Annotated in this window: 67 protein-coding genes, 1 other RNA gene, 3 pseudogenes and 1 riboswitch; of the genes and pseudogenes, 35 read left to right on the top strand and 36 right to left on the bottom strand. The window is 72.2% G+C overall.

Going from position 1 to position 94043, the window contains the following annotated elements:
- The 7 genes and pseudogenes from IE212_RS30265 to ccrA form a co-directional block, all read left to right on the top strand.
- The coding region (locus IE212_RS30265) for an SDR family NAD(P)-dependent oxidoreductase (protein ID WP_373301452.1) at nucleotides 1–10687 on the top strand (10687 nt) is incomplete at its 5' end.
- Nucleotides 10688–10810: 123 nt separating this feature from the next.
- Nucleotides 10811–15454 (top strand): annotated as a pseudogene (locus IE212_RS30260) (type I polyketide synthase); the annotation flags it as partial.
- A 41-nt stretch (nucleotides 15455–15495) separates the two neighbouring features.
- Nucleotides 15496–21090: pseudogene (locus IE212_RS30255) on the top strand (type I polyketide synthase); the annotation flags it as partial.
- Nucleotides 21077–21793, top strand: coding sequence for a class I SAM-dependent DNA methyltransferase (locus IE212_RS30250; protein WP_190201152.1), 717 nt, complete (start codon nucleotides 21077–21079; stop codon nucleotides 21791–21793). The pseudogene IE212_RS30255 and the gene IE212_RS30250, both read left to right, overlap by 14 nt.
- Before the next feature lie 35 nt (nucleotides 21794–21828).
- Nucleotides 21829–23061: a cytochrome P450 family protein gene (locus tag IE212_RS30245; protein WP_190201151.1), complete on the top strand. Its 1233-nt coding sequence runs from the start codon at nucleotides 21829–21831 to the stop codon at nucleotides 23059–23061.
- A 41-nt stretch (nucleotides 23062–23102) separates the two neighbouring features.
- On the top strand, nucleotides 23103–24401 hold the full coding sequence (locus tag IE212_RS30240; RefSeq protein WP_190201150.1) for an activator-dependent family glycosyltransferase: 1299 nt from the start codon (nucleotides 23103–23105) through the stop codon (nucleotides 24399–24401).
- Nucleotides 24402–24478: 77 nt separating this feature from the next.
- A complete protein-coding gene (ccrA, locus tag IE212_RS30235) occupies nucleotides 24479–25810 on the top strand; it encodes a crotonyl-CoA carboxylase/reductase (protein WP_190201160.1) in 1332 nt (443 codons plus the stop codon).
- Between the two features lie 90 nt (nucleotides 25811–25900).
- Here ccrA and IE212_RS30230 read toward each other — a convergent pair whose 3' ends face one another.
- The 6 genes from IE212_RS30230 to rnpB all read right to left on the bottom strand — a co-directional run bounded on the left by IE212_RS30230 (nucleotide 25901) and on the right by rnpB (nucleotide 33632).
- A complete protein-coding gene (locus IE212_RS30230; protein ID WP_190201149.1) occupies nucleotides 25901–26566 on the bottom strand; it encodes an O-methyltransferase in 666 nt (221 codons plus the stop codon).
- 3 nt (nucleotides 26567–26569) lie between these two features.
- Complete coding sequence (locus IE212_RS30225) at nucleotides 26570–27736, bottom strand: acyltransferase family protein (protein WP_190201148.1); 1167 nt, start codon at nucleotides 27734–27736, stop codon at nucleotides 26570–26572.
- A 542-nt stretch (nucleotides 27737–28278) separates the two neighbouring features.
- Nucleotides 28279–29934 carry an ABC-F type ribosomal protection protein Car(A) gene (gene car(A) / locus IE212_RS30220; protein ID WP_190201147.1) on the bottom strand — a complete coding sequence of 552 codons (1656 nt, stop codon included), beginning with the start codon at nucleotides 29932–29934 and terminating at the stop codon, nucleotides 28279–28281.
- Nucleotides 29935–30152: 218 nt separating this feature from the next.
- On the bottom strand, nucleotides 30153–31598 hold the full coding sequence (gene hflX, locus IE212_RS30215; RefSeq protein WP_190201146.1) for a GTPase HflX: 1446 nt from the start codon (nucleotides 31596–31598) through the stop codon (nucleotides 30153–30155).
- A 490-nt stretch (nucleotides 31599–32088) separates the two neighbouring features.
- The gene (gene rfbB / locus IE212_RS30210) at nucleotides 32089–33072 is read right to left on the bottom strand and encodes a dTDP-glucose 4,6-dehydratase (protein ID WP_190201145.1); all 984 of its coding nucleotides are present in this window, start codon (nucleotides 33070–33072) and stop codon (nucleotides 32089–32091) included.
- Nucleotides 33073–33216: 144 nt separating this feature from the next.
- Nucleotides 33217–33632, bottom strand: an RNA gene (gene rnpB, locus IE212_RS30205) — RNase P RNA component class A.
- A gap of 287 nt (nucleotides 33633–33919) precedes the next feature.
- Between rnpB and IE212_RS30200 the strand changes: the two genes are divergently transcribed.
- From IE212_RS30200 to eda, 3 genes are all read left to right on the top strand, one after another.
- Nucleotides 33920–34498, top strand: a complete 579-nt coding sequence (locus tag IE212_RS30200) for a hypothetical protein (RefSeq protein WP_190201144.1) — start codon at nucleotides 33920–33922, stop codon at nucleotides 34496–34498.
- Nucleotides 34499–34542: 44 nt separating this feature from the next.
- On the top strand, nucleotides 34543–35325 hold the full coding sequence (gene yaaA, locus IE212_RS30195; protein ID WP_190201143.1) for a peroxide stress protein YaaA: 783 nt from the start codon (nucleotides 34543–34545) through the stop codon (nucleotides 35323–35325).
- 84 nt (nucleotides 35326–35409) lie between these two features.
- Entirely contained in the window at nucleotides 35410–36057 is a 648-nt protein-coding gene (eda, locus tag IE212_RS30190; RefSeq protein WP_190201142.1) for a bifunctional 4-hydroxy-2-oxoglutarate aldolase/2-dehydro-3-deoxy-phosphogluconate aldolase, read from the top strand.
- Here the strand turns inward: eda and IE212_RS30185 are convergent.
- The 3 genes from IE212_RS30185 to IE212_RS30175 are packed head-to-tail and all read right to left on the bottom strand — an operon-like array spanning nucleotide 36032 to nucleotide 39195.
- On the bottom strand, nucleotides 36032–37573 hold the full coding sequence (locus tag IE212_RS30185; RefSeq protein ID WP_190201141.1) for a bifunctional RNase H/acid phosphatase: 1542 nt from the start codon (nucleotides 37571–37573) through the stop codon (nucleotides 36032–36034). The genes eda and IE212_RS30185 overlap by 26 nt on opposite strands.
- Before the next feature lie 18 nt (nucleotides 37574–37591).
- Nucleotides 37592–38335 (bottom strand): zinc ribbon domain-containing protein, encoded by a 744-nt coding sequence (locus IE212_RS30180; RefSeq protein ID WP_190201159.1) that lies wholly within the window; start codon nucleotides 38333–38335, stop codon nucleotides 37592–37594.
- The gene (locus IE212_RS30175) at nucleotides 38332–39195 is read right to left on the bottom strand and encodes a Nif3-like dinuclear metal center hexameric protein (protein ID WP_190201140.1); all 864 of its coding nucleotides are present in this window, start codon (nucleotides 39193–39195) and stop codon (nucleotides 38332–38334) included. The genes IE212_RS30180 and IE212_RS30175 overlap by 4 nt, the downstream gene beginning before the upstream one ends.
- Before the next feature lie 197 nt (nucleotides 39196–39392).
- Here IE212_RS30175 and IE212_RS30170 point away from each other — a divergent pair, with 197 nt between their 5' ends.
- Both IE212_RS30170 and IE212_RS30165 read left to right on the top strand, forming a co-directional pair.
- Nucleotides 39393–40835, top strand: a complete 1443-nt coding sequence (locus IE212_RS30170) for a hypothetical protein (RefSeq protein ID WP_190201139.1) — start codon at nucleotides 39393–39395, stop codon at nucleotides 40833–40835.
- A gap of 97 nt (nucleotides 40836–40932) precedes the next feature.
- Nucleotides 40933–41100 (top strand): hypothetical protein, encoded by a 168-nt coding sequence (locus IE212_RS30165; RefSeq protein ID WP_190201138.1) that lies wholly within the window; start codon nucleotides 40933–40935, stop codon nucleotides 41098–41100.
- Nucleotides 41101–41165: 65 nt separating this feature from the next.
- On the opposite strand, the gene IE212_RS30160 is transcribed toward IE212_RS30165, so the two are convergent.
- The 3 genes from IE212_RS30160 to IE212_RS30150 are packed head-to-tail and all read right to left on the bottom strand — an operon-like array spanning nucleotide 41166 to nucleotide 44178.
- Nucleotides 41166–42191: a 3-oxoacyl-ACP reductase gene (locus IE212_RS30160; protein ID WP_190201158.1), complete on the bottom strand. Its 1026-nt coding sequence runs from the start codon at nucleotides 42189–42191 to the stop codon at nucleotides 41166–41168.
- Between the two features lie 11 nt (nucleotides 42192–42202).
- Nucleotides 42203–43279, bottom strand: coding sequence for a Zn-dependent alcohol dehydrogenase (locus IE212_RS30155; RefSeq protein WP_190201137.1), 1077 nt, complete (start codon nucleotides 43277–43279; stop codon nucleotides 42203–42205).
- A gap of 32 nt (nucleotides 43280–43311) precedes the next feature.
- Complete coding sequence (locus IE212_RS30150) at nucleotides 43312–44178, bottom strand: MaoC/PaaZ C-terminal domain-containing protein (RefSeq protein WP_190201136.1); 867 nt, start codon at nucleotides 44176–44178, stop codon at nucleotides 43312–43314.
- A gap of 325 nt (nucleotides 44179–44503) precedes the next feature.
- Between IE212_RS30150 and IE212_RS30145 the strand changes: the two genes are divergently transcribed.
- Nucleotides 44504–45730: a polysaccharide pyruvyl transferase family protein gene (locus tag IE212_RS30145; protein ID WP_190201135.1), complete on the top strand. Its 1227-nt coding sequence runs from the start codon at nucleotides 44504–44506 to the stop codon at nucleotides 45728–45730.
- 46 nt (nucleotides 45731–45776) lie between these two features.
- On the opposite strand, the gene IE212_RS30140 is transcribed toward IE212_RS30145, so the two are convergent.
- The gene (locus tag IE212_RS30140) at nucleotides 45777–46556 is read right to left on the bottom strand and encodes a class I SAM-dependent methyltransferase (protein WP_190201134.1); all 780 of its coding nucleotides are present in this window, start codon (nucleotides 46554–46556) and stop codon (nucleotides 45777–45779) included.
- A 375-nt stretch (nucleotides 46557–46931) separates the two neighbouring features.
- On the opposite strand from IE212_RS30140, the gene IE212_RS30135 reads away from it, so the two are divergent.
- From IE212_RS30135 to IE212_RS30110, 6 genes are all read left to right on the top strand, one after another.
- Nucleotides 46932–48668: an MFS transporter gene (locus IE212_RS30135; protein WP_190201133.1), complete on the top strand. Its 1737-nt coding sequence runs from the start codon at nucleotides 46932–46934 to the stop codon at nucleotides 48666–48668.
- A 98-nt stretch (nucleotides 48669–48766) separates the two neighbouring features.
- Nucleotides 48767–49417, top strand: a complete 651-nt coding sequence (locus IE212_RS30130; protein ID WP_190201132.1) for a class I SAM-dependent methyltransferase — start codon at nucleotides 48767–48769, stop codon at nucleotides 49415–49417.
- Between the two features lie 107 nt (nucleotides 49418–49524).
- Entirely contained in the window at nucleotides 49525–49812 is a 288-nt protein-coding gene (locus tag IE212_RS30125; protein ID WP_190201131.1) for a hypothetical protein, read from the top strand.
- Between the two features lie 92 nt (nucleotides 49813–49904).
- Nucleotides 49905–50843, top strand: coding sequence for an N-acetylmuramoyl-L-alanine amidase (locus tag IE212_RS30120; RefSeq protein WP_190201130.1), 939 nt, complete (start codon nucleotides 49905–49907; stop codon nucleotides 50841–50843).
- Between the two features lie 159 nt (nucleotides 50844–51002).
- Entirely contained in the window at nucleotides 51003–51830 is an 828-nt protein-coding gene (locus IE212_RS30115; RefSeq protein WP_190201129.1) for a DUF5336 domain-containing protein, read from the top strand.
- Between the two features lie 102 nt (nucleotides 51831–51932).
- Nucleotides 51933–52946: an LLM class F420-dependent oxidoreductase gene (locus IE212_RS30110; protein ID WP_190201128.1), complete on the top strand. Its 1014-nt coding sequence runs from the start codon at nucleotides 51933–51935 to the stop codon at nucleotides 52944–52946.
- Nucleotides 52947–52982: 36 nt separating this feature from the next.
- Here IE212_RS30110 and IE212_RS30105 read toward each other — a convergent pair whose 3' ends face one another.
- Genes IE212_RS30105 through IE212_RS30095 form a run of 3 tightly spaced genes read right to left on the bottom strand, consistent with a single transcriptional unit; the run spans nucleotide 52983 to nucleotide 56534 of the window.
- Nucleotides 52983–53732, bottom strand: a complete 750-nt coding sequence (locus IE212_RS30105) for a hypothetical protein (RefSeq protein WP_190201127.1) — start codon at nucleotides 53730–53732, stop codon at nucleotides 52983–52985.
- Entirely contained in the window at nucleotides 53719–55296 is a 1578-nt protein-coding gene (locus IE212_RS30100) for a vWA domain-containing protein (RefSeq protein WP_190201126.1), read from the bottom strand. The genes IE212_RS30105 and IE212_RS30100 overlap by 14 nt, the downstream gene beginning before the upstream one ends.
- Nucleotides 55293–56534, bottom strand: a complete 1242-nt coding sequence (locus IE212_RS30095; protein ID WP_229864640.1) for a hypothetical protein — start codon at nucleotides 56532–56534, stop codon at nucleotides 55293–55295. The genes IE212_RS30100 and IE212_RS30095 overlap by 4 nt, the downstream gene beginning before the upstream one ends.
- A gap of 153 nt (nucleotides 56535–56687) precedes the next feature.
- Here IE212_RS30095 and IE212_RS30090 point away from each other — a divergent pair, with 153 nt between their 5' ends.
- Nucleotides 56688–56981 carry a hypothetical protein gene (locus tag IE212_RS30090; RefSeq protein ID WP_190201125.1) on the top strand — a complete coding sequence of 98 codons (294 nt, stop codon included), beginning with the start codon at nucleotides 56688–56690 and terminating at the stop codon, nucleotides 56979–56981.
- A gap of 79 nt (nucleotides 56982–57060) precedes the next feature.
- Here IE212_RS30090 and IE212_RS30085 read toward each other — a convergent pair whose 3' ends face one another.
- From IE212_RS30085 to IE212_RS30075, 3 genes are read right to left on the bottom strand one after another with little or no spacing between them, the layout of a single operon-like run.
- Nucleotides 57061–58131 carry a prenyltransferase/squalene oxidase repeat-containing protein gene (locus IE212_RS30085; RefSeq protein WP_190201124.1) on the bottom strand — a complete coding sequence of 357 codons (1071 nt, stop codon included), beginning with the start codon at nucleotides 58129–58131 and terminating at the stop codon, nucleotides 57061–57063.
- Nucleotides 58128–58877, bottom strand: coding sequence for a class I SAM-dependent methyltransferase (locus tag IE212_RS30080; protein WP_190201123.1), 750 nt, complete (start codon nucleotides 58875–58877; stop codon nucleotides 58128–58130). The genes IE212_RS30085 and IE212_RS30080 overlap by 4 nt, the downstream gene beginning before the upstream one ends.
- Nucleotides 58871–60337, bottom strand: a complete 1467-nt coding sequence (locus tag IE212_RS30075) for a glycosyltransferase family 4 protein (protein WP_190201122.1) — start codon at nucleotides 60335–60337, stop codon at nucleotides 58871–58873. The genes IE212_RS30080 and IE212_RS30075 overlap by 7 nt, the downstream gene beginning before the upstream one ends.
- A 227-nt stretch (nucleotides 60338–60564) precedes the next feature.
- Between IE212_RS30075 and IE212_RS30070 the strand changes: the two genes are divergently transcribed.
- Nucleotides 60565–61212 (top strand): TetR family transcriptional regulator, encoded by a 648-nt coding sequence (locus tag IE212_RS30070; RefSeq protein WP_229864639.1) that lies wholly within the window; start codon nucleotides 60565–60567, stop codon nucleotides 61210–61212.
- Nucleotides 61213–61616: 404 nt separating this feature from the next.
- A complete protein-coding gene (locus IE212_RS30065) occupies nucleotides 61617–61937 on the top strand; it encodes a GYD domain-containing protein (RefSeq protein ID WP_190201121.1) in 321 nt (106 codons plus the stop codon).
- 60 nt (nucleotides 61938–61997) lie between these two features.
- Here the strand turns inward: IE212_RS30065 and IE212_RS30060 are convergent, their stop codons facing one another.
- Nucleotides 61998–62231, bottom strand: a complete 234-nt coding sequence (locus tag IE212_RS30060; RefSeq protein WP_190201120.1) for a ferredoxin — start codon at nucleotides 62229–62231, stop codon at nucleotides 61998–62000.
- A gap of 2 nt (nucleotides 62232–62233) precedes the next feature.
- The gene (locus IE212_RS30055) at nucleotides 62234–63685 is read right to left on the bottom strand and encodes an aldehyde dehydrogenase (RefSeq protein ID WP_190201119.1); all 1452 of its coding nucleotides are present in this window, start codon (nucleotides 63683–63685) and stop codon (nucleotides 62234–62236) included.
- Between the two features lie 158 nt (nucleotides 63686–63843).
- Here IE212_RS30055 and IE212_RS30050 point away from each other — a divergent pair, with 158 nt between their 5' ends.
- Nucleotides 63844–64908, top strand: a complete 1065-nt coding sequence (locus IE212_RS30050) for a Strvi_7410 family MBL fold metallo-hydrolase (RefSeq protein WP_190201118.1) — start codon at nucleotides 63844–63846, stop codon at nucleotides 64906–64908.
- Nucleotides 64909–65098: 190 nt separating this feature from the next.
- Nucleotides 65099–66004, top strand: coding sequence for a Sco1979 family transcriptional regulator (locus tag IE212_RS30045; protein ID WP_190201117.1), 906 nt, complete (start codon nucleotides 65099–65101; stop codon nucleotides 66002–66004).
- 1411 nt (nucleotides 66005–67415) lie between these two features.
- Here the strand turns inward: IE212_RS30045 and IE212_RS30040 are convergent.
- A complete protein-coding gene (locus IE212_RS30040; RefSeq protein WP_373301453.1) occupies nucleotides 67416–70814 on the bottom strand; it encodes an RHS repeat-associated core domain-containing protein in 3399 nt (1132 codons plus the stop codon).
- Nucleotides 70815–71356: 542 nt separating this feature from the next.
- Here IE212_RS30040 and IE212_RS30035 point away from each other — a divergent pair.
- Entirely contained in the window at nucleotides 71357–71617 is a 261-nt protein-coding gene (locus IE212_RS30035) for a hypothetical protein (RefSeq protein WP_190201116.1), read from the top strand.
- On the opposite strand, the gene IE212_RS30030 is transcribed toward IE212_RS30035, so the two are convergent.
- Entirely contained in the window at nucleotides 71551–72027 is a 477-nt protein-coding gene (locus IE212_RS30030) for an ATP-binding protein (RefSeq protein WP_308430258.1), read from the bottom strand. The genes IE212_RS30035 and IE212_RS30030 overlap by 67 nt on opposite strands.
- Nucleotides 72028–72118: 91 nt before the next feature.
- Between IE212_RS30030 and IE212_RS30025 the strand changes: the two genes are divergently transcribed.
- Nucleotides 72119–72967 (top strand): helix-turn-helix domain-containing protein, encoded by an 849-nt coding sequence (locus tag IE212_RS30025; protein ID WP_190201114.1) that lies wholly within the window; start codon nucleotides 72119–72121, stop codon nucleotides 72965–72967.
- Nucleotides 72927–73205: a DUF397 domain-containing protein gene (locus tag IE212_RS30020; protein ID WP_190201113.1), complete on the top strand. Its 279-nt coding sequence runs from the start codon at nucleotides 72927–72929 to the stop codon at nucleotides 73203–73205. The genes IE212_RS30025 and IE212_RS30020 overlap by 41 nt, the downstream gene beginning before the upstream one ends.
- Here IE212_RS30020 and IE212_RS30015 read toward each other — a convergent pair.
- Nucleotides 73189–74358 carry a steroid 3-ketoacyl-CoA thiolase gene (locus IE212_RS30015; protein ID WP_190201112.1) on the bottom strand — a complete coding sequence of 390 codons (1170 nt, stop codon included), beginning with the start codon at nucleotides 74356–74358 and terminating at the stop codon, nucleotides 73189–73191. The genes IE212_RS30020 and IE212_RS30015 overlap by 17 nt on opposite strands.
- A gap of 217 nt (nucleotides 74359–74575) precedes the next feature.
- Here IE212_RS30015 and IE212_RS30010 point away from each other — a divergent pair, with 217 nt between their 5' ends.
- Nucleotides 74576–75811 (top strand): cytochrome P450, encoded by a 1236-nt coding sequence (locus tag IE212_RS30010; RefSeq protein ID WP_190201111.1) that lies wholly within the window; start codon nucleotides 74576–74578, stop codon nucleotides 75809–75811.
- A 208-nt stretch (nucleotides 75812–76019) separates the two neighbouring features.
- Here the strand turns inward: IE212_RS30010 and IE212_RS30005 are convergent, their stop codons facing one another.
- From IE212_RS30005 to IE212_RS29985, 5 genes are all read right to left on the bottom strand, one after another.
- Nucleotides 76020–76850: an ECF transporter S component gene (locus IE212_RS30005; protein WP_190201110.1), complete on the bottom strand. Its 831-nt coding sequence runs from the start codon at nucleotides 76848–76850 to the stop codon at nucleotides 76020–76022.
- Nucleotides 76847–78613: an ABC transporter ATP-binding protein gene (locus tag IE212_RS30000; RefSeq protein WP_190201109.1), complete on the bottom strand. Its 1767-nt coding sequence runs from the start codon at nucleotides 78611–78613 to the stop codon at nucleotides 76847–76849. Before IE212_RS30000 ends, IE212_RS30005 begins: the two co-directional genes overlap by 4 nt.
- Entirely contained in the window at nucleotides 78610–79737 is a 1128-nt protein-coding gene (locus tag IE212_RS29995) for a CbiQ family ECF transporter T component (RefSeq protein WP_229864637.1), read from the bottom strand. Before IE212_RS29995 ends, IE212_RS30000 begins: the two co-directional genes overlap by 4 nt.
- A 124-nt stretch (nucleotides 79738–79861) precedes the next feature.
- Nucleotides 79862–80485: an SCO2322 family protein gene (locus IE212_RS29990; RefSeq protein ID WP_190201107.1), complete on the bottom strand. Its 624-nt coding sequence runs from the start codon at nucleotides 80483–80485 to the stop codon at nucleotides 79862–79864.
- Nucleotides 80482–81714 (bottom strand): SCO2321 family membrane protein, encoded by a 1233-nt coding sequence (locus IE212_RS29985; protein ID WP_190201106.1) that lies wholly within the window; start codon nucleotides 81712–81714, stop codon nucleotides 80482–80484. Before IE212_RS29985 ends, IE212_RS29990 begins: the two co-directional genes overlap by 4 nt.
- Nucleotides 81715–81824: 110 nt before the next feature.
- Nucleotides 81825–81971, bottom strand: a riboswitch (cobalamin riboswitch).
- Nucleotides 81972–82263: 292 nt separating this feature from the next.
- Between IE212_RS29985 and IE212_RS29980 the strand changes: the two genes are divergently transcribed.
- Both IE212_RS29980 and IE212_RS29975 read left to right on the top strand, forming a co-directional pair.
- Nucleotides 82264–83079 (top strand): SAM-dependent methyltransferase, encoded by an 816-nt coding sequence (locus IE212_RS29980; protein ID WP_190201105.1) that lies wholly within the window; start codon nucleotides 82264–82266, stop codon nucleotides 83077–83079.
- A gap of 134 nt (nucleotides 83080–83213) precedes the next feature.
- Entirely contained in the window at nucleotides 83214–83357 is a 144-nt protein-coding gene (locus IE212_RS29975) for an LPXTG cell wall anchor domain-containing protein (RefSeq protein ID WP_190201104.1), read from the top strand.
- Here the strand turns inward: IE212_RS29975 and IE212_RS29970 are convergent.
- Nucleotides 83320–83736 (bottom strand): helix-turn-helix transcriptional regulator, encoded by a 417-nt coding sequence (locus IE212_RS29970; protein ID WP_373301450.1) that lies wholly within the window; start codon nucleotides 83734–83736, stop codon nucleotides 83320–83322. The two genes, IE212_RS29975 and IE212_RS29970, sit on opposite strands and share 38 nt — an antisense overlap.
- Before the next feature lie 76 nt (nucleotides 83737–83812).
- A complete protein-coding gene (locus IE212_RS29965) occupies nucleotides 83813–84454 on the bottom strand; it encodes a maleylpyruvate isomerase N-terminal domain-containing protein (RefSeq protein WP_190201102.1) in 642 nt (213 codons plus the stop codon).
- 147 nt (nucleotides 84455–84601) lie between these two features.
- Here IE212_RS29965 and IE212_RS29960 point away from each other — a divergent pair, with 147 nt between their 5' ends.
- On the top strand, nucleotides 84602–85240 hold the full coding sequence (locus tag IE212_RS29960) for an HAD family hydrolase (protein ID WP_190201101.1): 639 nt from the start codon (nucleotides 84602–84604) through the stop codon (nucleotides 85238–85240).
- A gap of 62 nt (nucleotides 85241–85302) precedes the next feature.
- Here the strand turns inward: IE212_RS29960 and IE212_RS29955 are convergent, their stop codons facing one another.
- On the bottom strand, nucleotides 85303–87375 hold the full coding sequence (locus tag IE212_RS29955; protein ID WP_190201100.1) for a bifunctional glycosyltransferase 87/phosphatase PAP2 family protein: 2073 nt from the start codon (nucleotides 87373–87375) through the stop codon (nucleotides 85303–85305).
- A gap of 422 nt (nucleotides 87376–87797) precedes the next feature.
- On the opposite strand from IE212_RS29955, the gene IE212_RS29950 reads away from it, so the two are divergent.
- Nucleotides 87798–88469, top strand: coding sequence for an O-methyltransferase (locus IE212_RS29950; RefSeq protein WP_190201099.1), 672 nt, complete (start codon nucleotides 87798–87800; stop codon nucleotides 88467–88469).
- Between the two features lie 54 nt (nucleotides 88470–88523).
- On the opposite strand, the gene IE212_RS29945 is transcribed toward IE212_RS29950, so the two are convergent.
- Nucleotides 88524–88916 carry an FHA domain-containing protein gene (locus IE212_RS29945; protein WP_190201098.1) on the bottom strand — a complete coding sequence of 131 codons (393 nt, stop codon included), beginning with the start codon at nucleotides 88914–88916 and terminating at the stop codon, nucleotides 88524–88526.
- 113 nt (nucleotides 88917–89029) lie between these two features.
- Between IE212_RS29945 and IE212_RS29940 the strand changes: the two genes are divergently transcribed.
- Nucleotides 89030–89437, top strand: a complete 408-nt coding sequence (locus IE212_RS29940) for a DnaJ family domain-containing protein (RefSeq protein WP_190201097.1) — start codon at nucleotides 89030–89032, stop codon at nucleotides 89435–89437.
- A 12-nt stretch (nucleotides 89438–89449) separates the two neighbouring features.
- Here the strand turns inward: IE212_RS29940 and IE212_RS29935 are convergent, their stop codons facing one another.
- Complete coding sequence (locus IE212_RS29935) at nucleotides 89450–90079, bottom strand: hypothetical protein (RefSeq protein ID WP_229864636.1); 630 nt, start codon at nucleotides 90077–90079, stop codon at nucleotides 89450–89452.
- Between the two features lie 3 nt (nucleotides 90080–90082).
- Nucleotides 90083–90814 (bottom strand): hypothetical protein, encoded by a 732-nt coding sequence (locus IE212_RS29930; protein ID WP_190201096.1) that lies wholly within the window; start codon nucleotides 90812–90814, stop codon nucleotides 90083–90085.
- A 158-nt stretch (nucleotides 90815–90972) separates the two neighbouring features.
- Between IE212_RS29930 and IE212_RS29925 the strand changes: the two genes are divergently transcribed.
- Nucleotides 90973–91464: a GNAT family N-acetyltransferase gene (locus IE212_RS29925; RefSeq protein ID WP_190201095.1), complete on the top strand. Its 492-nt coding sequence runs from the start codon at nucleotides 90973–90975 to the stop codon at nucleotides 91462–91464.
- A gap of 19 nt (nucleotides 91465–91483) precedes the next feature.
- Here IE212_RS29925 and IE212_RS29920 read toward each other — a convergent pair whose 3' ends face one another.
- A complete protein-coding gene (locus tag IE212_RS29920; RefSeq protein ID WP_190201094.1) occupies nucleotides 91484–93556 on the bottom strand; it encodes an MDR family MFS transporter in 2073 nt (690 codons plus the stop codon).
- Nucleotides 93557–93716: 160 nt separating this feature from the next.
- On the opposite strand from IE212_RS29920, the pseudogene IE212_RS35200 reads away from it, so the two are divergent.
- Nucleotides 93717–94043 (top strand): annotated as a pseudogene (locus tag IE212_RS35200) (peptidoglycan-binding domain-containing protein); the annotation flags it as partial.

Raw genomic sequence — 94043 nt, 5'->3', positions numbered from 1 at the left:
CCTGCAGGGGCCCGCGCTCACCATCGACACCGCGTGCTCCTCCTCACTGGTGGCCCTCCACCTGGCCGTGCAGTCGCTGCGGCGCGGGGAATGCGACCTCGCCCTCGCCGGCGGAACCACCGTCATGGCCACCCCCACCGTCTTCGTCGAGTTCTCCCGCCAGCGCGGACTGGCACCCGACGGACGCTGCAAACCCTTCGCCGACACCGCCGACGGCACCGCGTGGGCCGAAGGCGTCGGCATGCTCCTGGTGGAGCGACTCTCCGACGCCGAACGGCTCGGCCACCGCGTCCTGGCCGTCGTACGGGGCACCGCCGTCAACCAGGACGGCGCCAGCAACGGCCTCACCGCCCCCAGCGGACCCGCCCAACAGAACGTCATCCGTGAGGCCCTCACCGACGCCCGCCTCACCCCCGACGACATCGACGCCGTAGAGGCCCACGGCACCGGCACCCCCCTCGGCGACCCCATCGAAGCCGGCGCCCTGCTCGCCACCTACGGACACCCCAAACGCCAAACCCCCGTCTGGCTCGGGTCGTTGAAGTCCAACATCGGCCACACCCAGGCCGCCGCCGGCATCGCCGGAATCATCAAAATGATCCAGGCACTACGGCACAACACCCTGCCCCGCACCCTCCACGCCGACCACCCCAGCACCAAGATCGACTGGGAGACCGGTTCCCTGCGACTCCTCGCAGACGCCCGGCCCTGGCCCGCCGATCCCGACCGGCCCCGCCGCGCCGCCGTCTCCGCCTTCGGCGTCAGCGGCACCAACGCCCACGCCGTCATCGAAGAACCACCCACGCCTGCCGAAGCACCGGAACACACCCACACCCCACCCGTCATCGCCTGGCCGCTCTCCGCCCACACCCCCACCGCCCTGCGCGCCCAGGCCGCCCGCCTGCGCGCCCGGCTCCACCGCACCGACGACGCCCTCTCCCTCGCCGACTCCGCCGGCATCGGTCACGGTCTGGCCGTCGGGCGGGCCGCGCTTCCGCATCGGGCGGTGCTGCTCGGTGACGGCGCCGCCCCGCTGGACGCCCTTGCCGCGCTGGCCTCGGGCGAGGTCTCGCCGGACGTCGTCACGGGCAGCGCGGCCGAAGTCCGCCGGGTCGCCTTCGTCTTTCCCGGCCAGGGCGCGCAGTGGGCCGGCATGGGCGCCGAACTCCTCGATTCGTCACCGGTGTTCGCGGCGGAGCTGGCGCGGTGCGAGGCCGCGCTCGAGCCGTTCGTGGACTGGTCGCTCACCGATGTGCTCCGCGGGACGCCGGGGGCGCCGGGCCTCGACCGGGTGGACGTCGTACAGCCGGTGACCTTCGCCGTCGTGGTCGGTCTCGCGGCGATGTGGCGGTGGCTCGGTGTCGAGCCGGCTGCCGTGGTCGGTCACTCCCAGGGCGAGATCGCCGCCGCGCACGTCGCAGGGGTGCTCTCCCTGGAGGACGCCGCCAAGGTGGTGGCGCTGCGCTCTCAGCTCATCGCCCGTGAACTCGCGGGGCGGGGCAGTATGGCATCGGTTGCCCTGGCCGCGGTCGATGTCGAGTCGCGGCTGGCCGGCGCGGAGGCCGGCGGGGGTGGTGTCCGGGACGTCGAGATCGCGGCCGTCAACGGACCGGGGACGACCGTCGTCTGCGGCGCGCCCGGCGCGGTGGACTCGCTGCTGGGCGTGCTGGAGGGCGAGGGCGTCCGGGTCCGTCGCATCGACGTGGACTACGCGTCGCACTCCCGCCATGTCGAGGGGATCCGGGAGGACTTGGCGGCCGTACTCGCGGGAATCCGGCCGCGCGCGGGCCGCGTGCCCTTCTACTCGACCGTCGAGGCGGAGCCGCTGGACGGGACCGCGCTCGACGCCGGGTACTGGTACCGCAACCTGCGCCACCGGGTGCGGTTCGAGGCCGCGCTGCGGGCGATGCTGGCCGACGGGGTGGACGCCTTCGTGGAGTGCTCCCCGCACCCGGTTCTCACCGTCCCCGTACGGCAGACACTGGAGGACGCGGGGGCGGGCGCGGTGGCCGTCGGCTCGCTGCGGCGCGACGACGGCGGCCTGCGGCGGTTCCTCACATCCGCCGCGCAGGCCCAGGTCGCAGGGGTTCCGGTGGACTGGGCCGCGCTCTGTCCGCGTGCGGGGTGGGTGGACCTGCCCACCTACGCCTTCCAGCGCGAGCGGTACTGGGTGGCCCCGGCGGAACCGGGACCGGCGGCCGGGGCGGGTTCCGCGGCTGCGACCGGTCCGGCGGCGGGCGCCAGGAGCGGCTCCGGGCAGGAGGATGCCGCGTCGGCGTACGGTGACCGGCTCGCGTACCACGTCGCCTGGCAGGGGCTGCTGCCGGGTGCCGACGCCTGGCGGCCGGGGACACGGCTGCTGATCGTGCCGGCCGGGAAGCTGGAGGCCGGGGTCGCCGATTCCGTGGAGCAGGCGATCGCCTCCTTCGGAGGGACGGTCCGCCGGGTCACGGCCGACCCGCTGTCGACCGGCCGCGACGGGCTCCGCGCGCTGCTCGCGCCCGTGGTCGCCGGGGAGGAGCCGCTGACCGGTGCCGTGTCGCTGCTGGGCCTGTGCACGGACGGCCACCCGGAGCATCCCGGTGTGCCGGCGGGGGTCACCGGGACCCTCGCCCTCGTCCAGGCGCTGGCCGATCTCGGCATCGCCGTTCCGCTGTGGACGCTCACCCGGGGTGCCGTCGCCGCCGGGCCGGACGAGGTGCCGTCCGCCGAGGGGGCCCAGTTGTGGGGCCTGGGGCGGGCCGCGGCGCTGGAGCTGCCCGAACTGTGGGGCGGTCTGGTCGATCTGCCCGAGCGGCCCGACGCGCGGACCTTCGACCGGCTCGCCGCGGTGCTCGCCGGGACCGTGGCCGAGGACCAGGTCGCCATCAGGGCGTCGGGGGTCTTCGGCCGCCGTGTCGTGCGGACCCCGGCGGAAGCGACGCCGCCCGCGTGGCGGACCCGGGGCACGGTCCTCGTCGTCGGGGACAGCACGACGGTGCCCGCCCCGCTGCTGCGGTCCCTGCTGGCCGACGGAGCGGAACGCGTGGTGCTCGCCGGGACGGCGACCGACGCCGGGGCAGACGAGCCGGCCCCCGACTCGGCTGTGGTCCGGATCCCATGTGATGTCACCGACCGGTCCGTTCTGGCCGGTCTGCTCGCGGAGTACCGTCCCGCCATCGTCGTCCACGCGCCGCCGCTGGTGCCGTTGGCGCCGCTCGTCGAGACGTCGCCCGGTGACATCGCCGAGGCGGTGGTCGCGAAGACGTCCGTCGCCGGTCATCTGGTCGGTCTGGCGGCCGAGGCCGACCTGCAGGCGCTGGTGCTGTTCTCCTCCGTCTCGGGTGTGTGGGGCGGCGCGTCCCAGGGCGGTTACGCGGCGGCCACCGCGCACCTGGACGCCCTGGCCGAACGTGCGCGGGCCGCCGGTCTGCCCGCGGTGTCGGTCGCGTGGAGCCCCTGGGCGGGCGGCGCCCATGCGGAAGGCGCCGACGAGGAGTTCCTGAGCCGGCGCGGGCTGGTCCCGCTCGATCCCGATGCGGCGGTGCGCTCGCTGCGGCGGCTGCTGGCGGGAGGCAGCGCGTGCGGCGTCGTCGCCGACGTCGTGTGGGACCGCTTCGTCGCCTCGTACACGTCCGTACGGCCGGCAGCCCTGTTCGACGACGTGCCCGAGGTGCGGGAGCTGCACGCCGCACGGCGCGCGGCGGACGCCGAGGACCCGGCCACCGCCGAGCTGGTGCGGGAGCTGTCCGCCCGGACCGGCGACCAGCGGCGAGCCGCGCTGCTGCGACTGGTCCGCACCCATGCCGCCGCCGTGCTGGGGAAGGCGTCCGGCGACGCGGTGGACAGCAAGCGGGCGTTCCGTGAGCTGGGCTTCGAGTCGCTGACGGCGGTCGAGCTGCGCGGCCGGCTCGCGGAGGCGACCGGGCTGACGCTGCCCGCCTCCCTGGTCTTCGACCATCCCACCCCCGCCGCACTCGCCCGCCACCTCGAAGAGCGGCTCTTCGGCGACGAGGCCGGCACGGCCGCCGCCGCGAAGGCCCCGGTGGTGCGGAAGGCGGACCCGGGCGAGCCGATCGCGATCATCGGCATGGCGTGCCGGCTACCGGGCGGGGTGGTGTCCCCGGAGGACCTGTGGGACCTGCTCTCCGACGGAGCCGACGCCATCACCGCCTTCCCCACCGACCGGGGCTGGGACAACGACGCTCTCTACGACCCCGACCCCGCCGCGTCGCGCCGCACCTACGCCCGCGCGGGCGGGTTCCTGCACGACGCGGCCGAGTTCGACCCCGGCTTCTTCGGGATCAGTCCGCGCGAGGCGCTGGCGATGGACCCGCAGCAGCGGCTGAGCCTGGAGACAGCCTGGGAGTCCTTCGAACGGGCCGGGCTCGACCCCACGCGACTGCGCGGCAGCCGCACGGGGGTCTTCGTGGGCACGAACGGCCAGCACTATGTGCCGTTGCTGCAGAACGGCGGCGCGGACGGCGAGAGTTTCGACGGCTACATCTCCACGGGCAACTCCGCCAGCGTGATGTCCGGCCGGCTGTCGTACGTCTTCGGGCTGGAGGGGCCCGCGGTCACCGTCGACACGGCCTGCTCCGCATCCCTCACCGCGCTGCACCTGTCGGTGCAGTCGCTGCGCCGGGGGGAGTGCGATCTGGCGCTGGTCAGCGGCGCCACGGTGATGTCCACTCCGGAGATGCTGGTGGACTTCGCGCGGCAGCGTGCGATCTCGCCGGACGGCCGCTGCAAGGCGTTCGCCGAGGCCGCCGACGGCGTCGGTCTGGCCGAGGGTGCCGTGGCGCTGCTGGTGGAGCGGTTGTCGGACGCCCAGCGGCTCGGCCACCGCGTTCTGGCCGTCGTACGCGGCACCGCCGTCAACCAGGACGGCGCCAGCAACGGCCTCACCGCCCCCAGCGGACCCGCCCAGCAGAACGTCATCCGCGACGCCCTCGCCGACGCCGGCCTCACCGCGGCCGACATCGACGCCGTCGAAGCCCACGGCACCGGCACCCACCTCGGCGACCCCATAGAAGCCGGCGCCCTGCTGGCCACCTACGGACAGGCCGAGGACCGCGGTCCGCTGTGGCTCGGGTCGCTGAAGTCCAACATCGGCCACACCCAGGCCGCCGCCGGTGTCGCCGGAGTCATCAAGATGGTGCAGGCGCTGCGGCACGGCACCCTGCCGCGCACGCTCCACGTCGACCGCCCCACCAGCAAGGTCGACTGGGAGACCGGCCGGGTGCGGCTCCTGACCGACGCCCGGCCCTGGCCCGCCGGCCCCGACCGGACCCGCCGCGCCGGCGTCTCCGCCTTCGGCATCAGCGGCACCAACGCCCACGTCGTCATCGAGGAACCGCCCCGGACGGCCGTACCCGAGTCGCCCGAGCCGCCCCCGGCGGACGCGCCGCTGTCGCGGGACCAGGACCGGGACCGGTGGGAGGGGGTGACCGTGCCGCTGATGCTGTCCGCGCACAGCGAGGCCGCACTGCGCGAGCAGGCGCGACGGCTGTGCGCTCAGCTCCTCGCGCGTCCCGACGGGCGTCCCGCCGATGTCGGGCACGCCCTGCTCAGCACCCGCGCCCGCTTCCCACGGCGGGCGGCGGTGGTCGGCGAGAGCATGACGGAGCTGGCCGAGGCCCTGGACGCCGTCGCCGAAGGCGGCCCGCATCCGCTGGCGGCGACCGGCACCGCGGGAACGGCCGAGCGTGTCGTGTTCGTGTTCCCCGGTCAGGGGTCGCAGTGGGCCGGGATGGCCGAGGGGCTGCTGGAGCGTTCCGGCGCGTTCCGGAGTGCGGCCGGCTCCTGCGACGCCGCGCTGCGGCCGTACCTCGGCTGGTCGGTGCTGAGCGTGCTGCGCGGGGAACCGGACGCGCCCTCGCTCGACCGGGTCGACGTCGTGCAGCCGGTGCTGTTCACGATGATGGTCTCGCTCGCGGCGGTCTGGCGTGCGCTGGGGGTGGAACCGGCGGCGGTCGTCGGGCACTCGCAGGGTGAGATCGCCGCCGCCCATGTCGCCGGGGCGCTGTCGCTGGACGACTCGGCCCGGATCGTCGCCCTGCGCAGCCGGGCGTGGCTCGGACTGGCGGGCAAGGGCGGCATGGTGGCGGTGCCGATGCCGGCGGAGGAGCTGCGGCCACGGCTGGTGACGTGGGGGGACCGTCTCGCCGTCGCCGCCGTCAACAGCCCCGGTTCCTGTGCCGTCGCCGGCGACCCGGAGGCGCTGGCCGAGCTGGTCGCGCGGCTGACCGGTGAGGGCGTGCACGCCCGGCCGATCCCCGGCGTCGACACGGCGGGTCACTCGCCGCAGGTGGACGCGTTACGGTCTCACCTTCTGGAGGTGCTGGCCCCGGTCGCCCCCCGGCCGGCCGGCATCCCGTTCTACTCGACGGTGACCGGCGGGCTGCTGGACGGCACTGAGCTGGACGCCACGTACTGGTACCGCAACATGCGTGAGCCCGTCGAGTTCGAGCGGGCCACCCGGGCGCTGATCGCCGACGGGCACGACGTCTTCCTGGAGACGAGCCCGCATCCCATGCTGGCCGTGGCGCTGGAGCAGACGGTCACCGACGCCGGCACCGAGGCGGCGGTGCTCGGGACCCTGCGCCGCCGCCAGGGCGGTCCTCGCGCGCTGGCCCTGGCCGTCTGCCGCGCCTTCGCGCACGGCGTGGAGGTCGACCCGGACGCGGTCTTCGGTCCGGGCGCACGGCCCGTGGAGCTGCCCACCTATCCGTTCCAGCGGGAGCGCTACTGGTATCACCCCGGTGTCCGGGGCGGCGACCCGGCCTCCCTGGGCCTGGACGGTGCCGATCATCCGCTGCTCGGCGGCGGCGTGGATCTGCCCGACTCCGGCGGCCATGTGTACACCGCGCGGATCGGCGTCGCCGGGTTCCCCTGGATGGCCGACCACACCCTGCTGGGAGCGGTGCTGTTGCCGGGTGCGGCCTTCGCCGACCTCGCGCTGTGGGCGGGGCGCCGGAGCGGCGCCGGGCGGATCGAGGAGCTCACGCTGTCGTCGCCGCTGACGGTGCCCGCCGACGGCGGGGTCCGGCTGCGGCTGAGCGTGGCGGGCCGGGGGCCGGGCGGGGACCGCCGCTTCACCGTCCACGCCCGCCCGGAGGACGCCGCCGACTGGAGCCTGCACGCCGAGGGCCTCCTCTCACCGGACGAGGGCGCGGGTGAGGACGCGGGTGCCGGCGCTGCTGGTGTTCCGCCGGGTGCCGAGCCGCTGGACGTCAGCGACTTCTACGACCGGTTCGCCGAGCGCGGCTACGGGTACGGGCCCGTGTTCCGCGGGCTGGTGGCGGCGTACCGGCACGGTGCCGACATCCACGCGGAGGTGGCGCTGCCCAGGTCGGCCCAGGGTGACGCGACGCGGTTCGGACTGCATCCCGCGCTGCTGGACGCGGCCCTGCAGACGATGAGTCTCGGGACGTTCTTCCCCGAGGACGGGCGGGTGCGGATGCCGTTCGCGCTGCGTGGCATACGGCTGCACCGCCTGGGTGCCGACCGGCTGTGGGTCCGCATCTCGCCGGTGGCCGAGGACGCGGTCCGGGTCCAGTGCGCCGACGCCGAGGGTCGACCGGTCGCCGAGATCGACTCGATCGTCATGCGCCCGGTCGACCCGGGTCACCTGGCGCACGCCGGCCTCAGCCAGGTTCCCGACTCCCTGTTCGCACTCACCTGGGACGCCGTTCCCACGCCCGGCGCCGCGGCGACCGGCGCCGCCGCGCCGCCGCGCTGGGTGGTCGCGGGGCCCGACGCCCTGTCGCTGGCGGAGGCAGCCGACGCCCACCTGCCCGACCTGGACCTGCCCCTCCCGGGTGCCGAGGGCGCACCGCGACCGTGGGGCGGGCAGGTGGCACCGGACGCGGTCGTGTTCGGTGTGGCGGGCGGGGACGGGGGCCTCGACCTGGAGGCCCGGGGCGTCGTCCGCCGGGTGCTCGAGCTGGTGCAGCGGTGGCTCGCGGCGACGGCCGGAGCCGAGGGGCCGCGGCTCGTCGTGGCGACCCGGGGCGCGGTCGCGGTGCGGGACGACGGCGAGGTGACCGACCCGGCGGCGGCCGCCGCGTGGGGCCTGCTGCGTTCCGCGCAGGCCGAGGAACCGGGCCGGTTCCTGCTCGTCGACGTGGACGACGACCCGGTGTCGGTACGAGCCCTGCCCGCCGTCCTCGCCTCGGCCCTCGCCTCGGGCGAACCGCAGACGGCGGTGCGGGCCGGCACGGCGTACCTGCCCAGGCTGGACCGCGCCGGCGGCACGTCCGTCGGCGGCACGCCCACCCGCCCGAACGGTCACACACCGTCCCCCGCCGGCAGCGCGCTCATCCCGCCTGCCGGGGGCGGTGCGTGGCGGCTCAGCCGGAGTGCGGACGGCACCCTGGACGGGCTGGCCCTGCTGCCCGCTCCCGATGCGGACGCCCCGCTGGAGCCGGGGCAGGTGCGGGTCGCCGTGCGTGCCGCCGGTGTCAACTTCAGGGACGCCCTCCTCGCCCTGGGCATGTATCCGGGCGAGGCGGAGCTGGGCACCGAGGGAGCGGGCGTCGTCACCGAGGCCGGTCCCGGTGTCACCCGGTTCCGCCCCGGCGACCGGGTGCTGGGCCTGTGGAACGGCGGCTTCGGTCCCGTGTGCATCGCCGACGAGCGGCTGCTCGCGCCGGTCCCGGACGGCTGGTCCTTCGTCCGCGCCGCGTCGGTCCCGGCGGTGTTCCTGAGCGCCTACTACGGACTGGTCGCCCTGGCCGGCCTGCGGCGCGGGGAGACGGTGCTGGTGCACGCCGCCGCCGGAGGCGTCGGTATGGCCGCCGTGCAGATCGCCCGCCACCTGGGCGCGGAGGTGCTGGCGACCGCGAGCCCCGCCAAGTGGGACGCATTGCGCGGCCTGGGCGTCGCGGACGAGCACATGGCCTCCTCCCGCACCCTCGACTTCGCGACGGCGTTCTCCCGCGAGAGCCGGCCGGTCGGCGTCGACGTCGTCCTCAACTCACTGGCGTACGAGTACACCGACGCGTCCCTGACCCTGCTCGGCCCCGGCGGACGGTTCCTGGACCTGGGCCGGACCGACGTACGCGATCCGCTCCGGGTCGCCGCGGACCATCCCGGCGTCGAGTACCGGGCGTTCGGCCTGGACGAGGTGGACCCCGGCGAACTCGGCCGGATGCTCAACGAGTTGATGGAGCTGTTCGAGCGGGGCGCACTGCGGCCGCTGCCGGTCGCCACGTACGACGTGCGCCGCGCGGCCGACGCCCTGCGCACGATCAGCCAGGCCCGGCACGTCGGCAAGCTGGTGCTGACGACGCCGCCCGCGTTCGGCCCGTTCGGCACGGTGCTCATCACGGGCGGCACGGGGACGATCGGCAGCCGGATCGCCCGGCATCTGGTCACCCGGCACGGCGTGCGCCACCTGCTGCTGGCCTCGCGCGGCGGCCCGGACGGCGACGGCGCCGCCGGACTCGTCGCGGAACTGGCCGAAGCGGGCGCGTCGGCCACGGTCGTCGCCTGCGACGTCGCCGACCCCGACGCGGTGCGGCGGCTGCTCGCCGAGGTGCCCGAGCAGCAGCCCCTGACAGCGGTGGTGCACAGCGCGGGCGTCCTCGACGACGGCATGCTGCCCTCCCTCACCCCCGAACGGCTGGAACGGGTGCTGCGGCCCAAGGTGGACGCCGCCGTGCACCTGGACCGGCTCACCCGGGACCTGGACCTGTCGGCGTTCGTCCTGTTCTCGTCCAGCGCCGCGCTGCTGGGCAGTCCCGCCCAGGGCAACTACGCGGCGGCCAACGCCGTGCTCGACGCCCTCGCGGCCCGGCGGCGCTCACTCGGTCTGCCGGCGGTCTCGGTGGCCTGGGGGCTGTGGAGCGACAGCAGCCGGATGCACACGCTGGACCAGGAGAGCCTGGGCCGGCGGTTCGCGCGGAGCGGCTTCCCGCCCATGCCGGCGTCCCTGGCCACCGCGTTGTTCGACGCGATGCTCGGGGTGGACGAGGCGGTCCAGTACCCCATGCGGCTGGATCTGGCCGCGCTGCGTGCCACCGGAACGGTCCCGCCCCTGCTGTCACGGCTCGTCACACGTGCTTCGGACGGCACGGCGGCCGGGCAGGGCCGGACGGACGCCGCCGGCGGCGACGGTGAAATGAGCGGTGAAGGCTTCGCGGAGCGTCTGTCCGCCCTGTCGGACGAGGAACGCCTCGACACACTGCTGGAGCTGGTGCGTGAGCTCGTCGCCGCGGTGCTGGGCCACGGTTCCGCCGCCTCGGTCGCCTCGGACCGGGCCTTCCGCGAGGCGGGCTTCGACTCCCTGACCGCGGTGGAACTGCGCAACCGGCTGGCCGCGGCGACGGGGCTGCGGCTGCCCGCGACCCTGGTCTTCGACCATCCGACGCCGACCGCGCTGGCCGGCCGTCTGGACGAGCTGCTCACGCCGCGGCGGCCCGCCGGTACCGGCCCCGTCCTGGCCGGACTCGACCGGATCGAGGAGGCGCTGGCCGCCCTCGCCCCCGACGGCACGGCCGCCGCGGTTCCCGCTCCCCGGACGCCGGGCGAGATCGCCTCGCACCTGGACGCCCTGGCCGGCCGCTGGCGCGCTCTCCACAGCACCACCCTGAACACCGGCGACACCGCCCAAGGCACCGGCGACCGCATCGACGACGTCCTGGACGCCGCGGCCGACGACGAGATCTTCGCGTACATCGACGAACGGTTCGGCACGTCCTGACCCCACCCGGCCGGCAGCCCGGCCGGACCTGGACCGCACAGCCCCGAAGGGAAGACCGCTGTGGAGAACGAAGCTTCGAAGGAGCCGAACGAGCCGGACGCGGCGAAGCTGCGCTCCTACCTCAGGCGCGTGACGGCCGAGCTGCACCGGGCCACCGAGCAACTGCGGGCCGTCGACGAGCGGGCGAGGGAACCGATCGCGATCGTCGGCATGGCGTGCCGGCTGCCCGGCGGGGTGCGCGGGCCCGAGGACCTGTGGGAGCTGCTGCGCTCGGAGACCGACGCCGTCTCCCCGGCACCGTCCGACCGCGGTTGGGACGTGACGGCGATGTACTCGCCCGACCCGGACCGGCCGGGGACGACGTACTGCCGCGAGGGGGGATTCGTCCGGGGAGTCGACCGGTTCGACCCCGGCCTGTTCGGGATCTCCCCGAACGAGGCACTGGCCATGGACCCCCAGCAGCGGCTCCTGCTGGAGACGGTGTGGGAATCGCTGGAACGGGCCGGCATCGACCCGAAGTCGCTACGGGGCAGCCGCACCGGGGTGTTCGCCGGTGCCTGGGAGAGCGGCTACCAGAAGGGGCTGGACGCGGCCGACGCCGGGCTGGAGGCCCAGCTCCTGGCCGGGATCGTCAGTTTCACGGCGGGCCGGGTCTCGTACACCCTGGGTCTCGAGGGTCCCGCCCTGACGGTGGACACGGCGTGTTCGTCGTCGCTGGTGGCGCTGCATCTGGCGGTGCAGTCGCTGCGCCGCCGCGAGTGCGACCTCGCCCTCGCCGGCGGTGCGACGGTCATCGCCGACCCCGCCCTCCTCGTGCAGTTCTCGCGGCAGCGGGCGCTGGCGCCGGACGGCCGCTGCAAGGCCTTCGCCGAGGCCGCCGACGGTTTCGGGCCCGCCGAGGGTGCCGGGATGCTGCTGGTGGAGCGGTTGTCGGACGCCGAGCGGCTCGGCCACCCCGTTCTGGCCGTCGTGCGGGGCACCGCCGTCAACCAGGACGGCGCCAGCAACGGCCTGACCGCCCCGAGCGGTCCCGCCCAGCAGAAGGTCATCCGTGAGGCCCTGGCCGACGCCGGCCTCACCGCCGACGACATCGACGCCGTAGAGGCCCACGGCACCGGCACGCCCCTCGGCGACCCCATCGAAGCCGGCGCCCTGCTCGCCACGTACGGACACCCCGAACGCCGGACACCGCTCTGGCTCGGGTCGTTGAAGTCCAACATCGGCCACACCCAGGCCGCCGCCGGTGTCGCCGGAATCATCAAGATGGTGCAGGCACTTCGGCACGGCACCCTGCCGCGCACCCTCCACGTCGACCATCCCAGCACCAAGATCGACTGGGCGGCCGGCCCGCTTCAGCTCCTGACCGGCGCCCGGCCCTGGCCCGCCGACCCCGACCGGCCGCGCCGCGCCGGCGTCTCCTCGTTCGGCGTCAGCGGTACCAACGCCCACGTCGTGCTCGAAGAACCGCCCGCCCCCGCCGAAGCGCCCCCGCCGCCCCCGGCCGCTTCCCCGGCGACCGTCCTGCCCTTGTCGGCCGCCGGGGCGGCACCCCTGCGCGAGCAGGCCCGGCGGCTCGCCGGTCATCTCGCCGCCCATCCGGAGATCACAGCGGCCGACGCCGCGTACTCCGCCGCCACCACCCGCGCGGCGCTCTCCCACCGGGCCTCGGTCCCGGCCGGCGACCGTGAGTCGCTGATCTCGCGGCTGCGCTCGGTGGCGGAGGAGCGGCCGGAGCCGGACGTCGTGCTCGGCGAGGCCGGCAGCGACCGCGCGCCTGCCTTCGTCTTTCCCGGACAGGGCGCCCAGTGGGCCGGACTGGGAGCGCGGCTCCTCGCGGACTCCCCCGTCTTCCGCGCCAGGGCCGAGGCATGCGCGCGGGCGCTGGCGCCCCACCTCGACTGGTCGGTCCTCGACGTGCTGGCGGGCGCCCCGGGCACCCCTCCCATCGACCGGGCCGACGTGGTGCAACCGGTGCTGTTCACCACGATGGTCTCGCTGGCCGCCCTCTGGGAGGCCCACGGGGTGCGGCCGGCCGCGGTCGTGGGCCACTCCCAGGGCGAGGTGGCCGCGGCCTGCGTGGCCGGTGCCCTGTCGCTGGACGACGCCGCCCTGGTGATCGCCGGACGCAGCAGGCTGTGGGGGCGGCTGGCCGGGAACGGCGGGATGCTCGCGGTGATGGCTCCGGCCCAGCGGATCCGTGAGCTGCTCGAACCATGGCGGCAGCGGATCTCCGTGGCGGCGGTCAATGGCCCCGCCTCGGTCACCGTCTCCGGTGACGCGCTCGCGCTGGAGGAGTTCGGCGCGCGGCTCTCCGCCGAGGGGGTGCTGCGCTGGCCGCTGCCGGGCGTCGACTTCGCCGGCCACTCGCCGCAGGTGGAGGAGTTCCGCGCTGAGCTCCTGGACCTGCTCTCCGGCGTACGGCCGGCTCCCGCGCGGATACCGTTCTTCTCCACCGTGACCGCCGGCCCTCGCAGCGGCGACCAGCTGGACGGGGCGTACTGGTACCGCAACACGCGCGAACCCGTGGAGTTCGACGCCACGGTCCGGGCCCTGCTGCGCGCGGGCCATCACACGTTCATCGAGGTCGGTCCGCATCCGCTGCTCAACGCCGCGATCGACGAGATCGCAGCGGACGAGGGGGTACCGGCCACCGCCCTGCACACGCTCCAGCGGGGCGCGGGCGGCCTCGACCGCATGCGCAACGCGGTGGGTGCCGCTTTCGCGCACGGAGTCCGGGTCGACTGGAATGCCCTGTACGAGGGCACCGGTGCGCGCAGGGTGCCGCTTCCGTCGTACGCCTTCCATCGTGACCGGTTCTGGCTGCCCACCGCTGTCGCCCGGCGGACCGCGGCGTCGTCGTCCCGGCCCACGGACGCCTGGCGTTACCGGGTGACCTGGACGGCCCTGGAAACTCCCGCGGGCGACGGGAGGCTGACGGGTCGTTGGCTGGTGATCGGTCAGGACGGCGACTCGCTGATCCCCGACATCACCGCCGCCCTGCGCACCGCAGGCGCCGACACCCACACCCTCACCCTCGACCCCGCCACCACCGACAAACACACCCTCGCCACCCACCTCACCCACATCGCCAACGCCCACCCCGACGGCCTCACCGGCATCCTCCTCACCCCCACCCCCGTCACACCCGACCCCCACCAACCCCCACTCGACCCCGCCACCACCCTCACCCTCACCACCATCCAAGCCCTCACCACCACCCCCCTCACCACCCGCCTGTGGATCACCACCCGCCAAGCCACCACCATCCACCCCACCGACACCCCCAACCCCTACACCGCACGCCTATGGGGACTCGGCCAAACCGCCGCCCTCGAACACCCCCAACACTGGGGCGGCCTCATCGACCTCCCCCAACACCCCACACCCCACCACCTCCACCACCTCACCACCCACCTCGCAACCCACCACACCACCACCCCCCAACAACCGGGCGAAGACCAAATCGCCATCCGCACCCACACCACCTACGCCCGCCGACTCACCCCCACCACCCCCACCACCACACCCACCCCCTGGACCCCACCCCCCGGCACCATCCTCATCACCGGCGGCACCGGCGCCCTCGGCACCCACCTCGCCACCTGGCTCGCCCACAAAGGCGCCAAACACCTCATCCTCACCAGCCGCCAAGGACCCAACGCCCCCGGCGCCACCCAACTCCAACACCACCTCACCCAACTCGGCACCCACACCACCATCACCCCCTGCGACCTCACCGACCCCCACCAAATCGAAAACCTCATCAACCACATCAACACCCACCACCCACCCCTCCAAGCCATCTTCCACACCGCCGGAACCCCCCAGACCACCCCACTCACCGACCTCACCCCCACCCAAGCCACCCACATCCTCAACGCCAAAACCACCGGCGCCCAACTCCTCCACCACCACACCACCCACACCCCCCTCCACACCGTCGTCCACTTCTCCTCCGCCGCCGCCACCTGGGGCAGCAGCGGACAATCCCTCTACGCCGCCGCCAACGCCCACCTCGACGCCCTCGCCCAACACACCCACACCCAAGGCCAACCCACCACCTCCATCGCCTGGGGACTGTGGGGAGGCGGCGGGATGGGCGAGTCCCCCGAGGTCGTGGACTACTACGCCAAGCGCGGACTGTCGCCGATGCGGCCCGAGTCGGCCATCGAGGCCCTGGAACGCGCACTGTCGCTGGGGGACACCTGTGTCACGGTGGCCGACGTCGACTGGAAGCGCTTCGCCGCGGGATACACCGCCTACCGGGCCAGCCGGCTGATCTCCGACATCCCCGAGATCCGCGAGCTGCAGGCGTCCGCCCCGGTCGCCGACAAGTCCGGCGAATTGACCGAGCGGCTGAACGCCGCCCTGACTCCGCGTGAGCGGAACAAGATCCTTGTGGAACTGGTCCGTTCCGTCGCCGCCGAGGTCCTGGGACATGACGGCACCGACCGCATCGGCCACGACGTGGCCTTCAAGGACCTCGGCTTCGACTCGCTGGCCGCGGTCAAGATGCGTACGAGGCTGCGCGAGACGACCGGGCTCGACCTGCCCGCGACCGTCATCTTCGACCACCCCACCGTGGACCGTCTCGCCGCGATGCTGCTCGCCGAGCGGACGGACCCGTCCGGGCCGACGGGACCGGCCGGCCCCTCTGGCGCCGCGGCACCCGTCCCAGAGCCTCGCCCCACCGCCGGCGCCGATGAGATCGACGCGCTCAGCCCCTCGGAACTCATCCGGCTCGCGAAGACCGGAGCCGGACAATGACAAGGAACCCGGAGATGTCACCGTCCATCGACGAGGTGCTCGACGCGCTGCGTACCTCGGTCAAGGAGACCGAGCGGCTACGACGGCGCAACCAGGAGCTCGTCACCGCCGCCCGTGAGCCGATCGCGATCGTGGGGATGGCGTGCCGCTATCCGGGCGGGGTGAGCGACCCGGAGGGGCTGTGGCGGCTGGCCGCCGAGGGCGTCGACGCGATCACTCGCTTCCCCACCGACCGAGGCTGGGACGAGGCCGCCGTGTACTCGCCCGAGCACCGCCCCGGCACCACCTACTGCCGCGAGGGCGGCTTCCTCGCCGGCGCGGGTGACTTCGACGCGGCGTTCTTCGGGATCTCGCCGAACGAGGCTCTGGTGATGGATCCCCAGCAGCGGCTGCTCCTCGAAACCTCGTGGGAGGCCCTGGAGCGCGCCGGGGTCGTGCCGGAGTCGCTGCGTGGCGGGCGGACCGGCGTGTTCGTCGGCGCGGCGCACACGGGTTACGCCTCCGACCCGGCGCGAGCGCCCGAGGGGACGGAGGGCTACCTGCTGACCGGCGACGCCGACGCGGTGCTGTCCGGCAGGATCGCCTACGTCCTCGGGTTGGAGGGTCCGGCCATCACCGTGGAGACGGCGTGCTCGTCGTCCCTCGTGGCCCTCCACCTGGCGGTGCAGTCGCTGCGGCGCGGGGAGTGCGACCTGGCTCTGGCCGGGGGTGTCGCGGTCATGCCCGACCCCACGGTGTTCGTGGAGTTCTCCCGCCAGCGCGGCCTGGCGCCGGACGGGCGCTGCAAGGCCTTCGCCGACACCGCCGACGGCACGGCGTGGGCCGAGGGCGTCGGGATGCTCCTGGTGGAGCGGCTCTCCGACGCCGAGCGGCTCGGCCACCGCGTCCTGGCCGTCGTACGCGGCACCGCCGTCAACCAGGACGGCGCCAGCAACGGCCTCACCGCCCCCAGCGGACCCGCCCAGCAGAAGGTCATCCGCGAGGCCCTGGCCGACGCCCGCCTCACCCCCGACGACATCGACGCCGTAGAGGCCCACGGCACCGGCACCCCCCTCGGCGACCCCATCGAAGCCGGCGCCCTGCTCGCCACCTACGGACACCCCGAACGCCGGACACCGCTCTGGCTCGGGTCGTTGAAGTCCAACATCGGCCACACCCAGGCCGCCGCCGGCATCGCCGGAATCATCAAGATGGTGCAGGCCATGCACCACGGCACCCTGCCTCGCACCCTGCACGCCGACCGTCCCACCACCAAGGTCGACTGGGCGGCCGGTTCCCTCCAACTCCTCGCGGACGCCCGGCCCTGGCCGGCCGATCCCGACCGGCCGCGCCGCGCGGGCGTCTCCGCCTTCGGCGTCAGCGGTACCAACGCCCACACCATCATCGAGGAACCACCCACCCCCGCCGAAGCACCCGAACGCACCCGCGCCCTGCCCGTCCTCCCCTGGGTACTGTCGGCCCGTTCCGAGGACGCGTTGCGTGACCAGGCGCGACTGCTGGCCGACCGGAGCGGGGACGTCCTCGACACCGGTTACTCCCTCGCCACGACCAGGGCGGTCCTGGAGCACCGGGCGGTCGCTCTGGTGGATGACCCGGCAGCCGCGCACGACACGCTCCTCGCCCTGGCGGGCGGGCGGCCGTCGGACGCCGTCGTGACCGGCATCGCGCGCCGGGGACGTGACGTGGCGTTCCTCTTCTCCGGCCAGGGCTCGCAACGAGCCGGTGCCGGACGGGAGTTGTATGCGTCGTTCCCCGTCTTCGCCCAAGCCCTCGACGAAGTGGCGGGCGGTTTTGACGCCTATCTCGAACACCCGCTGCCGCGGGTGATGTTCGCGGAGCCCGGCACGGCGGACGCCGCCCTGCTGGACCGGACCGCTTACGCGCAGCCCGCGCTGTTCGCCGTGGAGACCGCCCTGTTCCGGCTCTTCGAGAGCTGGGGGCTGATGCCGGACGTCCTGCTGGGCCATTCGATCGGCGGGCTGGCCGCGGCGTACGCCGCCGGGGTGTTCTCGACGGCGGACGCCGTCCGGCTGGTCGCGGCGCGGGGGCGGCTGATGCAGCGGCTGCCCGAGGGCGGTGCGATGGTCGCGGTGCGCGCCACCGAGCAGGAGGTGGCCGAGCTGGAGTGGATCGCGGACGGAAAGGCGGTCGTCGCCGCGTTCAACGGGCCCGAATCACTCGTGATCTCGGGGGACGAACAGGCCGTCCTTTCGGCGGCCGGGGAACTGGCCGCCCGGGGGCGTCGTACGAAGCGGCTCTCGGTGAGCCACGCCTTCCACTCGCCGCACATGGACGCGATGCTCGCCGACTTCCGCGCCGTCGCCGAAAGCGTCACCTACCGCACCCCGAGGCTTCCGATCGTCTCCGAGGTGACGGGCCGGCCCGCCGCCCCGTCCGAGCTCATGGACCCCGGGTACTGGACCCGCCAGGTACGCGAACCGGTCCGGTTCGCCGCCGCCGTGCGCGCCGCGCGGGAGGCCGGGGCGGCGACCTTCGTCGAACTCGGTCCCGACGCCGTGCTGTCCGGCATGGCACGGGAGTGCGCGGCGGGCGACACCGGCACGGCGTTCGCCGCCGCGCTGCGCCGCGGCCGCCCGGAGTGCGCGACCGTGCTGCGTGCCGCGGCCACTGCCTTCGTCCAGGGGGCCCACGTCGACTGGGCCGCGCCGTACGAGGGGGCCGGGGCGCGGCGGGTGGACATGCCGACGTACCCGTTCCAGCACACCCGCTACTGGCTTCGCCCGGCCCCGGCGGCGGCACGGACCACGGACCGTACCGAGGCCGAGGAGCCGGTCCAGTCCCAGGCCCTGTGGGCAGCGGTCCACGACGGCGACGTCAAGGCCGCCTCCGTGCAGTTGGGCGCCGAGGAGGCCGGCATCGAGGAGCCGCTCGGCGCGGTCCTTCCGCACCTGGCGGCCTGGCACGACCGGTGCCGCACCGCCGCCGAGACGAACGCGCTGCGCTACCGGGTCGTCTGGCAGCCGCTGCCGGCGAGGGCGGCCCGGCGTCGTCTCGGTGGCCGTTGGCTGGTGATCGGTCAGGACGGCGACTCGCTGATCCCCGATATCACCGCCGCCCTGCGCACCGCAGGCGCCGACACCCACACCCTCACCCTCGACCCCGCCACCACCGACAAACACACCCTCGCCACCCACCTCACCCACATCGCCAACGCCCACCCCGACGGCCTCACCGGCATCCTTCTCACCCCCACCCCCGTCACACCCGACCCCCACCAACCCCCACTCGACCCCGCCACCACCCTCACCCTCACCACCATCCAAGCCCTCACCACCACCCCCCTCACCACCCGCCTGTGGATCACCACCCGCCAAGCCACCACCATCCACCCCACCGACACCCCCAACCCCTACACCGCACGCCTATGGGGACTCGGCCAAACCGCCGCCCTCGAACACCCCCAACACTGGGGCGGCCTCATCGACCTCCCCCAACACCCCACACCCCACCACCTCCACCACCTCACCACCCACCTCGCAACCCACCACACCACCACCCCCCAACAACCGGGCGAAGACCAAATCGCCATCCGCACCCACACCACCTACGCCCGCCGACTCACCCCCACCACCCCCACCACCACACCCACCCCCTGGACCCCACCCCCCGGCACCATCCTCATCACCGGCGGCACCGGCGCCCTCGGCACCCACCTCGCCACCTGGCTCGCCCACAAAGGCGCCAAACACCTCATCCTCACCAGCCGCCAAGGACCCAACGCCCCCGGCGCCACCCAACTCCAACACCACCTCACCCAACTCGGCACCCACACCACCATCACCCCCTGCGACCTCACCGACCCCCACCAAATCGAAAACCTCATCAACCACATCAACACCCACCACCCACCCCTCCAAGCCATCTTCCACACCGCCGGAACCCCCCAGACCACCCCACTCACCGACCTCACCCCCACCCAAGCCACCCACATCCTCAACGCCAAAACCACCGGCGCCCAACTCCTCCACCACCACACCACCCACACCCCCCTCCACACCGTCGTCCACTTCTCCTCCGCCGCCGCCACCTGGGGCAGCAGCGGACAATCCCTCTACGCCGCCGCCAACGCCCACCTCGACGCCCTCGCCCAACACACCCACACCCAAGGCCAACCCACCACCTCCATCGCCTGGGGGGTCTGGGGCGGGAAGGGCATGGTCGAACTCGCCCCGGAGGGCTATCTGGAGCGCCAGGGGGTGCGGCCGCTGCGGCCGGAGACGGCACTGGCCGCGCTGCAGCAGGCCCTCGACCACCGCGACGTCAACGTGACCATCGCCGACCTCGACTGGGACCGGTTCGCGCCCACCCTGACGGCGAGGCGTCCCAGCCCGCTGATCAGCGACATCCCGCAGGTCCGCACGGCCCGCCCGGCCACCCGGCGTGGCTCCGCGAAGTCCGGTCCGGCGGACGGCGACCGGGCCGTGCCGCGCCTCGGCCGGGCGCGGCCCGAGGAGCGGCGTGGGCTCGCGCTTCACCTGGTGCGGGCACTGGCCGCCGGTGTGCTCGGGCACTCCGACGCCGAGCAGGTGGACGCGCGGGCCTCCTTCCGCGATCTCGGCTTCGACTCACTGGCCGCGGTCAGTCTGCGGGACGGGCTGGCCGAGGCGACCGGCCTGGAGCTGCCCGCCGGTCTCGTGTTCGACCACGAGGACCCGACCGCGCTGGCGGACCATCTGGCCGAGCTGGCCGGGCGCGCGGCGGACGGCGCGTCCGGGTCGCCCGCGCAACCGGAGGGCACGCTGCTCGCCGCCCTGCGTACGGCCGTCGCCCGGGGCCGGACCGACGAGGCGGTGTCCCTGATGGCCGGGCTGGCCCGGTTCCGGCCCGCCTTCACCGGCGACGGACGCCCGAGCGGGCTTCCGGCGCCGGTGGGTCTCGCGACCGGGGCCACGCGGCCGCGGCTGTACTGCTGTGCCGGCACGGCCGCCACGTCGCACCCCCGGGAGTACGCGCGTTTCGCGGACGCCCTGCGCGGCCGCCGGGACGTGACCGTCCTGCCGCTGCCCGGCTTCGGCGACCCGGCCGAGCCGCTGCCGGCGTCGCTGGACGCGCTGCTCGCCGACCGGGCCGAGGCGCTGCTGGAGCACTGCGGGGGCGAGCCGTTCGCCCTCGTGGGCCACTCCGCCGGCGCGAACGTCGCGCACGCCCTCGCCGCGTATCTGGAGTCGCGCGGCAGCGGTCCGGCGGCGGTCGTCCTGATGGACATGTACTTCCCGGACGACCCCGGGGCGATGGGCGTATGGCGGGACGACCTGCTGCGCTGGTCGCTGGAGCGCAGCCCGGTGCCGCTCGCGGAGCACCGGCTGACGGCCATGGCCGGGTACCACCGGCTGCTGCTCGGCAGCCAGATCACCGCGCTGCGCGCGCCCGTGCTGCTGGCGCGGGCCTCGGAGCCGCTGCGCGAGTGGACCGGCGACGGCGGCCCGGACGGCTGGCGGTCCCGGGTGCCGGGGGTCACGAGCGTCACCGACGTGCCCGGCAACCACTTCACCATGCTCACCGAGCACGCGGCGGACACGGCCTCGGCGGTCCACGACTGGCTGGTGTCCATCGCCGGTGACATTCACGACAAACCCATCGAGCGCGCCCCGGAGGACGCTGATGTACACCGATGAGATCGCGGCCGTCTACGACCTGGTGCACGAGGGGAAGGGCAAGGACTACCGGCGTGAGGCGGAGGAGATCGCCGACCTGGTGCGGGCCGAGCGCGCGGACGCCGGGTCGCTGCTCGACGTGGCCTGCGGGACCGGTCAGCATCTGCGTCACCTCGCCGGTCTCTTCGACCACGTGGAGGGCGTCGAGCTCTCCCCCGACATGCTCGCCCTGGCGGCGCGCCGCAACCCCGGCGTGCCGCTGCACCAGGGCGACATGCGCACGTTCGGCCTCGGCCGGCGGTTCGACGCCGTGGTCTGCATGTTCAGTTCCATCGGTCACCTCCGTGACACCGGCGAACTCGACGCCACGCTGGAGCGTTTCGCTCAGCACCTCGCCCCGGGCGGCGTGATCCTCGTCGAACCCTGGTGGTTCCCCGAGTCGTTCACGCCCGGTCACGTCGGGGCGAGTCTCACCGAGGCCGGTGACCGCACGATATGCCGGATGTCGCACTCCGTGCGGGAGGGCGACGCCACCCGGATCGAGGTGCGCTACCTGGTCGCGCACCCGGTGGACGGCGTCCGCGTCCTGTCCGAGAGTCACCGGATCACCCTGTTCCAGCAGTCCGCGTACGAGCGTGCCTTCAAGAACGCCGGTTGCGAGGTGCGGTACCTGGACCGCAGCGACATCGGCCGACCCGGCCTGTTCATCGGAACGTGCCGCTGAACGGCGTCCGGCACCGAACCAGAGAGGGAGGAGCCATGTCCGCCACCACCGCCGAGGCCTCGGCCGCCCGGCCGGACGACGAGATCCGCGAAGTCGGCCGCCGACTGCAACTGACCCGCGCGGGAATCTGGTTCGCGGGCAACCAGGGCGACCCGTACGCGATGATCCTGCGCGCCACCGACGACGACAGCACCCCCTGGGAGGAGCGGATCCGCGCGCACGGCACGTGGTTCCGCAGCGACCTGCTCGGCGCCTGGGTCACGGCGGACCCCGCCGTGACGGACCGGGTACTGGGCGATCCCCGCTTCGGCACACTCGACCGCGCGGGACACCGCCCGGACGCCGACCTGCTGCCGATCGCCGCCGAGTTCCCCGAGTACGAACGCCCCGAACTCGCCCGCCTGCACGCCCTGGCCGCTCCGGCACTGAGCGGCACCGCCCTGTTCGGCGCCGAGCGGGCCGAGGCGGAGGCGCCGGTCCGTGCCCTCCTGCCCGTCGACGGCGCCGTATTCGATCTCGTCGGCGATGTCGTCCGGCCGTACGTCGGGGCGCTGGTGCTCCGGCTCCTGGGCGTCGCGGAGGGCGAGCGGGCAGAGGCGGTCCGTCCGCTCACCCGGTGCGGGCCCCAACTGGACGCCCGGTTCACACCGCAGACGCTGGCCGTGGCACGGGACTCCGCCGCGGCGGTCCGGGAGGTGGCCGCGCTGGTGCGCGAACTGGTCGCCCGCGAGGCCGCCACGGGCGCGGGCGGGACGGCCGGTCTGGTCGGGGCGCTGCTGGGCCGGGGCGTCGCGCCCCGGGACGTCGAACGCATCGGCCTGATCCTCGCGGTCGGCGCGCCGGAACCCGCCGCGACGGTCGTCGCGAACACCGTGCGGGCGCTGCTGAGCGGCTCCGGGGAGTGGGCGGACGCCCGCCGCACCGCAGCGGCGTCGGCCGCTGTCGACCGCACGCTCCTCGTGCGGCCGCCCACCCGCCTGGAGCGCCGGGTCGCCCACGAGGACGTCCGCCTGGGGGGCCGTCGCATCCGCGCCGACGACCAGGTGGTGGTGGTGGTGACCCCGGGCGCGCCGGACGCTCCTCGAGACGTGTCCCGCACCGGGCCGCACCTCGGCCTCGCGCTGCCCGTCGTACGGCTGGCCGCGACGACCGCCGTGTCGGCCCTGGCACGCGCGCTGCCCGGTCTGAAGGCCGCGGGCCCGGCCCTGACGCGCCCCCGCTCACCGGTCGTACGCGCCTACGCCCGCTTCCCCGTCTGCGCGCACTGAGCCCCACGCCACCGTCCGCCCTCGCACGAACCGGAGCCCCGATGCGAGTCCTGCTGACCTCGCTCGCGCACAACACACACTTCTACAGTCTCGTGCCGCTGGCCTGGGCGTTGCGTGCGGCCGGGCACGAGGTGCGGGTGGCCAGCCCGCCCTCGCTCACCGATGTCATCACCTCCGCCGGTCTGGCCGCCGTCCCCGTCGGCGACGACCGGCCGGCCGTCGAGCTGCTGGCCGAGATGGGCAGCGATCTGGTGCCCTACAACAAGGGCCTGGAGTTCACCGAGGACGGCCCGGCCCAGGAGGCCGGCTGGGAGTATCTGCTGGGCCAGCAGACGCTGATGTCGGCCTTCTGCTTCGCTCCGTTCAACGGTGCGGCGACCATGGACGAAGTCGTCGACTTCGCCCGCGGCTGGCGCCCCGACCTGGTCGTGTGGGAGCCCTGGACGTACGCAGGCCCGGTCGCCGCCCGTGCCTGCGGCGCCGCACACGCCCGCATCCTGTGGGGCCCCGACGCGATCGGGCGTTCCCGCAGACGCTTCCTCGAGGCGCTCCGCGAGGTCCCGGCTGAGCTGCGCGAGGACCCCATCGCGGAGTGGCTCGGCTGGACCCTGGAGCGGTACGGGTGCGCGTACGACGAACGGGACATGCTCGGCCACTGGGTGATCGACCCGGGCCCGCGGAGCACCCGGCTGGACGTGGGGCAGACCACCGTGCCCATGCGTTACGTCCCCTACAACGGGCGCTCGGTGGTCGAACCCTGGCTCCTGCGCACGCCCGACCGTCCCCGGATCTGCCTCACCCTCGGCACCTCGGCCCGCGAGACCTACGGCCGTGACGCGGTCTCCTTCCCGACGCTGCTGGAGTCGCTGGCCCGGCTCGACATGGAGGTGGTGGCCACCCTCGACCACTCCCAGCGCGAGCGGCTGGGCCGTCTCCCCGACAACATCGTGCCGGTGGACTTCGTCCCGCTGGACGCGCTGCTGCCCAGCTGTGCCGCGATCATCCACCATGGCGGGGCGGGCACCTGGTCCACTGCCCTGCTGCACGGTGTGCCGCAGTTGCTGGTGCCGTCCCTGTGGGACGCGCCGCTCAAGGCGCAGCAGTTGCAGCGTCTGTCGGCCGGTTTCCACCTGCCCCCGGCGGACCTCACCGCGGACGCGCTGACCGAGGCGGTGCGTGCGGCGGTGGAGGACCCCTCGATCCGGGCGGGCGCTCGCCGGCTGCGCGCGGAGATGCTCGCCGACCCCACACCCGCCGGAATCGTCCCGATCCTGGAACGCCTCACCGCCGAACACGCCGGACCCGCCGGACAGCAGGAGCACCCGGCGGCGGTGGTCTGACCTCTGACCACGGACCCGGCCGCCTTCTTCGCACACCGACCGATCGGAGCGCACCCGTGAAGCCCGTGAACCCCGCCATGACCGAGCTGCTCGCCACGATCACCGCGCCCGGCCGCACCGCCGCCGACATCGCCGCGCTGCGGCTGCCCGAGTCCTACCGGGCCGTGACCGTGCGCAAGGAGGACGTCGGCATGTTCGACGGCATGAGCAGCTCGGCCAAGGATCCGCGCAAGTCCCTGCACGTGGACGAGGTGCCGCTGCCCCGGCTGGGGCCGGGTGAGGCACTGGTCGCGGTGATGGCCAGTTCGGTCAACTACAACACCGTCTGGTCGTCGATCTTCGAGCCGCTGCCCACCTTCGGTTTCCTCGAACGGTACGGCCGTACCTCACCTCTGGCCGCGCGCCACGACCTGCCCTACCACGTGCTCGGCTCGGACCTGGCCGGCGTGGTGCTGCGCACCGGGCCGGGGGTGCACGCCTGGCGGCCCGGTGACGAGGTCGTCGCGCACTGCCTGTCCGTCGAGCTGGAGAGCCCCGACGGCCATGGCGACACCATGCTCGACCCGGAGCAGCGGATCTGGGGGTTCGAGACGAACTTCGGCGGGCTGGCGGAGATCGCGCTGGTGAAGTCCAACCAGCTGATGCCCAAGCCCGGCCATCTGTCCTGGGAGGAGGCCGCGGCTCCCGGTCTCGTGAACTCCACCGCCTACCGGCAGCTGGTCTCCCGCAACGGCGCCGCCATGAAACAGGGCGACAACGTGCTGATCTGGGGCGCGAGCGGCGGACTGGGCAGTTACGCCACCCAGTTGGCGCTCGCCGGCGGGGCGACGCCCGTCTGCGTCGTCTCCTCCCCCCTGAAGGCCGAGATCTGCCGGCGGATGGGCGCCGAGCTGATCATCGACCGCAGCGCCGAGGACTACCGCTTCTGGAAGGACGAACACACGCAGGACCCCAGGGAGTGGAAGCGGTTCGGCAAGCGCATCCGTGAGCTGACCGGGGGCGAGGACGTCGACATCGTCTTCGAGCACCCGGGCCGCGAGACCTTCGGCGCCTCCGTGTACGTCACGCGCAAGGGCGGCACCGTCGTGACCTGCGCGTCCACCTCGGGCTTCGAGCACCAGTACGACAACCGCTATCTGTGGATGTCGCTGAAGCGGATCGTCGGCACCCACTTCGCCAACTACCGCGAGGCGTGGGAGGCCAACCGGCTCATCGCCAAGGGCCTCATCCATCCGACGCTGTCGCGCGTCCATCCCCTCGAGGACACCGCGCTCGCGGTCTGCGAGGTGCACCGCAACGTCCACCAGGGCAAGGTCGGCATCCTGTGCCTGGCCCCCGGGGAAGGGCTCGGCGTGCGCGACCACGAGCTGCGCGAGCGCCATCTCACGGCCATCAACCGATTCCGCTGAGGGAACGGCCCGACGGAAAGAGTGGTGCCCACCGCCCTGCGGCGGTGGGCACCACTCGTGTCACGGCTCCGCGTTCCCGCGGCGCGTCGGTCACTCCCGGCGGCGCGCCAGGGTGATGCCGTCGGCCATGGTCAGCAGGGCGAGGTCCACCCGCTCGTCGTGGAGCAGCCGCTCGTTGAGCTCGCGCACGGCGAGGGTGTCGGGATCGTCTGCCCGCGGGTCCGCCACCCGGCCGAGGAAGAGGGTGTTGTCGACGGCCAGCAGCCCGCCGGTGCGGACCAGTGCGAGCGCCTCTTCGCAGTAGTGCGGGTAGCCGGCCTTGTCCGCGTCGACGAACACCAGGTCGAAGATGCCGTCGCCTTCGTGCGCACGCAGCTCGGACAGGGTCCGGGCGGCGTCGCCGATGCGAAGGTCGATGCGGTCGGCGACGCCCGCCTGCCGCCAGAACGGGGCGCCGACGCCGGGCCACCGCTCGGTGATGTCGCAGGTGACGATCCGGCCGCCGGGCGGCAGTGCCCGGGCCATGCACAGCGTGCTGTACCCGGTGAACGTGCCGATCTCCAGGACCTGGGTGGCGCCCGTGAGCCGGATCAGCAGGGCGAGGAGCTGGGCCTCCTCCGGCATGATCTGCATGGCGCGTCCGCCGGGCAGGGCCGCCGTCAACTCCCGCAGCTCGCGCAGCACGGCGTCGTCGCGCAGCGAGACGCTCCTGGCGTATTCCAGCAGCGCCGGACTGAGAGCGGTCTGGTCGGCCATGCGTCATACCCTTTCCAGCGGAGCCCGGTGCGGGCGGCTTTCAAAGTCGGGAGCCGGCCCCTGGGGAGGGCGGCGGCCGCGCGACAGGGTCATGCAGGGCCGCTCGGCGAAGATGTGCGGGACCGCGCTCGCGGCGATCGTGACCCCCAGTGCCGCCGCGGTGATGCCGAGCGCCGCGAGGGTGTCCCACTGACGCGCGTATCCCTGGTCGCCGCCCAGCAGCCGGTGCCCGTAGCGGATGATCAGGAAGTGGATCAGGTAGAAGGCGTACGACCACGCGCCCAGCCTGACCAGCACGGCCACGCGCAGTCCCGTACGGCGCCCGCGCAGATCGCCGTCCGCGACGGCGGCGATCAGCAGGGCGATGGGGACGACGGTGGTGGCGGTGAGGGTGAACATCGGCGGCACCACCTGGTTGAGCGCGAACGCGCCGCCGAGCAGCAGCGCGGCCGTGCCCGTTCCGGGCCCCCGCCATGCCCCCTGGCGCCGGATCAGCGCCAGCACGATGCCGAGGAGGAACTCCAGCATCCGCACGGGCGGGTACCAGTACGTGAACCACATGTCCCGCAGCGGCATCCCGGGAACGACCTCTGCGCTGTCCGGCAGCAGCCGGGCCACGAACGGCATGCACGCCACGGCAAGCGCCAGCCCGGCCGCGTACCACCACAACTGGCTCGCCCGTGTCCCACGCAGCAGCCGGTACCACAACGGAAACGTGAGATAGAAGGCCATTTCGCAGGAAAGCGACCAGCTCGGGGTGCTGAATCCCGACACGATGTACGCGTCCGGCAGCCATGAATGCAGCAGCAGGTTGGGCACCATGCCGTCCCACGCCGAACCGCCCGGCAGGACCGGCTCAGAGAGACCGAAGATGATGACGGCCGCAATGCAGAAGGTGACGAAATGCAGCGGGTAGATCTTGGCGAACCTACGCCGCCAGAAGCTTTTGACGGAGTCGCCGTCCCGGGCCGACCACGTCAGCACATAGCCGCTCAGCACGAAGAAGAGGGAGACCGCGAGCGAGCCGAGCGAAGTGAGGTGCCCCAGGCCAAAGGCCACGTCCGGACCGGCGGAAATGCCCTGCTGGGCGATATGGCAGACGAATACGGAAAGCGCCGCGAACCAGCGCAGCCCGGTCAGTGAGGGTAGGCGCTCGACGCGCGACTCCATCGATCGTTGTCCCTTTCGCCAAAAATGGGGCCGAATCGCCGGCCGATATCGGGCGCGCCCATCTTGGTTTCCGGGTATTTCTCCGGCAACCCGGAGGTGACACAGTCAGGCCCGCTTTCCTTTCCCGGCACCGGCGTCCCGGCCGAAACTGTGGTGACGGCAGTTCAGAGAAGGGCAGTGACGATGACAGCTCTGAACCTGATGGGATCCCGAGGTGCTGCGCGATCCGTTCGGCGCCTATGCCGAAATCAGGGCCCAGGCGCCGCTGGTACGGGCCGCGTACCCGTGGGGCGCCGTCCAGTGGCTCGCGACCCGGTACTCCGACGTCAAGGCGGTGCTGACCGACCCGCGGCTGGTGAACGACCCGGCGAACGTCCCGGGGATGAACCTGCCCCATCCTGGCCTCGCTCCCCGACCGGGCGCAGGACGGCGTGATCGACCTCCTCGAGGACTTCTCCTATCCGCTGTCCATCGACGTCAATCTGACCGTCCGGAGGGACGGGCCCCCTGGCACCCGTCCCTCCCGCGCACCGCTTCGGCGATCAGGCGGCGGTGAACTCGGCGACGCGCCCGTCCCGCAGCGTCAGATGGGCGCCGTTGAAGCGGGACCGCATGCGCCGGTCGTGGGTGACGACGACGACCGTGCCCTGATAACCGGTCAGCGCCTCCTCCAGTTCCTCGACGAGGGCGGGCGAGAGGTGGTTGGTGGGTTCGTCCAGCAGCAGCAGGTCGACCGGCTCGGTCACCAGCCGGGCGAGTTCGATGCGGCGCCGCTGCCCGTACGACAGGTCCTGCACACGCTGCCGGAGGTCTTCCGGGCTGAACAACCCGAGGGAGAGCAGCGCCTCGGTGTGCTCGTCGATGTCACCGGCCCGTCCGCTGCTGAACGCCTGAAGCACCGTCATACCCGCCCGCCACGGTGTCTGTTCCTGCCTCAGGTGTCCCACCCGGCCCGACACCAGCACCGACCCGCTGTCGGGTTCCAGCTCCCCGGAGAGCACCCGCAGCAGCGTCGTCTTGCCCGCCCCGTTGGGGCCGGTGACCAGCAGCCGTTCGCCGGGCCCGAGGCGCAGGGAGTCGACGCTGAGCCGGTCGCCGACCCGGACGCCGGTGAGTTCGGCCACCGTCTCCTGAGGCTGTGCGGCCTCGGTGGTGATCTCCGCGGTGAAGGTGAGCGGCTCGGGCGGCGGCGCTACCGGGTTCTCGGTCAGCCGCGCGACCCGTTCCTTGGCGTTGCGGATCCGCACCATCGCACCGTGGCCCCGCCCGCGCATCCGGAACTGGCCGGCGCCGAAGACGGCGAAGGGCAGCTTGCGCGGGATGGCGTCCAGACGCGCCACGTTGGACGCGATCAGGTCGCGGCTGCGGTCCAGTTCGGCGCGCCACTGCTCGTACTCCAGCAGCCTGCGCTGCCGTTCCGCCGCCTTGGCGGCCAGGTAACCCTCGTAGCCGTTGCCGTACCGCATCACCTTGCCGGAGTCGATCTCCAGGATCGTGGTGGTGAGCCGGTCGAGGAAGAGCCGGTCGTGGGTGACCGCCACAACCGTGCCGCGGTGCTTGCGCAGATGTTCCTCCAGCCAGCCCACGGCCCGGTCGTCCAGGTCGTTGGTCGGCTCGTCCAGCAGCAGCAGTTCGGGTTCCGAGGCCAGCGTCGCCGCCAGGGCGAGGCGCGAGCGCTCGCCGCCGGACAGGGTGCCCAGCCGCCGGCCGCGTTCCAGCCCGGGCAGCCCGAGCCCGTGCAGCGCGATCTCCACCCGGGAGTCGGCCTCGTAGCCGCCGCGGGCCTGGTACCGGTCCACCAGCGCGGCGTAACTCTCCAGGAGGCCGGCGAGTTCGGGGTCCTGGCCCGTCTGGTAGGGCCGTTCGGCCAGCTCGGCCTCGGTCCGGCGCATGCCCTCCTCCAGCTCCCGCAGGTCGGCCAGGGCCAGGTCGACGGCGTCCTGGACCGTGGCGTCCAGCGGCAGCTCCAGTGTCTGGGCCAGATAGCCGACGCCGCCGGGCGCGACCACCGTCAGCGCGCCGTTGTCCGGCTGCTCCCGCCCGGCGATGAGCTTGATCAGCGTGGACTTGCCGGATCCGTTGTCCCCGATGACACCGACCTTCTCGCCCGGTTTGATGGTGAAGCCGATCCGGTCGAGTACGACGTGGTCCTGGTAACGCTTGGTGATGTCATGCAGAGCGAGTTGCGCTGTCGACACGCAGGAGTCCTCCTGATCTGGGTTGAGTGATGTCGCCGCGCACACGGCAGACCGTCGAAAGAAGGCGGTCGGCCCGGAACCCGCTGCGCGTCCGTCTCCTCAGGTGTGCGCGGCCGGGCGCGGTGACGGAGCCTGGCTCGGCGTCCCGCACCCCCGGCGGCCGGTCCGGCCGGACCCGGGCGGGAGGGCCGCTCCGCCCTGCGGCCCTCCCGCCCGGGTCACGGCTGGGGGCAGGCCCGCAGAGCGGCCGCCAGCTCCGGCCCCACCCGCGCCTTCAGCAGGGTGCCCTGCTCGGTGTGCTCGGCGGACAGCACCTCGCCCTCCGTGTGGGCGCGGGAGACCAGGCCGCCCTGGCTGTAGGGCACCATGGCCTCGATCTCCACCTCGGGACGCGGCAGCAGGACGTCGATGAAGTCCCGCAGTGCCTCGATCCCTTCTCCGGTGCGCGCGGAGACCGCGATCGAGCCCTGTTCGGCGGCCAGCAGCCGGGACAGCACGTCCGGGTCGGCGACATCCGCCTTGTTGACGACCACGACCTCCCTGATCTCGCCGGCGCCGACCTCCGCCAGGACCTCCCGGACGGAGGCCAGTTGCGCTTCCGGTTCCGGGTGCGAGCCGTCCACCACGTGCAGCACCAGGTGCGCGTCCGCCACCTCGTCGATGGTCGAGCGGAACGCCTCGACGAGGTGGTGCGGAAGGTGCCGTACGAAGCCGACGGTGTCGGCGATGGTGTAGGGACGGCCGCTCGGGGTCTCCGCGCGGCGCACGGTCGTGTCCAGGGTGGCGAACAGCGCGTTCTCCACCAGTACTCCGGCGCCGGTGAGCCGGTTGAGCAGGGAGGACTTGCCGGCGTTGGTGTACCCCGCGAGCGCGACGGACAGCACCCTGTTGCGTCGGCGCTCCTCGCGCTTGATGTCCCGTCCGGTCTTCAACTGGGCGATCTCACGGCGGAGTTTGGCCATCCGCTCGTGGATCTGCCGCCGGTCGGTCTCGATCTTCGTCTCGCCGGGTCCGCGGGTCGCCATGCCGCCCCCGCCACCGCCGCCCATCTGCCGGGACATCGACTGGCCCCAGCCGCGCAGCCTGGGCAGCATGTACTGCATCTGGGCCAGCGCCACCTGGGCCTTGCCCTCGCGGGACTTCGCGTGCTGCGCGAAGATGTCCAGGATCAGCGCCGTGCGGTCCACGACCTTGACGCGTACGACCTCCTCCAGGTGGACCAGCTGACTCGGGCTGAGTTCGCCGTCGCAGACCACCGTGTCGGCGCCGGCCTCCTCGACGATCTCCCGCAGCTCCGCGGCCTTGCCCGATCCGATGTAGGTCGCCGGGTCGGGCTTCTGCCGCCTCTGGATGACCCCGTCGCACACCAGAGCGCCCGCCGTCTCCGCCAGCGCGGCCAGTTCGGCGAGTGAGGCCTCGGCGTCGTCGGCGCTGCCGGACGTCCAGACTCCGACGAGTACGACACGCTCCAGGCGGAGTTTGCGGTACTCGACCTCGGTGACGTCGGCGAGTTCGGTGGACAGTCCGGTGACCCGGCGCAGCGCGGCCCGCTCCTCGCGGTCGTACTGCTCACCGTCAAAGCTGTCGGGGCCGGGCACGAGGTGTTCGTCCATCAGGGCGTCCGCCCGCTGCTGACGTGCTGCGGGGCCTTCGGGATGCGTCATGTGAGTCCTTTCTCGGGCGGAAACCGCCGGCGGAGCCCGGCGCGGATGCGCTGCGGGCTTTCCTGGCAGTGGCGGTTCCCACCGGTCGCGTGAATCGTGCGCCCGGCCTTCACGCGGGACCCGTCGGAGACGTGGGGGGTGCGCGTGGAGCCCGTCCGATCCGCCGAAGGGACGGACAGAGCAGGACGGGACAGAGCCAGGCCGGAGCCGGAAGGGGGGAGAGGTGAACACCGTCGGCAACAACGGACGGGCATACGAGCAGCACAACCCGGAAGCCGTCCCCGGAGATATGTCTCGCCGGAAGGCTCAGCCAAGGGCCGCTTGGGGCTTCGCGCCCAGCGCCGCGTCACAGAGGGTCAATGCCGAATCTCACACGCCTCCCACCGTAGTCGATTCTCCAGCCGACCGCATCCACCTTTCCCGGACGGCGAAAACCGGTCACGACGACTCGTCCGGGGGCGGGTTGGTTCGCTCCGGCACGGTGTCACCGCTACCGGCCTTCCTTGAGCGGTGTCCACCAGGAGCGGTTGTCCCGGTACCAGGCGACCGTGTTCGCGAGCCCCTCGGCGAACTCCACGCGCGGTGTGTAGCCGAGTTCCGCGACGGCCTTGCCGAAGTCCAGGGAGTACCTCGCGTCGTGCCCCTTGCGGTCCGTCACCCGCTCGACCATGTCCCAGCCTTGGCCTGTCGCCTCGAGCAGGAGGCCGGTGAGTTCCTTGTTCGCCAGCTCGGTACCGCCGCCGAAATGGTAGACCTCACCGGCCCGGCCGTGCCGGAGTGCGAGCCGAATTCCCCGGCAGTGGTCTGACACGTGCACCCATTCGCGCACGTTGTGCCCGTCTCCGTACAGCGGCACTTTCTCGCCGTCCAGCAACCGGGTGACGAAGAGCGGTATCACTTTTTCGGGAAACTGGTATGGACCGTAATTGTTGGAACAGCGTGTCACCACGACGTCCAGCCCGTGCGTACGATGAAAAGCGAGGGCCAGCAGATCGGAGCCGGCCTTGGACGCCGCGTACGGCGAGTTCGGCGCCAATGGGCTCTCCTCCGACCATGATCCGGCCGCAATCGATCCGTACACCTCGTCGGTGGAGACGTGGACGAAGCGCCGCACCCCCTGCCGCAGGGCCGCGTCCAGCAGAACCTGCGTCCCCAGGACGTTCGTGGTCACGAAGGGACCGGAACTCTCGATGGACCGGTCGACATGCGACTCCGCGGCGAAGTGCACCACCGCGTCGTGCCCCGCCATCACCTTTTCGACCAGGTCGGCATCACAAATGTCGCCGCAGACGAAGGAATAACCGGGATGGCCGGACACCGGGTCCAGTCCGGCGATCGTGCCCGCGTAAGTGAGTTTGTCCAGAACGGTTATTCCGAGGCCCTGATGGGCACTGTCCGCATCGGAAGCCAGAAGTAAACTCCGGACGAACTCCGACCCGATGAAACCGGCCCCGCCGGTCACAAGAATCCGCATGCGCCGAGAATATCCAGTTCACGGAGACCCGGGACAGTGCGACTTGGCGAAGTATTCCGGCTCGACACGCCGGGCCGTGCACATGGGAAGCCTCTGGTGGAGACGGTCCTCTCGGCCGAGGACCCGGCTCGGGACGGAGAGCGGCAGACGAGTCGGGCTGTACGCCGGGTTCTGTTCCGAGGGGTCCTCGCGGTCCCCTCGGCGACGGCCATCCATCTAGGGCCGGCGTTGCCGTCGGCCTCGTGCGGTCTACCCGCGGACTCGGGCGGGCAGCCCTCGATCGTCCGCGCAGAGACGCCCTTCTCTCGAAGAGGGTCTCCTCTTGACCTTGCTCCGGGTGGGGTTTACCTAGCTGCCCAGGTCACCCTGGGCACTGGTGGTCTCTTACACCACCGTTTCACCCTTACCCAGCACCGAGGTGCTGGGCGGTTTGCTTTCTGTGGCACTGTCCCGCGGGTCACCCCGGGTGGCCGTTAGCCACCACCCTGCCCTGTGGAGCCCGGACGTTCCTCGGGGAGCTCCCCGTCAGGGGCACTCCACGCGGCCGTCCGCCCGGCTCGTCTGCCGTGCCGACCATGGTACCCGGCGTGGCGTGGGCTTCGGCGTCGCCGCCGTGGGCAGGACGGAGCCCGCCAGGAAGACCACGAAGGCGATGGCCGACGGTAGGCGGCGGGAGTCACGCCGAGGCCGCCCGGGTCCTTGCCGGCTGCGTTCCCCCGGGGCTGTTCCCGGGCGCCGGGGAGCTCGACCCGGGCCACAGCGTCCTGCGGGCGTTCTACGACGATCTCGCTCCGGCGCAGGCGGAGGCCCTCCGCCGTGCGCTGCGGATCCTCGCCGGGGAGCGGCGATGAGGGTCGCGCGGCGGCTGGTCGCGCACGAGGTGCGGCTGCTCGTGAGTCTCGCGCTGTGGATGGTGCGGCGTACGCAGGGGGTGGACGGCGGGCGGGCCTTCGGGTACGCGCGGGGGCAGGGCGCCATGATGGCCGGGGTCGGGTTCGTGTGCGCCGTGGAGACGGTGGCCATGTCGGTGCTGCTGCGGGAGTGGCCCGCGGCGCACGCGGTCTTCCTTGTCCTGGACGCGTACGGCGTGGTCGTGGTCATGGCGCGGCACGCCTCGTCCGTGGTGCGTCCGCATCTGCTGGATGCGCAGGGCGGATCGTTGCGGATCCGGCGCTACGCGCATGTCGATCTGCGGGTGCCGCTGGAGCGGATCGCGTCGGCGCGGCGAGAGCTGCGGATGACGCGTGAGCGTGCCGACGGTGAGCTGGACGTCGAGGTGGGGTCGCAGACGACCGTCACGCTCGAGCTGACGGAGCCGGTCACGCACGTCACCCTCCTCGGGCGTCGCCGTGATGTGCGGGTCGTCCGATTCCACGCCGATGACGCCGACGGGCTCGTGCGCGCCCTCGGGCAGGCGCGTGTCTGAGCTCCCCGTACGCTGTCGGCTGCGGTTCGATCGAAGGAGTACGCGTGCTTGTCCTGCTGCCGCCGTCCGAAGGCAAGGCGTCGTCCGGCCGTGGTGCGCCGTTGAAGCCGGAGTCGCTGTCCCTGCCGGGGCTCGCCGGGGCCCGGGAGGCGGTCCTCGCCGAGCTGGTCGAGTTGTGCGCGGGCGACGAGGACAAGGCGCGTGAGGTGCTCGGGCTGAGCGAGGGGCTGCGGGGGGAGGTCGCGAAGAACGCGGAGCTGCGGACTGCGGGCGCGCGGCCGGCCGGGGAGATCTACACGGGGGTGCTGTACGACGCCCTGGGGCTGGCGTCCCTCGACGCGGCGGCCAAGAGGCGGGCCGCGCGGTCGCTGCTGGTGTTCTCCGGGTTGTGGGGTGCCGTGCGGGTGACGGACCGGATTCCGTCCTACCGGTGTTCGATGGGCGTGAAGCTGCCGGGTCTGGGGGCGCTGGGAGCGCACTGGCGTACGCCGATGGCGTCGGTACTGCCGGAGGCCGCCGGGGACGGCCTGGTACTGGATCTGCGGTCCGCCGCGTATGCCGCCGCGTGGAAGCCGAAGGGTGAGGTGGCCGGGCGGACGGCGTCGGTGCGGGTGCTGTACGCGCCGACCCGGAAGGTCGTCAGTCACTTCAACAAGGCGACGAAGGGGCGGATCGTGCGGAGTCTGCTGACCGCCGGAGCCGACCCGAAGGGCCCGGCCGAACTGGTCGAGGTACTGCGGGAGCTCGGGCACGAGGTGGAGGCGGAGGCGCCCGCCAAGGCGGGGCAGGCGTGGTCGCTGGATGTGCTGGTGGCCGAGGTTCACTAGCGATCGAGCTGCACGACCCGACCCGCGTTGCAACATGCGCAATGGGCTTTGCGCATGTTGAGGAGACGGCGGCAGGATACGCCCATGCCCTCTGCCCTGCCCGCGTCCCTGCTGGACCTCGCGCCCGTCGTCCCCGTCGTCGTCATCGAGGACGCGGAGCGCGCCGTAGCGCTGGCGCGGGCGCTGGTCGCCGGGGGGCTGCCCGCGATCGAGGTGACGTTGCGGACGCCCGCCGCACTGGACGCGATCCGGGAGATCGCCCGGGAGGTGCCGGACGCGGTGGTCGGCGCCGGGACGGTGATCAGCCCGGCGCAGGTCGGGGACGCCGTGGCCGCGGGGGCCCGATTCCTGGTCAGCCCGGGCTGGACCGACGTACTGCTGGGGGAGATGCGGGGCTCCGGGGTGCCGTTCCTGCCGGGGGTGTCGACCACCTCCGAGGTGGTGGCGCTGCTGGAGCGCGGGGTGCGGGAGATGAAGTTCTTCCCGGCTGAGGCCGCGGGCGGTACGGCGTATCTGAAGTCGCTGTCCGGGCCGCTCCCGCAGGCCCGGTTCTGCCCCACGGGCGGGATCGGTCCGGCCGCCGCGCCGGACTATCTGGCCCTGCCCAACGTCGCCTGTGTGGGCGGGAGCTGGATGCTGCCGCCCGACGCGGTCGCGCAGCACGACTGGGGCCGTGTCGAGGCGCTGGCGCGCGCTGCGGCGGGGCTCAGCGCAGGTGGGACGTGTCGTTGAGGAGCCGGACGCTGGCGTTGCCGTCCGCGTAGTACGCGACGACCGACAGGGACGCGGCCGACAGTTCCATGCGGAACAGGGATTCCGGCGGGGCGCCGAGGGCGAGACGTACGAACGTCTTGATCGGGGTCACGTGCGTGACGAGCAGGACGGTGCGGCCCGCGTACGCCGCGGTCAGCTTGTCGCGGGTGGCGGCGATCCGGGTGGCGGTCGCCGCGAAGCTCTCGCCGCCTCCGGTGGGTTCGGCGTCCGGGGAGGCCAGCCAGGCGTTCAGGTCGTCCGGGTACCGTTCGCGGACCTCGGCGAAGGTGAGTCCCTCCCAGGCGCCGAAGTCCGTCTCGCGCAGTCCGTCGTCGATGCCCACATCGAGGCCGAGCCGTGCCGCGACGATGCCGGCGGTCTCCCGGGTGCGGGCGAGGGGTGACGACACGATCGCCTGGATCGTGCCGCGCCGGGCCAGCAGAGCCGCTGCCCGTTCGGCCTGCTCCCGGCCGGCGTCGGAGAGGGAGGGGTCGGTGCCGCCGCTGCCGGAGAAGCGCTTCTGCGGGGTCAGCGGGGTCTCGCCGTGGCGCAGCAGGACGAAGGTGGCGGGGGTGCCCATGTCGGCGGGAGCCCAGCCGGGAGCGGCCACGCCGCGAGCGGCCGAGCCAGGAGCCGCCGAACCGGAAGCCGCCGAACCAGGAGCAGCCGAACCAGCAGCCGCCGAACCACGGGCGGCCGAACCGGGAGCCACCGAATCGGGAGCAGCCGAGCCGGGAGCGACCGAGCCAGGAGCGACCGAGCCAGGAGCAGCCGAACCAGCAGCCGCCGAACCACGGGCGGCCGAACCGGGAGCCACCGAATCGGGAGCAACCGAATCGGGAGCAGCCGAACCAGGCGCGACCGAGCCGGGAGCAGCCGAACCGGGAGCCGCCGCGGACCTGGCGGCCCGGGTGTCGGCGTCGGCCTTCGCGGCTTCGGCGAGGGCGTCGGCCTTCGCGGCTCCGGTCCGGGCGTCGGCGTCCGTCGCCGGCGCGGTGGCCGCCGTCGGGGCCGACGCGGAGGCCGTCGGCACACCGGCCGCCGCGTCCAGCTCAGCCGTCGAATCCGCCTCCGACCACTGCTCGCCCCTGGCCCCCGCGTCCATCGCCTCGTTGGCCAGCCGGTCGGCGTGCTTGTTCTGTTCGCGGGGGATCCACTCGTACGTCACCCGCCCGGGCGGGAAGACCCGGGCCGCCTCCGCCGCCAGCGGCTTCATGTCGGGGTGCTTGATCTTCCAGCGGCCCGACATCTGCTCGATGACGAGCTTGGAGTCCATCCGGACGTGGACGGCCGCGGCCGGATCCAGGGCGTGGGCGGCGCGCAGTCCGGCGAGGAGACCCCGGTACTCGGCGACGTTGTTGGTGGCGACGCCGATGTACTCGGCGGTCTCCCGCAGCGTCTCGCCCGTCGCCGCGTCACTGACCACGGCCCCGTAGCCCGCGGGCCCCGGGTTGCCCCGCGACCCGCCGTCGGCCTCGACGATGAACTCCCGCACCGGACAGGCTCCCCGGGACTAGAGACCGGACTCGGACGTGCGCACCAGGATGCGGCGGCAGTTCTCGCAGCGCACGACCGTGTCGGGTGCCGCGTTGCGGATCTCGTTCAGCTCGGTGATGGCGAGCTCCTGGCGGCAGCCCTGGCAGCTGCGCGCGTACAGCTTGGCCGCGCCGATGCCGCCCTGCTGCTCGCGCAGCTTGTCGTAGAGCTTGAGCAGGTCGGCGGGCACCGACCCGGCGATGACCTCGCGTTCCTTGGAGACGGTGGCGATCTCGCCGTCGATCTCCTCGAGGGCGGCGGCGCGGCGGGCGGTCGCGTCGTCGATCTTCGCCTGGACGGAGGCCACCCGGTCGGTCAGCTCGGCCACCCGCTCCTGCGCGGACTCCCGGCGCTCCATGACCTCGAGCACCACGTCCTCCAGGTCGCCCTGCCGCTTGGCGAGCGAGGCGATCTCGCGCTGGAGGTTCTCCAGGTCCTTGGGGGAGGTGACGGCGCCGGAGTCGAGGCGCTGCTGGTCGCGGGCGGCGCGCTGGCGCACCTGGTCCACGTCCTGCTCGGCCTTGGTCTGCTCGCGGGCGGTGTCGCTCTCCTCGGTCTGCGCGGCCACGAGCAGGTCGCGCAGCTGGGTGTGGTCCTTGGTCAGCGACTCGATCTCGGCGTGCTCGGGCAGCGACTTCCGCTTGTGCGCGAGCTGCTGCAGGCGGACGTCGAGGTCCTGGACGTCGAGGAGTCGGATCTGGTCGGCGGGCGCGGCGTTCAGTTCGGGGCTCCCAGGGGTTCAGAAGTGGTTGAGGCCGCGTGCGCGGTCCAGGGGTCGGTGACCGTCTTCGAGACGTGCACGCGCAGGTCCCATCCGTGCCGGTCGGAGATCTCGTCGAGCTGGCTCGCGGCCAGCTCGCACCAGGGCCACTCGGTGGCCCAGTGCGCCGCGTCGAGCAGCGCGAGGGGGCGGGGGGCGACAGCCGCCGTGAACTCCGCTGCCGGGTGGTGGCGCAGGTCGGCCGTGAGGAAGGCGTCGACGCCGGCCGCGCGTACGTGGTCGAAGAGGCTGTCGCCGGAGCCGCCGCTGACGGCGACCGTGCGCACCGGCGCCTCGGGGTCGCCGGCGACCCTGATGCCCTGCGCGGTGGCGGGCAGTCGCTCGGCCGCGCGGGCGGCGAACTCGCGGACGGTAAGCGGGGGATCCAGCGCGCAGACGCGGCCCAGACCCCGGCGGCCCTCGGGGTCGGTGGGGTCCGGGACGAGCGGCCCGGTGATCCTGAGGTCCAGGGCGCCCGCGAGGGCATCGGAAACGCCCGGGTCGGCGGTGTCGGCGTTGGTGTGGGCGACGTGCAGCGCGATGTCGTTCTTGATGAGGGTGTGGACGACACGGCCCTTGAAGTGCGTCGCCGCGACCGTGGTCGTACCGCGCAGGTAGAGAGGGTGGTGGGTGACGAGCAGGTCGGCGCCCAGCCTCACCGCCTCGTCGACGATCTCCTGGACCGGGTCGACGGCGAACACGACCCGCGTGACCTCCTGGTCCGGGTCGCCCACGACCGTGCCGACCGCGTCCCAGGACTCGGCCCGCTCGGCGGGCCACAGGGTCTCCAGCGCGGCGATGACTTCAGACAGACGGGGCACGAGTGCAAGGCTACCCGTCTGATCTGTGGCGTTGAACCGCCACCGCCCCCGTCGGCCGGCTCTCGCCCCGCGCAGCACAGAAGCCCCCTTCCCCTCAGAGGAATCGTTCCTGGAACACCCTTATGTGTGAAGCCGGGAGGCGTCGCATTCGCCGGCCGCGCACGAAAACTACGTTCGTCACCGGAGGTGACCGAACGATGACAGCGTGTGCGATCGAGCCTTCGGCGGGTCACGAGGAAAGAACCGTGCCGGATCGAGCCGCGCCGGCGGGATGCACGCTCAGCGCGGACGGCGCCTACGCCGCGCGCCTCGCGTCGGCCGGCGAGTCCTGGTTCCCGGAGCGCTGGACCCTGGACGGCCCGGAGCCGTACGCGGTGCCACTGCCCCGCAACCAGCCGGAGGAGCCGGGCACCGAGGTGCAGCCGATGGGTGACGGGCGGGTGCTCATCCACCGTCTGGTGGCCGGGCGGCACGCCTTCTCGCTGCTGTATCCGACCGGCCCCGGGACGGGCGAGCTCCCCCTGGGGGCGGTCGAGTGCCCGGCGGGCACGGTCCGACTGGGCCTGCTGCCGCCCGCCCCGTGCGGTGAGAAGGCGTACGCGCTGGCCGTCGGGCCGCGTTCCACGACGGTGTGGCTGGTGGCGGGCGGCGACTTCGGCCCGGAGCGGCTGGCGGAGTTGCCCGGTCGCTGCTCGGGCGGGGTCTGGCTGGACCGTACCGGTCGGCTGCTCGCCCTGGACCGGGAGACCGGTGGGCGCACCAAGACCGTCGTGGTGGACCTGGCGCGCGGCGGCGAGGTGTCGCCGCTGCTGCAGATCGCCGCCGGCAGCGACGACCGGCTGCTGCTCGCCGACCATGACAGCGGGCTGCTGATCGTCCGCTCGGACGCGCCCTCGCCGGGTCAGGACCGGCTGGGCTGGGGGGTCCTGGGGAGCACGCTGCCGGTGCGCTTCCCGGAGTGCCTGCGGCTGCGGGGCTGCGCCGTCACACCGTTCGCGATCCAGCCGGGGCAGACGCTGACGCCGGAGAGCTGCGCGGTGGCGCTGCGCGTCGACGGGCCGGCGGGCAGCTGGATCGGCGTGTGGCGGCCCGCCGAGCGCCGGATGCACCATCTCCCGGCGCCCGAAGGGTGGCTGGCGGGCACCGGCCTGTGGACGCCGGACGGGATGCTGCGCCTGCCGTACGCGACACCGGCGGTGCCGTGCGGGGTGGCACAGGTGAACCCGCCGGCGGCTTCGGCCGTACGGCAGGAGCCGGGTGCGGCGCCGCCGCCCGGCCCGGGGACGGGGCCGGGGCTTGGAAAGGAGCCGGTGCGGGGGCGGACGCGGGAGCCGGACGGACGGGCCGTCGGGACGGCCGCCGCGCCGGGACACCCCCCGGAACCGGCGTCCACCTCCCCGGAACCGGCCTGCGCGTCCCCGGAACCGGCGTCCCCCGAACCGGCGTATCCCGCACCGGCGTCCCCGGAACCGGCGTCCGGGTGCCCGGAAGCGGCACCCCCGGATCCGCCGCACTCCGCAGGACCCTCCGATCCGGAACACCCGGCCTCCTCAGCCGGTTCCGCTCATCTCCCGGCCCCCGCCACCCCACGTCCCGTCCCGCTGCAACAGGCGCCATTGGGACGTCTTGTAACGAAGTAGTGCCGGTTGGCGCGGCCGCCTGGATCGGGGGCGTGGGGTGCCGGTTAGACTCACCCGGCTCCAAAAAAGATCATGTTGACGGGGTGAATTCCATCCGATGAGCGACGCCAGCACGAACCAGCCGCAGAATGCCGACGTCCAGGAGATCTCCACCGGCCACGGCCGGCACCGTGGCGAGGTCTCCACGCAGGACGGCGGGACGGCTCCGCGCGGCCGTCACCGCAAGCCGGTGGCGGAGAGCGAGCAGACCGGGACGGCGGCCTGAGGGCACGTCAGTCAACGGCGAGGAAGCGGCCCTGCCCCTCCCGGGCAGGGCCGCTTCCGGCCTCCTCAGCCGCGTTTCAGCCCCAGCACCTCCGCCGCCGCGAACGTCTCCCCCGCCGGCCGGTCCGCGTAGTACGCCCCGAGCACGGCCTCCAGCTCGTCGTACGTGAAGGTGTCCTGCTTGCTGTCGAACCGGGCGGCGACCCTGGGCCGTTCGACGACGGCCACCATCCCGCCGTGCACCACGAGGAGCTGCCCGGTGACGTGGGCGGCGGCGGGTGAGGCGAGGTAGCCGACGAGAGGGGCCACGTGCTCGGGGGCGAGCGGGTCGAGGCCGCCCGTGGAGGGCTGCCGGACGCCCGCGAAGACGTCCTCGGTCATCCGGGTGCGGGCGCGGGGGCAGATGGCGTTGGCCGTCACACCGTACTTGCCGAGGGCGAGGGCCGTGGAGGTGGTGAGGCCGACGATCCCGCCCTTGGCCGCCGCGTAGTTGGGCTGTCCGGCCGAGCCGGCGAGGAACGCTTCCGAGGAGGTGTTCACGATCCGCCCGAACACCGGCTCCCCGGCCCGCTTGGACCGCTCCCGCCAGTGAGCGGCGGCGAACCGGGTGGTGTTGAAGTGCCCTTTGAGGTGGACCCGGAGAACGGCGTCCCACTCCTCCTCGGCCATCGAGAACACCATGCGGTCGCGCAGGATGCCGGCGTTGTTGACGAGGATGTCGAGCTTGCCGAACTCGGTGACGGCCAGCTCGACGAGCCCGCGCGCCTGCGCGAAGTCGGAGACGTCGCCGGTGTGCGCGACGGCGGAACCGCCCGCCGCGCGGATCTCGGCGGCGACCTCCTCGGCGGGCCCGGCCGAGGCCTCGCGCCCGGCCGAGGCCTCGCGCCCGGCCGAGGCCTCGCCGGTACCTCCCCCATGCTCTCGGCTTCGCTCGAGCGGGGAGGACCCCCCTCGGCCGGGCTCTCCGTAGTCGTTGACGACGACGGCTGCTCCGAGCCGGGCGAGTTCCAGCGCCTCGGCCCGGCCGATCCCGCGGCCCGCGCCGGTGACGATCGCGGACAGTCCCCGGAGCGGCAGCGGCGGCAGCGGCATGGCGTCGGCCCTCACAGCTCGATGCAGGTGCGCAGGGCGGTCCCGGTGCGCATCTGGTCCAGGGCCTCGTTGATGTCGGCGAGCGGGACCCGGTGGGTGATCAGGCCCGCCAGGTCGAGCCGGCCGGCGCGCCACAGGGCGATGGCACGTTCGTAGGAGCGCAGGACGTCACCGCCGCCGTACAGGGACGGCAGGATCCGCTTCTCGTCGAAGAACAGCTCGAACATGTTGAGCTGGAGGACGTCGTCCATGGCGCCGGCGCCGACCACGACGAGGGTGCCGCCGCGCCGGGTGGTGTCGTACGCGGTGCGGGCCGTGGCCGACCTGCCGACGACCTCGAAGACGTAGTCGAAGCCCTCACCGGCGGTGATCCGCTGTTTGGCGTCGGGCAGTCCGTCGGGCGACACGGCCTTGGTGGCCCCGAACCGCAGGGCCGCCTCGCGCCGGGAGACCACCGGGTCGACCGCGACGATCTCCGCGGCCCCGCGCAGCCGGGCGCCCTGGATCACGGAGATGCCGACGCCCCCGCACCCGATGACGGCCACGGACGAACCGGCCCGGACGTCGGCCGTGTTGAGGGCGGCGCCCAGCCCGGTCGTCACCCCGCAGCCGATGAGGGCGGCGATGTCGAAGGGCACGTCGTCGGGTACCGGCACCGCGCATCCGGCGTCGACGACGACCTCCTCGGCGAAGGTGCCGGTGCCGGCGAAACCGAAGAGGTCCCCGCCGGGCCGCTTGAAGTTGGGGGTGCCGGCGTTCATGAACCCGGCCAGGCATAGCTGTGTCTGTCCGCGCCGGCAGGAGGGGCAGGCGCCGCAGGCGGGCAGCCAGCACACGACGACCCGGTCGCCGGCCTTCACGTGGCCGACGCCCTCTCCGGCCTCGAGGATCTCCCCCGCGCCTTCGTGCCCGGGTACGAACGGCGCGGGCTGCGGCAGCACCCCGCTCATCGCCGACAGGTCCGAGTGGCACAGCCCGGTGGCGCGCACCCGGATGCGCACCTTGCCGGGGCCGAACCCCGCCGCCTCGACGTCGTCGAGGACCTCCAGCTTGTCCTGGCCGGTCTCGTGCAGTACGGCTGCGCGCATGGTGCGGGCTCCCCTCGTACGGCGTCTGGGACTCAGGTGTGCTCGACGGTGGTGTCGGTGAGGACGGGTGCGTCGCCCCGCTCCGCGGCGCTGACCTCGACCCTGGTGGAGCCGGGTGAGCCGGGTGCGGGCCACATACGGATCCGCAGCGTCTCTCCCGGGTACACGACCCCGGCGAACCGCGTGGCGTAGGACCGCACCCTGGTCACGTCGCCGCCGAGCAGAGTGTCGACGACCGCCTTGAGCGTGATGCCGTAGGTGCACAGGCCGTGCAGAATGGGCCGTTCGAACCCGGCGACCTTGGCGAACTCGGGGTCGGCGTGCAGCGGGTTCCAGTCGCCGGAGAGGCGGTAGAGCAGGGCCTGGTCCTCGCGGACCGGCCGTTCGACGGTCCGTGCGGGTTCGCCGGCGGGGGGTTCGAGCCGGGCCGAGGGGCCGCGGTCGCCGCCCCAGCCTCCTTCCCCGCGGACGAAGATCTGGGCGTCGTTGGTCCACAACGGGCCTTCGGCATCCGCCACTTCGGTGCGCAGCACGAGGACGGCCGCCTTGCCCTTGTCGTGGACGGCGGCGATCCGGTTGGTGGCCGTCGCGGTGCCCGCCGCCGGGAGGGGGCGGTGGAGCACGAGGCTCTGGCCGCCGTGCAGGACACGGGCGAGGTCGACGTCGACGCCGGGCATGGACAGTCCGCTGGTCACCCCGGGTTTTCCGCCGCCCGCGACGGTGGCGAAGCTCGGCAGGACGTGCAGCCGGGATTCCAGGGTGTAGCGGAGCTCGTCGGGGTCGGTGGCGGGGACTCCCGCGCCGATGCCGAGGTGGTAGAGCTGCACGTCCTTGTGGTCCCAGGAGAGTTCGCCGGTGCGGGGTTCGGCGGCGAGCGCCTTGGCTGCGTCGATGGGCATGGGGCTCCTGATCGCCGTGGGAAGGACCTCGGCGGCATCGTGAGAAGGGACCTCGGCACGGCCGTCCGCACCGTCGGCCGCACCGAGGCCGTCTCGGGCCGAACTGGAACGCGTTCCAGTCCTGGGCCTCTGTATAGCCCAGGCCCCCGCACTTGTGAAGCCTCCTGACGCCATGTCAGATCGCACTTCCGGCCCGCCCCGCCTCCTCGGCGTCGACGGGCCGGCGGGCCGGGGCCGCTGCCGGGCAACCGGGGCGTGTACGTTGGCCGTTGGTGCGCGCCGCAGTCGCCGGCGGCGCCGGGAACGGGCTAGGGAAAAGGAACACATGGCACGCGTCGCCGTCATCACCGCGCCGAACATCGGGTACCGCAACACCGGCATGCTGACCGTCGACCTGGCTTTCGAGTCCCTGCGGCGGCGCATGGCCGGCGAGGTCGACGCCACCTGGTACACCCTGCACACGCCGGAGACCGTGCCCCTGCGCGACTGCGCGCGCGGCACCGGCTTCCCGTTCCGCTTCCATCCCCTGGCCGAGCACCTCGACGGGCTCCGCGAGCACGACGCGGTCGTCTTCTGGGGCGACTTCCTCCACACCCGGCACTACCTGGAGCAGGACGCCACCAACCGCCTGCTCGACTTCGGCTTCGCCGAGGACCGTGACGCCGCCCGGAGCCTGCTGAACCGGACCCTGCTGTTCGCGGACCAGCCGGACGAGCTCCTCGCCCGCACCCTCAGCTACGGCGGGACGATCCTGCACAACGCGCAGTCCGACTACGAGGACAAGGAGTACGGCCCGCTGTTCTCCCGGCTGGTGAGGCGGAGCCACCGCGTCTGGGTGCGGGACCCGCTCTCGGCGGCGAAGATCGCGCACCTGCGTGAGGACCGTACGACCGACTACTTCGGTTCGGACGCGGCGCTGCTGTCCCGCCCGGGCGACCTCGACCACCTCCCGACCACTCAGTGGTCCCGGTCCGTGCCGGACGGTGGGGCGATCGGCGTGTTCCTGGGCGCCCGTACGCCGATCCCCGAGTGGCTGCCCGCCTTCTGCCAGGGCCTGTCCGTCCGTCTGGACGCCCCGCTGGAATGGCTGCCCTGGTTCGACCGGGACGTCCCAGGCCCGGTCCGGCACATCGCGCCCCGGCCGGGCCGGCACACCATAGGCGACCTGCTGGGCGTCCTCCCCCGGTACCGGCTGGTCATCACGGACACCTACCACCTGGCGGTCAACGCCTGGGGCGCCGGCACCCCGGCGGTGTGTGTCGGCGCGCCCGAGCCGGCCCCCAGGACCCACGACGACTACCTGACGCTGAGCGACGTGAAGAAACACGTCTTCCACATGGCCTACGACGCGACGGACTTCTACCTGTCCACCCTCCCCGACACCGAGGAGGGCCACGGGCGCCGCCTCGACCGGCTCGCCCACCTCGTGGAGGGCGGCGGCGCGCGGACCGTGGCCCGGCGCATCCGCGCGCACGCGGACCATTCGGCCGCGGCGTTCACCGGAACGCTCGCCTCACTGCTCGGCACGCCCGGCCCCGCCCTCGGCCCGTGACCGGCAGGCCGAGGGCAGGACGGGCGCCCGCGACCGCATGGAAGCCCTACGGGAGGCCCGCGGCCAGGGCCGGCTGTGAATCCGGCTCCCGCCGGAACAGCGCCGCCCACAGGAAGGACTCACCGAAGCACGCCGAGTCCTCCGGCTCGTCGCGCATCCGCCGCAGTTCGACCTCGGTGAGATCCGAGAAGATCTCCCGCAACGACTCGGGGGTGTAAGCGAGTCCGCCCCCCAGCCCGGGGGCGGCCCCACGGTAGAGGTCGGCGTCGGACAGCTCCGACCCCATCCCGTCGGCCCCGGCCGCGAAGCACGTGAGGCCGAACACGCCCCCCGGGGCCAGTACCTCGTCCAGCAGCCTCAGGTAGCTGATCCTGCGGTGCGGGGGGAGGTGGTGGAAGCAGCCGGAGTCGAAGACGAGGTCGTACGGGCCCGTGAGTTCCGCGCCGGTGAGTTCGAACGCGTCCCCGCAGTGGAACCGCACGTTCTCCACGCCGGCCGCACGGGCCCGCTCCCCGGCCCACGCGACGGCGGCCGGGGCCAGGTCGACCGCGTCCACCCGGAAGCCCCGCTCCGCCAGATACAGCGCGTTGCGGCCCGGGCCGCACCCCAGGTCGAGCGCCCGCCCACCGACGGCCAGCCCCCGGTCCAGGCAACTCACCAGGCTCTCGTCCGGCTTGGCGACGAAGAACGGCACCGGCCGGGAGCGGTCGGCGTAGAAGCCGTCCCACCAGTCGGCGCCCCGCTCCGTCCACCGGTCGGCCTCGGGCGCGAACAGTGCGTCGAGCAGGGCGAGTACGTCGTCGACGGTGCGTATGTTCCGGTCCATCCGGTCCCCCTTCCGCGTCCGGCAACCGTACGTTCGGATCGAACGAAAGACCAGGTCAGAGCTGTTTCCGTGCGCGGATGAGACGCCCTGTGCGGCCCGCCGCGACACCAGCGGTCGCCCCGTCGGAGCATCACCGCGCCCCCGGGTCGAAACAGCGGCGGCGCGCCGCCCACAGGCCACTGGGCCCCCTTCCCGGGCAGCGCGACGCGCGTTGTTTTCCGTCCCCCGGCGGCCCCGGCGGCCCCGGCAACCCCCAAGGAAAGGTCAAGTTTTCGTTAGGGTGCCAAAGCAACGGAATAGTTGCCTGGACATACAAGGTTCAGAGAGCACGTAACCGCGCGACTCCCGAACTCCACGGCCTGGAGGCCACCCTCAATGACGCAGACGACAGACCGTCCCGCCGGCGGAGCGAGCGGGGCCGTGGTCCCGGTGCTCGCCTTCGCGGGCATCGTTGTCGCGGTGATGCAGACCCTGCTCGTCCCGGTCATCAAGGACCTGCCGCAGCTGCTGGACACCGCCCCCAGCGACGCCACCTGGGTCCTGACCTCGACCCTCCTCTCGGGCGCGGTGGCAACGCCCATCATGGGCCGCCTCGGCGACCTCTACGGCAAGCGGCGCATGCTGATCACCAGCCTGGCCGTCATGGTCGTCGGCGCCCTGGTCAGCGCGCTCACCAGCGACCTGCTGATGATGATCACCGGCCGGACGCTCCAGGGCTTCGCGATGGGCGCGATCCCGCTCGGCATCGGCCTGATGCGGGACACGCTGCCGAGGGAACGGCTCGGCTCGGCGATGGCCCTGATGAGCTCCTCCATAGGCGTCGGCGGTGGCCTCGCCCTGCCCGCCGCCGCCCTGGTCGCCCAGCACAGCGACTGGCACGTGCTGTTCTACGGCGCCGCCGGCCTCGGTGTCCTCGCCATCGCCCTCACCCTGCTCGTGGTGCCGGAGTCGCCGATGCGCGCCGAGGGCTCCTTCGACCTGCCGGGCGCCGTCGGCCTGTCCGCGGGGCTCGTGCTCTTCCTGCTGCCGATCACCAAGGGCAGCGACTGGGGCTGGGCCTCCGGCACCACGCTGGGCCTGTTCGGGGCCGCCGCGATCGTCCTGGTCCTGTGGGGCGTGATGGAGCTGCGCCTCAAGGCCCCGCTGGTCGACCTGCGCACCACCGCCCGCCCGGCCGTCCTGTTCACCAACCTCGCCTCGATCATGGTCGGCGTCTCCTTCTACGTCGTCTCCCTGGTCCTGCCGCAGCTGCTCCAGCTGCCGACGTCCACCGGCTACGGCCTCGGCCAGTCGATGGTCGTCGCGGGTCTGCTCGTCGCGCCGCTCGGCCTGACGATGATGTTCACGGCGCCCGTCTACGCCCGGCTCTCCGCGAAGTACGGCCCCAAGGTCACCCTGATCCTCGGTCTGCTGATCATCGCGGTCGGCTACGGCGCCGGCCTCGGGCTGATGAGCGCCCCCTGGCAGAGCCTGGTCATCTCGGTGCTGCTGGGCGCGGGCATCGGCCTGGCCTACTCCTCGCTGCCCGCGCTGATCGTGGGTGCGGTCCCGGCCTCGGAGACGGGCGCGGCGAACGGCCTCAACACCCTGATGCGTTCCATCGGCACGTCGGTGTCGAGCGCGGTGATCGGCATGGTGCTGGCCGACACCGCGAACACCGTCGGCGGCGTCGAGATCCCGACGATGCACGGCTTCCGGCTCTCGTTCCTGATCGCGACCGCGGCGGTCGCCGTGGGCCTGGTCCTGGCGCTGTTCCTGCCGGGCGGGCGCCCGTCGCGGCAGCCGCAGCTGCGCGCCGGCAGTGCGGAGGACGCGGCACTGGAGCGCGCCGAGGAGGTCCTTCGCGGCTTCCAGGGCCGGGTGCTGGCCGCCGACGGCAGCCCGGTCGCCCGCGCCAAGGTCACGCTCATCGACCGGCACGGCCGTCAGGCGGGCGCGACCCTGTCCGCCGAGGACGGCGCCTACACCCTCACCGTCCCGGGCGGCGGATCGTACGTCCTGGCCGCCCGCGCCACCGGCCACGGCCCGCTGGCCTCGTCCGCGACCCACACGGGCGACGAACGTCCGGTCGACCTGGACCTGTCCCTGCCGGGCGAGACGGTCCCCGCCTGACCCGGTCACTCCTCCACTGATCCGTACCCCCTGCCGGACTCCGGCAGGGGGTACGGCACGATGGCCCCCGGACAGCCGTACGACCGAGAGGACCCCCCATGCCCGCGGCCCCGAAGCCCGAGATCCTGGCCGCGTTCGAGGCGGCGAAGGGGTTCATGCCCGTCGAGGAGGGCCTGGCCCTGTACGCGGCGGCCGTGGAAGCCGGCCGGCTGGGGCTGCCGCTGATGGAGATCGGCACGTACTGCGGCCGGTCCACGATCCTGCTCGCCGACGCGGCCCGCGGGGCCGGGGTCAGCGCGCTCACCGTCGACCACCACCGGGGCAGCGAGGAGCAGCAGCCCGGCTGGGAGTACCACGACCCGGAGACGGTGGACCCCGAACTCGGCCTGATGGACACGCTGCCCACCTTCCGCCGCACCCTGCACCGGGCCGGCCTGGAGGACCACGTGGTGGCCCTGGTCGGCCGCTCCCCGCGGATCGCGGCGCTCTGGAACACGCCCCTGGGGTTCGTCTTCGTCGACGGCGGGCACACCGACGAGCACGCAGGCGCCGACTACGAGGGCTGGGCCCCGCATGTCGCCGAGGGCGGCCTGCTCCTCATCCACGACGTCTTCCCGGACCCGCAGGACGAGTTCACCGGCCAGGCCCCGTACCGCGTTTACCTCAGGGCCCTGGCCTCCGGCGCCTTCTCGGAGGTCTCGGCGACGGGCTCCCTGCGGGTGCTGCGCCGCACGGGCCCGGGCGTCTGAGAGAACGACCGGGCGGGTGAACTGCGCCCGCTCCGCCCCCGCCCGGTCGGCCCACGGGCGGCGTGGCGAGTCGGTGGGGGGCCATCGCTGCCCAAGGATCCGGGCGCGTGGCACACACCTTCGCAGAGCTCGTGGAGAAGCAGCGCACGGCGGACGAGGCGTACGCCCGCGTGCGGCAACTGCAGGACGCGTACGGCCCGCCCACCCAGACCAAGTGGAGCGACCAGCAGACCACCACCTGGGAGACCGCCTGGCGTGCCTGGCGCGACCTCGCCCGTGACGTCCAGGCGGCGGTGACCGCGTACGCGAAGCGGGAGGACACCCCGCGCCAGGAGATCGAGGCGCGGGTGAAGGAGGCGGTACGGCACGGGACCGGCGGAGAGGACAGGCCGTAGCCCGCCGCCCGGGCGGCGGTCCTCGGCCCGTTGCCCCGTGCGTGCTCTCGGCGTGCCGGCTGAGTGGGGGTACACCCCCTAGGGTGGCAGACGTGTCGTACGCAGGCCCGGAATTCGAACCTCCCCAGCCCCGCCGCCCCCGCCGCGGGCCCCTGACCGTCGCGCTCGCCGCGCTGGTGCCGGGGGCGCTGCTCGGCTGGCTGGTGTACGAGACGGCGGGTGGCTCGGGCGACGGAGGCGGCGCGGACCGGGCGAACGTACGCTCCTCCCCTCCCGCGGCGTCGAGTACGCCCGCCGACGACGGTAAGAAGCCTGGCGCGTCCGCCTCATCCAGGTCCTCCGCGCCCGCGGCCTCCGGCCCGCTCAAGGGGAAGACCGTCGTCATCGACCCGGGCCACAACCCGGGTAACTTCCAGCACACCTCCGAGATCAACCGCAAGGTGGACATCGGGACGAACCAGAAGGAGTGCGACACCACCGGCACGTCCACCAACGACGGTTATCCGGAGGCGAAGTTCACCCTGGACGTGGCGCACCGGATGCGCACGCTGCTCCAGGAGCAGGGCGCCACGGTGAAGCTGACGCAGGACGGGGACCGGCCGTACGGCCCGTGCGTGGACGAGCGGGCCCGGATCGGCAACGAGGCGAAGGCCGACGCGGTGGTCTCGATCCACGCGGACGGCTCCGGCGCCGGCAACCGCGGTTTCCACGTCATCATGCCCGGCGCGGTCCACGCGGGCGCCGCGGACACCCGCGCGATCGTCGCCCCCTCCCGCGATCTCGGCGAGCGCGTCGCGGGCCGCTTCGGGGCCGTGACCGGCAGCGCGCCGTCCGACTACGTCGGCGGCGGGACCGGTCTCGTCACACGCAAGGACCTGGGCGGTCTCAATCTGTCAACGGTCCCGAAGGTGTTCATCGAGTGCGGCAACATGCGCGACAGCGAGGACGCGGCGTTGCTGACCAGTGGCGCGTGGCGGCAGAAGGCGGCGCAAGGAATCTCTGAGGGAATCGTGAGCTTCTTGCGCGGGTAGTTCTCACGGACTGATCCCTGCGGACACCCCGGCCGGGCGAACGATAGTGTCTCCCTACTATGAGGGGCCACCCCCGCGCTTCGCACCGCCCCGAGGGCGACATGGTGACAGCGACGCCTCAACCGATGACGAGACAACTGAGCTGAAGGACCGACTGAAGTGAATATCCGCTCCCTCACTCGAGGCGACGGCGTGGTGATCGGAGCAGCGGTGTTGCTGTTCATCGCGTCGTTCCTCGACCTGTATTCGATCGACAATGTCCCCGACAGCGTCGAGCTCCCCAGCCTGTGGGGAAGCGGTCCGGTCGTGTTCAGCGTCGTACTGGCGGGGATCATCGGTGCCGCGCTCGTCGTCGCGGCCCGGGGCCTGCCGCAGGTGCCGAAGCCTGCCGGTCTCGACCTCGGCCAGTTCGGCGCCGCCTTCACGGTGTTCGCCGCGTGGAGCGCGCTCGGCAACGTCCTCGACGCGCCCGGCGGCTTCGACAACGTCGGCGAGAGGGCGAGCGACGGCGCCCCGACCCCCGGCATCGGCATGATCCTCGCCTTCGTCGCCACGCTGCTCATGGCTGCCGCCGCGATCGCCACGCCCTTGGTCCCGGCCCTCAAGGGCGCCCTCGTCCCGGCCCCCCGCCCCGCAGCACCGCAGCCCTACGGTGGTCAGCCGCAGGGCGGTTACGGCTACCCGGGCGCGCAGCAGCCCGGCGGCTACGGCCAGCCGCAGCCGGGACAGCCGGGGCAGCCGTACGGCGGTCAGCCGCAGCAGGCGCAGGCCCCGCAGCCCCCGGCCGCGGACTTCGCGCCGTTCTGGTTCGCGGTGCCGGTGCCGCGGCCGCTGTTCGCGGAGGACGGCTCGCCGACCCCGATCGCCGAACTCGCCCCGGGTACCTGGTACCTGGCGGTGGAGCAGCGCGGAGCGGCCCTGGTCGCCCAGACGCAGGACGGCCGCCGCGGTGTCCTGCAGGACACGTCGGGCATCCAGCGCGGCTGAGCCCGCACCCCTCTCGCACGGCCCCTCGCCCTTCCGGGTTGGGGGGCCGTTGCCGTACAGTCGTCGCTCCCCCGTCGGCTGACGCAGCGTCAGGAGGCAGGTATGCGGCTCGGTCTGGCGCTCGGCTACTGGGGCCGCGGTCCCTCCCCCGACCACGTGCCGCTCGCCCGGGAGGCGGAGCGGCTCGGCTACGACTCCGTCTGGACGGCGGAGTCCTGGGGCTCGGACGCCTTCACCCCGCTGACCTGGATCGCGGCCCACACCTCCCGCATCCGGCTCGGCACGGCGGTCGCGCAGATGGCGGCCCGGTCACCGGCCACGACCGCGATGCACGCCCTCACCCTGGATCACCTGTCCGGCGGCCGCGTGATGCTGGGCCTCGGGCTCTCCGGCCCGCAGGTCGTCGAGGGCTGGTACGGCCGCCCGTTCCCCGCCTCGCCACTCACCGCCACCCGCGAGTACGTGGACGTCCTGCGGCAGGTGCTGCGCCGCGAGGCCCCCGTCGAACTGGCGGGCCGCTTCCACTCCCACCCCTACCGGGGCCCGGACGCCACGGGCCTCGGCAAACCCCTCAAGCCGATCACGCACCCCCTGCGCGCCGATCTGCCGATCCTGCTCGGCGCGGAAGGGCCGAAGAACGTCGCCCAGACGACCCGGATCGCCGACGGCTGGCTGCCGCTGTACTGGTCGCCGACCCGGCCGGAGGTGTACGGCCCGGCCCTGGGCGATTTGCCCGAGGGTTTCCTGGTCGCCCCCATGGCCCAGGTCCGGGTCTGCGACGACGTCGCCGAGGGGCTGCTGCCCGTGAAGGCGATGCTCGGCTTCTACATCGGCGGCATGGGCCACACGGCCCGCAACTTCCACGCCGACCTGATGGCCCGCATGGGCTACGAACAGCAGGCCCGCCGCATCCAGGAGCTGTTCCTGTCCGGCCGCCGCCAGGAGGCGGTGCTCGCCGTGCCGGACGCCTTCGCCGACGAGATCTCCCTGGTAGGTCCGCGCGAACGCATCGCCGAGCGACTGGAGTTGTGGCGGAAGGGACCGGTGACCGACCTGCTGGCCCTCGCGCCCGATCCGCGCACCCTGCGGGTGCTCGCCGAGCTGAACTCCCGGTGAGCGGGGGCGATCGGAGCGGCGGTCAGCAAGCGGCGGTCACCAGAAGATCGCGATCGCCTCCAGCGTCACCTCGCGGGTGTCCTCACGCCAGCCGGTCATCTTGCCGAGGCAGCGGGCCGTGAACGTGCCGGCCGGGATCGAGCGGCGCGCGTCGCCGGGGGCCACGACGCGCATGTACACCGGCGGCCGCTCGGCGCCGTACTCGGCCCGCAGGACGAATCCCTCCGCCACCTCCGGCGCGCGGGTGAACACGCCTTTGACCGAGACGAATTCGCCGATGCGGCTCAGGGTCACCGCACGGCCGTCCGCCAGGTTGTCGGCGAGGTTCCGGTTCGGGACGACCGTCAGGGTGGTCAGGTCGGCGTGGACGATGGCGTCGGCCCGGTCGAAGGCCTCCATGACCACGCCGATCACGTTGATCGGTTTGTCCTTGCGCACGAACTTGCGGAACGTCTCCTGACTGACGTCCCGCTTCAGCCGGAACCGGAACAGAAACGTCAGCACCCGGCTCCAGAAGCCGACACTCGTGTCGACCTTCGTCCGCAGCTCGACGGCCTCCTCCAGCGCGGACCGGTAGTTGCCCAGCTCCCACAGGTCCATCACCGCCTGCTCGTCCAGGTACAGGCAGATGCTGTACGCCGACTGCCAGCGCCGCAGGTGCCTGCGCCGCTCCCGGGCATGGCGCACCAGGACCACCACGAGCGCCACCGCGCCGGCGGCCGTCACCAGCCAGACCGTCATCCACGGCCACCAAAGACTCCACCAGGTCGCGTCAGTGACAGCCACGGATCTCCTTGAAGGCCTCGGAAAGGGACGAGCCGCCGGCGTCCACCATCCGTCCGCCCGTCCTCGCCGCCGCGCGCCGCAGCGCACCGGCGTCGGCCTCGCCGAAGTGCACGGGGTAGGTGTGGACGCCGTCCCGTACGGCGGCGGGCAGCGCCTGGTGGCGGCGTACGAACTCCACGTAGGACAGGCCCGCGTTGTTCTCACCGTCCGTCATCAGGACCAGCGAGAGGGAGCGGTCGGGGTCGGCGGCCAGTTCGCGGGCGGCGGCGCGGTAGCCGTGGTCGAGGGCGGACCACACGGCGGTGGCGTCGCCGTAGCCGCCCCGGGCGACGGCGCCGGCGAGGGTGGTGAGGTCGTCCGGCCCGGCGACGGTGACGGTCCTCTCCCCCAGCACTCGGCCGGCGAACCGGACCACGGTCAGCCGCTCGCCCCGGTAAAAGCGGGTGAACTTGCCGGAGGGGGAGGGGTCAGCGCCGCTGAGACCGGCGAACGCCTCGCGCAGGGCGGCCATCCGGGCGCCGCGCATCGAGCCGGAGAAGTCGAGCAGGAAGACCACCTGGCTCGTGGTGCGGCGGTCGGGGTCACCGTAGTCGGCGAGCAGGGTTTCCACGACGGCGGGCCGGTCGGGGTAGAAGAGGGCGTTGCCGACCGGTTCGCGCAGCCGCGGGTCCCGGGTGACCGTCGTGTTCACCGGACGGCGCAGGGTGTGCCGCATGAGCTGCCGCTGCACCGAGTCGCGCCGCAGCCACTGGGTGACCTTGTCGTACGCGGTGCGGTGGGCCGGGTTCAGCAGGAGCAGCGGGAAGTCCGCCAGGACCATGCCGTCGTCGGGGCGGACGACCTCCAGGGGGTCGTCGAGGCGGCCGGTGGCGTTGAGGGCGAGCAGGTCGGACTCGTACGTGATGAGGGCGTTGGCCTCGTCCTGGTGGTGGGCGTAGGAGTCGAGAAGGGCGGGGCCGGTGTCGGCGGTGAGGGTCTGGCCGGAGCGGAAGCCGCGCAGCCGGTCGCAGGAGACGTCCTCGGGGCGCAGCGCCGCCCCGGTGCCCGCCGCGGCGGTGGCGACGCCCACGAGGGCGGCGAGCCCGCTGCCGGCGTGGCGGGGGTCGGCCATGCCGAAGCGGACGGTGCCGGTGGCGGCGGCGTCCGCGATGTCGGCCCAGGTGAGCCGGGAGCCGGGGACGTGGGCGCGGAGCTGCCGGGCCGTGTCCGGCTTCAGGCCGATGACGACGGGGGACGTCATGGTGGGCGTGCGCTGCAGGCCCCGGGTGGCGTCCTTGTCGGTGAGACGCAGATAGCGGTCGGAGGACAGCCACGCCAGGTCGTACCGATCGCGGTCCGGGGCCTTCGTCTCGGCGTCCGGCCGGTGGTCCAGGCGCAGGTCGACGCCCGTCTCGTCCTTCAACTCGCCCAGCAGCGGGGCCAGTGCGGCGAGGTCGGGACCGGCGAGCACGCGCAGCCGGACCGTGTCGTCACCGTCGTCGCCCGAGCAGGCGGTGAGGAAGCCGGTGACGAGCGCCAGGCAGAGCGCCACACAGAGCGCCGGCAGGCCCGTGCCGCGCCTCACCGGCCGCCCGTCCGGTCCGGGCAGTCGCCGACGATCTCGATCATCTTCTCCAGCAGGGGCAGGCTGGGTAAGACCGCCCGGGTGTCGCCGGAGGAGGTGGTGGGCGCCGGGATCCGCCGTTCGGTGAGGAACCGGGTCAGTTCGTCGCCGGTGGCGCCGCCGCCGGCGTTGCGGGCCCGGAAGCCCAGCTCCACGGCACGGTGCTGGAGTTCGGGGTCCTCGCTGACCAGTTCCCCGAGCCGGGCGCCGTCTCCGGTCAGGGCGACGAGCTGGGGTTCGGTGACGAAGCGGGTGGATGGATAGAGCAGGACGCGCTCGTCGTCGGTCGCGCCCTTCTCGGCCCGGTACGCGATCTGGTGGGCGAGGAACTGGTGCTCGTAGATCACCGAGACGGGGGCGATGCCCGGCCCGTCGGGAGACAGATACGTCTCGGCCCGTTCGGAGGACGGCAGGCCCTGTTCGACGAGGAGCGGCTTGATCTTCCGGGCGAGCCGCACCGCCTCGGCCTCGTTGTCCGGCGCGTCGTTCCCGTGCTCGACGAAGGCCACGAGCCCGAGGTAGGTGCCGGCCGAGTTGGCTTCGCAGATGTCCGAGGTCTGGGCGAGGATCTTGTTGCCGTTGCGGACGCGGTCGTCGCGGTCGATCTCGTCCCAGCGGTAGCCGTTCTCCGGGTCACGCTGGACGCCCTTCCTCTTGCCGCGGGCCAGATCGAGGAACTTCCGCATGTCGAGGGTGTAGTACATGGGCCGGCCGCCCGGGCCCGGCAGGCGCTCGGCGACGCCTTCCGCCGTGAGCACCTCGGCGTAGTTCCGGTAGGTGGCCAGCACGATGGGGCTGACGAACGGGCGGTACAGCAGCACCGGGCGGTTCGCCCGGGCGCGCTCCCGGCTGATCAGGTCGGCGGCCGGCTGGCCGGAGGGGAAGACGACGTCGTATCCCTCGTAGTCCTGCTTCGCGATCTCACGCGAGCCCATGTTGGTGATGTGCACGCGGAAGCCGTGCTTCATGAGCAGCCGCTCGACCACCGGGTCCTGGAAGAAGTCCCTCTTCGAGGCCATCTTGGCCTCTATGGTGACCACCTGGCGCAGTGGTAACAGCAGGTTCCCGGAAGCCACCAGCAGGGCGAGCCCGATGACCGGGACGGGAAGCGCCGACGCGAGCGCTCTGCGCAGACGTCGGCGCGGGGGTCTGGTGACGGTCAGCCGCGGCTCTTCGGCGGCGGGTCTGTTCGCGGGCACCTGCGTTCTCCCCCCGTGACACCTGTGTTCTCCCCGTGTGGCCCGGACTGGATCGTCGGTGATGCCGGTTTACCCCGAACGCCCCTCGCGGGAACGTCGATTGAATGCAAACCGACCGGGTTTCATCCAGACTTCAAGGGCAATCCGGAAGGTATGTCCCCTCGATATCGCAACGGTGCGAATCAAGCCGGCACGATCGTCGCGGTCGTGGCCGACATCATGGCGTTCATCCTGGGTCTGTGGATCCTGATGTACCTGCTGGACGCGAACCCCGGCAACTCGTTCGTCCAGTTCATCCACGACGCGGCCCGCTGGCTCGCCGGCTGGTCCCACGACCTGTTCACGTTCGACGAGGCGTGGGCCCGGGTGGTCTGCGGCTACGGCCTGGCGGCGGTGGTGTACCTGCTCGTCGGACACGCCATCGCCAACCGGGTCCAGCGTCACTGACCCTCTAGGGGGCGCGGGGAACTGCGCGACAAGCCACGCACGACCCGCGCCCGCTCACTCAGCGAGACCACCCGAGCCCTCAGGCGCAGCACTCCGCGTCCAGCCCCGTCGGCAGACTCTCCCCGCCGAAGACCTGGCACGTGGCCTCGTGCCCGCCCAGCGCCGCCACGGCCAGCAACAACGACCCCGCGGTCCACGTGGTCAACTCCTGCGGCCAGACGGCGCCGTCGTCGAAGACGTAGCCCGTCCAGTACAGCCCGCTCTCCGGATCCCGCAGGTGCTGGATCGACTGCAGGATCTCGAGCGCCCGGTCGGACTCACCCATCGCCCAGAGGGCCAGCGCCAGTTCCGCGGACTCGCCCCCCGTCACCCAGGGGTTGGGAACCACACAGCGCACCCCCAGCCCGGGGACGACGAACCGGTCCCAGCCCTCCTCGATCCGCGCCTTGGCCTGCGCACCCGTCAACGCCCCGCCGAGCACCGGGTAGTACCAGTCCATCGAGTAGCGGTTCTTGTCGAGGAACCGCTCCGGGTGGTGCCGTATCGCGTGCCGCAGCGCGCCCGCCGCCAGCTCCCAGTCCGGCTGCGGCTCCTCCCGCTGCTCGGCGATCGCCAGCGCGCACCGCAGCGCGTGGTGGATAGAGGACGACCCCGTCAGCAGGGCGTCCGCCGTGTCCGTGCCGTCGTCGTCGCGCCGCCAGCCGATCTGCCCGCCCGGCTGCTGCAGACGCAGCACGAACTCCACCGCCGCGTGCACGGCCGGCCACATCCGCTCCAGGAACGTGTCGTCCCCGGTGGAGAGGTAGTGGTGCCAGACGCCGACGGCTATGTAGGCGACGAAGTTGGTCTCCCGGCCGCGGTCCGTGACGTCGTCGAACCGCCCGTCCGTGTACGCCGCGTACCAGGAGCCGTCCTCGTTCTGGTGCCGGGCGAGCCACAGGTAGGCCCGTTCGGCGGCCTCGTGCTCGCCGGCCGTGTCGAGGGCCATCGCCGCCTCGACGTGGTCCCACGGGTCGAGGTGGTGGCCCCGGAACCACGGGATCGCGCCGTCCTCGCGCTGCACGGCGAGGATGCCTGCGACGGTCGCGGCGGCCTGCCCGGCGGTCAGGACTCCGGGCAGGACCAGATGTTCCGTCCGGGGAGTCGTCACTTGGCGTCCGCCCCGTTGTCGGCCAGACGGGGCAGGTGCGGCTTGGTCGCGTACGCCACGAAGCTCTTGCCGATCAGCGGGTTCAGCGCCTGCTCGGCGACCCGGGTGGCCAGGGGCTTCTTCATTATGTCCCAGACGAGCAGCTTGTGGTACGCCCGCACCGGCAGCGCCTTGTCGTTGTCGACGCCGAACGCGCACTTCAGCCACCAGTACGGGGAGTGCAGGGCGTGGGCGTGGTGGGTGCCGTACGGTTCGAGGCCGGCCTCGCGGATCTTCGTGAGCAGCTCGTCCGCCCTGTAGATGCGGATGTGGCCGCCCTCGACCTCGTGGTAGGCGTCGGACAGGGCCCAGCAGACCTTCTCGGGGCCGTAGCGCGGGACGGTGACGGCGATGCGACCGCCGGGCTTCAGCACGCGCACCATCTCCGCGAGGACGCCCTTGTCGTCGGGGATGTGCTCCATCACCTCGGAGATGATGACGACGTCGAAGGACTCGTCGGGGAAGGGCAGGGCGAGGGCGTCGCCCTCCATGGCCGTTGCGGTGGCGCCCTCGGGTGCCTCGCCGGCCTCCCGCATCGCCGCGAACCACTTGTCGACCTCGCGGATCTCCTCGGCGTTCTGGTCCAGCGCCACGACCTGCGCGCCGCGCCGGTAGCACTCGAAGGCGTGCCGTCCGGCACCGCAGCCGAGGTCCAGGACACGGTCGCCCGGGGCGAGCGGGAACCGGGAGAAGTCGACGGTCAGCACGTGGCCCTGCTTTCGGAGTTGACGCCTTGTACATCTGTGGGGGCCGCGGCGGCTGCGCCTGCCGCGGGGGCCGTGGGAGTCGTGGGGGCCATGGGCACAGCGCCTGCCGACGGGGCCGGGCGGCCCGCGGGCCGGGGCACGGAGCGGCCCCCTGCCCTGCCGGCCTTGTCGATCGCCTCCCGGTACCGGGCCACCGTCCCCTCCGCGGCCCTGGCCCACGTGAAGTGACGCAGTACCCGCTCCCGGCCGGCCGCTCCGAGTCGCGCGCGCAGCTCCGCGTCGCCCAGCAGCGTGACCAGCCCGGACGCCAGTGCCCCCGGGTCCCCCGGCGGCACCGCCAGGCAGGTCTCGCCGTCCTGCCCGGCGACCTCGGGGATCGCTCCCCCGGTCGTGGCCAGCAGCGGTGTCCCGGTCGCCATGGCCTCCGCGGCCGGGAGCGAGAATCCCTCGTACAGCGACGGCACGCAGGCGACCTGGGCCGAGCGCACCAGGTCGACGAGTTCCGCGTCGGATATGCCCTTGACGAACTCGACGGCGCCGTCGAGGCCGTACCGTTCCATCGCCTGGGCGACCGGTCCCTCGGCCGGGCGCTTGCCGACCACGACGAGGTGGGCCCCCGGGTGTTCGGTGCGCACCTTCGCGAGGGCCTCGACGAGATGGACCAGGCCCTTCAGCGGGACGTCGGCGCTGGACGTCGTCACGATCCGGCCCGGCACGACCGGCACCGAGGGGTCCGGGGAGAACAGATCCGTGTCGGCGCCGATGTGGACGACGTGGATGCGGTCCTGCCGCACTCCCAGGTGGTCGACGATCTCCTGCCGGGACGTGCCGGAGACCGTCAGCACGGACGGCAGCCGGCGCGCGACGCGCTTCTGCATGCGGGTGAAGGCGTACCAGCGGCGCACCGACAGCCGCCGCTTGCGCCCCTGCGCCGCGTCCAGCTCCAACTGCCGGTCGACGGTGATGGGGTGGTGGATCGTGGTCACGAGCGGCGCGCCGACGTCGCCCAGCAGGCCGTAGCCCAGCGTCTGGTTGTCGTGCACGACGTCGAACTCGCCCCGCCGGGCGCGCAGGTGGCGGCGGGCGCGCAGCGAGAACGTCAGGGGTTCGGGGAAACCGCCGGTCCACATCGTCGCGACCTCGAGCGCGTCGATCCAGTCGCGGTACTCGTCGCGCTTCGGGGTGCGGAAAGGGTCCGGCTGGCGGTAGAGGTCGAGGCTGGGCAGCTCGGTGAGGCTCACCCGGCCGTCCCCCTCGTCGAGCACGGGATAGGGCTGTGCGCCGATGACCTCGACCCGGTGCCCGAGACGGGCCAGTTCGCGCGAAAGATGCCGGACGTAGACGCCCTGGCCGCCGCAGAACGGGTTCCCTTTGTAGGTGAGGAGCGCGATGTTGAGCGGTCGCAAGCCGTCGGCAGCGGGGTCCTCCGGAGCCCCGGCCTCCCTGGCCTCAGCGGTCACTCCAGGCCCCCTTCTCCCTGCTCTGTCCCGCGAGATTACGCCGGGACGCTAATCTAGAACAAGTTTCAGACTTGATCGTTCGGAGGCTCCGAATCTACCGGCAGGTAGGGGCGCTGTGAGCAGTGGATCAGGTGATTCACGCCACGGCCGGTACCGTGCCATGCTGTGTGATCACCCGCCCTCACGGACGGTCACGGAACGGGACCGCACATGCCCGCAGAAGCCAGGTGAGCACCAAGGTGAACAAGGTGGCCAAGGTGGAAGCCAGAGCCGCAGCCCCCGCCTCCCCGCCCCTCACGGAGCGGCAGGAGGCCCGTCGCCGCCGCATCCTGCACGCGAGCGCGCAGCTGGCCAGCCGCGGCGGTTTCGACGCCGTACAGATGCGCGAGGTCGCGGAGTCGTCGCAGGTGGCGCTCGGCACCCTGTACCGCTACTTCCCCTCCAAGATCCATCTGCTGGTCGCCACCATGCAGGACCAGCTGGAGCACATGCACGGCACGCTGCGGAAGAAGCCCCCGCGGGGCGAGGCGGCGGCCGAGCGGGTCGCCGAGACGCTGATGCGGGCTTTCCGCGCCCTGCAGCGCGAACCACATCTGGCCGACGCGATGGTCCGCGCCCTCACCTTCGCCGACCGCAGCGTGAGCCCGGAGGTGGACCAGGTGTCGCGGCAGACGACGGCGATCATCCTGGACGCGATGGGGCTGGAACACCCCACCCCGGAGCAGCTGTCGGCGGTCCGGGTCATCGAGCACACCTGGCACTCGGCGCTGATCACCTGGCTCTCGGGCCGCGCCTCCATCGCCCAGGTCAAGATCGACATCGAGACGGTCTGCCGCCTGATCGACCTGACGGCAGAGCCCCCCGCGGACTCCTGAAGCCCCCCCGAGACGCCGGCGACCTACGAGACGGGTTCCCTTCGCCGGCATGGTCCGGATCAGGTGATGGGGGTCGCCTTCCGGTCGCCTGGCCTTTCGGCCCTGCGTCCTTCCGGCCTCTCAGCCCTACCGTCGCAGTCGGCACCGGCGGAAACCGAGGCTTCCTGCCAACGTCGGCTACTCCGGTCGGACTCCCTCACTCGCCTCGTAGGCCTGTATCCAGGTTAGGACTTCCCTCCGCTGAGAGAAGACCTGAGCCGAATTTTTTACCTTTTTGTCCGCATTCATCCATATAGCCCTGTCTGCCCCCTCGGTCGCCGCGACGGCAGCCCGGAACGGAAGGAACATGAGGGAGTCAGAGCGACTGTTCGGGCGGATGCGAGCGGATGTGAAAGGTGGCCCCGATGCCGACATACCTCTTCAAGGTGAAGCTGACCCCTGACGGACTCAAGGGCCTGCTCCGTGAGGGCGCGAGCGCGCGGCGTGAAGTCGTCGCCCGCATGGTCGAGGGTCTCGGCGGCCGGGTCGAGTCGATGTACTGGGCGTTCGGTGACGACGACGTCTACGTCACGGCGGAGCTGCCGGGCAACACCTCCGCCGCGGCCATGGGCATGGTCGTCTCGGCGGCCGGCGGGGTCCGCACGAGCACGGTCGTCCTGCTGTCGGCCGACGAGGTCGACGAGGCCGTGCGGCAGCAGGTGGACTACCGGGCCCCCGGCGCCTGACAGACCCCGGTCCCGAGACGGCCGCTCCCGGCGACGCCGCGGAGAGCCATCAGAAGCCCCCTAGTCCTCCGGAGGGAACACCGCCTCCCCGCTGTCCCCCAGCGTGATCACGATCGCCTCCACCGGGCAGCTCTCCGCCGCCTCCAGGATCCGCTCGTTCGCGTCCGTGTCCGGCTCGACCGGCCGGGACTGGCGGGCGGCGTCCAGGCGGAAGCCGTGCGGCGCGTGGTGGAGGCACTGGGCGGAGCCGATGCACAGGGAGCGGTCCACCTCGACGTGCCAGCGGTCGCCCATCGCTAGGCGTCCGCCGGGAGGTGGATCATCTTGTGCTCCAGGTACTCGCCGTACCCCTCGGGCCCGAACTCCCGCCCGAGGCCGGAGTTCTTGTAGCCGCCGAAGGGGCCCAGCATGTCCAGGCTGAAGGTGTTGACGGAGTACGTGCCGGTGCGGACCCGCCGGGCGATCTCGACGCCGTGCCCGGTGTCCGCCGTCCACACGCTGCCGCTCAGCCCGTAGTCGGAGTCGTTGGCGATCTTCACGGCGTCGGACTCGTCGTCGTAGGGCAGCAGGCAGATGACGGGGCCGAAGATCTCCTCGCGGGCGATCCGCATGGAGTTGTCGACGTCGCCGAACAGGGTCGGTTCGACGTACCAGCCGCGGTCCAGGCCGGCCGGGCGTCCGCCGCCGGTGAGGATCTTCGCGCCCTCCTCCTGCCCGATGCGGATGTAGTCGAGGTTGCGCTGCTGCTGCCGCCTCGCCACCAGCGGGCCCACCTGGGTGGCGGGGTCGAGCGGGTCGCCGACGGTCAGGGCGCCGGCCGCCGCGGTGAGCGCGTCGGCGAACTCGTCGTAGCGGGAGCGCGGCAGCAGGATGCGGGTCTGGGCGACGCAGGCCTGCCCGTTGTTCATCCAGGCCGCCGGGGCGATGCCCGCCACGGCGGTCTCGACGTCCGCGTCGGGCAGCACGACGGCCGCCGACTTGCCGCCCAGTTCCAGCGTCACCCGGGTGAGGTTGCGGGCCGCGACCTCCATCACGCGCCTGCCGGCCGCGACCGACCCGGTGAAGGACACCTTGTCGACGCCCGGGTGCCCGACCAGGTACTCGCTGACCTCCCGGTCGGCGGGCAGGATGGACAGCACACCTTCCGGCAGTCCGGCCTCGCGGGCGATCTCGCCGAGCAGGTACGCGTCGAGCGGCGCCTCGGGAGACGGCTTGAGCACGGCCGTGCAGCCGGTGAGCAGCGCGGGAGCGAGCTTGGCGGCGGCGGTGAACTGCGGGACGTTCCAGGGGATCACGGCGGCCACGACTCCGACCGGTTCCCGCCGCACCAGGATCCTGCCCAGCGCGCCGTCGCGCCGCTCCTCGTGGGTGAAGTTCCGCGCGACGGTGATCGCCGAGTCCCACACCATGACCGCGCCGAGGGCCTGGGCGAGGACGCTCCAGGAGTAGGGCGAGCCGTTCTGGCCGGAGATCACGCGGGCGATCTCGTCGTGCCGGGCGGCGATGGCGTCCTTGATCCGGCTCACGACCTCGATCCGCTCGCCGAGGCTCATCCGCGGCCAGGGCCCCTCGTCGAAGGCCCGCCGCGCCACCGCCACGGCCCGGTCCACGTCCGCCCTCGAGGCGTGCGGGACGCGTCCGACGACCTCTTCCGTGTGCGGCGAGATCACCTCGATGACGTCCTCGCCCAGGGGGTCGGTCAACTCCCCGCCGATGAACAGCTGTCCGTGTTCCACGAGCTCGGTCATGGCCGACTGCCTCCCCGGGAGCGCGCCTCTGACGATCCATCAGATACGCCCACTGATACCAGCCCCGCCCCGAGGAGTCCACGGACGGCACAGCACGGGCGGGCCCCCAATGAAACCGGTTCTAGTTATAGTGGCGGGAGTCGGCGACAGGGGACCTCATGGCACAGGTGACCGACCACCGCGGAGGTGTCCGCTCTCTCAGCGTCCCCATCCCGGACAACCCCCTCGGCCACACCCTGGTGTACGTCGTCGACACCGACCGCGGCCCGGTACTGATCGACACCGGCTGGGACGACCCGGAGTCCTGGGACACGCTCACGGATGGCCTCACGGCCTGCGGCACCTCGGTCACCGAGATCCACGGCGTGGTCATCACCCACCACCACCCCGACCATCACGGCCTGTCGGGCCGGGTCCGGGAGGCGTCGGGCGCGTGGATCGCGATGCACGCGGCGGACACCGCGGTCGTACGACGGACCCGGGAGGCCCCCGCTGAGCGCTGGTTCGCGTACATGGCGGCCAAGCTCGCCGCCGCCGGAGCTCCCGAGGAGCACATCGCGCCCCTGCGCGCGGCCCCGCCCCGCGCCCTGCCCGGCCTCTCCCCCGCCCTGCCCGACCGCGACATCGTCCCCGGCGAGCTCCTCGCCCTCCCCGGCCGCCGCCTGCGCGCGATCTGGACCCCCGGGCACACGCCGGGCCACGTCTGCCTCCACCTGGAGGAGACCCACCCCGCGCGACTCCCCGGTCACGGCAGGCTGTTCTCCGGCGACCACCTGCTGCCCGGGATCACCCCGCACATCGGCCTGTACGAGGACCCGGACGACAATAGGGGTGCCCTCTGCTCGAGCGAAACCGAGAGCTCGGGGGAGGTGACCGACCCACTGGGCGACTACCTCGACTCCCTCGAACGCGTGGGCCGTCTCGCCCCCGCCGAGGTGCTCCCGGCCCACCAGCACCCGTTCCCCGACGCGGCCGCCCGGGTACGCGAGTTGCTCACCCACCACGAGTCCCGCCTCACCGGCCTTCTGGCCCTCCTCGCCGAGCCGCTGACGCCCTGGCAGCTCGCCGAACGCATGGAGTGGAACCGCCCCTGGGACCGGATCCCCTACGGGTCCAGGAACATCGCCGTCTCGGAGGCCGAGTCCCATCTGCGCCGCCTGGTGAAGCTGGGGCGGGCGGAGGCGGTGACGGGGAGCGATCCGGTGACGTACGTGGCGGTTTGACCAGGGCGCACGGTACCCGCCCCCTCGGCCCCGTCCCCCGAACCGCGGCCCGACGCGGCTTCGGCGGCCCACCCACATGCGAACCCGCCTTCCGCATAAGCGGGATGGCGTCAGGGCAGGGCCCCTAGGATGAATATGCCGCGACGCCCGCAGGCGTCCGGAGCTGCGTACCACCGCAAGGAGACAGCCCATGGGCACCGAAGAGGCCGCTCGCACGAGACTCGGCGGCGGAGTCCTGGACGGGAGGTCGGCCGGGCCGATGGTGCCGCGGCTGGCGCTGGGGGCGCGGTTGCGCAGGCTGCGGGAGGAGCGGGGCATCGGGCGTGCGGAGGCCGGGCACGTCATCCGTTCCTCCGCGTCGAAGATCAGCCGGATGGAGGGCGGGCGGCACGGGTTCAAACTGCGGGACGTCGCCGATCTGCTGACCCTGTACGGCGTCACGGACGAGGCCGAACGCGCCACCCTGATGGCGCTGGCCGAGCAGGCCAACACCCACGCCTGGTGGCAGTACTACAGCGACGTGGTGCCCGTCTGGATGCAGGCCTACCTCGGTGCGGAACAGGCGGCGAGCGTCATCCGCTGCTTCCGGGTGCAGCGCGTTCCCGGACTGCTGCAGACCGCCGACTACGCGCGAGCCGCCATCCGGCTCGCCCATCCGGACGCCGGGGCGGATGAGATCGACCGCCGGGTCGCGCTGCGGATGACCCGGCAGCGGGTCCTGCGCCGGAGACCGGCGACGCGGCTGTGGGCCGTGATCGACGAGGCGGCGCTGCGTCGCCCGGTGGGCGGCCCCGAGGTGATGCGCGCCCAGCTCAGACATCTCATCGACATCTGCCGGCTCCCCCAGGTCACCGTCCAGATCCTGCCGTTCCACTCCGGCGGCCACGCGGCGGAGGGCGGCCCGGTCACCATCCTGCGCCTGCCCGGCGGCGAACTGCCCGACGTGGTCTACCTCGAACAGCTCACCACCGCCCTCTACCCCGACCGGCCCGCCGACATCGAGCGTTACTGGGACGCCATGAACCGGCTGGTGGTCGAGGCCGAGTCACCGGACGAGACCCCGACCTTCCTGCACCGCGTCCTCCAGGAGACCTGAGCGGGCCGCCGTGCCGGGTTCTGTCTGAGGTTCGCATCACGAATATGGTGCGATGCTGCTCCGACCTGGCAAGGGCCAGCCCTGGAGCCTGCCTACGCGCCGCCCGGCTGGTATCGACCAGCCGGGCGGCGCATCACACTCGCTCTGCCCGTCGACGGGGCTACCTCTTGCGGGCCTTGCTCACCAGGAACGCCACCCCGACGATGACGAGCAGAGCCTCACCCGCGGCGGCCGACGCGCTTGCGAATATCGGCGACCTGGCCCTGGAGAAACGCACTGGCCACGGCCTTCCATCGCCTGGCCGCGTTGCCCCGTCCCGCCGACTGACCGGCAAACCCCTGACCGCCCACGACCTGAAGGACCCTGGAGAACCCGACCACCGCGCCGGGTCTCCGCCATGCCCGAACACCGAAATCGCGTCGGTCACCCGACAGTTTCCCCCCAACGACGCCTCATCACCGCAACCGAAATGCCGAGGCTAACTGTTCCCCTTGGTATGGCGGAGCAATAGCAAACCGCAACCCGCGGCGACCAGTGGGGCCACGTGAATGACTGCGGGCCTCGCTCCCATGGCAAGCATAACGATGACCGACACAGCCATGACGGTCGCACACCCAACGAGGAAGTAGGCCAGGATTCGCAGAATTTGCTTAGATTCGTTTCTCATTCCCATATCTCACTTCCGACGCCAACGGGCGACAGCAACTATCACGAACACAACGACCATTGAGTCAAGGAATGGCCGCCGGCCCCGAAAGGCGAGGCGGTCGATGGGGTCTTCTTCGCGTAGCCGAGCGGTCCGCTTGCGATCAGGGTGGCGCCTGCCGACGGGAGCCATCCTTACCACTTCCTGCACTTGCCTTCTTGCCCTGGCTCGTGCGCTCACAACTGTCCCGCCCAAGAAGAAGACAGTCATTGTGGAAACAGCCGGTCCGCCAGCGAACCAGCCCGTGATCAGTACTGCCGCCGCGTAGCAGCCAAGGCGAGCCCAGCGAGGCACCCAGCACCAGTACCGTCGTGCTGCCCGGCCAAGGGCGGCCTGGCGCCGACTCACTCTCCGGTTGCAAGGGGGGCGGCGCAGGCGTGTCCAGCAGCCCAATCAGGATAGATTCAGCGCCTCCTGCCGGAAATAAGGAGAGCCCCAAAATAGAATGGCGCGTGGCGATGACAGGGAGATTCCTGGACTCATGGGCCTTTATCGCCGTGTTTCTCGTCGCCGAGCGCACCTCACCTCTGCCGTTTCCGATAATAGACAATGATTCCGAATACGCACGCGACGGCAGCGACGAAGATGAGAGGCCCCCATCCTTCGGGAATCCACCATCCTTTACCCTCTGAGGCGATCTGAATCACGGTTTCTCCTTGAAGTGGGCGGGGCGGCGTATGGTGACGCCGCCCCGTCTGGAACTATTTAGGACCAGGCTTTCACAGTCTGTTCCTCTGCGAAGGAACCGGCATACTCGCCAGCCACCATGCAGGGAACAGCAGCAGCCGCTGCTCCGGTACCTCCCGTAAGGGCCCCGGCGACACCGATGCAGGTTCCCTCGACCGCTTTACCGAAGGCCAGACCGAAGGTGATACCGGCGGCCCTGCCGTAGTCACCGTCAACAGCCGCATTCCATGCTTTGCCCACGGTTGCGGCATCGTTGCCCAAAGAGATGGCGTCCAGAACCGGCCCGAACGATAGTGTTCCGTTGGGGTCGATGCGGTTGACGGGGTCGCCTTCGGCGTAGAGGTAGGGGTTCTTCTCCTGGCCGGAGGGGTCGGGCTGGGTGAAGCGGCCGATGTTGGCGTCGTAGTAGCGGGCCTGGAAGTGGTAGAGGCCGGTGGGGTCCTGGTAGCCGCCCGCGAAGCGGTAGGGCTGGACGACCGGTTCGGACGACTGGGCCTGGATGCGTACACCCCGTGGGCTGTAGGCGTAGGTGTTGACCTTGTTGCCGTCCGCGTCCGCCAGGGCGACCACGCTGCCGATGGCGTCCGTGAGGTAGTAGTACGTCTTGCCCCCGGTCGTCATGGAGTTCAAGGTGCCCCCGGGTTCGCGGTTGAAGCCCATGTCGGCACCGGCAGTCGTCTTGGCCGACAGGCCGAGGGGGCCGTTGTGGAAGACGGTGTCGCCGAGGCGGATACGCTCGCTCTGGTCGGTGGAGCCGTACTGACCGGCGTATGCCTTTCCGGCGACGGTGATCGACGACATCTGGGAGTGGTCGGTCCACTTCTCGCCGGTGCGGGCGTAGTCGTCGGTGGAGGCGCCGGCGGTCTCGTTGCCGATGGCGTCGTAGGACCAGGGGCCGCTGGTGGTGGACTTGGAGGTGAGCTGCTGGGCGTCGTTGTAGGTGTAGGTGGTGCCGCGGGGGCAGCCCTGCTCGGTGCCTTGCGAGGTGAGGTTGCCGGCCAGGTCGTAGCAGTACTGCCAGGAGTCCGTGATCGCCCCGGCCTTCTCCTCCTTGGCGTAGGAGAAGCGGCCCGCCCCGTCGTAGGTGTAGGTCCGCTTGGTGTCGCGAACATGGTCCGTGGACGTGCGGATCTTTGAGCCGTCCGTGCCCGCGTTGGTGCCGTAGCCGTAGGTGTAGGCCAGGTCGATCAGGGTGCCTTGCGGGGAGGTGGCCCTGATGGTCTTGGGGCGGCTGGAGTTGTCGACGTCGACCTTGTGCACGGTGCCGCCGGGGTAGGTGGTGGTGGTGCGGACGTCGTTGTTGTTGTACTTGTACGTCGTCACGCGGCCCTGTGGGTCCTTCAGCTCGCTGAGCTTGTTGACCTCGTTCCAGGTGTAGTCGGTCGTGCCGGCCGGGTCCTGGTAGTAGTCGACGTTGCCGGCCGGGGTGTAGGCGAGCAGGGTTTGGGAGCCGTCCTGGAGGTGGCGGATCGTCTCGCGCTGGAGCGGGTCGAACTCGTACTTGGTGGTGCCGGTGCCGTCCGAGCGCTGGACGAGGTTGCCGTCGCCGTCGTACCAGTACTCGACCTTGACCGTGTTCGGTGAGGTGACGGTGCGGATGCGGTCGAGGTTGTCGTAGGTGTAGTTGACCGTGATGCCGCGGGCGTCGGTGACGGTCTTGGTGCGGCCCAGGTCGTCGTAGGTGAAGGTGGTCTTGTCCAGCGGCGCCGGGGGCTTGACCCACTCCAGATTGCCCTTGGCGTCGTAGTGGAAGTCGGTGACGACGGTCTTGGTGGACGTCATCTTCGTCTTCGCCTCGCAGCGCTGGCCTTCGAAGCCGCCGCAGGTGGGGGTGGCGGGGTTGTAGTCGTAGGAGACGTTGCCGCCGCCGGTGCCGGTCTGTGCGACAGAGGTGGTGTTGCCGGCGGTGTCGTAGGTGAAGCTGGTCTTTTCGCCGTCGGCGTTGGTGGAGTCCTTCGGTACGTCGCCGCCGGCGATGGTCTGCCAGGTGTTGACCGTCCTGCCGCCGGTCGGGAGGGTGACGGTCTCCAGGTTGTTGCGGGTGTTGAACCCGTAGTCGGTGACGTTGCCCGGGGTCGTGCCCGAGCCCATCGCGTCCGTGGTGGTGTCGATGTTGTTGTTGGCGTCGAACTTCGTGGACCGCTTGCGGCCCAGCGCGTCGGTGACCTCGGTGACCCGGCCGTCGCCGTCGTGGGCGTACTTGGTGGCGTGCAGCTCCGGGTCCTTGGCCGTGGTCGTGCCGGCGGCCGTCGGGGAGGCGGCGGTGTAGCTGTAGGTCCAGGTCGGGCCGGTGTGGCCGTCGCTGTGGAAGCCGGTGCCGCGCAGCATGGAGGTGACGCGGTTGGTGTCGTCGTAGCTGAAGACCGTCACCCGGCCCTCGGCGGTGGTGATCTTGTCGATGCGGCCGGAGGAGTCGTAGCGGAAGGAGACCGTCTTGCCCTCGGTGTCGGTGGTGGAGGTCAGGTTGCCGTCCGCATCGAGGTTGTGGACGGCGGTGCGGCCGGTGTTGTCCTTGGCCTGCCACTGCGACGGATGGGTCTTCACCAGGTCGATGAAGCGGCCCGAGCGGGTCTCGGTGAGCTTGAATCCGCCGCTGGAGTTCTGAGTGACGGTGAGGGTGCCCTTGTTGCGGTCGGTGACCTTGGTCAGGGTGCCGTTGGCGTTGTAGGTCTCCTTCGCACCCGACTTCCACTTGGTCAGGGTGTAGGTGCCGTCCGTGTTCTTCTTCAGGTCCTGCGAGTAGCCCTTCGGGGTGGTGAAGGTGCCGTCGCTGTTCTTGGTGAAGCGGACGGTCGCGCCGGAGGCGTCGTAGAAGACCGCCTCGGTGGAGGAGAGGGACAGGTAGCGCTCGTACTGCTGCCACCAGCGTTGCGAGACCCGCCCCCAGGGGGCGTCGAGGGAGTTGTAGGTCCGCGCGAGCTGGAGGCGCTGGCCGACGCCGGCGATGTCGAAGTCCGTCGCCGTCAGCATCAGGTTGCCGGTCGAATAGTCGATCTTCGCGGTCAGCGCGTCGGTGATCGCGAACCTGGTGTAACGGTGCCAGGGAACATCGCCCTGGCCCTCGGGGATGACGCTCAGCGCCGAGGTATCAGCTGTGGCGCCGCGATCTGACGTTCTCTTGCCACCGCCCGCCTTGTCCGAGGTGCCCTTGACACGCTGGCGCTGTTCGCGCTGCCAGGGCAGGAACGCCTCGTCCGTCGGGTTCGTGGACTGCTCGGACGGCACCGGCCGGTTCGCACCGACCTTCACCGCCGGCATCTCGAAGTCCGGGCTGTCCTTGCCCCATACCGACACCGGCTTGTCGTCGGCCGCCGCCACGCTCGCACCGGGCAGGACCGAGACGGCTAACGCGGCCGATGTGATCGCCGCCAGCGTGACACCGGTGGCTGATCTCTTGCGGGCACGCCGAAGAGGCATGCCGAAGGCACGCTCGTGCATGGTTTCCCCCACTGGAAGACAGACCCCGGCGACCCCAGTGGTCACCGGGCGCCCACAACCTGCCACAGGACTCGCACAAACGTCCGGGCCGTGCCCGGCAACTCACCTCTCATACGGGCGGGAATCAGCCCCTCCCGTTCATGTGCCAAACGGTGCGAACCCGGCATGCCACAAGCCAGGGCACTCCTGGTCGACCGCCTTTCCAGGCGACATCTCGCGGAAGGGGAGCTTCCTCTGCTCATTCCGCCACTGCTCTTCACGGCCACACTGACCGAAATGCTCCGACGCAGGCGCAATGGGTGCATCCCATGGCATTGAGTGGTCGCTTTTCGGTCAGGTTCAGACCTGTCAAGATCGGGAAAGAGAGCGCTTACCAGTGCCTGAGCCCAGAAACGTGAGGAACAGCTTGTCTGAGAGTCTGCGAGTGCTTCACGGGTTGCTATGGGCAACGCTTAACTCCATGCACACTTACCGCGTCCTGCACGTTTCGCCCGCTGTCCACGCTTGTGGAGGACCACGCGATGAGTGAATCCGGCAGAGCCCTGCTCGTACAGCGCGTCGGCCGGCTCCTGTGCTGGAGCCTCGCCGCCGGCATGCTCACCGCCGCCGCCGACCTGGTCCTCGACCCGCGGGCGGCCTGGTGGCGCTCGCTCTGGCTCCTGCCCTGGTACCTCACCGGCCTGTCCGTCCTGGCCTGGGCGGTCCTGCGTGCCCGTCAGAAGGCCGCACAGCGGCCCGACGAGGAGGACGTCTCTCCCGAACGGTGGGAGCAGGCCGCCTGAGCGACAGGGTGGCCTCCTGCTTGCGCGCATTCGAACCACACGGTCTTTCCGCCCTCTGACCACGGGGACACGCCCCACTTGTCGACCATCGCGTCGAGCAGGAGGAGCCCGCGGCCGTTCTCGGATTCGGCGTCCAGTGAGGCCGGTGTGCACGGGAGTTGGTCGCTGCCGTCCGACACCTCCACCCGCACCCCGGTCGGCTGTCGCAGCAACAGCAGCGCGCAACGCCGGTCCGGGACGTGCCGTACGACGTTCGCGAGCAGTTCGGTCACGCCCAGCTCCACGACGTCGGACAGCTCGGGCATGCCCCACTCGCGCAGGAACGAGCGGGCGATACGGCGGATGTGTCGGGGGGCGTGCGAGCCGACGGTGAGGCGCATCGAGTACTGGGCGGGAATGTAGTCGTTCACGGGACGAGCCTGACGTGGCATCACTACTCTCGGCTACAGAACGAATACAACCTGTCCCGTGGTGGACGGAGTTGCGTGAGAGGGGCTCCGCGTGACCAACATCAACGCCCTTGACCCGGGCGCCTCCCCGCTCGACTACTACGGCTTCGAGCTACGGAGGCACAGGGAGTCGGCGGGACTGACGCTGAAGCAGCTCGGGGGAATCCTCAACTACACCGGCTCATTGGTCGGGCAGATCGAGACGGCCCGGAAGGTGCCGACGCCGGAGTTCAGTGAACGGGCGGATGCGGCACTCGGCACGGACGGGATGTTCGCCCGGCTGGTCGATCTCGTGTTGCGGAGTCGGCTTCCGGCCTGGTTCCAGCAGGTTGCGGAACTTCAAGCGCGAGCAGCCGAGATCTACGCTTTCGAGCCACAGATGATCCACGATCTGCTCCAGACCAAGGCCTACGCTCGCGCCGTGCTCGGCCTGATCGACCAGGACGACCTCGAAGATCGCACGGAAGTACGCTTGGCACGTCAGCGCATCTTCGAAAAGAACGAACCACCTGTCTTCTGGGCGATCCTCAGTGAAGCCGCTCTGTACCAGGAGATCGGCGGCCCCGAGGTCATGCGGGAGCAACTGGCCCACCTGTTGTCGTTCGAGGGAAATCCCCGGATCAATCTCCAGATCCTGCCGTTCTCGGCTGGAGCGCACGCGGGGTTGACGGGCTCATTCGACCTCTACCGCTTCGCGAGTGATCCGGCCATTGTCTACACGGAGGGCTACGGCAGCGCGCATCCCACCGCCAATCCGGACACCGTCAAGGACTGCTCGCTCCGTTACGATCACCTCCAAGCCGCCGCGCTCTCCCTCAGGGACTCGGCGGAGCTGATCCGGCGCGTAATGGAGGAACGTTATGGAGAGCAACGCGCTTCCGACGGGGGTCCAGTGGCGTAAGTCCAGCTACAGCAGTGACCAGGGCGGCAACTGCGTGGAGTGCGCGCCGATCGGGGCCCTGGCCTGGCGCAAGTCCACGTACAGCGGTGACCAGGGCGGCGAATGCATAGAGGTCGCCGAAGCCTCTGCCGCCATCGCCATACGCGACTCCAAGAACCCGGCGGGACCGATCCTCACCCTCGAACCCGCCACGTTCACCACCTTCATCAACTGGACGACGGCTAAAGCCGCTGAATGATCGTGCCGGTGGCCAAACCGCCCCCCGCACACATGGTGATCAGCGCGAACTCCTTGTCCGCGCGCTCCAGTTCATGCAGTGCCGTCGTGATGAGCCGGGCCCCGGTCGCTCCCACCGGGTGCCCGAGCGCGATCGCGCCGCCGTTGACGTTCACCTTCTCCAGGTCCTGCTCGAAGACCCGCGCCCAGCTCAGCACCACCGACGCGAACGCCTCGTTGATCTCCACGAGGTCGATGTCCTTCAGGGACATCCCGGCCTTGCCCAGCACGGCGTTCGTCGCGTCGATCGGGCCGTCGAGGTGGAAGTGCGGGTCGGAACCCACCAGCGCCTGAGCCACGATCCGGGCCCGCGGCTTCAGCTTCAGCGCCCGGGTCATCCGCTTCGACGCCCACAGGATCGCGGCGGCCCCGTCGGAGATCTGTGAGGAGTTGCCGGCCGTGTGAACCGCAGTCGGCATGATCGGCTTCAGCGCGGCCAGCGCCTCCGCCGTCGTGTCGCGCAGGCCCTCATCCCTGTCGACCAGGCGCCACATGCCCTGCCCGGCGTGCTGCTCCTCCTCGGTCGTCGGCACCTGGACCGCGAACGTCTCCCGTTTGAAGCGCTCCTCCGCCCAGGCGTGGGCGGCCCGTTCCTGCGAGGCGAGCCCGAGGGCGTCCACGTCCTCGCGCGTCAGGCCCCGGTGCCGGGCGATGCGCTCGGCCGCCTCGAACTGGTTCGGCAGATCCACGTTCCACTCGTCGGGGAACGGCTTGCCCGGCCCGTGCTTGGAGCCCGACCCCAGCGGTACGCGCGACATCGACTCCACGCCGCATGAGATGCCGACGTCGATCACACCGGTGGCGATCATGTTGGCCAGCAGGTGGGAGGCCTGCTGCGAGGAGCCGCACTGCGCGTCGACGGTCGTCGCGGCCGTCTCGTACGGGAGCCCCATCGTGAGCCAGGCCGTGCGTGCGGGGTTCATGGACTGCTCACCGGCGTGTGTGACCGTGCCGCCGACGATCTGTTCGACGCAGTCGGCCGGGATGCCGGTGCGGCCCAGCAGCTCGCGGTACGTCTCGCCCAGGAGGTAGGCGGGGTGGAGGTTGGCGAGCGCGCCGCCGCGCTTGCCGATGGGGGTGCGTACGGCTTCGACGATCACGGGTTCGGCAGCCATGGGTGCGGGTCCTCTCCGGGAGGCGACGCGGAACTAGTACGCGTTCTAGTTCTGTCAGCAGTGTGCTGAGGGCGATCCGTCGACCGCAAGGGTCGTGCGGGCAATTGGGGACCCCATGCCCCTTGCTACTTGTAGAACCCGTTATTACCGTCGCGGCAACTCCGCACAGCTGATGGGCCGTCAGACTCAGAGTCGGTACGAGTGGTGGGAGCCGCCCATGCCCTGTCCCGCGCTGCCCGACGGGTTCGACTTCACCGACCCGGATCTCCTGCACCACCGCGTGCCCCTGCCGGAGTTCGCCGAGCTGCGCCGGGTGGAGCCGGTCTGCTGGGTGCCGCAGCCGGCGGGTCTCGCCGGTTTCCAGGACGAGGGGTACTGGGCGGTCACCCGGCATTCCGACGTCAAGTACGTCTCCACGCACCCGGAGCTGTTCTCGTCGTACCTGAACACCGCGATCATCCGCTTCAACGAGCACATCGAGCGCGATTCCATCGACGCTCAGCGGTTCATCCTGCTCAACATGGACCCGCCGGAGCACACGAGGGTGCGCCAGATCGTGCAGCGCGGGTTCACGCCGCGGGCGATCCGGGCGCTGGAGCAGCGGCTGCGGGCGCGGGCCCACGCCATCGTCGAGAGCGCCCGGGCGCACACCGGCCCGTTCGACTTCGTCACCCAGGTCGCGTGCGAACTGCCGCTCCAGGCGATCGCCGAGCTGATCGGCGTCCCGCAGGAGGACCGGGACAAGATCTTCGACTGGTCCAACAAGATGATCGCGTACGACGATCCCGAGTACGCCATCACCGAGGAGGTCGGCGCCGAGTCGGCCACCGAGATCATCGCCTACGCCATGAACATGGCGGCCGACCGCAAGCGGTGCCCGGCGCACGACATCGTCACGCAGCTGGTGGCGGCGGAGGGTGACGGCAACCTCAGCTCCGACGAGTTCGGCTTCTTCGTGCTGATGCTGGCCGTCGCGGGCAACGAGACCACCCGCAACGCCATCACCCACGGCATGCACGCCTTCCTCACCCACCCGGAGCAGTGGGAGCTGTACAAGAGGCAGCGCCCGGCGACGGCGGCGGAGGAGATCGTGCGCTGGGCCACCCCGGTCGCCGCCTTCCAGCGCACCGCCACCCAGGACACCGAGCTCGGCGGCAAACGGATCCGCGAGGGCGACCGGGTGGGGTTGTTCTACGCCTCCGCCAACCACGACCCCGACGTCTTCGACGAGCCGGACGCCTTCGACATCACCCGTGACCCCAACCCGCATCTGGGTTTCGGCGGGGGCGGCCCGCACTACTGTCTGGGCAAGTCCCTCGCCGTGCTGGAGATCGACCTGATCTTCAACGCCATCGCCGACGCCATGCCGGGGCTGACCCTGGTCGAGGACCCACGGCGGCTGCGCTCGGCGTGGATCAACGGCGTGAAGGAACTCCGGGTGCGGATGGGCTGACGCGCTCGGCCGCGCGACATGGTTCAGGCGACGGCCCCGGGGATCGAGGGGCCGTCGCCTGGTCGCCCAGGGAAACAGGGCTCGAGCCGCGCCCGCAAAGACTCCTCTTACTAGGCTCGGCCGCATGTGGGGGGTGGGGCCGCGTACGTGACCTGGGGATTGTGTCTACGGCCTCGCTTCGTACGTGACGTGGGTCATGTGGGGGGCTTCACTTCGTGGGTGTCTCGAAGGTGACCGGTGTCTCGAAGGCGGCCCGGCGCGTGGCGCGGCGCAGCGCGCGGAGCACCGCCGGGCCGAGGGCGAGCGTCAGCACCACCGTCACGGCGGCCCGGCCCAGGTCCCAGCCGAGCGAGGTGGCCAGGCAGTAGGCGAGGAAGCGGGCCAGGTTGGTGGCGACCGTCGCCTGCGGGTCGAAGGCGACGTTCGAGGCGAGGGCGCTCATGAACGGCCAGCCGGCCAGGTTCATCACCGTGCCGTAGGCGAACGCGGCGAGGAAGCCGTACGCCGCGAGCATGGCGAGTTCCGCCCGGCCGCGCAGCCGGTCCGGGCCGGGCAGCAGACCCGCGCCCATCGCGAACCAGCCCATCGCCAGCATCTGGAACGGCATCCAGGGGCCGACCCCGCCCGTGAGCAGCGCGGACGCGAACATGGTCACCGAGCCGAGGACGAACCCGAAGCCCGGCCCGAGGACCCTGCCGCTCAGCACCATCAGGAAGAACATCGGCTCGATACCGGCGGTACCGGCGCCGATCGGCCGCAGGGCGGCCCCCGTGGCGGCCAGCACGCCCAGCATGGCGACCGCCTTCGGCCCGAGACCGGACTCCGAGATCGCCGCCGCCACCACCGCCACGAGCAGGACCAGCAGGCCCGCGAAGAGCCAGGGCGCGTCCTGCGCGTGGGCGCTGAGCCGCGAGGTGGGCGGCGTCAGGAACGGCCAGCCGATGCCGACGACGCCCACGGCGCTGACGAGGATCAGGGCGGCGAGCGAGCGGGGGCCGAGACGGACGGCCCGGGCCTGCTTCTGGTCCTGCGAGTTCACGAGTCGGCCCCGGGGTGAGGATCCGGGTGATCCGGGTGGAGCGCCGCGCGGACCTGGGAGACCGTGAGCCAGTGCTGCGGGGCCAGGATCTTGGCGACCTGCGGGGCGAAGGACGGGGAGGAGACGACGACGTCGGCCGTCGGGCCGTCGGCGATCACCTCGCCCTCCGCGAGCAGCACCACCCGGTGGGCGACCTCCGCGGCCAGCTCCACGTCGTGCGTGGCCAGCACGATGGCGTGGCCCTCGCCGGCCAGGCCGCGCAGTACGTCCACCAGGCGGGCCTTCGCCGCGTAGTCAAGGCCACGGGTCGGCTCGTCCAGCAGGAGCAGCGGGGGCCGGGCGGTCAGGACGACGGCCAGGGCGAGGGCGAGCCGCTGTCCCTCCGAGAGGTCCCGGGGGTGGGTGTCGTCTGTGACCCCGGGGAGCAGCTCGGAGACCAGGGCACGGCAGGTGCCGGGGTCCGCGCCCGCGTCCTGGTCGGCCGCCGCGCACTCGGCGGCGACCGTGTCGGTGCAGAGCAGGTCGCGTGGTTCCTGGGGGACCAGGCCGACCTTGCGGACGAGGTCCTGCGGGGCGGTGCGGTGGGGGGTGGCTTCGCCGAGCCGGATGGTTCCGGAGCTCGGCGTGACCAGGCCGACCAGGGAGTTGAGCAGGGTGGATTTTCCGGCGCCGTTGCGGCCCATCAGGGCGATGGTCTCGCCGGGGGTGATGGTGAGGTCGATGTGGCGCAGGGCGGTGATGTGGGCGCGGGTGACGGAGAGGGCTTGTACTTCGGCGGTGTGGGGGGAGGGGGTGGTGGGGGCGGCGGGGGTGGTTCGTGTGCGCCGGAACCAGCGGCGGGGGGTAGGAGCGCCCAGTAGCTCGGGTGGTGTGCGTAGTTGGCGGCTGCGGGTTGTGTGTGGCTGGTCGCGCAGTTCCCCGCGCCCCTGAGGGGCGATGTCGTTCTCACCGTCGAGTTGTCGCCGTAGGTCTCCCGCCCTTCGCCGCGCGTCCCGGACGGTGAGCGGCAGCGGGGACCAGCCCGCCAGGCGGCCGAGTGCCACCACCGGTGGGTATACCGGGGACACGGCCATCACCTCGGCCGGGGTGCCCAGGACCGGGGGCTCGCCCGGGCCGGGCAGGAGGGCGACCTGGTCGGCGTACTGGATGACACGCTCCAGGCGGTGTTCGGCCATGAGGACCGTGGTGCCGAGGTCGTGCACGAGCCGCTGCAGGACCGCCAGGACCTCCTCGGCGGCGGCCGGGTCGAGGGCGGAGGTCGGCTCGTCCAGGACGAGGACGCTCGGGTGCGGTGTGAGGACCGAGCCGATCGCGACCCGCTGCTGCTGGCCGCCGGAGAGGGTGGTGATCGGGCGGTCGCGCAGGTCGGAGAGGCCGAGGAGGTCGAGAGTCTCCTCGACGCGGCGGCGCATCACGTCCGGGGCGAGGCCCAGCGACTCCATGCCGTAGGCGAGTTCTTCCTCGACGGTGTCGGTGACGAAGTGGGAGAGGGGATCCTGGCCGACGGTCCCGACGGCGTCGGCGAGTTCGCGCGGCTTGTGCGTACGGGTGTCGCGTCCGGCGACCGTGACCCGGCCGCTCAGGGTGCCGCCGGTGAAGTGCGGCACGAGCCCGCTGACCGCGCCCAGGACGGTCGACTTGCCGACGCCGGACGGGCCGGCCAGGAGGACGAGTTCACCCTCCGGTACCTCGAAGTCGACGCCCTGGACGGTGGGTTCGGCGGCACCGTCGTAGGTCACGGAGACATCCTCGAAGCGGATCACGACGGCTCCTTGGGATCGGGGGTGACGAACGCGGGCAGCAGCCCGAGGAGAATCGCCGCCGCGGGCCACAGGGGAAGCGTGGGGGCAACGAGCGGCACCACGCCGGGGTGCAGGGCGGCGGGGTCGTGGGCCGCGGCGAGGGTGAGGAGTGCGGCGACCGCGACACCGGAGGTGGCGACCAGCCAGGCGCGCACGTCCCAGCGGTCCGGGCGGTACCGGGTGCGCGGGGAACGCCGGCCGCCGAGTCTGAGTCCCGCGAGGGCGGCGGCGAGACCGATGAGGAGCACCGGGGCTCCGTAGGTCTCGCCTTCGGCGGTGAGCAGGCCGTACGTTCCGGCGCAGACGCCGAGCAGGCCGCCGAGGGTGAGGGCGGCGGTGGTACGGCGTACGGCGGTGGGGACCTGCGCGGTTCGGCCGTAGCCACGGGCGTCCATCGCTGCGGCGAGGGAGACGGAGCGCTCCAGGGCGCCCTCCAGGACCGGCAGCCCCACCTGGAGCAGGCCCCGGATGCCGTTGTCGGGGCGGCCGCGCAGGCGGCGGGCGGCGCGCAGACGCTGGACGTCGGCGATGAGGTGGGGCGCGAAGGTGAGGGCCACGACGACCGCCACGCCCATCTCGTACAGGGCGCCCGGGAGGGACTTGAGGAGACGGGAGGGGTTGGCGAGGGCGTTCGCGGCGCCGACGCAGATGAGGAGGGTGGCCAGTTTCAAGCCGTCGTAGAGGGCGAAGGTGAGGGCCTCCGCGGTGACCTCGCCGCCGAGGCGGACGCCCTGGGCCCAGGCGGGGAGGGGCATTTCGGGGAGGGTGAGGAGGGTGTGCGTGCCGGGGATGGGGGAGCCGAGGAGTGTCGCGAAGAGGAGCCGGATGAGGAGGACGGCGAGGGCGAGTCTGGCGAAGGCGCCGTAGGAACGGGACCAAGGGGTGTTCGGGCGGCGGGTGGCCACGACGTACGCGGAGACGGTGATGAGGAGAGTGAGGAGCAGGGGGTTGGTGGTGCGGGTGGCGGCGGTGCCGAGGGAGAGGGACCAGAGCCACCAGGCGCCGGGGTGCAGTTGGGCTCGGCGCTGGGGCTGGGGGCGGGGCGTTTGCGCAGCCCGGCGGATCGGGGTGCCGCCTGCGCCCACCCTCCCCCAAGCTCTCGGCTTCTCCCCCAAGTTCTCGGCTTCGCTCGAACAGGGGGGACCCCCATGAGCAGGGGGGACCCCCATGGCCCCAGCGGCACGACTGCCCGCAGGCTGGGTGGTACCACTACCCACGTCGGCGTACCTGCCAGATCGTTGCCGTGCCCAGCAGCACGATCACAGCGATGCCTGCGAACAGGCCCAGGGACGGGCCGTTGTCCGGATCGGTCTGCTTCTTGGCCGCGGGCTGGTTCTTCGACACCTGCTCTCCGCAGCCCTTCTCCGGGTAAGCGGCGATCGCGCACAGCAGGGCGTTCGTGTCGTAGCGGAGGGGTTTGGCCACTGTCGCGAGGGCCTCTGCGGTGGTCGCGTCGGAGGAGACCCGGGCGCAGGCCGTGCGGGTGGCGGGCGGGGTTTCGCCGGGCGGGGCGTCCGCCGCCGTGCCGAAGTCGATGAGGAGGGCCACGCGCTTCCTGCCGTCGCGCGCGGGCGTCTTCGCGCAGATCGTGCCGAAGTCGGCGTCGCCGCGCGGTCGGGCCGCGTCCGCCGAGTCCTCGCTCACCGCGAAGCGGAAACCCTGGACGGCACCGTCCGCGGGCCGGGACGTGGACGGGCCCTGGGTCGCGTAGACCCAGTGGCCGCCGTCGCGTTCCCAGAACGCCCAGTACCGGTAGCCCGCGGCCTGCGCCTGGCCCGCGCCCGCGCACAGCACGAGCGCGGCCAGGAGGAGGAGAACGGCCCGGCGGATCACGGCTGCTGCTGCTTCCTGCGGCCGCTGCTGAAGAGGAAGCCGATGCCGATACCGGCGACCAGGCAGACGCCGACGTACCACCAGACGCCGAAGATGCCGGAGTCCGAGTCGGACTTCTTGTCGGCAGCCTCGGCCCCCTGGGCGGCTTGGGCGGCCTGCGGGGCCGGGCCCGTCGCGTTCAGCCGCTTCACCAGGTCCGCGCCGCCGAAGTCACGCGGGTTCGTGCCCGTGGCGTGGGCGGCGAGGATCAGCTGGGCGTAGGCGGCGGGGCCGTTCTGGGCCGCCCAGGTCGCCCCGTTCTTCTCCAGCCAGCGCAGGGACCTCTCGGCCTGCGCGGTGTCGCCCCGAGCGGCGAGCGCCACGACCGCGTCGGCCGTGTTGCCGTAGTCGGGCTGGGGGTCGGAGCCGGGGAGGGCGGAGGTGAGGTGGCTGTCGCCCTTGGCCAGGGTCTTCGTGAGGTAGCCGGCTCCGTTGGCCGCGGCCTGCTCCGGGGTGCCGGGCTTCTCGCAGGTCCCGCCCTTCGCGCCCTTCGCCGCCGCGCCGGGCTTCACCACCATGCCCTTGCCGAGCGCAGCCAGCACACCCGCAGCCGTGGCGTCCGCGTTGGCGGCCAGTTCGCCCTTCTTGTCCGGCTGGAAGGCGAACGCGCCCGCACCGTCCCCGTCACAGCCGAGGGTCAGCTTCAGCAGCGCGTCGTAGGGCGACTCGCCGCCCTTCTCGACTCGCTCCGGCTTCTCTCCGACGGCGGTGAGCGCGCCCACGACGACGGCTGTGGAGTTCGTGTCGCTGGCGCCGCCGGGCGCGTAGCCCCAGCCGCCGTCCTTGTTCTGGACGGACTTCAGCCAGCCGACGGCCTTCCCGGTGACGGCGTCGTGCCCGCCGAGCGCGGCGAGGGCCTGCACGGCGGCGGACGTCGCGTTGGTGTCCAGCATGGTCCTGGCGTCGCACGCGGTGGTGGGGTCGGGCCGGTACGAGGCGAACGAACCGTCCGCGCACTGCTGCCGCACCAGCCACTCCACGGACTTCGCCGCGGGCTTCACCCCCACCGTGTCCTGCGCCAGCAGGGCGAGCGACTGGCGCCACACGCCGTCGAACTTGGGGTCCTTGTCGCCGTACAGGGCGGACGGGAACGCCTGGGACGCGGAAGGGGACGGGGTGGCGGCGGCCTGGGTGGCGGCGCCGATCACGGCGACGGCGGCCAGGACCGCGGCGCTGCGGCGGACGTTCATGATCGGCGGGTGCCTCTCCCTGTGGGGGAGCCGGGCAGCACGGGACACCCCGGCGGCTCGGCTCCGTATACCTCGACGGTGCCGTGCGCCGGCGGGCTGCCGGGCACGTGAGCCGGTCACGAACCGTACGGGGCGATCCGGCTCACCGCCTCGGCGGCTTACGGTTGCGGGTCAGCGCCGGAATTGCACCGGCTTCCCCCCGTACGGGTGATGACGACCGCCCCACTGTACCCGTACGTAAGGAACCGGCCGAGGGTGACTTCGGGTCATGCTCACCACACCACCGGGGAGGCGGCTCGGCACGCGCGGGCCAACGGCTGTCCGGCGCCCAGGACCGCCCGTCCGGCACACGCACCGGCCGGTGCACGCTGGACGTGACCGAGGCGGGCTCGATCCGGCCCGCCCTGACAAAAGGCCCAGAGCCGCCGTGCCGCCGACCCGGCCACGAGGTCGGCCGAAGTGGAACTCCTGGGTGCGGCCGAGGAGTTGATCCTGTCTGAGAGGCAAACAAGTTAACGTGGGCCTCCACGACCACACGCAGGAGCGTCCATGACTGATCAGGTGGGGAACTCCGAGCAGGAGCCACTGCCCAAGATCGACACCTCGGTTCCGCACTCGGCCCGGATCTGGAACTACTGGCTGGGCGGAAAGGACAACTACGAAGTCGACCGTGTGGCCGGCGACGCGTTCCGTGAGATCTTCCCGGGTATCGAGACCGGAGCCCGCGCCGCCCGCTACTTCCTCGCCCGCGCCGTCCGCCACCTGGCCGCCGAAGGGGGCATCCGCCAGTTCCTGGACATCGGCACGGGGCTGCCCAACGTGGACAACACCCACCAGATCGCCCAGCGGGTGGCCCCGGAGAGCCGGATCGTCTACGTCGACAACGACCCGCTGGTGCTGGCCCACGCCCGCGCGCTGCTCACCAGCACCCCGGAGGGTGTCACCAACTACGTCGACGCCGACCTGCGCGACCCGAGCGCCATCGTCCGGGAAGCCGGGAAGACGCTGGACTTCGAGAAGCCCGTCGCCCTCATGCTGATGGGCATCCTCGGCCACATCGAGGACCACGACGAGGCGCGCTCGATCGTGCGGCAGCTCGTGGACGCCCTGCCGGCCGGCAGCTACCTGGTGCAGTACGACTCCACCGACACCAGCGAGGAGTACGTCCGGGCCATCCAGCAGTACAACGACGGTGGCTCGATCCCCTACATCCTCCGCAGCCCGGAGCAGATCGCCCGCTACTTCGACGGTCTGGAACTGCTGGAGCCGGGCGTGACGTCGTGCTCCCGCTGGCGTCCCGACGCCGAAGCCCTGGGGCTGCCCGCCGAGGTGCACCAGTACGGAGGCGTCGCCCTCAAGCGCTGAGCGTCAAGGCGACGGCCTGAGGCCCACCCTCAGCCGTCGCTTCCCGCTTCCCGCTTCCCGCTTCCCGGACAACCGTGATCGAACTCGACGCCCGCGTTGAACCTCTCTATACGGACAACCGAGGGAGTCTCGTCATGGCCCTCGCTGTGCCACCAGCGGCGATGGAGTACCTGGCCAAGCCCAAGGGGCCCTCGTGGAGCCCCTTCCTGGCGATAGGCATGGTGGTGCTCTTCGCGATAATCATCGGCCTTCTCCTGGTGCGGCGGCGTCGCCGCTGAGCGCCGGTGCACCAGCCTCGGCAGTCGAGAACCGACCAGCAGATGTCGTTGCGTCGGCGGGGGTGTCCTCACGGTGCAGGAACGTGCCGAGCAGGTCGCCGACGGGGTGGTCGGCCTCGGCGGGGTGGCGCAGGGCGACGCCGGGGTCGATGGTGTAGCGGTTACGGCGACCGACGCGGGTGCGGGTGAGGTATCCGGCGGCTTCGAGGTCGGCGACGATGAGCTGCACGGCACGTTCGGTGATGTTGATGGCGTCAGCGACCTCCCGCAGGCGGATCTCGGGGTCGCGGGCCAGGGCGATCAGGACGCGGGCGTGGCTGGTCAGAAACGTCCACTTGTCGCCTCGCGCGGCGGAGGGCTGACTCATGAACCTCATCATACGAACCCGCCCTCACGGAGGGGGATTTGTTCGCGAAAAGCAATTGACGAACCATTCTTCGCGTTTTGACGGCTTCTCACAACACGCGCAGAGCCTGCCCGGCATCACGTTCCCGCCTGGCGAGCGCGTGCAGCACCGCCTGATCACCGTGCCGGTCACGGGCGGCCGCGAAGAGGACATCGACGGCAATGGCGAGCGTGGCGTCGGGTGTCCGGCAGTGAGCGTCCACGCTCAGGGCCAGGTCATCGAGGTGCACCGCCAGTTCGACGCATCGGGTCCGGAGATAGCCGTCGAGCAGCATCTCCTCGCCGGGCCGGTGGAGGACGGCCACGCGCCGGTCAGCAGGCTCTCGGCCCAGCCGTTGCGCCAGCCTCTGCCATGCGGCGCGCGTCTGTTCGGCCACGGCTGCGGGGCCGGCGGCTGCCGTCTCCTCGCTCCGCTCGCGCACGCCGACGTTGAGCGCGGAGTCCGGCAAGGACGTGCCGACGAGCCGCGCGTAGTAGCGCACCGGCGACACCGGCTCCGCGCCGACCGTCTCGCCGTCGAGGAACCATTCGACCTGCAGGACGCTGCGCGCGAGGTGACCGGCCAGTCCGCCCACCGTCATCCCCGGCAGCACCGACTCCTCGCCCCAGCGACGCGCCACCTCTTCCGTGGCCAGCAGGTGCACCGCCCGCTCCGCGCCCAGCAGGTATGCCTCGCGTGTCTCCTCAGTCATGCGAGACATCATGCCCACACCAAGATCGCCCAGCCGAGGTGTGGACGATCGCCTGGTGGGGCCAAGCCTCATCGCCGTCTCCCGTACTCACCTGTCGACCGCCTGGCATGATCGACGCCTGACCAGCGAACCGGGGGAACGCACCGCATGAAGTACGTACTGTTCGATGTCGACGGCACGTTGATCGACGCGGTGAGCAACCAGCGCCGGGTCTGGGCGACCTGGGCGGCGCGGCACGGGCTGGATGCGGACGAGGTCTACCGGGTCGCTCTGCGGACGCGGCCGATGGAGACGTTCGCCCAGGTCGCCGCCGACCGTGATCCGAGCGAGTGCCTGGCCCTGTTGCACGAGTTGGAGGACGACGACGTGCGGTCCGGCGTCTATTCGGCTTTCGACGGCGCGTCCGAGCTGTTGCACGGCTTGACGCCGGGGGCCTGGGCGCTGGTGACCTCGAACTACGAGCACCGGGTGCGCGGCCGTTTCCTGCGCACGGGCCTGCCGATGCCGGACGTGATCGTGGACGCGGCCGCGGTGGAGGAGGGCAAGCCCTCTCCCGTGCCCTATCTGCAAGCCGCTGCGCGACTCGGTGCCGACCCAGGAGAGTGCCTGGTCATCGAGGACGCCCCGTCCGGGGTGCGGTCCGGGCTACGCGCCGGGATGACCGTGTGGGGCGTGAACGCCACCGTCGCGGTGGAGGGGGTGCACCGGCACTTCGTCAGTCTGCGCGAAGCCGTCCCGCACATCCTGGCCTGCCTGTCCGGCCCGCAAGGGACCGCGGCGCTCTGAGCCCGTCCGTGACGTGACGACCTGGCCGAAGAGGAACCAGTGGCTCACCGCAGGCAGGGGCGTCACCTGTCACAGCGACGAGCGGACCGCCCCACACCGGCGGAACCCCCGGCCCCTTCGCGCACCGCCGTCCCGGTGTGCCGTGCGCCGCCCGCCGGCCGGGGCCCCGTCAGCACGTACCCGAGCCCGAAGCCCGCGCCGACGACCATGGCCCCGCCCACCGCGTCCAGCACCCAGTGGTTGCCGGTCGCCACGACGGCGACGAGGGTGAACAGCGGATGCAGCAGCCCCAGCGCCTTCATCCACCGCCGGCGCGCCAGGACGGCGATCACGGCGCCGCACCACAGCGCCCAGCCGAAGTGCAGCGACGGCATGGCCGCGTACTGGTTGGTCAGGGCCGTGAGGGTGCCGTAGTCGGGCTGGGAGAAGTCCTGGACGCCGTGGACGGTGTCGATGAAGCCGAGCCCCGGCATCAGACGCGGCGGGGCCAGCGGGTAGAGCCAGAAGCCGGCCAGGGCGAGCAGGGTGGCGAAGCCGAGGGCGGAGCGCGCCCAGCGGTAGTGGGCGGGGCAGCGCCAGTACAGGACGGCGAGGACGGCCAGCGGGACGACGAAGTGCATCGACTCGTAGTAGAAGTCGCAGAAGTCCCGCAGCCAGTCGATCGCCACCACGGCGTGGTTGGCCCAGTGCTCGATGGCGAGGCGCAGGGAGCGCTCCAGGCCCAGGATCTGCTGTCCGTGCTCCTCGGCCTCGGCCCGGCCGGCCGAGTTGCTGCCGCCCGTGGCGGCGAGCCGGACCCGGGAGTAGGCGGCGTAGGTGACCCGGAGGAGCAGGAGCTCCAGGAGGAGGTTGGGGCGAGTGAGCACTCGGCGCAGGAACGGCAGCAGTGGCACGTGCCGGAAGCGGGCCGGGGCGGCCGGTGCGTACTCGGCCGGCAGGGGCGACCGGTAGTACGGCGAGGCGCGGGAGAGGAACGGCACGGCCGTGGCGGCGGCGAGGGCGGCCAGCAGGACGAGGTTGGTGCGGAGCGGGTCGAGCGAGGCCATGTCCGGCAGCAGCATCCTGGGCGGCAGGGTCATGACCAGGATCACGGCGGCCGGCCACACGTACCGGTCGGAGGTGCGCTTGCCGGCCCGGCCGACGACCGCGAGCAGCACCCACAGCAGCTGGTGCTGCCAGGCGGTGGGCGAGACGACGATCGCGGCACAGCCGGTGATCGCCACGGCGAGCAGGAGCTGGCCGTCGTCGAAGCAGCGCACGGCACGGCGCAGGGCCAGGACGGCGACGGCGGCGCCGAGCGTCAGGAGGAGCGCGACTTCGAGGGGGCCGTTCAGGCCGAGTCGCAGCAGGGCGCCGTGCAGGGACTGGTTGCCGACCTCGCCGGCCCGGCCGCCGAGGCCGGCGCCGGCCAGGTGGTGGACCCAGTAGGTGTGGGAGTCGTGGGGCATCGCGGCCCAGGCGAGCGCGGTGCAGACGGCGAAGGTGACGCCGGTGGTGAGGGCGGCGCGTCTGCGGCCGGTGAACCACAGCAGGGGGGTGAAGAGCAGCAGCGTGGGCTGGAGCGCGGCGGCGACGCCGATGAGCAGGCCGCTGGTCCGCTGGCCGTGGGCGGCGAAGCAGCCGAGCAGGACGAGCAGGACCGGGATGATGCTGGTCTGGCCGAGCCACAGGGTGTTGCGGACCGGCAGGGACAGCATGAGCAGGCCGATGGCGACGGGGGCGGCCAGCAGTGCGGTGCGGCGGCCGATGGGCTGGGGCAGGGCGCGGGCGGCGATCAGCCCCAGGGCGACGACCAGCAGCAGCGTGCCGAAGGTCCAGCCCCAGCCGAGGGCCTGTTCGGCCGAACGGGTGAGGGGCTTGAGGACGAGCCCGTTGAAAGGCGTGCCGGTGAAGCGGGTGGAGGCGTAGAGCGAGCCGTTCACGTGCAGCACGCCGTGCGGCCCGACCCAGGTCTCCAGGTCCGTCAGCCGCTCCCCGCGCGGACTGCCGAGGACGACGGCCACCTGCCGGGCGGCGAGGGCGGCGACGACCAGCCACAACCCCAGGCTGGCCACGCGCAGGCGCGTGCGGGCTCCGCCGACGGCAGTTGCTCCGAGGGCTTCCGTCGGTCGCCCGCTGCGCTCCGCATTCGACACGCCTCGCCAGCCTTGTACCCCGTATGCCCCCCTTCGTCCGGTTGACGATAGTGCGCGAGGCGGGCGGCTGCCTCTCGTGCACGCGAGCAGGGTCACATCAGGAAGACGTGAGGGCCGCTCGCAGCCGGGCAGGCTCCGCCTATCGTGCGATTCCAGCCCGTACGACAGCGCCGTCGCGCGGACCGCGTCCCTGTCCCGCCGAAAGGTGGGCGAGCGAGTCCTGCCGGAACCGGGCGTGACGTCGTGCTCGCGCCGGCGCCCCGACGCCGAAGCCGTAAGCCTGCCGCGTGATGACGCCCGCGCCCTCCATGGGGCGCTGAGACACGCCCTGAAAAGGCACTGACAGTGCGCCCGTGCACCAACTATCTTCGTCAGCGTCACTAGTTAGGGAAGCTAACTATGCGTACGAAAGGTTCAGGTGCATGAGCGAGTCGCACGTCTGGGACGAGGTCGACGCCTACTTCACCGCTCACCTCGCCCCGGACGACGAAGCCCTGGCGGCAGCCCTGCGCGACAGCGACGCCGCCGGGCTTCCGCACATCAACGTCGCGGGCAACCAGGGCAAGCTCCTGCAGCTCCTGGCACAGCTGCAGGGCGCCCGCCACATCCTCGAGATCGGCACGCTCGGCGGCTACAGCACCATCTGGCTGGGCCGCGCCCTGCCCCCCGACGGGCGGCTGGTCTCCCTGGAGTACGACCCCAGGCACGCCGAGGTCGCCGTCCGCAACATCGCCCGCGCCGGCCTCGACAAGCTCGTCGAGGTGCGGGTGGGACCGGCCCTGGAGTCGCTGCCCCGGCTGGCCGACGAGAACCCGCCCCCCTTCGACCTGGTCTTCATCGACGCCGACAAGGTCAACAACCCGCACTACGTGGAGTGGGCCCTCAAGCTCACCAGCACGGGCAGCCTGATCGTCCTGGACAACGTCGTCCGCGGCGGCCGGGTGACCGACGCGGAGAGCACCGCCGACGACGTGGTGGGCACCCGCGCCGCCATCGAACTGATCGGCAGCCATCCGAGGCTGAGCGGGACGGCGATCCAGACCGTCGGCATGAAGGGCTACGACGGGTTCGCGGTGGCGCGGGTACTGGCGTGATCCCGGCGGCCACGGCCTTCGCCGCCACGCCCTCCGCCGCCACACCTCCGGCGGTCAGACCTCGTGGAAGAAACCCACGTTGACGCTGCGCGGGGCGGTGCGGTCCTGGATGATGACCTCGCCGCTGCCGCCCCGGGGCAGCGGGACCGTCCCGCCGTAGGCGAGGGGCTGCACGTACTCCCCGACCGTCAGCCGGACTTCGGAGGACGGGTCGGCCTGGGAACCGCGCAGCCAGGTCAACTGCCAGGCCCCGTCGGGTCCGCACAGGAACTCCAGATGGACGCGGGAGACGAACAGCCAGTCGTCCGGCGTCGTGAGCCGGCACACGGACTTGTCACGGCCCACACGCAGCACGGCGCCCGGCTCGCTGGGCGCGTCGGCCATGAGCATGCCGGCCGTGGCACCCTCTTCCACCGCGGACACCGCGGCCATGGTGAGTTCGAGCACGTGCGTTCCCCCCTGAGACGTTCTGGACGGGCCCCCCAGGGCCTGCCTGAGCAGGCCTTGCGCCCGCCGAATGATAGAACGCCGGGCTGACCGGTGTCCGGCACACTGGAGTCATGACCGAGCGAAAGCCACCCGGCGTCGACTTCGGATCCTGGGTCGACAAGCAGATCCGTGACGCGGAGACCCGCGGTGAGTTCGACCGGCTGCCGGGGGCGGGCAAGCCGCTGCCGGCCGACGTGGACGCCGCCTACGACGAGCTGTGGTGGGTCAAGCGGAAGATGGCCCGCGAGGGGATCTCCGTCCTGCCGCCGACGCTGGCGCTGCGCAAGGAGGCGGAGGACGCGCTGCTCGCCGCGTACGCGGCGCCCTCCGAGCGGATCGTCAGGAAGATCATCACGGAGATCAACGACAAGATCCGCGACATGATGTTCAAGCCACCGCCCGGCCCCCCGCTGGGCAAGAAGCCGTACGACGTCGAGGACGTCGTACGGCAGTGGCGGGAGCGCCGGGCGGGCCGGTGACCGGCTGACGGCTCACACGTGCAGCAGCCGCTCCGCCAGTTCCCGGTAGTCCTTCAGAGCCAGCCGGAGCTGTTCGGTGTCGCCGCTCGACACGGGCGTGCCCTCACCCCCGTCCACATCCTGCAAGGACCTGCGCAGGGTGTGGCGGCGCTGGGTCACGGCCTCGGTGAACCGGGCCGTGATCTCCTCCAGCACGTGGTCGGCCTCCTCGACGGCGGCCCGGGGGCCGTCGACGAACCCGGCGACGGCGTGCTGCAACTGCGCGAGGAGCTTGTCGGACTCCTCGTGAGGGAGCAGGTGGGCGCCGCGAGTTCCGGAGGTCCCGGGGGTCCCGGGGGTTCGGGAGGTCCCGGGGGTCCCGGAGGTGCGGGCGGTTTCGGCGGTGGCCTTTCCGGTACCGGGGCCCAGGCCGTCCGGGCCGGCGCCGTGCGTGTCCGCGGGTCCGGCATCCGCGCCGTACGCGGCGCCACGATCCGCTTCCGCGCCGCGGGTGTCAGATGCGACCCCGCGCATGCCGGCGCGGTCGGTGTGCGGCCGCGTGCCGTGGCCGGTGCCGAGGGCCGTCTCGCCGCGGGCGTCGGGGATGATGGGGCTGCCGGCCACCGGGGTGTCGCGGTTCACGTCGCGGTTCATGTCGGGCATGCCTCAACTCTCCTTCGCCTGACGTCGGTGGAGCGCCCACGGCATGTGCCCGCCGCGGGTGGCCGGAGCCTTGCGGCCGCCGTTCAGTCCGGCACGGTGCCGGCCGCTCTCGTGGCGTCCGTCCTCGTGGCGTCCGTTCTCGTACCGTCCGCCGGTGTGGCCTCCGCCGTCGTGGCGGGCCGGCCGGACCAGCTCCTCGAACAGGGCACGGGCCGCCACCATGGCCTCACGCATGTCTTCCGTACCGGTGCCGCCGTCCCGGGCGTCCTCCGCGCGCAGATGCGCGGCACGGTGCACGCGCCGGTAGCCGTCCACGTGGTGGGCGTGGTGCACGGACAGCGCGGCGAGCTGCTCCTCGTACTGCCCGCCGCCCGGGAAGCCCCGGGCACCGGCGAGTTCGGCGAGCAACCGGTCCGCCTCGGCGACCGCCTCACGGGGCGAGTCGACGAACCGCTCCTGAGCGGCCGTCCAGCGCGCCTCGTACTGTTCGCGCTGCGCCGGCTCCAACGGCCGTGCGCGCAGGTCGCCGTGGCGGTGCACGCGCTCGGCGAGTTCGCGTTCGGCGGCCTTGGTGTCGCCGTCGTGCCGCGCGACGGCCAGGTCGTACTCGGGTCCGAAGCGCCGCTTCAGGCTCGGGCCACGCCGAGGCCCTCGGGCGCGCAGGGTCATGGCGGCCGCGATGATGACGACGACCGCCGCGATCACGATCAGAGCAATGATCAGGCCAGTGGACATGAATGCCTTCCGGGTTCTCGGCCCAACCGGCTCTCCTGGCGAGCCGGTTCGCCGCGTCGGGTAGCCCGGAAGTCCGCACCCAAACGACCCCCGCGGCCGAACGCCTCCTGAGATATCCGGTTGCGTACCCGGTACCGGGTACGCCGAGAATGCCGGGCATGACCTGGACCGTGGCCCCGGAACCGTACGACTCCCCCGTCTCCGCCGCTCTCTGGCGGGAGTACTACACCGAGGTCAGCGACCGCTGGTACCTGCTGCACGAGGGGCGCCGGACGGACCCGGACGAACTGGAGCGGGAGGTCGCCGCCCAACCCGGTGCCGATCTCGCACCGCCGCACGGGCGGTTGCTGGTCGCCCGTTACTGCGGTGAGCCCGCCGGTACCGCGGGTGTACGGCTGCGCGACGGCTCGGCCGCCGAACTCACCCGGGTGTTCCTGCGCCGGCCACTGCGCGGCAGGGGCGGCGCCGCGCTGCTGGTCCGGGCCGCCGAGGACGCCGCCCGGGCGCTCGGCGCCACCCGGATGATCCTCGACACCCGCGGCGACCTCGTCGAGGCCCGTGCCCTGTACGACCGCCTCGGCTACACGGAGACCGAGCCGCACAACGACGACCCGTACGCCGAGCACTGGTTCAGCAAGACGTTGGCGTGAACCCCGGGGGGTGCCCGGCTCAGTCGAAGCGCTGCACCGAAGGCGGCTCGCCGGGCCGCTCCCGCCGTGAACCGCACAGTTCGCCGTTCAGCTCCCGCACGAGCAGCACCAGGTCGGTGGGCCGGTCGGGCCCCCACCAGTCGCCGAGCAACCGGGCGAGGGACTCCTCACGGACCCGCGCCAGCCGTTCGGCGACCTCGCGTCCCCGGTCGGTGAGGACCAGGTCGACCCCTTCGCGTGCGGCGAGCCGCTGCTCCTCGGCCTGCCGGACGGCGTCCATGACCACGCTGAGCGGCACGGGCATGCGGTCGGCCAGCACGCCCGGTTCCACCGCGCCGTACCGCCGGATCCGCAACAGCAGCCAGCTCGTCGCGGGCAGCAGGTCGTAACCCGCCCGGGCGGTGATCCTCCGGTAGATCTCGCGCCGGCCCTCGCGGCTGCCGAGCACCGACAGCGCCCGGCACACCTCGTCGTACGAGGAACGCTCGACGGGGTTGCTGGCGAGGGTCTCCGTGACGTCGGGCGCGGTGACCGAGGCGCGCAGCCGGTCCTCCTTCAGGAACCAGGCGAGTACGAAGCCGAGGAGTGCGACCGGGGCGGCGTACAGGAAGACGTCCGTGATGGACACGGCGTAGGCGTGCAGGGCCGGCGGGCGCAGGTCGGGCGGCAGGGCGGCGATGCCGCGCGGGTCGGCCTCCAGGGCGTCCACAGAGAGGCCGGGCGGCAGTTGGGTGCCCCGGAAGGCGTCCGTGAGCTGGTCGCCCAGCCGTCCGGCGAAGATCGTGCCGAAGACGGCAACGCCGAACGAGGCGCCGATGGAGCGGAAGAAGGTCGCGCCCGAGGTGGCGACGCCCAGGTCCTCGTAGGGGACGGCGTTCTGCACGATGAGCACGAGGACCTGCATCACCAGGCCGAGGCCGAGTCCGAAGACGAAGAAGAAGCCGCTCAGTTCGGCGGTGGAGCTGTGCTCGTCGAGCTGGTGCAGCAGGAGCAGTCCGAGGGTGGTGACGCCGGTGCCGGCGACCGGGAACACCTTCCAGCGGCCGGTCCGGCTGACGATCTGCCCGGAGGCCGTCGAGGCCAGCAGCAGCCCCAGCACCATCGGCAGCATGTGCACGCCGGACATGGTCGGGCTGACGCCCCGCACGACCTGCAGGAAGGTCGGCAGGTAGGTCATCGCGCCGAACATGGCGAAGCCGACGACGAAACTGATCACGACGGAGAGCGTGAAGGTACGCACCCGGAAGAGCCGCAGCGGCAGGACGGGTTCGGCGGCCCGGCGCTCGACGGCCACGAAGGCGAGGGCGAGGACGGCACCCAGGACCGCGAGGCCGACGACCGGCGCGGACCACCAGCTCCACGTCGTCCCTCCCAGTGAGGCGACGAGGACCAGGCAGGTGGCGACGGCGGCGATGAGGAAGGTGCCGAGGTAGTCGATGACGTGCCGCCGGTGCCGGCGCGGGATGTGCAGCGCGGTGGCGATCACGGCGAGCGCGACGACACCGACGGGCAGGTTCACGTAGAACACCCAGCGCCAGCTCAGGTGCTGGGTGAGCAGCCCGCCGAGCAGCGGTCCGAGCACACTGGCCGCTCCGAAGACGGCCCCGAACAGCCCCTGGTAGCGCCCTCGTTCACGAGGCGGGACGAGATCGCCGACGATCGCCATGGACAACACGATCAACCCGCCGCCACCGAGCCCCTGCACGGCCCGGAAGGCGATCAGCTGGGCCATGTCCTGGGCCGTGCCGCACAGCGCGGACCCGACGAGGAAGATCACGATCGCGCTCTGGAACAGCCTCTTGCGCCCGTACTGGTCGCCGAGCTTGCCCCACAGCGGGGTCGCGGCCGTCGCGGCCAGCAGATAGGCGGTGACCACCCAGGACAGGTGATCCAGGCCGCCGAGGTCGCTGACGATGGTGGGCAGCGCGGTCGACACGATGGTCTGGTCGAGGGCGGCCAGCAGCAGACCGAGGAGCAGAGCGCCGAGGGAGACCAGCACGTTCCCGGAGACATGCTCCTGAGCTGGGGCACTGTGGCCCGTCGTCTTCGTCGTGCGCGTGTCCTCGGCGTCGAAGACCTCGTCTCCGGCCATGAGACCTCCCCAGGGCGGCTGTGACATTTTCCATCGTGACCGGTGTGACCCGCTATGGCCTGCCGAGCCCTTTTGGAAGCCGCCGTTCCGGGGGATCGCCGACCGCGTTGTGGAGAAGATCTGGATAACCTCTGAAGTTCGCGAGAGGAGGGAGAAACGCGTGGAACCGCCGAACGGTCACCCGTGCCAGGAGTGCGGCGCGCCCAGACGTCCGGACAAGACGCCCTCCTGCACCTGCGCCCGCCGCGCGGCGGAGGCCCTGCGCGACACCCGTACGGCTCAGGCAGCGGCGGCGGAGGACTTCGACCCGCTCCACATCCGCCCGTACGTCGGAATCGACGCGGCGGCGGGGCCGTCCGGCCCCGGGCGTGCCACGCGGGACTCCGTGCCCGGAGCCGTGCCGCGGCGCCCCGCCGACGGCGACTCGGCCGCCGCCCCGCAGGCAGAGACCTCGGGCCGGGTGCGGGCAGGCCGGCCGGCGGACGGC

The sequence above is a fragment of the Streptomyces djakartensis genome (genome assembly GCF_014651075.1).
GTDB lineage: Bacteria > Actinomycetota > Actinomycetes > Streptomycetales > Streptomycetaceae > Streptomyces > Streptomyces djakartensis.
Note: the sequence above shows the minus strand (reverse complement) of the source record. Positions and strands in the feature narration are given on the sequence as shown.

Bases quoted from the DNA above. Each gene is read 5' to 3' on its own strand.
- IE212_RS29950 (WP_190201099.1), top strand. From the start codon at position 87,798: ATGAGCGAGTCGCACGTCTGGGACGAGGTCGACGCCTACTTCACCGCT.
- ccrA (WP_190201160.1), top strand. From the start codon at position 24,479: ATGACCGAGCTGCTCGCCACGATCACCGCGCCCGGCCGCACCGCCGCC.
- rfbB (WP_190201145.1), bottom strand. From the start codon at position 33,072: ATGCGGATTCTTGTGACCGGCGGGGCCGGTTTCATCGGGTCGGAGTTC.
- eda (WP_190201142.1), top strand. From the start codon at position 35,410: ATGCCCTCTGCCCTGCCCGCGTCCCTGCTGGACCTCGCGCCCGTCGTC.
- IE212_RS29935 (WP_229864636.1), bottom strand. From the start codon at position 90,079: ATGCCCGACATGAACCGCGACGTGAACCGCGACACCCCGGTGGCCGGC.
- IE212_RS29940 (WP_190201097.1), top strand. From the start codon at position 89,030: ATGACCGAGCGAAAGCCACCCGGCGTCGACTTCGGATCCTGGGTCGAC.
- IE212_RS29960 (WP_190201101.1), top strand. From the start codon at position 84,602: ATGAAGTACGTACTGTTCGATGTCGACGGCACGTTGATCGACGCGGTG.
- IE212_RS30065 (WP_190201121.1), top strand. From the start codon at position 61,617: ATGCCGACATACCTCTTCAAGGTGAAGCTGACCCCTGACGGACTCAAG.
- IE212_RS30145 (WP_190201135.1), top strand. From the start codon at position 44,504: ATGGCACGCGTCGCCGTCATCACCGCGCCGAACATCGGGTACCGCAAC.
- IE212_RS30200 (WP_190201144.1), top strand. From the start codon at position 33,920: ATGAGGGTCGCGCGGCGGCTGGTCGCGCACGAGGTGCGGCTGCTCGTG.
- IE212_RS29970 (WP_373301450.1), bottom strand. From the start codon at position 83,736: ATGATGAGGTTCATGAGTCAGCCCTCCGCCGCGCGAGGCGACAAGTGG.
- IE212_RS30055 (WP_190201119.1), bottom strand. From the start codon at position 63,685: ATGACCGAGCTCGTGGAACACGGACAGCTGTTCATCGGCGGGGAGTTG.
- IE212_RS30010 (WP_190201111.1), top strand. From the start codon at position 74,576: ATGCCCTGTCCCGCGCTGCCCGACGGGTTCGACTTCACCGACCCGGAT.
- IE212_RS30020 (WP_190201113.1), top strand. From the start codon at position 72,927: ATGGAGAGCAACGCGCTTCCGACGGGGGTCCAGTGGCGTAAGTCCAGC.
- IE212_RS30110 (WP_190201128.1), top strand. From the start codon at position 51,933: ATGCGGCTCGGTCTGGCGCTCGGCTACTGGGGCCGCGGTCCCTCCCCC.
- IE212_RS30045 (WP_190201117.1), top strand. From the start codon at position 65,099: ATGGGCACCGAAGAGGCCGCTCGCACGAGACTCGGCGGCGGAGTCCTG.
- IE212_RS30035 (WP_190201116.1), top strand. From the start codon at position 71,357: ATGAGTGAATCCGGCAGAGCCCTGCTCGTACAGCGCGTCGGCCGGCTC.
- IE212_RS30090 (WP_190201125.1), top strand. From the start codon at position 56,688: ATGTCCCCTCGATATCGCAACGGTGCGAATCAAGCCGGCACGATCGTC.
- IE212_RS30240 (WP_190201150.1), top strand. From the start codon at position 23,103: ATGCGAGTCCTGCTGACCTCGCTCGCGCACAACACACACTTCTACAGT.
- IE212_RS30135 (WP_190201133.1), top strand. From the start codon at position 46,932: ATGACGCAGACGACAGACCGTCCCGCCGGCGGAGCGAGCGGGGCCGTG.
- IE212_RS29985 (WP_190201106.1), bottom strand. From the start codon at position 81,714: ATGAACGTCCGCCGCAGCGCCGCGGTCCTGGCCGCCGTCGCCGTGATC.
- IE212_RS30165 (WP_190201138.1), top strand. From the start codon at position 40,933: ATGAGCGACGCCAGCACGAACCAGCCGCAGAATGCCGACGTCCAGGAG.
- IE212_RS29975 (WP_190201104.1), top strand. From the start codon at position 83,214: ATGGCCCTCGCTGTGCCACCAGCGGCGATGGAGTACCTGGCCAAGCCC.
- IE212_RS29930 (WP_190201096.1), bottom strand. From the start codon at position 90,814: ATGTCCACTGGCCTGATCATTGCTCTGATCGTGATCGCGGCGGTCGTC.
- IE212_RS30130 (WP_190201132.1), top strand. From the start codon at position 48,767: ATGCCCGCGGCCCCGAAGCCCGAGATCCTGGCCGCGTTCGAGGCGGCG.
- IE212_RS30230 (WP_190201149.1), bottom strand. From the start codon at position 26,566: ATGGCCGACCAGACCGCTCTCAGTCCGGCGCTGCTGGAATACGCCAGG.
- IE212_RS30160 (WP_190201158.1), bottom strand. From the start codon at position 42,191: ATGCCGCTGCCGCCGCTGCCGCTCCGGGGACTGTCCGCGATCGTCACC.
- IE212_RS30155 (WP_190201137.1), bottom strand. From the start codon at position 43,279: ATGCGCGCAGCCGTACTGCACGAGACCGGCCAGGACAAGCTGGAGGTC.
- IE212_RS30060 (WP_190201120.1), bottom strand. From the start codon at position 62,231: ATGGGCGACCGCTGGCACGTCGAGGTGGACCGCTCCCTGTGCATCGGC.
- IE212_RS30170 (WP_190201139.1), top strand. From the start codon at position 39,393: ATGACAGCGTGTGCGATCGAGCCTTCGGCGGGTCACGAGGAAAGAACC.
- IE212_RS30250 (WP_190201152.1), top strand. From the start codon at position 21,077: ATGTACACCGATGAGATCGCGGCCGTCTACGACCTGGTGCACGAGGGG.
- IE212_RS29980 (WP_190201105.1), top strand. From the start codon at position 82,264: ATGACTGATCAGGTGGGGAACTCCGAGCAGGAGCCACTGCCCAAGATC.
- IE212_RS29965 (WP_190201102.1), bottom strand. From the start codon at position 84,454: ATGACTGAGGAGACACGCGAGGCATACCTGCTGGGCGCGGAGCGGGCG.
- hflX (WP_190201146.1), bottom strand. From the start codon at position 31,598: ATGACGCATCCCGAAGGCCCCGCAGCACGTCAGCAGCGGGCGGACGCC.
- IE212_RS30150 (WP_190201136.1), bottom strand. From the start codon at position 44,178: ATGCCCATCGACGCAGCCAAGGCGCTCGCCGCCGAACCCCGCACCGGC.
- IE212_RS30050 (WP_190201118.1), top strand. From the start codon at position 63,844: ATGGCACAGGTGACCGACCACCGCGGAGGTGTCCGCTCTCTCAGCGTC.
- IE212_RS30245 (WP_190201151.1), top strand. From the start codon at position 21,829: ATGTCCGCCACCACCGCCGAGGCCTCGGCCGCCCGGCCGGACGACGAG.
- IE212_RS30040 (WP_373301453.1), bottom strand. From the start codon at position 70,814: ATGCCTCTTCGGCGTGCCCGCAAGAGATCAGCCACCGGTGTCACGCTG.
- IE212_RS29925 (WP_190201095.1), top strand. From the start codon at position 90,973: ATGACCTGGACCGTGGCCCCGGAACCGTACGACTCCCCCGTCTCCGCC.
- IE212_RS30140 (WP_190201134.1), bottom strand. From the start codon at position 46,556: ATGGACCGGAACATACGCACCGTCGACGACGTACTCGCCCTGCTCGAC.
- IE212_RS29920 (WP_190201094.1), bottom strand. From the start codon at position 93,556: ATGGCCGGAGACGAGGTCTTCGACGCCGAGGACACGCGCACGACGAAG.
- IE212_RS30225 (WP_190201148.1), bottom strand. From the start codon at position 27,736: ATGGAGTCGCGCGTCGAGCGCCTACCCTCACTGACCGGGCTGCGCTGG.
- IE212_RS30015 (WP_190201112.1), bottom strand. From the start codon at position 74,358: ATGGCTGCCGAACCCGTGATCGTCGAAGCCGTACGCACCCCCATCGGC.